The sequence below is a fragment of the Ottowia beijingensis genome, assembly GCF_042680925.1.
GTDB lineage: Bacteria > Pseudomonadota > Gammaproteobacteria > Burkholderiales > Burkholderiaceae_C > Ottowia > Ottowia beijingensis.
Map to the genome: position 1 here is coordinate 151,661 of NZ_JBHUEP010000012.1, position 112,661 is coordinate 264,321.

The 112,661-nt window shown below is 68.2% G+C and carries 104 protein-coding genes and 2 tRNA genes (2 of these 106 running past the window's edge); 63 read left to right on the plus strand and 43 right to left on the minus strand.

The genetic code is table 11. The features are described from left to right. The 12 genes from nuoF to rpsO all read right to left on the minus strand — a co-directional run. A protein-coding gene (gene nuoF, locus ACFSCU_RS16240; protein ID WP_377561156.1) for an NADH-quinone oxidoreductase subunit NuoF crosses the window boundary here: on the minus strand, positions 1-965 show its 5' portion. It extends 382 nt beyond the left edge of the window; the window shows 965 of its 1,347 coding nt (coding positions 1-965); its start codon is at positions 963-965; the stop codon falls past the left edge of the window. 4 nt (positions 966-969) lie between these two features. Beyond that, positions 970-1,488, minus strand: coding sequence for an NADH-quinone oxidoreductase subunit NuoE (gene nuoE, locus ACFSCU_RS16245; RefSeq protein ID WP_180549278.1), 519 nt, complete (start codon positions 1,486-1,488; stop codon positions 970-972). Further along, positions 1,485-2,738, minus strand: coding sequence for an NADH-quinone oxidoreductase subunit D (locus tag ACFSCU_RS16250; protein WP_180549279.1), 1,254 nt, complete (start codon positions 2,736-2,738; stop codon positions 1,485-1,487). The genes nuoE and ACFSCU_RS16250 overlap by 4 nt, the downstream gene beginning before the upstream one ends. Before the next feature lie 31 nt (positions 2,739-2,769). Continuing rightward, positions 2,770-3,378, minus strand: coding sequence for an NADH-quinone oxidoreductase subunit C (locus tag ACFSCU_RS16255; protein ID WP_333705680.1), 609 nt, complete (start codon positions 3,376-3,378; stop codon positions 2,770-2,772). A gap of 2 nt (positions 3,379-3,380) precedes the next feature. Continuing rightward, positions 3,381-3,860: a NuoB/complex I 20 kDa subunit family protein gene (locus ACFSCU_RS16260; RefSeq protein ID WP_333705681.1), complete on the minus strand. Its 480-nt coding sequence runs from the start codon at positions 3,858-3,860 to the stop codon at positions 3,381-3,383. A 38-nt stretch (positions 3,861-3,898) separates the two neighbouring features. Beyond that, positions 3,899-4,258, minus strand: coding sequence for an NADH-quinone oxidoreductase subunit A (locus tag ACFSCU_RS16265; protein ID WP_333705682.1), 360 nt, complete (start codon positions 4,256-4,258; stop codon positions 3,899-3,901). Between the two features lie 55 nt (positions 4,259-4,313). Beyond that, positions 4,314-4,398 (minus strand) — tRNA-Leu (locus tag ACFSCU_RS16270). A 129-nt stretch (positions 4,399-4,527) separates the two neighbouring features. Next, positions 4,528-4,977 carry a preprotein translocase subunit SecG gene (gene secG, locus ACFSCU_RS16275; RefSeq protein ID WP_180549282.1) on the minus strand — a complete coding sequence of 150 codons (450 nt, stop codon included), beginning with the start codon at positions 4,975-4,977 and terminating at the stop codon, positions 4,528-4,530. 41 nt (positions 4,978-5,018) lie between these two features. Then, positions 5,019-5,765 (minus strand): triose-phosphate isomerase, encoded by a 747-nt coding sequence (gene tpiA / locus ACFSCU_RS16280; protein ID WP_377561157.1) that lies wholly within the window; start codon positions 5,763-5,765, stop codon positions 5,019-5,021. A 1-nt stretch (position 5,766) separates the two neighbouring features. Further along, positions 5,767-6,780, minus strand: coding sequence for an NAD(P)H-quinone oxidoreductase (locus ACFSCU_RS16285; protein WP_377561158.1), 1,014 nt, complete (start codon positions 6,778-6,780; stop codon positions 5,767-5,769). Between the two features lie 61 nt (positions 6,781-6,841). Continuing rightward, positions 6,842-9,187 carry a polyribonucleotide nucleotidyltransferase gene (gene pnp, locus ACFSCU_RS16290; RefSeq protein WP_377561159.1) on the minus strand — a complete coding sequence of 782 codons (2,346 nt, stop codon included), beginning with the start codon at positions 9,185-9,187 and terminating at the stop codon, positions 6,842-6,844. 216 nt (positions 9,188-9,403) lie between these two features. Next, positions 9,404-9,670 carry a 30S ribosomal protein S15 gene (gene rpsO / locus ACFSCU_RS16295; RefSeq protein ID WP_333705687.1) on the minus strand — a complete coding sequence of 89 codons (267 nt, stop codon included), beginning with the start codon at positions 9,668-9,670 and terminating at the stop codon, positions 9,404-9,406. Positions 9,671-9,796: 126 nt separating this feature from the next. Here rpsO and ACFSCU_RS16300 point away from each other — a divergent pair, with 126 nt between their 5' ends. Next, positions 9,797-9,955: a hypothetical protein gene (locus ACFSCU_RS16300; RefSeq protein ID WP_377561160.1), complete on the plus strand. Its 159-nt coding sequence runs from the start codon at positions 9,797-9,799 to the stop codon at positions 9,953-9,955. 113 nt (positions 9,956-10,068) lie between these two features. On the opposite strand, the gene speE is transcribed toward ACFSCU_RS16300, so the two are convergent. The 3 genes from speE to ACFSCU_RS16315 form a co-directional block, all read right to left on the minus strand. Continuing rightward, on the minus strand, positions 10,069-11,040 hold the full coding sequence (speE, locus tag ACFSCU_RS16305) for a polyamine aminopropyltransferase (protein ID WP_180549284.1): 972 nt from the start codon (positions 11,038-11,040) through the stop codon (positions 10,069-10,071). Further along, positions 11,037-11,471, minus strand: coding sequence for an adenosylmethionine decarboxylase (gene speD, locus ACFSCU_RS16310; protein WP_373368328.1), 435 nt, complete (start codon positions 11,469-11,471; stop codon positions 11,037-11,039). The genes speE and speD overlap by 4 nt, the downstream gene beginning before the upstream one ends. Before the next feature lie 358 nt (positions 11,472-11,829). Then, positions 11,830-12,996, minus strand: a complete 1,167-nt coding sequence (locus ACFSCU_RS16315) for a pyridoxal phosphate-dependent aminotransferase (RefSeq protein ID WP_180549286.1) — start codon at positions 12,994-12,996, stop codon at positions 11,830-11,832. 88 nt (positions 12,997-13,084) lie between these two features. Between ACFSCU_RS16315 and ACFSCU_RS16320 the strand changes: the two genes are divergently transcribed. Beyond that, positions 13,085-13,363: a hypothetical protein gene (locus ACFSCU_RS16320; protein WP_257645542.1), complete on the plus strand. Its 279-nt coding sequence runs from the start codon at positions 13,085-13,087 to the stop codon at positions 13,361-13,363. A 122-nt stretch (positions 13,364-13,485) separates the two neighbouring features. Here ACFSCU_RS16320 and ACFSCU_RS16325 read toward each other — a convergent pair whose 3' ends face one another. From ACFSCU_RS16325 to ACFSCU_RS16335, 3 genes are all read right to left on the minus strand, one after another. Then, positions 13,486-15,021: a DegQ family serine endoprotease gene (locus ACFSCU_RS16325; RefSeq protein ID WP_180549287.1), complete on the minus strand. Its 1,536-nt coding sequence runs from the start codon at positions 15,019-15,021 to the stop codon at positions 13,486-13,488. Positions 15,022-15,421: 400 nt separating this feature from the next. Further along, entirely contained in the window at positions 15,422-16,774 is a 1,353-nt protein-coding gene (locus ACFSCU_RS16330) for an ATP-binding protein (protein WP_377561161.1), read from the minus strand. Between the two features lie 203 nt (positions 16,775-16,977). Next, positions 16,978-17,649 (minus strand): response regulator, encoded by a 672-nt coding sequence (locus ACFSCU_RS16335; protein WP_180549289.1) that lies wholly within the window; start codon positions 17,647-17,649, stop codon positions 16,978-16,980. Positions 17,650-17,875: 226 nt separating this feature from the next. Between ACFSCU_RS16335 and ACFSCU_RS16340 the strand changes: the two genes are divergently transcribed. The 6 genes from ACFSCU_RS16340 (at position 17,876) to ACFSCU_RS16365 (ending at position 24,215) form a co-directional block, all read left to right on the plus strand. Beyond that, positions 17,876-20,797, plus strand: coding sequence for a monovalent cation/H+ antiporter subunit A (locus ACFSCU_RS16340; RefSeq protein ID WP_377561162.1), 2,922 nt, complete (start codon positions 17,876-17,878; stop codon positions 20,795-20,797). 173 nt (positions 20,798-20,970) lie between these two features. Beyond that, positions 20,971-21,372, plus strand: a complete 402-nt coding sequence (locus tag ACFSCU_RS16345; protein ID WP_180549290.1) for a Na+/H+ antiporter subunit C — start codon at positions 20,971-20,973, stop codon at positions 21,370-21,372. Beyond that, entirely contained in the window at positions 21,369-23,075 is a 1,707-nt protein-coding gene (locus ACFSCU_RS16350; RefSeq protein ID WP_257645543.1) for a monovalent cation/H+ antiporter subunit D, read from the plus strand. Before ACFSCU_RS16345 ends, ACFSCU_RS16350 begins: the two co-directional genes overlap by 4 nt. Beyond that, positions 23,072-23,563 (plus strand): Na+/H+ antiporter subunit E, encoded by a 492-nt coding sequence (locus ACFSCU_RS16355; protein WP_257645544.1) that lies wholly within the window; start codon positions 23,072-23,074, stop codon positions 23,561-23,563. Before ACFSCU_RS16350 ends, ACFSCU_RS16355 begins: the two co-directional genes overlap by 4 nt. Then, positions 23,560-23,838, plus strand: a complete 279-nt coding sequence (locus ACFSCU_RS16360; RefSeq protein WP_180549291.1) for a K+/H+ antiporter subunit F — start codon at positions 23,560-23,562, stop codon at positions 23,836-23,838. Before ACFSCU_RS16355 ends, ACFSCU_RS16360 begins: the two co-directional genes overlap by 4 nt. After that, positions 23,835-24,215 carry a Na+/H+ antiporter subunit G gene (locus ACFSCU_RS16365; protein WP_377561163.1) on the plus strand — a complete coding sequence of 127 codons (381 nt, stop codon included), beginning with the start codon at positions 23,835-23,837 and terminating at the stop codon, positions 24,213-24,215. The genes ACFSCU_RS16360 and ACFSCU_RS16365 overlap by 4 nt, the downstream gene beginning before the upstream one ends. A gap of 114 nt (positions 24,216-24,329) precedes the next feature. Here the strand turns inward: ACFSCU_RS16365 and ACFSCU_RS16370 are convergent, their stop codons facing one another. Together ACFSCU_RS16370 and ACFSCU_RS16375 are read right to left on the minus strand one after the other, a co-directional pair. After that, complete coding sequence (locus tag ACFSCU_RS16370; RefSeq protein WP_180549293.1) at positions 24,330-25,601, minus strand: branched-chain amino acid ABC transporter substrate-binding protein; 1,272 nt, start codon at positions 25,599-25,601, stop codon at positions 24,330-24,332. A gap of 68 nt (positions 25,602-25,669) precedes the next feature. Continuing rightward, entirely contained in the window at positions 25,670-26,266 is a 597-nt protein-coding gene (locus ACFSCU_RS16375; protein ID WP_180549294.1) for a DUF2242 domain-containing protein, read from the minus strand. A gap of 226 nt (positions 26,267-26,492) precedes the next feature. Here ACFSCU_RS16375 and ACFSCU_RS16380 point away from each other — a divergent pair, with 226 nt between their 5' ends. Next, on the plus strand, positions 26,493-26,870 hold the full coding sequence (locus tag ACFSCU_RS16380; RefSeq protein ID WP_180549295.1) for an Hsp20/alpha crystallin family protein: 378 nt from the start codon (positions 26,493-26,495) through the stop codon (positions 26,868-26,870). A gap of 374 nt (positions 26,871-27,244) precedes the next feature. Here ACFSCU_RS16380 and tsaD read toward each other — a convergent pair whose 3' ends face one another. After that, positions 27,245-28,294, minus strand: a complete 1,050-nt coding sequence (gene tsaD, locus ACFSCU_RS16385; protein ID WP_180549296.1) for a tRNA (adenosine(37)-N6)-threonylcarbamoyltransferase complex transferase subunit TsaD — start codon at positions 28,292-28,294, stop codon at positions 27,245-27,247. Positions 28,295-28,353: 59 nt separating this feature from the next. Beyond that, complete coding sequence (locus ACFSCU_RS16390; protein ID WP_180549297.1) at positions 28,354-28,809, minus strand: CBS domain-containing protein; 456 nt, start codon at positions 28,807-28,809, stop codon at positions 28,354-28,356. Between the two features lie 254 nt (positions 28,810-29,063). On the opposite strand from ACFSCU_RS16390, the gene ACFSCU_RS16395 reads away from it, so the two are divergent. The 8 genes from ACFSCU_RS16395 (at position 29,064) to ACFSCU_RS16430 (ending at position 36,734) form a co-directional block, all read left to right on the plus strand. Continuing rightward, positions 29,064-29,759: a substrate-binding domain-containing protein gene (locus ACFSCU_RS16395; RefSeq protein ID WP_257645545.1), complete on the plus strand. Its 696-nt coding sequence runs from the start codon at positions 29,064-29,066 to the stop codon at positions 29,757-29,759. A gap of 5 nt (positions 29,760-29,764) precedes the next feature. Next, complete coding sequence (locus tag ACFSCU_RS16400) at positions 29,765-30,100, plus strand: thioredoxin family protein (protein ID WP_180549298.1); 336 nt, start codon at positions 29,765-29,767, stop codon at positions 30,098-30,100. 79 nt (positions 30,101-30,179) lie between these two features. Beyond that, entirely contained in the window at positions 30,180-31,127 is a 948-nt protein-coding gene (ybiB, locus tag ACFSCU_RS16405) for a DNA-binding protein YbiB (RefSeq protein ID WP_180549299.1), read from the plus strand. Beyond that, positions 31,124-31,903: a uroporphyrinogen-III C-methyltransferase gene (gene cobA / locus ACFSCU_RS16410; protein WP_377561164.1), complete on the plus strand. Its 780-nt coding sequence runs from the start codon at positions 31,124-31,126 to the stop codon at positions 31,901-31,903. The genes ybiB and cobA overlap by 4 nt, the downstream gene beginning before the upstream one ends. Positions 31,904-32,183: 280 nt before the next feature. Then, complete coding sequence (locus ACFSCU_RS16415; RefSeq protein ID WP_377561165.1) at positions 32,184-33,473, plus strand: BaiN/RdsA family NAD(P)/FAD-dependent oxidoreductase; 1,290 nt, start codon at positions 32,184-32,186, stop codon at positions 33,471-33,473. Positions 33,474-33,744: 271 nt separating this feature from the next. Continuing rightward, positions 33,745-33,957 (plus strand): 30S ribosomal protein S21, encoded by a 213-nt coding sequence (rpsU, locus tag ACFSCU_RS16420; RefSeq protein WP_180549300.1) that lies wholly within the window; start codon positions 33,745-33,747, stop codon positions 33,955-33,957. A gap of 77 nt (positions 33,958-34,034) precedes the next feature. After that, the gene (locus ACFSCU_RS16425) at positions 34,035-34,481 is read left to right on the plus strand and encodes a GatB/YqeY domain-containing protein (protein ID WP_180549301.1); all 447 of its coding nucleotides are present in this window, start codon (positions 34,035-34,037) and stop codon (positions 34,479-34,481) included. Positions 34,482-34,835: 354 nt separating this feature from the next. Continuing rightward, on the plus strand, positions 34,836-36,734 hold the full coding sequence (locus ACFSCU_RS16430; protein WP_377561166.1) for a DUF6600 domain-containing protein: 1,899 nt from the start codon (positions 34,836-34,838) through the stop codon (positions 36,732-36,734). 238 nt (positions 36,735-36,972) lie between these two features. Here ACFSCU_RS16430 and pmbA read toward each other — a convergent pair whose 3' ends face one another. Beyond that, complete coding sequence (gene pmbA / locus ACFSCU_RS16435) at positions 36,973-38,340, minus strand: metalloprotease PmbA (protein WP_377561167.1); 1,368 nt, start codon at positions 38,338-38,340, stop codon at positions 36,973-36,975. A 42-nt stretch (positions 38,341-38,382) separates the two neighbouring features. On the opposite strand from pmbA, the gene yjgA reads away from it, so the two are divergent. The 3 genes from yjgA to ACFSCU_RS16450 all read left to right on the plus strand — a co-directional run bounded on the left by yjgA (position 38,383) and on the right by ACFSCU_RS16450 (position 40,224). Continuing rightward, entirely contained in the window at positions 38,383-39,075 is a 693-nt protein-coding gene (yjgA, locus tag ACFSCU_RS16440) for a ribosome biogenesis factor YjgA (protein WP_180549303.1), read from the plus strand. Between the two features lie 139 nt (positions 39,076-39,214). Next, positions 39,215-39,808 (plus strand): molybdopterin adenylyltransferase, encoded by a 594-nt coding sequence (mog, locus tag ACFSCU_RS16445; protein WP_180549304.1) that lies wholly within the window; start codon positions 39,215-39,217, stop codon positions 39,806-39,808. A 200-nt stretch (positions 39,809-40,008) separates the two neighbouring features. Further along, positions 40,009-40,224, plus strand: a complete 216-nt coding sequence (locus tag ACFSCU_RS16450; protein WP_333705185.1) for a glycine zipper 2TM domain-containing protein — start codon at positions 40,009-40,011, stop codon at positions 40,222-40,224. 501 nt (positions 40,225-40,725) lie between these two features. Here the strand turns inward: ACFSCU_RS16450 and cysE are convergent. Both cysE and ACFSCU_RS16460 read right to left on the minus strand, forming a co-directional pair. Continuing rightward, positions 40,726-41,496, minus strand: a complete 771-nt coding sequence (gene cysE / locus ACFSCU_RS16455) for a serine O-acetyltransferase (RefSeq protein ID WP_377561168.1) — start codon at positions 41,494-41,496, stop codon at positions 40,726-40,728. A 14-nt stretch (positions 41,497-41,510) separates the two neighbouring features. Continuing rightward, positions 41,511-42,344 carry an RNA methyltransferase gene (locus ACFSCU_RS16460; RefSeq protein ID WP_377561169.1) on the minus strand — a complete coding sequence of 278 codons (834 nt, stop codon included), beginning with the start codon at positions 42,342-42,344 and terminating at the stop codon, positions 41,511-41,513. Positions 42,345-42,511: 167 nt separating this feature from the next. Here ACFSCU_RS16460 and ppnP point away from each other — a divergent pair, with 167 nt between their 5' ends. After that, a complete protein-coding gene (ppnP, locus tag ACFSCU_RS16465; protein WP_180549305.1) occupies positions 42,512-42,829 on the plus strand; it encodes a pyrimidine/purine nucleoside phosphorylase in 318 nt (105 codons plus the stop codon). A 186-nt stretch (positions 42,830-43,015) separates the two neighbouring features. Further along, positions 43,016-44,275 carry an MFS transporter gene (locus ACFSCU_RS16470; RefSeq protein ID WP_180549306.1) on the plus strand — a complete coding sequence of 420 codons (1,260 nt, stop codon included), beginning with the start codon at positions 43,016-43,018 and terminating at the stop codon, positions 44,273-44,275. Between the two features lie 115 nt (positions 44,276-44,390). Here ACFSCU_RS16470 and ACFSCU_RS16475 read toward each other — a convergent pair whose 3' ends face one another. From ACFSCU_RS16475 to murB, 3 genes are all read right to left on the minus strand, one after another. Beyond that, complete coding sequence (locus ACFSCU_RS16475) at positions 44,391-44,588, minus strand: hypothetical protein (RefSeq protein WP_180549307.1); 198 nt, start codon at positions 44,586-44,588, stop codon at positions 44,391-44,393. 214 nt (positions 44,589-44,802) lie between these two features. Then, on the minus strand, positions 44,803-45,267 hold the full coding sequence (locus ACFSCU_RS16480) for a hypothetical protein (protein ID WP_180549308.1): 465 nt from the start codon (positions 45,265-45,267) through the stop codon (positions 44,803-44,805). Next, positions 45,264-46,316: a UDP-N-acetylmuramate dehydrogenase gene (murB, locus tag ACFSCU_RS16485; protein ID WP_377561170.1), complete on the minus strand. Its 1,053-nt coding sequence runs from the start codon at positions 46,314-46,316 to the stop codon at positions 45,264-45,266. The genes ACFSCU_RS16480 and murB overlap by 4 nt, the downstream gene beginning before the upstream one ends. A gap of 55 nt (positions 46,317-46,371) precedes the next feature. Between murB and ACFSCU_RS16490 the strand changes: the two genes are divergently transcribed. Further along, positions 46,372-46,857 (plus strand): YajQ family cyclic di-GMP-binding protein, encoded by a 486-nt coding sequence (locus ACFSCU_RS16490; protein ID WP_180549309.1) that lies wholly within the window; start codon positions 46,372-46,374, stop codon positions 46,855-46,857. 4 nt (positions 46,858-46,861) lie between these two features. After that, a complete protein-coding gene (locus tag ACFSCU_RS16495; protein ID WP_257645546.1) occupies positions 46,862-47,494 on the plus strand; it encodes a retropepsin-like aspartic protease family protein in 633 nt (210 codons plus the stop codon). Between the two features lie 85 nt (positions 47,495-47,579). On the opposite strand, the gene plsY is transcribed toward ACFSCU_RS16495, so the two are convergent. The 5 genes from plsY to ACFSCU_RS16520 form a co-directional block, all read right to left on the minus strand. After that, positions 47,580-48,206, minus strand: a complete 627-nt coding sequence (gene plsY / locus ACFSCU_RS16500) for a glycerol-3-phosphate 1-O-acyltransferase PlsY (protein ID WP_180549310.1) — start codon at positions 48,204-48,206, stop codon at positions 47,580-47,582. A 79-nt stretch (positions 48,207-48,285) separates the two neighbouring features. Continuing rightward, positions 48,286-48,786, minus strand: coding sequence for an aminoacyl-tRNA deacylase (locus tag ACFSCU_RS16505; protein ID WP_180549311.1), 501 nt, complete (start codon positions 48,784-48,786; stop codon positions 48,286-48,288). A 9-nt stretch (positions 48,787-48,795) separates the two neighbouring features. After that, positions 48,796-49,065 (minus strand): hypothetical protein, encoded by a 270-nt coding sequence (locus ACFSCU_RS16510; RefSeq protein WP_180549312.1) that lies wholly within the window; start codon positions 49,063-49,065, stop codon positions 48,796-48,798. Between the two features lie 99 nt (positions 49,066-49,164). After that, positions 49,165-50,223, minus strand: a complete 1,059-nt coding sequence (locus ACFSCU_RS16515) for an aldo/keto reductase (protein WP_180549313.1) — start codon at positions 50,221-50,223, stop codon at positions 49,165-49,167. 46 nt (positions 50,224-50,269) lie between these two features. Further along, positions 50,270-52,216: an acyl-CoA synthetase gene (locus ACFSCU_RS16520; protein ID WP_377561171.1), complete on the minus strand. Its 1,947-nt coding sequence runs from the start codon at positions 52,214-52,216 to the stop codon at positions 50,270-50,272. Positions 52,217-52,242: 26 nt separating this feature from the next. Here ACFSCU_RS16520 and ACFSCU_RS16525 point away from each other — a divergent pair, with 26 nt between their 5' ends. The 7 genes from ACFSCU_RS16525 (at position 52,243) to ACFSCU_RS16555 (ending at position 65,724) form a co-directional block, all read left to right on the plus strand. Continuing rightward, positions 52,243-53,163: an alpha/beta fold hydrolase gene (locus ACFSCU_RS16525; protein ID WP_180549315.1), complete on the plus strand. Its 921-nt coding sequence runs from the start codon at positions 52,243-52,245 to the stop codon at positions 53,161-53,163. Between the two features lie 129 nt (positions 53,164-53,292). Continuing rightward, positions 53,293-54,397 (plus strand): peptide chain release factor 2 gene (gene prfB, locus ACFSCU_RS16530; protein ID WP_377561172.1). Its coding sequence is split into 2 segments (ribosomal slippage): positions 53,293-53,373 and positions 53,375-54,397, totalling 1,104 coding nucleotides; the frame shifts between segments, so codons are not numbered across the junction. A gap of 78 nt (positions 54,398-54,475) precedes the next feature. Continuing rightward, entirely contained in the window at positions 54,476-57,244 is a 2,769-nt protein-coding gene (gene pepN, locus ACFSCU_RS16535; protein ID WP_377561173.1) for an aminopeptidase N, read from the plus strand. Next, positions 57,241-58,260 carry a class 1 fructose-bisphosphatase gene (locus tag ACFSCU_RS16540; RefSeq protein WP_180549316.1) on the plus strand — a complete coding sequence of 340 codons (1,020 nt, stop codon included), beginning with the start codon at positions 57,241-57,243 and terminating at the stop codon, positions 58,258-58,260. Before pepN ends, ACFSCU_RS16540 begins: the two co-directional genes overlap by 4 nt. Positions 58,261-58,725: 465 nt before the next feature. After that, positions 58,726-61,929: a helicase-related protein gene (locus tag ACFSCU_RS16545; protein WP_377561174.1), complete on the plus strand. Its 3,204-nt coding sequence runs from the start codon at positions 58,726-58,728 to the stop codon at positions 61,927-61,929. 76 nt (positions 61,930-62,005) lie between these two features. Continuing rightward, positions 62,006-65,209 (plus strand): Eco57I restriction-modification methylase domain-containing protein, encoded by a 3,204-nt coding sequence (locus ACFSCU_RS16550; protein WP_377561175.1) that lies wholly within the window; start codon positions 62,006-62,008, stop codon positions 65,207-65,209. Then, positions 65,206-65,724, plus strand: a complete 519-nt coding sequence (locus tag ACFSCU_RS16555; protein WP_180549319.1) for a hypothetical protein — start codon at positions 65,206-65,208, stop codon at positions 65,722-65,724. Before ACFSCU_RS16550 ends, ACFSCU_RS16555 begins: the two co-directional genes overlap by 4 nt. Before the next feature lie 99 nt (positions 65,725-65,823). Here the strand turns inward: ACFSCU_RS16555 and polA are convergent, their stop codons facing one another. Continuing rightward, a complete protein-coding gene (gene polA, locus ACFSCU_RS16560; RefSeq protein WP_377561176.1) occupies positions 65,824-68,643 on the minus strand; it encodes a DNA polymerase I in 2,820 nt (939 codons plus the stop codon). Positions 68,644-68,701: 58 nt separating this feature from the next. On the opposite strand from polA, the gene ACFSCU_RS16565 reads away from it, so the two are divergent. The 5 genes from ACFSCU_RS16565 to ACFSCU_RS16585 all read left to right on the plus strand — a co-directional run bounded on the left by ACFSCU_RS16565 (position 68,702) and on the right by ACFSCU_RS16585 (position 73,092). Then, positions 68,702-69,052: a hypothetical protein gene (locus ACFSCU_RS16565; RefSeq protein ID WP_180549320.1), complete on the plus strand. Its 351-nt coding sequence runs from the start codon at positions 68,702-68,704 to the stop codon at positions 69,050-69,052. Between the two features lie 31 nt (positions 69,053-69,083). Next, positions 69,084-70,082, plus strand: a complete 999-nt coding sequence (locus ACFSCU_RS16570) for a homoserine kinase (protein ID WP_180549321.1) — start codon at positions 69,084-69,086, stop codon at positions 70,080-70,082. Further along, positions 70,079-70,882, plus strand: coding sequence for a BPSS1780 family membrane protein (locus tag ACFSCU_RS16575; protein WP_180549322.1), 804 nt, complete (start codon positions 70,079-70,081; stop codon positions 70,880-70,882). The genes ACFSCU_RS16570 and ACFSCU_RS16575 overlap by 4 nt, the downstream gene beginning before the upstream one ends. A 119-nt stretch (positions 70,883-71,001) precedes the next feature. Then, the gene (locus ACFSCU_RS16580; RefSeq protein ID WP_377561177.1) at positions 71,002-72,852 is read left to right on the plus strand and encodes a bifunctional metallophosphatase/5'-nucleotidase; all 1,851 of its coding nucleotides are present in this window, start codon (positions 71,002-71,004) and stop codon (positions 72,850-72,852) included. Between the two features lie 87 nt (positions 72,853-72,939). After that, a complete protein-coding gene (locus ACFSCU_RS16585; RefSeq protein ID WP_377561178.1) occupies positions 72,940-73,092 on the plus strand; it encodes a hypothetical protein in 153 nt (50 codons plus the stop codon). Positions 73,093-73,289: 197 nt separating this feature from the next. On the opposite strand, the gene ACFSCU_RS16590 is transcribed toward ACFSCU_RS16585, so the two are convergent. Further along, the gene (locus ACFSCU_RS16590; protein WP_377561179.1) at positions 73,290-75,776 is read right to left on the minus strand and encodes a UvrD-helicase domain-containing protein; all 2,487 of its coding nucleotides are present in this window, start codon (positions 75,774-75,776) and stop codon (positions 73,290-73,292) included. Positions 75,777-76,068: 292 nt separating this feature from the next. On the opposite strand from ACFSCU_RS16590, the gene ACFSCU_RS16595 reads away from it, so the two are divergent. Together ACFSCU_RS16595 and ACFSCU_RS16600 are read left to right on the plus strand one after the other, a co-directional pair. Next, positions 76,069-76,587 (plus strand): hypothetical protein, encoded by a 519-nt coding sequence (locus ACFSCU_RS16595; RefSeq protein ID WP_180549324.1) that lies wholly within the window; start codon positions 76,069-76,071, stop codon positions 76,585-76,587. Positions 76,588-76,755: 168 nt separating this feature from the next. Beyond that, positions 76,756-77,733 (plus strand): GMP reductase, encoded by a 978-nt coding sequence (locus ACFSCU_RS16600; RefSeq protein WP_180549325.1) that lies wholly within the window; start codon positions 76,756-76,758, stop codon positions 77,731-77,733. A 409-nt stretch (positions 77,734-78,142) separates the two neighbouring features. Here the strand turns inward: ACFSCU_RS16600 and ACFSCU_RS16605 are convergent, their stop codons facing one another. Both ACFSCU_RS16605 and ACFSCU_RS16610 read right to left on the minus strand, forming a co-directional pair. Then, positions 78,143-78,904, minus strand: a complete 762-nt coding sequence (locus tag ACFSCU_RS16605; protein WP_180549326.1) for a sulfite exporter TauE/SafE family protein — start codon at positions 78,902-78,904, stop codon at positions 78,143-78,145. 26 nt (positions 78,905-78,930) lie between these two features. Continuing rightward, positions 78,931-79,830 carry a LysR family transcriptional regulator gene (locus ACFSCU_RS16610; protein ID WP_180549327.1) on the minus strand — a complete coding sequence of 300 codons (900 nt, stop codon included), beginning with the start codon at positions 79,828-79,830 and terminating at the stop codon, positions 78,931-78,933. A 125-nt stretch (positions 79,831-79,955) separates the two neighbouring features. On the opposite strand from ACFSCU_RS16610, the gene ACFSCU_RS16615 reads away from it, so the two are divergent. Next, the gene (locus ACFSCU_RS16615; RefSeq protein WP_180549328.1) at positions 79,956-80,951 is read left to right on the plus strand and encodes a tripartite tricarboxylate transporter substrate binding protein; all 996 of its coding nucleotides are present in this window, start codon (positions 79,956-79,958) and stop codon (positions 80,949-80,951) included. 470 nt (positions 80,952-81,421) lie between these two features. Here the strand turns inward: ACFSCU_RS16615 and ACFSCU_RS16620 are convergent, their stop codons facing one another. Then, on the minus strand, positions 81,422-82,297 hold the full coding sequence (locus ACFSCU_RS16620) for an alpha/beta hydrolase (RefSeq protein ID WP_377561180.1): 876 nt from the start codon (positions 82,295-82,297) through the stop codon (positions 81,422-81,424). Positions 82,298-82,368: 71 nt separating this feature from the next. On the opposite strand from ACFSCU_RS16620, the gene ACFSCU_RS16625 reads away from it, so the two are divergent. From ACFSCU_RS16625 to ACFSCU_RS16660, 8 genes are all read left to right on the plus strand, one after another. Beyond that, positions 82,369-83,295 carry an NAD(P)-dependent oxidoreductase gene (locus ACFSCU_RS16625; RefSeq protein ID WP_377561181.1) on the plus strand — a complete coding sequence of 309 codons (927 nt, stop codon included), beginning with the start codon at positions 82,369-82,371 and terminating at the stop codon, positions 83,293-83,295. A gap of 156 nt (positions 83,296-83,451) precedes the next feature. Then, positions 83,452-84,798 carry an NAD(P)H-dependent oxidoreductase gene (locus ACFSCU_RS16630; protein ID WP_377561182.1) on the plus strand — a complete coding sequence of 449 codons (1,347 nt, stop codon included), beginning with the start codon at positions 83,452-83,454 and terminating at the stop codon, positions 84,796-84,798. Between the two features lie 29 nt (positions 84,799-84,827). Next, a tRNA-Ala gene (locus ACFSCU_RS16635) sits at positions 84,828-84,903 on the plus strand. A gap of 197 nt (positions 84,904-85,100) precedes the next feature. Next, positions 85,101-86,861: a type I restriction-modification system subunit M gene (locus ACFSCU_RS16640; protein WP_377561183.1), complete on the plus strand. Its 1,761-nt coding sequence runs from the start codon at positions 85,101-85,103 to the stop codon at positions 86,859-86,861. Continuing rightward, positions 86,858-88,174: a restriction endonuclease subunit S gene (locus ACFSCU_RS16645; protein WP_377561184.1), complete on the plus strand. Its 1,317-nt coding sequence runs from the start codon at positions 86,858-86,860 to the stop codon at positions 88,172-88,174. Before ACFSCU_RS16640 ends, ACFSCU_RS16645 begins: the two co-directional genes overlap by 4 nt. A gap of 307 nt (positions 88,175-88,481) precedes the next feature. Further along, on the plus strand, positions 88,482-89,996 hold the full coding sequence (locus ACFSCU_RS16650) for a Fic family protein (protein WP_377561185.1): 1,515 nt from the start codon (positions 88,482-88,484) through the stop codon (positions 89,994-89,996). 145 nt (positions 89,997-90,141) lie between these two features. Further along, a complete protein-coding gene (locus ACFSCU_RS16655) occupies positions 90,142-93,264 on the plus strand; it encodes a type I restriction endonuclease subunit R (protein ID WP_377561186.1) in 3,123 nt (1,040 codons plus the stop codon). 17 nt (positions 93,265-93,281) lie between these two features. After that, the gene (locus tag ACFSCU_RS16660; RefSeq protein WP_377561187.1) at positions 93,282-93,617 is read left to right on the plus strand and encodes a hypothetical protein; all 336 of its coding nucleotides are present in this window, start codon (positions 93,282-93,284) and stop codon (positions 93,615-93,617) included. A 21-nt stretch (positions 93,618-93,638) separates the two neighbouring features. On the opposite strand, the gene ACFSCU_RS16665 is transcribed toward ACFSCU_RS16660, so the two are convergent. Next, positions 93,639-94,286: a DUF2846 domain-containing protein gene (locus ACFSCU_RS16665; protein WP_377561188.1), complete on the minus strand. Its 648-nt coding sequence runs from the start codon at positions 94,284-94,286 to the stop codon at positions 93,639-93,641. Positions 94,287-94,404: 118 nt separating this feature from the next. Beyond that, on the minus strand, positions 94,405-95,247 hold the full coding sequence (locus ACFSCU_RS16670) for a TatD family hydrolase (protein WP_180549331.1): 843 nt from the start codon (positions 95,245-95,247) through the stop codon (positions 94,405-94,407). Between the two features lie 102 nt (positions 95,248-95,349). Between ACFSCU_RS16670 and ACFSCU_RS16675 the strand changes: the two genes are divergently transcribed. From ACFSCU_RS16675 to ACFSCU_RS16735, 14 genes are all read left to right on the plus strand, one after another. Next, on the plus strand, positions 95,350-96,282 hold the full coding sequence (locus tag ACFSCU_RS16675) for a S1C family serine protease (RefSeq protein ID WP_377561189.1): 933 nt from the start codon (positions 95,350-95,352) through the stop codon (positions 96,280-96,282). Between the two features lie 152 nt (positions 96,283-96,434). Then, positions 96,435-97,448 carry an AAA family ATPase gene (locus ACFSCU_RS16680; RefSeq protein WP_180551644.1) on the plus strand — a complete coding sequence of 338 codons (1,014 nt, stop codon included), beginning with the start codon at positions 96,435-96,437 and terminating at the stop codon, positions 97,446-97,448. 241 nt (positions 97,449-97,689) lie between these two features. Next, complete coding sequence (locus ACFSCU_RS16685) at positions 97,690-98,736, plus strand: DUF58 domain-containing protein (protein ID WP_180549333.1); 1,047 nt, start codon at positions 97,690-97,692, stop codon at positions 98,734-98,736. Between the two features lie 33 nt (positions 98,737-98,769). Then, positions 98,770-99,861: a VWA domain-containing protein gene (locus ACFSCU_RS16690; protein WP_180549334.1), complete on the plus strand. Its 1,092-nt coding sequence runs from the start codon at positions 98,770-98,772 to the stop codon at positions 99,859-99,861. Positions 99,862-99,954: 93 nt separating this feature from the next. Continuing rightward, positions 99,955-100,683, plus strand: a complete 729-nt coding sequence (locus ACFSCU_RS16695) for an ABC transporter ATP-binding protein (RefSeq protein WP_257645550.1) — start codon at positions 99,955-99,957, stop codon at positions 100,681-100,683. A gap of 186 nt (positions 100,684-100,869) precedes the next feature. Further along, positions 100,870-101,154 carry a cation-transporting P-type ATPase gene (locus ACFSCU_RS16700; RefSeq protein ID WP_257645551.1) on the plus strand — a complete coding sequence of 95 codons (285 nt, stop codon included), beginning with the start codon at positions 100,870-100,872 and terminating at the stop codon, positions 101,152-101,154. Positions 101,155-101,169: 15 nt separating this feature from the next. After that, on the plus strand, positions 101,170-101,565 hold the full coding sequence (locus ACFSCU_RS18955) for a P-type ATPase actuator domain-containing protein (protein WP_465264382.1): 396 nt from the start codon (positions 101,170-101,172) through the stop codon (positions 101,563-101,565). 2 nt (positions 101,566-101,567) lie between these two features. Then, complete coding sequence (mgtA, locus tag ACFSCU_RS16705; RefSeq protein WP_465264383.1) at positions 101,568-103,397, plus strand: magnesium-translocating P-type ATPase; 1,830 nt, start codon at positions 101,568-101,570, stop codon at positions 103,395-103,397. Between the two features lies 1 nt (position 103,398). Continuing rightward, a complete protein-coding gene (locus tag ACFSCU_RS16710; RefSeq protein WP_180549336.1) occupies positions 103,399-103,977 on the plus strand; it encodes a DedA family protein in 579 nt (192 codons plus the stop codon). Positions 103,978-103,995: 18 nt separating this feature from the next. Then, a complete protein-coding gene (locus tag ACFSCU_RS16715; protein WP_377561190.1) occupies positions 103,996-106,359 on the plus strand; it encodes an ABC transporter permease in 2,364 nt (787 codons plus the stop codon). A 54-nt stretch (positions 106,360-106,413) separates the two neighbouring features. Next, the gene (locus ACFSCU_RS16720; protein WP_180549337.1) at positions 106,414-106,665 is read left to right on the plus strand and encodes an AbrB/MazE/SpoVT family DNA-binding domain-containing protein; all 252 of its coding nucleotides are present in this window, start codon (positions 106,414-106,416) and stop codon (positions 106,663-106,665) included. Then, positions 106,662-107,060, plus strand: coding sequence for a type II toxin-antitoxin system VapC family toxin (locus ACFSCU_RS16725; RefSeq protein WP_377561191.1), 399 nt, complete (start codon positions 106,662-106,664; stop codon positions 107,058-107,060). Before ACFSCU_RS16720 ends, ACFSCU_RS16725 begins: the two co-directional genes overlap by 4 nt. Positions 107,061-107,080: 20 nt before the next feature. Beyond that, positions 107,081-108,061, plus strand: coding sequence for an efflux RND transporter periplasmic adaptor subunit (locus ACFSCU_RS16730; protein WP_180549338.1), 981 nt, complete (start codon positions 107,081-107,083; stop codon positions 108,059-108,061). After that, positions 108,062-108,265, plus strand: coding sequence for a permuted SH3 domain-containing protein (locus tag ACFSCU_RS16735; RefSeq protein ID WP_180549339.1), 204 nt, complete (start codon positions 108,062-108,064; stop codon positions 108,263-108,265). Positions 108,266-108,471: 206 nt separating this feature from the next. Here the strand turns inward: ACFSCU_RS16735 and ACFSCU_RS16740 are convergent, their stop codons facing one another. The 3 genes from ACFSCU_RS16740 to ACFSCU_RS16750 all read right to left on the minus strand — a co-directional run bounded on the left by ACFSCU_RS16740 (position 108,472) and on the right by ACFSCU_RS16750 (position 111,003). Next, the gene (locus ACFSCU_RS16740) at positions 108,472-108,795 is read right to left on the minus strand and encodes a DUF1622 domain-containing protein (RefSeq protein WP_308645734.1); all 324 of its coding nucleotides are present in this window, start codon (positions 108,793-108,795) and stop codon (positions 108,472-108,474) included. 78 nt (positions 108,796-108,873) lie between these two features. Beyond that, positions 108,874-109,587, minus strand: coding sequence for a lipoprotein-releasing ABC transporter ATP-binding protein LolD (lolD, locus tag ACFSCU_RS16745; protein WP_180549340.1), 714 nt, complete (start codon positions 109,585-109,587; stop codon positions 108,874-108,876). A 147-nt stretch (positions 109,588-109,734) separates the two neighbouring features. Beyond that, entirely contained in the window at positions 109,735-111,003 is a 1,269-nt protein-coding gene (locus ACFSCU_RS16750; protein ID WP_377561192.1) for a lipoprotein-releasing ABC transporter permease subunit, read from the minus strand. Positions 111,004-111,078: 75 nt separating this feature from the next. On the opposite strand from ACFSCU_RS16750, the gene ACFSCU_RS16755 reads away from it, so the two are divergent. Together ACFSCU_RS16755 and recJ are read left to right on the plus strand one after the other, a co-directional pair. Next, on the plus strand, positions 111,079-112,017 hold the full coding sequence (locus ACFSCU_RS16755; protein WP_377561193.1) for a phosphoglycerate mutase: 939 nt from the start codon (positions 111,079-111,081) through the stop codon (positions 112,015-112,017). A 100-nt stretch (positions 112,018-112,117) separates the two neighbouring features. Then, positions 112,118-112,661: the 5' end (the start) of a single-stranded-DNA-specific exonuclease RecJ gene (gene recJ / locus ACFSCU_RS16760; RefSeq protein WP_377561194.1), read on the plus strand. Its footprint extends 1,166 nt past the window's final position; 544 of the gene's 1,710 nt are visible here — the first part of the coding sequence; it begins with the start codon at positions 112,118-112,120; its stop codon lies off the right edge, out of view.

A 112,661-nucleotide genomic window follows, 5' to 3' on the forward strand; every position in this document is an offset into this window, starting at 1 on the left:
ATGATGTCGGCCGGCAGCACCGGGGACGAGGAACCCCCCGGAATCACCGCCTTCAGCGTCTTGCCGCCGCGCACGCCGCCGGCCAGCTCCAGCAGCTTGGCGAACGGGGTGCCCATGGGGATCTCGTAGTTGCCGGGACGCTCCACATCGCCCTGGATCGAGAAAATCTTGGTGCCACCGTTGTTCGGCTTGCCGCATTCCAGATAGGCCTGACCACCGTTGCGGATGATCCAGGGCGTGGCGGCGAAGGTTTCGGTGTTGTTGATGGTGGTCGGCTTGCCATACAGGCCGAAACTGGCCGGAAACGGCGGCTTGAAGCGCGGCTGCCCCTTCTTGCCTTCCAGCGATTCCAGCAGCGCGGTTTCCTCGCCGCAGATGTAGGCACCGAAACCGTGGTGCGCGTGGAGCTGGAAATCGAACTTGCTGCCCATCACGCCCCGGCCCAGGTAGCCTGCTTCACGCGCCTGCTCAATGGCGGCTTCGAAGCGTTCGTAGACTTGGAAGATTTCACCGTGGATGTAGTTGTAGCCCACACTGGCGCCCATGGCGTAGGCCGCGATGGCCATGCCCTCGATCACCGCATGCGGGTTGTGCATGAGGATGTCGCGGTCCTTGAAGGTGCCCGGCTCGCCCTCGTCCGAGTTGCACACCAGGTACTTCTGGCCGGGAAAGTTGCGCGGCATGAAGCTCCACTTGAGGCCAGTCGGGAAGCCCGCGCCACCGCGACCGCGCAGGCTGGATGCCTTCAGTTCGGCAATCACTTCATCCTGCGTCATGCCGGCACCGCCATCCTGGCCTAGGATCTTGCGCAGCGCCTGGTAGCCACCGCGCGCCTCGTAGTCCTTCAAGCCCCAGTTGCTGCCATTCAAGCCAGCGTAGATCTGGGGATCGATATGGCGGCCATGAAAGCAGGTTTCCACGCCCTTGGCCTGGAACTGCGCGAGGATGTCTTGCACACGTGCCATGGGTTCAGTCCTCCGCCCGGCGCAGGCCATCGACCAGTTGATCCAGCTTGTCGTTGGACATGAAGCTGCACATGTTGCGGTCGTTCACCAGCATCACCGGCGCATCCCCGCACGCACCCAGGCATTCGCAGGGTTGAACGGTGAACTGACCATCGGCCGTGGTGCCATAAGGCTCGATGCCCAGCTTGTCGCACAGGTGCTTCAAGGCCTCGGGTCCGCCCGCAAACATGCACGGCGCATTGGTGCACACGGCAAGCTTGAAGCGGCCCACCGGCTTCTGGTTGTACATGTTGTAGAAGGTCGTGACCTCATGCACGGCCATGGGCGGCATGCCCAGGTATTCGGCCACGGCCTTCTCGCTTTCGGAACTGACCCAGCCCTGCTCCTGCTGCACGATGGCCAGACACGCCATCACGGCCGACTGCTTCTGCTCGGCGGGGTACTTGGCGACCTCGCGGGCAAAACGCGCCAGCGTAGCATCTGACAGGGGAGCCGCAGCGGCGGTTGCGACGGCGGTGCTCATCGATCGATCTCTCCAAACACGATATCCAGCGTGCCGATGATGGCCACGGCGTCGGCCAGCATGTGGCCCTTGGCCAGTTCGTCCAGCGTGGACAGGTGCACAAACCCCGGCGGCCGGATCTTCATGCGGTAAGGCTTGTTGGCACCGTCGCTGATCAGGTAGATGCCGAATTCGCCCTTCGGATGCTCGACCGCAGCATAGGCTTCGCCCTCCGGCACGTGCATGCCTTCAGTGAAGAGCTTGAAGTGGTGGATCAGCTCTTCCATGTTGGTCTTCATCGACTCACGCGAAGGCGGCGCGACCTTGTAGTTGTCGACGATCACCGGACCGGGGTTGGCACGCAACCAGTTCGCGCACTGCTGAATGATGCGGTTGGATTGCCGCATCTCCTGCACGCGCACCAGATAACGGTCGTAGCTGTCACCGGTCTTGCCGACCGGGATGTCGAAGTCCATCTGATCGTACACGTCGTAGGGCTGCTTCTTGCGCAGATCCCAGGCGATGCCCGAGCCACGCAGCATGGGACCGGTCATGCCGAGATTCAGGGCACGCTCGGCCGCCACGACGCCGATGCCTACCGTGCGCTGCTTCCAGATGCGGTTGTCGGTGAACAGCGTCTCGTACTCATCGATGCACTTGGGGAAGCGCCGGGTGAAATCTTCGATGAAGTCCAGCAGTGAACCCTGGCGGTTGGCGTTCAGCTGCTCCATGCCCTTGGCGTTGCGCAGCTTGCTGGCCTTGTACTGCGGCATGGTTTCCGGCAGGTCGCGGTACACGCCGCCGGGACGGAAGTAGGCCGCGTGCATACGCGCGCCCGAAACCGCCTCGTACATGTCGAACAGATCCTCCCGCTCGCGGAAGGTGTAGATCAGCATGGTGGACGAACCGCAATCGTTGCCGTGCGAGCCGAGCCACATCAGGTGGTTCATGATGCGCGTGATCTCGGAGAACATCACGCGGATGTACTGCGCACGGATCGGCACCTCGATGCCCAGCAGCTTCTCGATGGCCAGGCAGTACGCGTGCTCGTTGCACATCATCGAGCAGTAGTCCAGCCGGTCCATGTAGGGCAGCGACTGGATGAAGGTCTTGTGCTCGGCCAGTTTCTCGGTGGCGCGGTGCAGCAGGCCGATGTGCGGGTCGGCACGCTGCACGACCTCGCCATCGAGTTCGAGCACCAGACGCAGCACGCCGTGCGCGGCCGGGTGCTGCGGACCGAAGTTCAGGGTGTAGTTCTTGATTTCAGCCATGGGTCAAAGACGAACTCGCTACAGCGCGCGTTCAGTGCAGCCCCCCGTAATGGTCTTCGCGGATCACGCGTGGCGTGACTTCTCGCGGCTCGATCGACACCGGCTCGTACACCACGCGCTGGCGCTCGGCGTCGTAGCGCATTTCCACGTGACCAGAGAGCGGGAAGTCCTTGCGGAACGGGTGGCCGATGAAACCGTAGTCGGTCAGGATGCGGCGCAGGTCGGCGTGGCCTTCGAACATGATGCCGTACAGGTCGAACGCCTCGCGCTCGAACCAGTTGGCCGAACTCCAGAGGTCATTGACCGACTGCACCACCGGAAAGTCGTCGTCGGCGCAGAACACCCGCAGGCGCACGCGCTGGTTCAGGCTGACGGACAGAAGATGCGACACGACGGCAAAGCGCGGGCCTTCCCAGCGGCCGTCTCCATAGGTGGAGTAATCGACGCCGCAGAGGTCGATGAGCTGCTCGAAGCGGCAACCCGCGGCGTCGCGCAGCGTCTTCATGACCTCGTGGTACTGCGCGGGCGCCACCGTAACGGTCACTTCGCCCAGCGCCACGCTGACGTGCTGCGCCAGCGCACCCAATGCGGTCGCCAGCGTGTCTTTCAGGGCTTCGGGAGCAATTGCGATCTCGGTCATGCTCACACCCTCGCGATGGTGTTGGTGCGACGCACCTTCTGCTGCAATTGGATGATGCCGTACAGCAAGGCTTCCGCGGTCGGCGGGCAACCCGGCACGTACACATCCACCGGCACGATGCGGTCGCAGCCGCGCACCACGGAGTAGCTGTAGTGGTAGTAACCGCCGCCATTGGCGCACGAGCCCATGCTCAGCACCCAGCGCGGCTCGGCCATCTGGTCGTAGACCTTGCGCAGGGCCGGCGCCATCTTGTTGCACAGCGTGCCGGCCACGATCATCAGGTCGGACTGGCGCGGACTGGCGCGGAACACTTCGGCGCCGAAGCGCGCGATGTCGTAGCGCGCCGCAGCGGCGTGCATCATCTCCACTGCGCAGCAGGCCAGGCCGAAAGTGACCGGCCACAGCGAGCCGGTCTTGGCCCAGTTCACCGCCGCGTCGACGCCGGTGAGCAGAAAGCCCTTTTGCTGAAGCTGTTCATTCATGTGCAAACTTCCTGTCAGGGGCGCTGCCGCCCCAGGACTCACTCCCAATCAAGCGCGCCTTTTTTCCATTCGTACACGAACCCCACCACGAGGATCGTCAGGAAAATCAGCACGGCAACGAAACCGGCCAGTCCCACGTCCTTGAGCGCGACGGCCCAGGGGAAGAGGAAGGCGATTTCAAGATCGAACAGGATGAACAGGATGGCGACGAGGTAATAGCGCACGTCGAACTTCATGCGCGCGTCCTCGAAGGCCTCGAAGCCGCACTCGTAGGGCGAGTTCTTGGCCGCGTCGGCCTTGTGCGGCTTCAGCAGGTTGCCCATGCCCAGACAGAGCGCCCCGACAGCCAAGCCCACCAGAATGAAGAGCAGAACGGGAAGATACTGGGCGAGATTCATCGGGCGTCTTTGTCGTTATGGCCTGCGCTGGCGCGTGCCTGCAGGCGCTTGTGTCTGGTGCCGTCGGCGAGACTCGAACTCGCACAGCTTTCGCCACTACCCCCTCAAGATAGCGTGTCTACCAATTTCACCACGACGGCTGAATTTTTCCGGCTGTCATGCGAACTTGATGTGAGCGTGACATGCTGCCAGAGCACCTAGGAGTTTACCCTGAAAAACCACCCGTTACAGAGGGAGGCGGTGGTTTTCAAGATCAACTTGCAGGGCGCTTACTTGGTTGGAATCTGCGCGGCACCGCTGGCTGCCGAAGCCGGCGGCACGGCAGCCGCCGAAGCCGTGGGCGCCGGCGTTGTGGCAGCGCCCGACGGGATCGCATCCGCAGCACCCGCAGGCGTGGGCACCGGCGCCGACGCGGCGCCCGCAGGTGCCGTGATCGGTGCGCGATCCAGCACGCTGCCGCCGCTGGCCGGTGCGCTGCGCACGCTGAAGCCGAAGTACGCCAGGGCCAGCGTGCTGACCAGGAACACCGTCGCCAGCGCTGCCGTGGCGCGTGACAGGAAGTTGGCGCTGCCGGAGGCACCGAACAGACTGCCCGATGCACCACTGCCGAAGGCCGCACCCATGTCGGCACCCTTGCCGTGCTGCATCAGGATCAGGCCGACCATGGCCAGCGCCGACACGATCTGCGCCACCAGCACCAGGTTCAAGACGAAATTCATGCTTGTTTACTCCAAAATCAATAGCATCCGGCGCCCGCCCATCAAGCGGCAGCGCCAATAATCTTCAGGAATTCAGGGGCCTTGAGCGCTGCGCCGCCGATCAGGCCGCCGTCGATGTCGGGCTGCGCCAGCAGCTCGGCGGCGTTGCCGGCGTTCATGCTGCCGCCGTAGAGGATGCGCACGCGGTCGGCGTGCTCGGTCGCGGCCTTGATCTGCGCACGCAGCACGGCGTGCACGGCCTGCGCCTGCTCGGGCGTGGCGGTCTTGCCGGTGCCGATGGCCCACACGGGCTCGTAGGCCACCACGATCTCGCTGGTGCAGTGGCCGTTGAGGTGGATCACCGCGGCCAGCTGGCGCTTGACGATGAACTCGGTCATACCCTCCTCGCGCTCGCGCAGCGTCTCGCCCACGCACACGATGGGGGTGATGCCCGCCGCCAGCGCGCGCTTGGCCTTGATGGCCACGTGCACGTCGCTCTCGGCCTGGTGCAGGCGCCGCTCGCTGTGCCCGACGATGGCGTAGCGCACGCCGAAGTCCTTCAGCATGTCGGCCGACACGTCGCCGGTGAAGGGGCCATTCTCGTGCGTCGACACGTTCTGCACGCCCAGTTCGATGGGCGAGCCCGCCAGCAGGCCCTGCAGCTGCGCGACATAGACGCCGGGCGGGCAGACCACCACGTCGCACGCGGGCTGGCCGATGCCGGCCAGCAGCTCCTTCACCAGGGCCTCGTTGGCGGCCAGGCTGCCATTCATCTTCCAGTTGCCGGCGATGAGTTTTCTCTTGCTCATGTCAGTTCCAGGTCAATACGATCTTGCCGATGTGCTGATTGCTCTGCATCAGCGCATGCGCGCGCGCCGCGCCGCTGGGCAGGCCATCGCCCGCCTCGGTGGCCGGGAACACGCTGTGGATCACGGGCTTGATGGTGCCGTTCTCCAGCCAGGGCCAGACCCGCGCTTTGAGCGCCTGCGCAATGGCTCCCTTGAACGCCACCGGCCGCGGGCGCAGCGTGCTGCCGGTGATGGTCAGGCGCCGGCGCAGCACCAGGCCGGCGTTGAAGTCGGCCTTGGTGCCGCCCTGCACGGCGATGATGACGAGGCGCCCGTCCTCGGCCAGGCAATCCACCTCGCGCTTCACGTAGTCGCCGGCCACCATGTCGAGGATGACATCGACACCCTGCCCATCGGTCAGCTTCCGGGCTTCCTCGGCAAAGTCGGTTGCTTTGTAATTGATAGCGTGATCCGCACCCAGTTCAAGGGCTGCGGTACATTTTTCATCCGAACCCGCGGTGACGATCACCGTGGCGCCGGCGGCCTTGGCCATCTGGATGGCCGTGACGCCGATGCCGCTGGTGCCGCCCTGCACCAGCAGGGTTTCGCCCTGCTGCAGGCGGCCGCGGTCGAACACGTTGCTCCACACGGTGAAGAAGGTCTCGGGCAGCGAGGCGGCCTCGACATCGCTCAGACCCTGCGGCACCGGCAGGCACTGCGCGACGGGCGCCACGCAATACTCAGCGTAGCCACCGCCGGCCACCAGCGCGCACACGCGGTCGCCCGGCTTGAACCCTGCTTCGGCCATCGCCCCGGCATCACCGGATTCGATGACACCCGCCACTTCCAGCCCCGGCAGATCGGACGCGCCAGGCGGCACCGGGTAGTTGCCGGTGCGCTGCAGCACGTCGGGGCGGTTGACGCCGGAGGCGCTGACGCGGATCAGCACCTCGCCCGCGCCGGCCACCGGAGTGGCGCGCTCGGCGGGCACCAATACCTCGGGTGCGCCGTATTCGCGGATCTCGATGCATTTCATGGTCAAATCAACCTCCAGGCCTTGTATAGCAAGCGCGAGCAGCTATGGAAACCGCAGCAAATCACTGCTGCTGTTGCTGCTCGGGGCTCTCCGCGCTCTCGGCCGGCACCGGGCGCTCCTCGCGCTCGGCACGCGGGGGGCGCTCGCCACGGTCTTCACGCGGGCCGCGGTCACCACGGTCGCCGCGATCACCCCGGTCGCCGCGATCACCACGCTCGCCACGGGGCGGGCGGTCGCCACGCTCGCGGTATTCGCGCGGCGGGCGGTCCTCGCCGTAGCCGTTGCCGCCGTCTTCACGCGCCGGGCGATCCAGCAGCGCCTTCATCGACAGCTTGATGCGGCCCTTGTCGTCGGTCTCCAGTACCTTGACCTTGACGATCTGGCCTTCCTGCAGGTAGTCGCTGACCTTCTCCACGCGCTCGTGCGCGATCTGGCTGATGTGCAGCAGGCCGTCCTTGCCGGGCAGGATGTTGACCAGCGCGCCGAACTCCAGCAGCTTGGTGATCGGGCCTTCGTACACGGCGCCCACCTCGGCCTCGGCCGTGATGGCCTCGATGCGCGCGCGGGCCTCGTCGGCCTTGGCGGCATCGGTGCTGCCGATGGTGATGGTGCCGTCCTCGGCGATGTCGATGGTGCAGCCGGTTTCTTCCGTCAGCTGGCGGATGGTGGCGCCGCCCTTGCCGATCACGTCGCGGATCTTCTCGGGGTTGATCTTCATCGTGTACAGCTTGGGCGCGTAGGCGCTGATCTCGGTCTTGGCCTCGCCCATCGCCTCCTGCATCTTGCCCAGGATGTGCATGCGCGCTTCCTTGGCCTGCGCCAGAGCGACCTGCATGATCTCCTTGGTGATGCCCTGGATCTTGATGTCCATCTGCAGCGCGGTGATGCCGCTGGTGGTGCCGGCCACCTTGAAGTCCATGTCGCCCAGATGATCCTCATCGCCCAGGATGTCGGTCAGCACGGCGAAGCGGTTGTCTTCCTTGATCAGGCCCATGGCGATGCCCGCCACGTGCGCCTTCATCGGCACGCCGGCGTCCATCATCGACAGGCAGCCGCCGCACACGGAGGCCATCGAGCTGGAGCCGTTGGATTCGGTGATCTCCGACACCACGCGGATGGTGTACGGAAACTCGTCCTTGGCCGGCAGCAGCGGAATCAGCGCGCGCTTGGCCAGGCGGCCGTGGCCGACTTCGCGGCGCTTGGTGCTGCCCATGCGGCCCGCCTCGCCGGTGGCGAAGGGGGGCATGTTGTAGTGGAACAGGAAGCGGTCCTCGAACTCGCCGGCCAGCGCGTCGATGCGCTGCGCATCGCGCTCGGTGCCCAGCGTGGTGACCACCAGCGCCTGCGTCTCGCCGCGCGTGAACAGCGCCGAGCCGTGGGTGCGCGGCAGCACGCTGTTGCGGATCTCGATGGGGCGCACGGTGCGCGTGTCGCGGCCGTCGATGCGCGGCTCGCCGGCCAGAATCTGGCCGCGCACGATGCGGGCCTCGGCCTCGAACAGCAGGTTGTCGAGCTTGACGGCGTCGAACTCGACGCCTTGCGCGGCCAGCTCGGCCTTGACGGCGGCATTGGCCTCGCGCAGGGCTTGCGTGCGGGCCTGCTTGCTGCGAATCTGGTAGGCGGCGCGCAGCTTCTCTTCAGCGGCGGCGTTCACCTTGGCGATGAAGTCCTCGTCCTTGGCCTCGGGCGTCCAGGTGCCGTTCTCGGCCCACAGCGGCTTGCCGGCTTCGCGCACCAGCTCGTGGATGGCGTTGATGGCGATCTTGCCCTGCTCGTGGCCGAACACCACGCCGCCCAGCATCACGTCTTCGCTCAGCTGGTCGGCCTCGGATTCGACCATCAGCACGGCGGCTTCGGTGCCGGCCACGACCAGGTCAAGCTTGCTGTTCTTGCGCGCCGTGGGGCCGGGGTTCAGCACGTATTCACCGTTGACGTAGCCCACGCGCGCGGCGCCGATGGGGCCGTTGAACGGGATGCCGCTGATCGACAGCGCTGCGCTGACGCCGATCATGGCGGCGATGTCGGCATCGACCTCGGGGTTCAGCGACAGCGTGTGGATGACGACGTGCACTTCGTTGAAGAAGCCATCGGGGAACAGCGGACGGATCGGGCGGTCGATCAGGCGGCTGGTCAGCGTCTCCAGCTCGCTCGGCTTGGCCTCGCGCTTGAAGAAGCTGCCGGGGATCTTGCCGGCGGCGTAGGTCTTCTCGATGTAGTCGACGGTGAGCGGGAAGAAGTCCTGCCCCGGCTTGGCCGACTTGCTGGCGGCCACGGTGGCCAGCACCACGGTGCCGTCGATCTCGACCAGCACGGCGCCGCTGGCCTGGCGGGCGATTTCGCCGGTTTCCATGACGACGGTCTTGTCGCCCCACTGGAAGGACTTGGTGACTTTGTTGAACAGGCTCATGATTGCTCCTTTAATAGTAGCTGCTTGCGCAAGCTGGTCCTGCGTTGGAGCCGGATTTCACTCAGAACACGATGCCATTCCATCAACGCGCGCCGCCGGCGCCCCGCTGGTGGAATGACACAGCTTCAGCTTCTGAATGCCCGTCGCTCCGGGTTGAAAAAAGACAAAAACGCCTGAGCCACATGCGGCGTCAGGCGTTTTGGCATGCATGGGCGCTTACTTGCGCAGGCCCAGCTTCTGGATCAGGGCGAGGTAGCGGTCGGCATCCTTGCCCTTAAGGTAGTCGAGCAGCTTGCGGCGGCGGCTGACCATGCGCAGCAGGCCGCGGCGGCCGTGGTGGTCCTTGGCGTGCTGCTTGAAGTGGGGGGTGAGCTCGTTGATGCGGGCCGTGAGGATGGCGACTTGCACTTCGGGGCTGCCCGTGTCGCCGGCGGCGCGTGCGTTGTCGGCGACCACGGTGGCCTTGTTCTCTTTGGAGATCATTGAAAAATTCCTCGTTCCAAATGGTTTGACTTGCGTGGCGCGCCGGAACTGCATGCCACGTGCGTTCTGCAAGATGCAAAACCTGAGGATTATAGCGCGTGAACCTCAGGGACAGCGCAGCGGCGCGTGCAGCAGCTCGAGCCAGGCCCGCACGCGCGCCGGCAATGGCCGCTGCCCGGCCAGGCGTCAAAACAGGCGATAGCGATTTGGCGCGTTATGCCGGTATTGAAAAAAGAGCTGCTTGCGCTTGGTGGATGGGCGCAAAAGCTGTTTTTCGATATGTAAAAAATCTTGGAAGTCCCCCCTGCCCCGGACAGTGCGCCGCCCGCCCTGCGGGGCGGCGCCGTGTAGGGGCGGGCGAACCTGGCGCGGTCGGCTGCGCGTGGCGGCGGCGTGCGTCAGCCGGCCACCAGTCGCAGCGCGCCGGCGGCCTGCGCCAGGCTGGGCTCGTCCAGGCTGTCGCCGTCGTCCACCGGCTGGGCGGGCGCGGCCAGCAACGCTTGCACGAAGGGCGGCAGGCTCAGTATGCCGTGGTGGGTGGCGCCGCTGTAGAGCTGCAAATCGGTCAGCCCGTCGCGCGCCAGGCGGGCATCGACCTCGGCCGCGGGCAGGGCCAGCGGGTCGGCGCTGTCGGAGGCCATGGCCATGGCCCACAGGGTGCCGTACAGCGGCACGTATTGCAGGTACGGCCGCACCACGCCGAACACGCCGCGCAGCGAGGCGACGATGCGCGCCATGGTGTCGCCGCGGTGGATGGGCGACTGGATGTGCAGCGAGATGACGCCGCCGGGCTTGAGCGCGCGCTGGCAGGCGCGGTAGAACTGGCGCGTGTACAGCGCCACGGCGGGGCCGAAGGGGTCGGTCAGGTCGAGCACGATCTGGTCGAACTGGGCCTCGCAGCCTTCGATGAAGGCGCGGCCGTCGCCCAGGCGGATGTCCAGGCGCGGATCGTCGAAGGCGCCGCGGTGCACGGCGGGCAGCCATTGGCGCGCCATGTCGATGACTTCGCGGTCGAGTTCGGCCAGCACCACGCGCTGCATCTGCGGGTAGCGCAGCAGGTTGTGCGCGGCACCGCCGTCGCCGCCGCCCACCACCAGCGCCTGGCGCACGTCGCCGTGCGTGATGGCGGGCAGGTGGATCATGGGCTCGTGGTAGAAGAATTCGTCGCGCTCGCTGGTCATGAAGCAGCCGTCGATGCGCATGGCGCGGCCGAACAGCGGCGTCTGCACGATCTCGATGTGCTGGTCGGGCGAGCGCGCCTCGGCCAGCAGTTCGGTGGTGCGCACGTAGAAGCCGAAGTCGGGCGAGAGCTGCTCGACGGCGAAGGCGCCGCCGCCGGCGGGCGTGCCCGCGTCGTGGGGCGCGCTCATGCGCGCACGACCCGGTGCAGGTGCGGGTCGGTCGGCTGGAAGGCCTGTTGCAGCGCGGCGAACAGCGCCTCGGCCTTGGCCGAGTTGTCGCAGCTGTAGCTGCACACGTAGACGTCGAGCGTGACGTAGTCGTCTTCCGGCCAGGTGTGCAGGGCCAGGTGCGATTCGGCCAGCACCACGGCGCCGGTCACGCCCTCGCCTTCGCCGAAGCTGTGGAACAGGCTGCCCACGGTGGTCAGGCCGGCGTCGGCCACGGCCTGCTTGCAGAAGGCCTCCAGCCTGGCGGCGTCGGTCATCAGGGCGGCATCGCCGCGGCAGCCGTACAGGTCGCCGATCAGGTGCAGGCCGGGCGCATGGCGCGGCACGGTGCGTTCGCTCTGCAGCGAGGCACGCGACGAAACAATGGGAACAGGGGAATCGGTGTGAGGCAATACGCGCATGTCACATCTCCACGGTCAAGGTGGCAAACAGGACGCGCCGCCTGAACAAGCCGGCGGCGGCCACGGAAACCGCTGACCGGAGGCTTTTGACAACCCCCGCGCGGAAACGAAAGTCCGCCCCAACAAGCCTGCGCTCACACCGAAGCGGTTTGCAGAAAAAGGCGGAAGATGGCCCGAACGCGGCGGCCACTTAAAAAGCAGCCAGCCCCGTCCGGGGAACCAAGGATTATATCGTTTTTGACATAAGCTTGCAACCAATCAGCGGTAATAACGCACATCAACGCACGCCCGGGGCATGGGCGCGCGGGCGGTCGGCGCAAGAAATGGGGCAGCCGAAGCCGCGGGCGCTTCAGGCCTGGGCGGCTAGCCAGGCGCGCAGCCGGTCGACGCCCTGCCCCAGCCGCGCCGCGTCCTGCGAGGCAAAGCACCAGCGCAGCCAGCCCTCGGCTTCGGGGCCGAAGGCGATGCCGGGCGCCAGGCCCAGGCCGGCCTCGGCCACCAGGCGCTTGGCCAGCGACAGCGAATCGTCCTGCCCTTCGATGCGCAGAAAGGCGTACATGCCGCCCGGCGCGGCGCTGGTGCGCACGCCCGGCACGGCCTGCAGCAGCGGCACCAGCGTGTCGCGGCAGCGCTGCAGGTGCGCCACGATGCGCGGGGTGATGGCCTCGGTCTGCGCCAGCGCCACCATGGCGGCGCGCTGCACGAACACCGGCGCGCACGAGGTGTTGAACTCCAGCAGCTTGCCGACCTGCGGCGTCATGTCGGGCGGCATCACGAGGTAGCCCAGGCGCCAGCCGGTCATCAGGAAGGCTTTCGAGAAGCTCTGCACCACCACCAGGCGGTCGTCGGGCCGGGCGATGTCGAGAAAGCTGGGCGCCGCGCCGCTGGCGGTGTCGCCGGCGTAGTACAGGCGCTCGTACACCTCGTCCGACAGGATCCAGGTGCCGGTGGCGCGGCAGCGCTCCAGGATCGCCTGCTGCTCTGCTTTCGAGAGCGTCCAGCCCGTGGGGTTGTTGGGCGAATTGACCACCAGCATCTTCGTGGCCGGCGTGATGGCGGCCAGCAGCGCGGGCAGGTCCAGCCGCCAGGCGCCTGCGGCGTCCGGCTGCAGTGCCACGCAGCGCAGGCGCGCGCCCAGGATGCGCGGCTGCGCCGTCAGGTTGGGCCACACGGGGGTCACGGCGACCACCTCGTCGCCGGCGTCGATCAGCGCCTGCATGGCGACGATGAGCGCATTGACGCCGCCCGAGGTGATGGCGATGCGGTCGATGGCCACGCCGCCGTGCAGCGCGCTGGTGTAGGCGGCGACGGCGTCGCGCAGCGCGGGCAGGCCCAGGTTGTGCGAGTAGAAGGTTTCGCCCGCCTGCAGCGAGGCGATGCCGGCGGCGCGGATCGCCTCGGGCGTGACCTCGTCGCTCTCGCCGAACCAGAACGGCAGCACGTCGGCACGCCCCATGCCGGCGTTGGCGACTTCACGGATCTTGGATTCTTCGAGGTTGAGGACGGCTTGACGCATGGTGGGCGGGGCTCATCTAATGGCGCAGGCCGCGAGCATCGCACGAAAACCGGCACGCGCGCGGCGGCCCAAAATGCTGGAGAACCCCATGAGGAGCACCGTGACCGCGTTGTCGACCCCGTCCACCCGCTGGCTGGCGCTGGCTGCCGGCGCGCTGTGCCTGGCCCTCGCCGCCGGGCCGGCCGATGCCAAGCCGCGCAGCGGCAAGCGCGGCCAGCCGAAGGAGCCCAAGGTGACCTACGTGGACGGCCAGACCCCGGCGCAGCGCCAGCGCAGCGAGGACGCGCGCCTGCGCCGCGAATGCCAGGGCCGCCCGAACGCGGGCGCGTGCCTGGGGTACGCAGCGCCGCCCAAGGCGCGCCGGTAACGGTCGGGCGCCGTGCCTGCCATCGGCAGCACACGCGGGGAAATCCAAATACTCCCCACCCATTCGACCGCCAGCTCCCGACTGACGGGCGCCAGAGACACATACTCCCCCATCAATACCTGTCAACCCACGCGCATGGGCACGAACAGCTGCTGCCCGTCACGCCGAATCAACAGCGCCACCGACTTGTCGGCCTGGGCGACGATGCCGCGCACCTGCGCGACGTCCTTCACCGGCTGGCCGTTGACCGAGACGACCACGTCGCCCGGCTGCACGCCGGCGCGTGCGGCGGCGCCGCTGGCCTGCTCCACCAGCAGGCCGCCGGCGACCTGGGCGGCTGCCTTCTCCTGCGGCTGCAAGGGGCGCAGCGCCAGCCCCAGCTTGCCCTGGCCGGCGGGCGCTGCCGTCACGGCCTGGGCCTGGCCCTGGGCGTTGCCGAGTTGCGCCGTTAGCGTCTGCGGCTTGCCGCCGCGCCACACGTCCAGCCGCACCGATTCGCCCGGCCGCGCCATGCCGATGATGGCCGGCAGGTCGCCCGAGGCCACCACGCGCTGCCCGTTCACGCCGGTGATGACGTCGCCCGAGCGCAGGCCGGCCCGCGCCGCCGGGCCGCCGTCTTCCACGCTCGACACCAGCGCGCCTTCGGGCCGCGGCAGCCTGAACGAATCGGCGAAGGCCTGGTTCACCTCCTGCACCGTCACGCCCAGGCGCGCGTGCTCGACCTTGCCGTGCGCCACGATCTGGCGCTGGATGTGCGTGGCCAGCTCGATCGGAATGGCGAACGACACACCCTGGTAGCCGCCCGAGCGGCTGTAGATCTGCGAGTTGATGCCCACCACCTCGCCCCGCGCGTTGAACAGCGGGCCGCCCGAGTTGCCGGGGTTGACCGCCACGTCGGTCTGGATGAAGGGCACGGCGCTGTCGTCGGGCAGCGACCGGCCCTTGGCGCTGACCACGCCGGCCGTCACCGTGTTCTCGAAGCCGAAGGGCGAGCCGATGGCCAGCACCCATTCGCCCGCCTTCAGCGCCTGGCTGCTGCCCAGCGGCACGGTGGGCAGGCCGCTGGCGTCGATCTTCAGCACCGCGACGTCGGTCCTGGCGTCCTGGCCCAGCACCTTGGCGCGGAACTCGCGCCGGTCGGTGAGCTTGACCGTCACCTCGTCGGCGCCGCGCACCACGTGGGCGTTGGTCAGGATCACGCCGTCGGGGCTGACGATGAAGCCCGAGCCCTGCCCGCGCGTGGGCAGCTCCTGCGCCGGCCCGCCGCGCTGGCCCTGGCCGAACATGCCGGGCGGAAAGCCGAACTGGCGCAGGAACTCCTGCATCTGCGCATCCGGCCCGCCGCGCTGGGCGGCGGGGGCGCTGTCGGCGTCGTCCTCGTCATCGCCCTGCAGCGACACCTTGCGTGTGCCCGTGGTGCTGATGTTGACCACCGCCGGGCCGTAGCGGGCGGTGATGGCGCTGAAATCGGGCGCCGCCACGCCCGTGGCCGATGGCAGCGGCGCCGTGGCGGTCACGGCGGGCGGTGCCGCCTGCGCCTGCGCATGGCCGGCGAACGGCGCCTGCTGCACCGCCGTGGCGCCCATGCCGCCCAGCACGCCGGCGGCGATCAGGGCCGCCACCAGCTTCTTCGAAGTCCATTGCACGCTCGTGTTCATGAGCATCATCCTTTCGTGTGAGGCCGCCACGCCGGGCGGTATGGAAAGGACTGTGCCGCCCGACAGTTAGGCGAAACTTAGGATCAGCACCGGCGCTCGGCGCGAACCGGCCGGGATGCGGATGGAGACGACACGCAAGGCGCGATGCGCAGCCTGGGGCTGGTGCCTTTGGCAGGAACGGCAATGCCGCTGCCCGCCGCCAAACCGGCGCCCGGCGGCGCGCGACGGCCACCTGCGCAGCTTTTCATTCCATTTCCAATTCAATGCGTCCATCACCGTCATCCCGGCGAAGGCCGGGATCCATGGCTCTCCGCACACGCCGTCTGGAGTGCGGCCCCGTATCGCCGTACTGGGCAGGCTTTGCGTCGGAATGACGAGATGTTGCAGCTTTGATCTGGAATCAGGCCGCGCCCGCGTCGGGCGCGAAGCACACCGCGATGCGCGCGCCGCCCAGCGCGGCGGAGGCGTCGATGTGCAGCCGGGCGCCGTGTCGCTCGGCCACCGCGGCCACGATGGCCAGGCCCAGGCCGCTGCCGTGGCCCGGCGTGCCGGGCACGCGGTAAAAGCGCGCCAGCACGCGGTCGCGGTCTTCGGGCGCGATGCCGGGGCCGCTGTCGTCCACCGCCAGCACCGGGCCGGCGCACTGCGCGGCCGGCACCACCTGCACCCGCACCTGCCCGCCCTCGAGCGTGTGGCGCAAGGCGTTGTCGAGCAGGTTGCGCAGCAGCACCGCCAGGGCCTCGGGCTGGCCCTGCACCATGGCGGGGGCCGGTGCGTCCAGCGCCAGCGCCACGGCGCGGCGCAGCGCCTCGGGCCGGGCGTCGTCGGCCGCGGCGTGGGCCAGCGCCACCAGGTCGACCGGGGTGCGCGGGGCATCGCGCGCGGCGCCTTCCTGGCGCGCCAGTGCCAGCAGCTGCTCCACCAGGCGTGTGGCGCGGTCGATGCCGGCCAGCAGGCGCTGCGTGGCCAGCTGGCGCGCGGCGGGCGAATCGGCGCGCTGCAGGCCCTGCACCTGCAGGCGCAGCGCGGCCAGCGGCGAGCGCAACTCGTGCGCGGCGTCGGCGGTGAAGTCGGCCAGCGCGGCCCAGGCCGCGGCCAGGCGGCTGAACAGGCCGTTCATCTCGTCCACCAGCGGCCGCAATTCGGCCGGCAGATCGGCGGTGGGCAGGGGCGAGAGGTCGTCGGGCCGGCGCGCGGCCACCTGGCGGCGCGCGCGCTCGATGGGGCCGAGCGCGCGGCCCACCACCCAACACACGATCAGCATCAGCACCGGCGCCAGCAGCGCGACCGGCAGCACGGCGCGCAGCGCCAGCGCGCCGGCCATCTGGCGCCGCGCCTCGGTGTGCTGCGCCACCTGCACCACCTGGGTGGCGGTGCGCAGGGCGTAGACGCGGTAGCGCTCGGCGCCGGCCGCGACGTCGCTGAAGCCGATCACCGTCTGCGGCGGCAGCAGGCGGCCGAGCGGGCTGCGGTACTGCATCACGCCATCGGCGCGCCACACCTGGATGATCATCTCCTGCGCGGCCGGGCTGTCGGCGGGCGGGTCGGCCTCGTTCAGCGCACCGGCCGCCAGCCCGCCCGACAGCGACAGCGCGATGCGCTGCATCTGGGCGTCGAACAGCGCCTCGGTCTCGGCACGCGCCGTGCGGTAGGTGACGGCCGCCTGCAACAGCGCAAACAGCAGCACCGCCGCCAGCAGCGCGCCGGTCAGGCGCCCGCGCAGCGAGAACTCGCGCTTCACTTCGTTTTTCAAGCCTTTTTGCCCTCCAGCCCTTGTGCATCAAGCGCAAGCAGCTATTGAATCAGGAGTTTTCATGTCGGCACCTCACCGGCGATCCTTGAAGTTCGAACGGCCGCGGAGCAGGCCAGGCCAGTGATCGCCGTGCAAGGGCTTGGCCCGCCCGCTGGCGATGTCTCCCCTCGCGCAGCGCAAGGGGGAAGGCGCCGCCAGGCGACTCAGCGGGGTGCCTCTTCATCCGGCACCCGGTAACCCAGCCCGCGCTGGTTCTCGATCAGCCCGGCGCCCAGCTTCTTGCGCACGCCGTGGATGTAGACCTCGACCGCGTTGCTGCTGACCTCGTCGCGCCACGAATACAGCTTGTCCTCCAGCTGCTGGCGCGACAGCACGCGCCCCGGACGGGCCAGCAGCGGCTCCAGCACCGCCCATTCGCGCGCCGACAGCTGCACCGGCACGCCGCGCAGCGTGACCTCGCGCGTGGCCGGCACGATGCGCACGTCGCCCCACTCGTAGGCCGGCTCGGCGCGGCCGTCGGCGCGGCGCAGCAGCGCGCGGATGCGCGCCAGCAGCTCATCCAGGTCGTAGGGCTTGACGATGTAGTCGTCGGCGCCGGCGTCCAGCCCCGCCACGCGCTGGGCCACGGCATCGCGCGCCGTGGCGATCAGCACCGGCAGGCGCTGGCGGCGCGCGCGCAGGCCGCGCAGCACGGCCAGCCCGTCCTGGCGCGGCAGGCCCAGGTCCAGCAGCAGCAGGTCGTAGTCGGTGGTGGCCAGGGCGGTTTCGGCCATGGCGCCGTCCTTCACCCAGTCCACGGCGTAGTGCTCGGCGCGCAGGGCGTCGAGCACGATCTCGCCGATCATGGTGTCGTCCTCGGCCAGCAGGATGCGCATGGAATGCGATGTTACGGCCAGAAGCGGCGGGCGCCGATCACTCCGTTTTCGATAGCTGCTGGCGCATGTCCCGAGCCGGGTACGCATCAAAACATCACTGTTATCATTGCGCCTCTCGCGGCCACCGCCAGTGGTCGTTCCCGCACCGTTTCCCGACCCTGCCGCCACTGGCCGCGGCACCCGCAGCGCGGGTGCACGGGGCTGGCTTCCACCCGTTTTCCCCCTGATGGATCTGGTTTACCTGCTTCTCCTGCCTTTCGCCGGCAGCCTGGTGGCCGCACTGATGCCCACCCACGCCCGCACCGCAGCGGCGACGTGGGCGGCGCTGGTGGCCGCAGCGGGGCTGGTGTGGGTGGCGCTGCTGTTCCCGCAGCTGCGCGCGGGCGAGGTGCTGCGCGAGGAATACCGCTGGATTCCGTCGGCCGGCATCAATTTCGTCATCCGCATGGACGGCTTTGCCTGGATGTTCGCCATGCTGGTGACGGGCATCGGCACGCTGGTGGCGCTGTACGCGCGCTACTACATGAGCAAGAACGACCCGGTGCCGCGCTTCTTCTCGTTCTTCCTGGCGTTCATGGGCGCCATGCTGGGGGTGGTGCTGTCGGGCAACCTGGTGCAGATCGCCTTCTTCTGGGAGCTGACCAGCCTGTTCAGCTTTCTGCTGATCGGCTACTGGCACCACCGGCGCGACGCGCGGCGCGGCGCGCGCATGGCGCTCACCATCACCGGCGCCGGCGGCCTGGCGCTGCTGGCCGGCATGCTGATGCTGGGCCACATCGTGGGCAGCTACGACCTGGACGCCGTGCTGGCCGCGGGCGACCGCATCCGCGCGCACGAGCTGTACACCACCATGGTGGTGCTGGTGCTGCTGGGCGCGCTCACCAAGAGCGCGCAGTTCCCTTTCCACGTCTGGCTGCCGCGCGCCATGGCGGCGCCCACGCCGGTGTCGGCCTACCTGCACTCGGCCACCATGGTGAAGGCGGGCGTGTTCCTGCTGGCGCGGCTGTGGCCGGCGCTGTCGGGCACGCCGGAATGGTTCTGGATCGTCGGCGGCGCGGGCGTGGTCACGCTGGTGCTGGGCGCGTACATCGCCATGTTCCAGAACGACCTGAAGGGGCTGCTGGCCTATTCCACCATCAGCCACCTGGGCCTGATCACCCTGCTGCTGGGCCTGAACCGCGACCTGGCCGCCGTGGCCGCCGTGTTCCACATCATGAACCACGCGACCTTCAAGGCCTCGCTGTTCATGGCCGCCGGCATCATCGACCACGAAACCGGCTCGCGCGACATCCGGCGCCTGTCGGGCCTGTTCAAGGCCATGCCGATCACCGGCACGCTGGCGCTGGTGGCCAGCGCGGCCATGGCGGGCGTGCCGTTGATGAACGGCTTCCTGTCGAAGGAGATGTTCTTCGCCGAGACCATCGACCTGAGCGCCATGCCCTGGCTCGACGTCGGCCTGCCGATCGCCGCCACGGTGGCGGGCATCTTCGCCGTGGTGTATTCGCTGCGCTTCTCGGTCGACGTGTTCTTCGGCCCGCCGGCCAAGGACCTGCCGCTGGAGCCGCACGAGCCGGTGCGCTGGATGCGCGTGCCGATCGAGGTGCTGGTGCTGGTGTGCATCGTGGTGGGCATCTTTCCGCAGTGGTCCATCGGCCCGGCGCTGGACCTGGCGGCGCGCCCGGTGGTAGGCGGCGCCATGCCCGCCTACAGCCTGGCCATCTGGCACGGCGTGAACAAGCCGCTGGTGATGAGCATGATCGCGCTGGTGGGCGGCATCGCGCTGTTCCTGCTGCTGCACAAGGCGCTGGAAACCGGCCGCCTGAAGCACGTGCCGCTGCTGCAGGGCATCGACGGGCAGCGCCTGTTCCAGAGCCTGCTGTACGGGCTGGACCGCGCCAGCCGCCGCGGGCTGACGCTGCTGTCCACCCACCGGCTGCAGCCGCAGATGCTGCTGATCGTGCTGGCGGCCATCGCGCTGGCGGCCGGCGCGCTGTGGCGCGGCGGCGTGACCTGGGGCGACCGCGAGCGCGTGCCGGCCAGCTTCGAGTTCGCGCTGATCTGGGTGCTGGGCTGCGTGTGCGCCATCGCCACCGCCAACCAGGCCAAGTTCCACCGGCTGGCGGCGCTGGTCATGATCGGTGCCGTGGGCCTGGCGGTCAGCCTCACCTTCCTGTGGTTCTCGGCGCCCGACCTGGCGCTGACGCAGCTGACGGTGGAGGTGGTCACCACCATCCTGTTCCTGCTCGGCCTGCGCTGGCTGCCCAAGCGCCTGCAGGACGAATCGCCCCGCCTGGGCCTGAAGGTGCGCGCCCGCCGCGCGCGCGACTTCACCATCGCCATCGCCTCGGGCTGCGGCCTGGCCGCCCTGGCCTACGCCATGATGACGCGGCCGGCGCCGCAGAGCATCTCGCCCTTCTTCATCGACCGCGCCCTGCCCGAGGGCGGCGGCACCAACGTGGTCAACGTGATGCTGGTGGACTTCCGCGGTTTCGACACCATGGGCGAGATCACCGTGCTGGGCATCGTGGGCCTGACGGTGTACGCGCTGCTGCGGCGCTTCCGCCCGCCGCGCGAGATGATCGAGCTGCCGCCGCAGCAGCGCGCCGTGCCGCCCGATCTGGTGAGCGACCTGATCAACCCCCGCACCGCGCAGGACACGGCGCTGGGCTACGCCATGGTGCCCGCCGTGCTGGTGCGGCTGCTGATGCCGGTGGCGGCGGTGATCTCGATGCATTTCTTCATGCGCGGGCACAACCTGCCGGGTGGCGGCTTCGTGGCCGGGCTGGTGCTGTCGATCGCCTTCATCACGCAGTACATCGTGGCCGGCACGCACTGGGTCGAGGCGCACCTGCAGCTGCGCGTGATCCGCTGGATCGCCGTCGGCCTGCTGCTGGCGCTGGGCACGGGGCTGGGGGCGCTGTTCCTGGGCTACCCGTTCCTGACCTCGCACACGGCGCACTTCACGCTGCCGCTGCTGGGCGAGATCCACTTCGCCAGCGCGCTGTTCTTCGATGCCGGCGTGTTCGCGGCGGTGGTCGGCTCCACCCTGCTGATCCTGACGGCACTGGCCCACCAGTCGGTGCGCAGCCACCGCAAGGCGCCCGAGAAGACCGTGACGGCCACCACCGGCCCGAGGGAGGTGGACTAGAACATGAAGCACCTCCCTGAGTCGCTGTCGCGCCTTCCCTCCTCTCCTGCGGGAGGAGGGACACAGCCAGTGCCCGGCGCAGGTCCGGGCACGGCTGTCGCTGGCATGGCCTGCTCCGCGGCCTTTGGTGCCGTGCCTGGCGCAGCCCTTCTGCCTGCCATGGAGGCCGTGCCATGGAAATGATTCTGGCGATTGCCATCGGCGTGCTCGGCGGCTCGGGCGTGTGGCTGGTGCTGCGCCCGCGCACCTTCCAGGTGCTGATGGGGCTGGCCCTGCTGTCGTACGCGGTCAACCTGTTCATCTTCGCCATGGGCAGCCTGTCGCTCGACAAGGAGCCCATCGTGCAGCCCGGCCTGGTGCCCAACCTGGAGAACTACACCGACCCGCTGCCGCAGGCGCTGGTGCTGACGGCCATCGTGATCGGCTTCGCCACCACGGCGCTGTTCCTGGTGGTGCTGCTGGCCTCGCGCGGGCTGTCGGACACCGACCACGTGGACGGCGAGGAGCCCGACGACGGCACCGTCCTGCTGCCGCGCCCGACCACCTACGCCGACAAGCCGGAGGGCGCGCCATGAGCTTTGCCAGCCTGGTCGAATGGGCGATGCCACACCTCATCATCGCGCCCGTCCTGCTGCCCATGGCCACCGCGGCGCTGATGCTGCTGCTGGGCGACACGCGCCGCCCGCTGAAGGCCTTCGTCAACGTGCTGTCGTGCGTGCTGGGCGTGGCCATGGCCATCGGCCTGGTTTTCTGGGTGCAGCACACCAGTGGCGTGCAGGCCGTGGGCGTGTACCTGCCGGCCAACTGGCCCGTGCCCTACGGCATCGTGCTGGTGGCCGATCGCCTGTCGGCCATGATGGTGCTGCTGACCAGCGTGCTGGGCCTGGCCGCCGTGCTGTACGCCAGCGCGCGCTGGCACAAGGCCGGGGTGCACTTCCACCCGCTGTTCCAGCTGCAGCTGATGGGCCTGTACGGCGCCTTCCTCACGGCCGACCTGTTCAACCTGTTCGTGTTCTTCGAGATCATGCTGACGGCCTCTTACGGCCTGCTGCTGCACGGCTCGGGCTGGGCGCGCGTGCGCTCGGGGCTGCACTACATCGCCATGAACCTGATGGCGTCCAGCATGTTCCTGATCGGCGTGGCCATGCTGTACGGCGTGACCGGCACGCTGAACATGGCCGACATGGCCATCATGGTGCCCGCCATCCCCGAGGACGACCGTGGCCTGCTGCACGCGGGCGCGGCCATCCTGGCGGTGGCCTTCCTGGTCAAGGCCGCGGCCTGGCCGCTCAACTTCTGGTTGCCCTCGACGTACTCGGCGGCGGCGGCGCCGGTGTCGGCGCTGTTCGCCATCATGACCAAGCTGGGCGTGTACGCCATCCTGCGCGTGTGGACGCTGCTGTTCCCGCAGGACGCCGGTGTCTCGGCGCTGTTCGGCGGCCCGGTGCTGGTGGGGCTGGGCCTGGTCACGCTGGCCTTCGGCGCGCTCGGCATCATCGCCACCCAGCACCTGGGGCGCATGGCGGCGTTCTGCGCCATCCTGTCATCGGGCACGCTGCTGGCGGGGCTGGGCTTCGGCCAGCCGGCGGTCACCGGCGGCGCGCTGTACTACACGCTGGGCTCCACGCTGGCCATCAGCGCCTTCTTCCTGCTGGTCGAACTGGTGGACCGCACGCGCGAGGTGGAAGAGCAACCGCTCTACATCAGCGAGATCGAGCCCGACGACGCCTTTGCCTACCCCGTCGACCTGGTGCCCACGCGCGACGTCAACCTGGACGACGACGAGCAGGCGCTGATCGGCCGCGCCATCCCCGCCGCCATGGCCTTTCTGGGCCTCGCCTTCATCGTCTGCGCGCTCACCATCGCCGGGCTGCCGCCCATGGCCGGCTTCGTCGGCAAGGTGGTGATGCTGTCGGCCCTGCTCAACCCGGCCGGCTTCGGCGAGGACGCCGGTGTCTCCGGCGCCGCCTGGCTGCTGCTGGGCCTGCTGCTGGTGGGTGGCCTGCTCACCATCATCGCCATGTCGCGCGCCGGCGTGCGCTACTTCTGGGCCACGTTCGACCGCCCGCTGCCGCGCCTGCGCGTCATCGAGACCCTGCCCATCGGCGCGCTGCTGCTGCTGGTGGGCATGCTGGTGTGGCAGGCCGACGCGGTGCTGCGCTATGTCAACGCCACCGCCCGCGGCCTGCACGACCCCAAGGAGTACATCGGCAGCGTGCTCTCGGCCAAGCCACTGCCCTCGCCCACGGCCACGGGTGAAGGAGGACTGCGGCGATGATGAAACGCCTGCTGCCCTGGCCGCTGCTGTCGCTGTCGCTGGTGGTGATGTGGCTGATGCTGAACGGCTTCAGCCTCGGCCAGCTGCTGCTGGGCGTGCTGTTCGGCGTCGGCGCGCCGGCGCTGCTGGCGCCGCTGCGACCGGCGCGCCCGCGTGTGCGGCACCCGCTGACGGTGATCCGCCTGATCCTCGCGGTCGGCCACGACGTCATCGAATCCACGCTGGACGTGTTCTGGACCCTGCTGCGCAACCGGCGCACCCCGGTGAACAGTGCCTTCGTCATCATCCCGCTGGAGCTGCGCGACCCGACGGCCCTGGCCTCGCTGGCCATGATCACCACCGTGGTGCCCGGCACCGTGTGGAGCGAGCTGGCGCGCGACAGCAGCGCCATGCTGCTGCACGTGTGGAACGTGCCCGACGAGGCCGAGTTCATCCGCTTCTTCAAGGCCCGGTACGAACAACCCCTGATGAAGATCTTCGAATCATGAGCCCGCTACTATCCAACGCCATCACCATCACGCTGGTCGCCTACGGCCTCGCCATGCTGCTGGCCCTGTGGCGCATGCTGCGCGGCCCCGCGGCGCAGGACCGCGTGCTGGCGCTCGACCTGATCTACATCATCGGCATGCTGATCGCCCTGGTCATCGGCCTGCGCTACACCAGCAGCATGTACTTCGAAGCCGCGCTGCTGATCGCCCTGTTCGGCTTCGTCAGCTCGGCGGCGATGGCCAAGTTTCTGTTGCGCGGGGAGGTGATTGAGTGACCACAAACACCCTCCCCCTCTGGATCGAAATCATCGTCGCCATCCTGCTGCTGGCCAGCGCCGTGCTCACGCTGGGCGCCTCCTGGGGCCTGGTGCGGATGCGGACCTTCGTGCAGCGCATGCACCCGCCCGCGCTGGCCTACGTGGGCGCCTCGTGGTGCGTGACCTTCGCATCGATCGTCTATTTTTCGGCGCAGAACGAGGGGCCGCAACTGCACGTGTGGCTCATCATCATCCTGCTGTCGATCACGGTACCGATCACCACGGTGCTGCTGGCGCGCGCGGCGTTGTTCCGTGGTCGGCGCCTGAACGATGCCACGCTGCCGCCCGCGCTGCAGCCGAAGACGCCGCCGCCCACTGCGCCTGAGCAGCACTGATGTCGTTTTGCACTCGAAACGATGACGAATGACCGCGGCTGGCGCCGCATGACAAATGACGAATGCGCCATTTGTCATTGAAGCGCAGCGAAGTCATTTGTCATTTGTCATTTGTCACCCCGGCCGCACCATCTTGCAGCTGTGCGGCATGCCCGCCTGGTCGGCGCTGAGCTGGCGCACCACGCGAAAGCCGTAGCCCGAGCCTTCGACGTCGAAGGGCACGCCGGGCGTGCCGGCCTTGTCCATCACGCCCACGGCCAGCGGCTGCTGAAACTGGTGGTCGGCCGCGCGCATGCGCCCGCGCTGGCCGGCCAGCGTGACGTCGGCCGACTCCAGCGCGCGCGCCACCGCCAGCGGGTCGGTACCGCCGGCGCGCTCGATGGCCTGCGCCAGCGCCTCGATCAGCAGTTGCATGCGCAGGTGCACGTAGTCGTCCTGCGGCTTCGGAAAGCGCTCGCGGAACGACTTGTAGAACGCCGCGCTTTCGGCCGTAGGCACGTTGGGCAGCCAGTCGGCCACCGCCACCACCTTGCCGATGCCGGCGTCGCCAATGGCTGCCGGCGCGCCCAGCGCGTTGCCGTAGAAGGTGTAGAAGCGCCCGTCGAAGCCGACGTCGCGCGCGGCCTTGACGAGCAGCGTCAGGTCGTTGCCCCAGTTGCCCGTCAGCACCGCCTGCGCGCCGCTGTTGCGGATCTTGGTGGCGTAGGGCAGGAAGTCCTTGATGCGGCCGATGGGGTGCAGCTCTTCACCGGCAATCGCCACGTCGGGCCGCAGCTGGGCCAGCTGGCGCTTGGCCTCGCGCAGCACGGCGTGGCCGAAGCTGTAGTCCTGCCCGATCAGGTACATGCGCTCCAGCTGTTCGTCGGCCTTGATCAGCTCCATCAGCGCCGTCATGCGCATGTCGGCGTGGGCGTCGAAGCGGAAGTGCCAGAAGCTGCACAGCTCGTTGGTCAGGATCGGATCGACCGCCGAGTAGTTGAGGAACACCACGCGCCGCGCCGGCTCGCGCTCGTTGTGCTTGTTGATGGCGTCGATCAGCGCCGCCGCCGCGGCCGACGAGTTGCCCTGCAGCACGAAGTGGATGCCGCCGTCGACGGCCGCGCGCAGCATCGACAGCGACTCTTCCACCTGCCCCTTGTTGTCGAAGCGCTGCAGCTGCAGCGGGCGCCGGCCCTGCGCCGTGGGCACGCCGCCGCGCGCGTTCACGCGCTCGATGGCCCAGGCCAGGTTGCGGAACACCGCTTCGCCGGTGTTGGCGAACGGGCCCGAGAGCGATTCGATCAGCCCCAGCTTGATGGGCGCGCCCTGCGCCTGGCCGAACAGCGGCGTGGCGCCCAGCAGTGCCAGGCCGGCGCGCAGCACCGCGCGGCGGGAGGTGATGGACATGGTTTACTCCTGAATAAATAGCAATCAGCGCCCGGTGGATAGGCGCTAGAGGCCGAAAAGGCTTTGAATCACTGAGCAGGCACCGAAGCAGCCGACGCGCTGGCCGCTTCCGCTTGCGGTGCGGGTGCGCGGTCGAGGTAGCCGTGCACCAGCTCGAAGAAGCGCGCGTACAGCGCGGCATCGGTCACGGTTTCGCTGGCCACCTTGACCATCGAATCCAGGCTGCCCTCCAGCGGCAGCGACAGCGAGCCGATGCCGCCCACGCCCAGCGAGGCCGAGTCCTTGACCTTGCGCACCACGTACTGCTCCTTCAGCCCGCTGACGAACATGGTCGCGGCCTGCGCATCGCCCAGCTCGGGCGCGCAGACGACGCGGAACTCGAGCTGCACGTGGTGCTCCGCCGTGGGCTGGAAGTACTTGCGGCCCGTTACCTGCTCGGGCTGCGCCGGCGTCAGCACGTAGCCCTGGCTCAGCAGCGCGCGGCGCGCCGCCTCGCAGCTGCGGCCGGGCGCGGCGTCGAAGTGGCGCACATGGGCGGCGCCATCAAAGCTTTCGGGCTGGAAGTTCAGCAAGGGCGCGGGCCCCTGCGACAAGCCGGCGCAACCCGTCAGCACGACGGGTGCCAGGCCCACAGCCAGGCGGCGCAATACAACAGCAAACGGCATCCGGAATCGGTGGTGCTCAGACAAGGCGCGATGGTAACGCGCGGGCATTTCACCAGCCGGCAAGCGGCGGCGCATGGGGCTGCAAGGGGTGATTTTCAAGGGCCGGTTGCTCTGGTTTTTTTGCCTTGCAGGCGCTTGAAATGGGCGCCCGGGCGCGCAACTGGGGCATCAAGCGGACGACGCCGATGGCCGATCCGCCACCCTCCAACCGAAAGGAAATTGACCGATGTTCTTCACCGCTTCTGCCCCCATCGCCCGCCGCTCGGCCTATGCCCCTGCCCTGCGCTCGCTCGACCGCTTTCTGGACGACGCCCTGACTGTGGCGCGCACCGCCGCCGCCAACGTGAGCGAGGACGACAAGGCCTGGACGCTAGCCATCGACGTGCCCGGCGTCAGCCGCGAGCAACTGGCCATCGCCATCGAAGGCGCCACCGTCAAGGTCGAGACGGTGGAAGGCGCGCCGCGCCAGTACAGGAAGGCCTACGAGTTCGCGCAGGACGTGGACGCCGCCGCCAGCAGCGCCAAGCTGGAGCACGGCGTGCTGACGCTGACCCTGGCCAAGCTGGTGCCCGAGAGCAAGGCCACCACGCTGGCCATCAACTGAAGCACCCATGGCGGCGGGCCACCGCGCCCGCGCCACCCACGCGACAACGCCGCAGCGGCCGCCTGGCCCTGCGGCGTTGTTGCGTCCGGGACGGGGTGATTTCAAAAATGACGAATGACAAATGACTTCGCTGCGCTTCAATGACAAAGCGGCGGTTCGTCATGGGTCATTGTTTTGAACGCGAAGCGGTATGAGACATCGCCACGCCGAACAAAAAGGGGGGGACTTGCAAAATTTTCTGGATGTCGAAAACAGGCTTCAGCGCCCGCCAACCGGGCGCCAGCAGCTCACTTATTGATACGTCAACACCGCGCCAATTCGTTAGCGCCTGGAACAGGGCCTGCCCCGCCCGCGAACGCCCTGCCCCGCACCCTTCAGGCCGCCAGCGGCAGCATGTCCAGCGGCCAGCGCGGTTTGACGTCGAAGGCGTAGTCGGTGTTCGGTGCCTCGATGCCGGCCTGCACGCGCATGGCGGCGGCCAGGGCGATCATGGCGCCGTTGTCGGTGCACAGGTGCAGCTCGGGGTAGTGCACGCGCACGCCGCGCTGGGCACAGGCGGCGTTCAGCGCCGCGCGCAGGCGGGCGTTGGCGCCCACGCCGCCGGCCACCACCAGGCGCTTCAGGCCCGTGGCTTTCAGCGCCGCCAGCGACTTCTTCACCAGCACCTCGACGATGGCGGCCTGTGTGCTGGCCGCCAGGTCGGCGCGCATCTGCTCGCACGGCGCGCCCTCGAACTTCTTCGCCTGCGTCAGCACCGCCGTCTTCAGCCCGGCAAACGAAAAATCCAGGTTGCCGCTGTGCAGCAGCGGGCGCGGCAGCTTGTAGGCCGTGTCGTCGCCAAACTCGGCCAGCCGCGCCAGTGCCGGCCCGCCGGGGTAGCCCAGGCCGAGCAGCTTGGCGGACTTGTCGAAGGCCTCGCCGGCCGCGTCGTCGATGGTTTCGCCCAGCAGCTGGTAGCGGCCCACGCCATCGACGCGCATCAGCTGCGTGTGGCCGCCGCTGACCAGCAGGGCGACGAAGGGAAATTCGGGTGGATCGGCGCTGAGGAAGGGCGACAGCAGGTGCCCCTCCAGGTGGTGCACGCCCAGCACCGGCTTGCCCAACGCCGCACCCAGCGCGCAGGCCACGCCGGCGCCCACCAGCAACGCACCCGCCAGGCCGGGGCCGCGCGTGTAAGCTATTACATCGATAGCTGCCAGCGCCTGCCCCGCCTGCGCCAGCACGTGATTGGCCAATGGAATCACGCGGCGGATGTGGTCACGGCTGGCCAGCTCGGGCACCACGCCGCCGTAGTCGGCATGCATCGCCACCTGGGTGTGCAGCGCGTGCGCCAGCAGCTCGGGCACGCCGTGTTCACGCGTGCGCACCAGCGCCACGCCGGTTTCGTCGCAGGACGATTCGATACCGAGAACCAGGGTCGACATGGCGCAGGATTATCCGCCGCGGCCCGGCGCGCGGTGCGGCCGGGCGCCCTGTGCGCGGGCTAGAACTGGCTGTCGCCCATGTTGCCGACGATGTAGTTCTCCATCTGCGAGATGATGAAGCGCTGCTCCTCCAGCTGCGCATTCACCAGATCGCCGATGGAGACCAAGCCCACCAGCTCGCCGCCATCGACCACCGGCAGATGGCGCAGGCGGCCCTTGGTGATGATGCCCAGGCATTCCTGCACCGTCTGGCGCGGGCTGACGACGTACAGGCGCGCGGTCATCACGTTCACCAGCATCGTCTCGGCCGACGACAGGCCTTGCAGCGCCAGCTTGCGGGCGTAGTCGCGCTCGGTGAAGATGCCCAGCAGCGCATCGCCCTGCACCACCAGCACCGAGCCGATCTGGCGCTCGGCCATCAGCTGCAGCGCATCGCGCACGGTGGCGGTGGGCGGCAGCGCTGCCAGGGTGACACCCGGGCGGGAAGACAGGATCTCGGCAACGGTGGTGGCCATGGCGGGTTCTCCTCGTTGTCAGGCGGCTGTCCATGCGATGCCGCCCATTGTTGAATGGCACGTACATCGTGCCAGAAGCAGCGCCGATTTGCCATGCTCAGGTGTAAGCCATCGCAGGGCCACCGCCGCAAGCCGGGCCGCCGGCACAATACGGGGGCGCCCGCAGCTGCACTTTGCTTTTATTTTCATAGCTGCTTGCGCCCGTCCATAGGGCGCTGCAGCCGTTTTTGGCAATTGATCCTGAATTCATCACCATGCCCACCGCCCCGCTCGCCCTCATCTCCTCCATGGCCACCAGGAAGCTGCTGACCGAGCTGGTCGACAGCCACCAGCGCCAGCACCCCGGCGTGGCGGTGGCGCTCGAATCGGTGGGCGGCGTGGATGCGGCCCGGCGCGTGGCCGCGGGCGAAGCCTTCGACGCCGTGGCGCTGGGCTCCGACGCCATCGACCAGCTCATCGCCGACGGCCACCTGCTGCCCGGCAGCCGGGTGGACATCGTGCGCTCGGGCGTCGCCGTGGCCGTGCGCGCCGGCGCGCCGCACCCCGACATCGGCAGCGAAGCCGCGGTGCAGGCCGCCGTGCTGGCCGCGCCCACGGTGAGCTACTCCACCGGCCCCAGCGGCGTGGCCCTGGCCCGGCTGTTCCAGCGCTGGGGCATCGCCGACGCCGTGCAGGCCAAGCTGGTGGTGCCGCCGCCCGGCACGCCGGTGGGCGCGCTCGTCGCGCGGGGCGAGGTAGCGCTGGGCTTTCAGCAGCTGAGCGAGCTGATGCACCTGCCCGGCATCGACGTGCTGGGCCCGCTGCCCGAGGCGATCCAGATCACCACCATCTTCGCCGGCGGCGTGGCAGCCGCGTCGAAGCAACCCGAGGCGGCGCGCGCCCTGCTGGCCTTTCTGGCCGCGCCTGAAACCGCCGCCATCAAGCAGGCCAACGGCATGGCGCCCGCCTGAGCGCAATGGGCCTGGCGCTGACCGACCCCGACCTGCGCGCGCTGCTGGCGCGCACGCTGGCGAGCTTGCCGGCCGATGGCGCCGTGGTCTGCCTGTGCGCGGCCTGGTGCCGCGTGTGCGACGACTTTCGCCCCGGCTTCGAGCAGGCCGCCGCCGCGCGGCCCACGCTGGCCTTCCGCTGGCTCGACATCGAGGACGAGGCCGATGCCCTGGGCGACATCGACGTCGAGACCTTTCCCACCCTGGTGATCGGCGGGCGCGACGGCGCCGTGCGCTTTGCCGGGCCGGTGGTGCCGCAGCCTGGGCAGATCGCGCGCCTGCTGCAAAGCCTGGGCCTGTGATGGTGCTGCACGCCGCAACTGGCTTATTCTTGACTCCCATCAATTGAGCGCCCTTCGGTGCCAGACCACAATGCCACCCATGGGAATCAGCCCCTACATCAAGGAAATCGGCCGGGGCGCGCAGGGCGCACGCGCCTTGTCGCGCGAGCAGGCCACCGACCTGCTGTGCCAGCTGCTCGACGGCCAGTGCTCCGACTTCGAGATCGGCGCCTTCTGCGTCGCCATGCGCATCAAGGGCGAGACGCCAGAAGAAATGGCCGGCTTTCTGGACGCGCTGGACCTGCGCCTGACCAAGCTGCCGCGCAGCGACCGCCCGGTGGTCGTGCTGCCCAGCTACAACGGCGCGCGCAAGCTGCCGGGGCTCACCACCCTGCTGGCCGCCCTGCTGGCGCGCAAGGGCCTGCCGGTGCTGGTGCACGGCACGCCCACCGAAGACGCGCGCGTCAGCAGCCAGGCCGTGCTGGCCGCGCTGGGCATCGACCCCAGCGCGCCCCATGAGCGCATCGACAACGGCCGCGTGCACTTCGTCGCCACCGAGGCGCTGCACCCGGGCCTGAAACGCCTGCTGGACGTGCGCCGCGCCATCGGCCTGCGCAACCCGGCGCACGCGCTGGTCAAGCTGATGAACCCGGTGGACGGCCCCGCGCTGGTGGTGGCCAGCTACACGCACCCCGAATACGCCGAATCCATGGCCGCCACCTTCAGGCTGATGCGCACGCCCGCCCTGCTGCTGCGCGGCACCGAGGGCGAGCCCGTGGCCGACCCGCGCCGCACGCCGCGCATGGACCTGTTCCTCAACGGCGAAAGCCACACCGTGCAGGACGCGCAGCCCGGCCCGCTGGCCACGCTGCCCGCGCTGCCCACCAGCACCGACGCCGCCGTCACCGCCGATTACATCCGCGACGTGATGGAAGGCCGCCTGCCGCCGCCCGAGCCCATCCTGTTGCAGGTCGAGCACATCGTGCGTGCCTGCAAGGCGCTGGAGGCCGAGGGCGACCCGACCTGCCTGCAGGAGCTGGCCGCATGAGCAAAGCCCCCCCTGCACCAACCGGCCGCGTCACCCTGGTGGGCGCCGGCCCGGGCGACCCCGATCTGCTCACGCTCAAGGCCGTCAAGGCGATTGCCGCCGCCAGCGTCATCCTGGTCGACGACCTGGTGGGCGAAGGCGTGCTGGCCCACGCCCGGCCCGACGCGCGCATCACCTACGTCGGCAAGCGCGGCGGCTGCAAGAGCACGCCGCAGGCCACCATCGAGCAGCTGATGCTGGAGGCCGCCCGCGCCGGCGAGAACGTGGTGCGCCTGAAGGGCGGCGATCCGTTCATCTTCGGCCGCGGCGGCGAAGAGGTGGAAAGCCTGCGCCGCGCCGGCATCGAGCCGGTGGTGGTCAACGGCATCACCTCGGGCCTGGCCGCCATGACCAGCCTGGGCGCGCCGCTGACGCACCGCGACCGCGCGCACGGCGTGGTCTTCGTCACCGGCCACCCGCAGAAGGACGGCCCCGGCCTGGACTGGGCGCGGCTGGGCGAATCGGCGCACGGCCTGCGCCTGACGCTGGTGATCTACATGGGCATCAGCAGCGCCGCGCGCATCCAGGCCGGGCTGCTGTCGGCCCTGCCGGCTTCCACGCCGGTGGCCGTGATCCAGCGCGCCACCCTGCCGGCGCAGCGCCAGTGCCTCACCACCTTGGGCGAGCTGCCCGACAGGCTGGCTGCCTGCGGCCTGGGCAGCCCGGCCATCATGGTGGTGGGCGACGTGGTGCTGGGCGTGCGCGCGGCGCTGCAGGACGCGGCGCTGGCCGCCTGAGAAACTCCTTTATTGATAGCTTCTTGCGCTTGATCCACGAAGGTTTCAAACCGATTCCATCTGAGTAGGCCTCTAACTCAGGTCCGCGCATGGCATGCCAGAAAACCATACGCAGAGGACGCAGAAGAATTCAAGCAGGGCTGTCTTTTGCGTCCTCTGCGGTTCTTCTGCGTCCTCTGCGTCCGGTATTCAGTGGCTGCTCATGGCTCGGCAACTTGTCATGACCTGCGCGAGCAGCTCCGATTCTTGAGGTGCCCGGCGGGCCTACTACCATCGCCCCATGCCTCCTCCCCGCTTCGACGCCGTCATTCTGGGTGCCGGTGCCGCCGGCCTGTTCTGCGCGGCGCAGGCGGGGCAGCGCGGCCTGCGCGTGCTGCTCATCGACCACAGCGAACGCGTGGCGGAAAAGGTGCGCGTCTCGGGCGGCGGGCGCGCCAACTTCACCAACCGCGACCTCGACCCGGCCGCGCCGCACAAGCATTTCATCAGCGCCAATCCGCACTTCTGCCGCTCGGCGCTGGCGCGCTTCACGCCGCAGCACTTCATCGCCCTGCTCGACCGGCACGGCGTGCCCTGGCACGAGAAGCACAAGGGCCAGCTGTTCTGCGACCGCTCGGCCGAAGATCTGATTGCCCTGCTGCTGGCCGAATGTGCCGCTGCGACCGCGCACGGCGGCTTGGTGGAACGCTGGCAGCCGTGCCGCGTGCAGAGCGTGCGGTTTCAAGCCAAAGAGGCCGCCAGCGCTGATGCAGCAAGCGCAGGCAGCTATCTCATCGATAGCGATCGTGGCCCCATCGAAGCGCCCGCCCTGGTCATCGCCACCGGCGGCCTGTCGATCCCCAAGATCGGCGCCAGCAGCTTGGGGCTGGACATCGCGCGCCAGTTCGGCCTGAAGATCATCGACACCCGCCCCGGCCTGGTGCCGCTCACCTTCGACGGCGCGGCCTGGGCACCCTACGCACAACTGGCCGGTCTGGCGCTGCCGGTGCGCATCGGCACGGGCGAGAAGAAGCAGCATGTGACCTTCCACGAAGACCTGCTGTTCACCCACCGCGGCCTGTCCGGCCCGGCGGTGCTGCAGATCTCCAGCTACTGGCGCCCGGGCACGCCCATCGTCATCGACCTGGCGCCCGAGGTGGACGTGGCGGCCGAACTGCTGGCCGCCAAGGCGCGCTCGCGCAAGCTGATCGTGAACGAACTGGCGCAGTGGCTGCCGCAGCGCCTGGCCGAAGCCTGGGTGGCGCAGGACGCCGCCTGGCAGCGCCCCGTCAACGAGGCCAGCGACAAGGCGCTGCTTCAACTGGCCGAGCAACTCCAGCGCTGGCCGCTCACCCCCACCGGCACCGAGGGCTACAAAAAGGCCGAAGTCACCCTGGGCGGCGTCGACACGCGCGCACTGTCGTCGCAGACGCTGGAAGCGCGCCAGCAGCCCGGCCTGTACTTCATCGGCGAGGTGGTCGACGTCACCGGCTGGCTGGGCGGCTACAACTTCCAGTGGGCCTGGGCCAGCGCCGCCGCCTGCGCCGAGGCGTTGGCAGCACGCCACACCGGCACGCCAGCCACCCCCTGACTTCTCTCTCCAGGCGGCCGCGCAGCATGCCGCAAGAAGGGCCGCGGAGCAGGCCATTCGAGGACGCCGTGGCCGGACCTGCGCCGGCCACCAGCGTCGTCCCCCTGGGGGGAAGGCGCGCAAGCGCCTCAGGGGGGGTTATAATCCTTGGTTTGCTGGCAAACGCCCCGCCGGCCATACTAGTTCGAATGTGCGGGGCAACAACTGCGGCGTATGGCGTGAAGCCTGATCTACTTCACACCCGCTGGCCGCGCAAATACCTGAAATTTGAATGACCACCATCCGAGTCAAAGAAAACGAGCCGTTCGACGTGGCCCTGCGCCGCTTCAAGCGCACCATTGAAAAGCTGGGCCTGCTGACCGACCTGCGCGCCCGCGAGTTTTACGAGAAGCCCACGGCCGAGCGCAAGCGCAAGAAGGCCGCTGCCGTCAAGCGCCACTACAAGCGCGTGCGCAGCCAGCAACTGCCCAAGAAGCTGTACTGATTCAGCCGCTTCTCGCAACCAAAAAGCTCGCCGGGGACGCTCAGCGAGCTTTTTTCGTTTCTGCAAGGACAAAAACCATGAGCCTGAAAGACCAGATCACCGAAGACATGAAGACCGCCATGCGCGCCAAGGACAGCGAGCGCCTGGGCACCATCCGCCTGCTGCAGGCGGCGATGAAGCAGAAGGAAGTGGACGAGCGCATCGAACTGGACGACACCGCCGTCATCGCCATCGTCGACAAGCTCATCAAGCAGCGCAAGGACAGCATCGCCGCCTTCACCCAGGCCGGCCGCCAGGACCTGGCCGACAAGGAAGCCGCCGAAATGAAGGTGCTGGAGGCCTACCTGCCCGCCCGCCTGTCGGAGAGCGAAATCGTTGCCGAGGTGAAGGCCATCGTGGCCGAACTGGGCGCCAGCGGGCCCGGCGACATGGGCAAGGTGATGGGTGCCGTGAAGCAGCGCCTGGCCGGCAAGGCGGACATGGGCGCCGTCAGCGCGGCGGTGAAGGCTGCGCTGGCGGGTTGAGTGCCCCCCGGCCTTGTGGGAGCGGCCTTGGCCGCGATGGCAGCGCATCGCCCACCCCGCATGCCGCATCGCGGGCCAGCCCGCTCCCACACACCGCTCTGGCGATCAGAAAAAATCAAAAACCATAGCTGCTTGCGCTTGCCAGCAAACGATTTCAGATACTTTTCTCTTGAAATCAAGGCTGCACAAGCGCAAGCCACTATCAATCCATGAGCAAGCAAACCGCTTTCTGACAATTGCTTGCAAACTGCGCCGCAGCTTTGCACAGCGCGACCGCCCGCGGCAAACCGAAGCCCGCGCCGGCGCGTTATGAAGAGGCAGGAACGCTTCCGTTCCCCGAGGCCTCTGACCACCATGACGCAACCCACCTCTTCCCCCTGGCGCCGCTGGCTTGGCGGCGCACTGCTGGCGGCCGCGCCCGTGCTGGGCTGGGCCCAGGCCGACCCGCCGTCACGCGTGGCCTACATCAGCGCCGCCGAAGGCGCGGTGCAGATCGCCACCGACGGCCAGCGCTTCGCGCCCGCCTCCATCAACTGGCCGGCGACCACCGGCACCCGCCTCGTCACCGACCCCAACGCGCGCGCCGAACTGCACGGCGGCTGGACCGCCGTGCGCCTGACCGGCCACGCCGACCTGAGCGTGACCGTGCTGGACGACGACACCGCGCAGTTTGCGCTGATGGACGGCACCGCCTCGGTGCGCGTGCGCCAGCTGCAGCCCGGCGAGCGCGTCGAGATCGACACCCCACACCTGGCCGTGGTGGCCAGCCAGGCGGGCGAATACCGCGTCGACGTCGATCCGCGCGCCGACACCACGCGCGTCACCGTGCACGCCGGCGTGGCCACGGTGTACGGCGAGGCGGGGCAATCCACCACCGTGGGCCAGCGCCAGCAGGCGCTGTTCACCGGCCGCAACCTGCAGCCGTTGCAGCGCGGCGGCGTGGCCGTGCGCGACGGTTTCGACCAGTGGGTGGCCCAGCGCGATGCGCTGGAAGACCGCTCGGCCTCGGCCCGCTACGTGCCGCGCGACGTGCCCGGCTACCAGCAGCTCGACGCCTACGGCGAATGGGCGCAGGACGCCACCTACGGCCCCGTGTGGTACCCGCAGGTCACCGTGGCCGACTGGGCGCCCTACCGCTACGGCCGCTGGGCCTGGGTGGAGCCCTGGGGCTGGACCTGGGTGGACGACGCGCCCTGGGGCTTCGCGCCCTCGCACTACGGCCGCTGGGCGCAGATCGGCCCGCGCTGGGCTTGGGTGCCCGGCAGCTTCGGCCCGCGCCCGGTGTACGCGCCGGCGCTGGTGGCCTTCGTCGGTGGCGACAACTGGAGCGTGGCGCTGGGCAGCCCCGGTGCCGCGTGGTTCCCGCTGGCGCCGGGCGAATACTGGCGCCCGCACTACCACGCCAGCGACCGCTACCACCGCGGCCTGAACTGGGGCCGCGAGCGCGTGCGCCCGCCGGCCGACGGCTACCACTTCCATCGCCGCCCCAACGCCGTCACCTACGCTCCGGCCGACCAGTTCGGCGGTGGCCAGCGCGGCCGCCGGCCCGGCTTCGGCGACGGCAGCCGCCTGCCGTCCGGCGCACTGAACGACAGCCGCATCGTCGCCCCGCCGCCGCGCGCCTGGGTGCCCGGCGTGCAGACGCAGGCGCCGCTGCCCACGCTGCGCCCTGACCGGCCCGATCGCCCAGGTGCTGGCGTGCGCGAGCCGCGCCCGCCGCGTGGCGGCGCCGACCGCGGCGTGGCCGCACCCGCGCCGTCGCCCGCCCGCCTGCCCGTGCCCGACGGCCGCGGCATGCGCCATGGCGACGATGCCCAGCCGCCGATGGCTCGGCCCGCGCGGCCCGCACCGCCGGAGCGCTACGAATCCGGCAGCCTGGAGCGCAACCGCTACCTGCGCGACCAGGCCGAGCGCGACGGCGCCCACATGGGCGTGCCGCAGCCACGCAACCCGCAGGTGCGCGAGGCGCAGCAACAGCAGTGGCAGATGCAGCGCCAGCAGGAAGAGCGCGTGCGCGAATTGCAGCCGCGCCCGGCGGTCATCAACCCGCCGCCCGCCGCGGCCCCGCAGATGCCGCGCGTGCAGCCGATGCCGGCGCAGCGGCCGTTCTCGTCGGGCGAGCTGGGCCATGTGCCGCGCCAGATGGAGCGCCCCGCCATGCCGCAACGCGAGCAGCGCGCCATGCCGATGCGCGACTCCGGCGCGCTGGCACCGCGCGAGCCGCGCGAACGGCGCGGCATGATGGAGCCGTGAAGGCGAACGCCAGCGCTTCGTTATTGATAGCTGCTGGCGCTTGATGGGTGGGCGCTGAAGGCGGTTTTGGCCTGAAAATCAAGCCGGCCGCAAGGCAGCCCGTTCCACGTCCGGATCGAAACGACATGAACTTCTTCATTCCGGCGACAGCCGGAATCCAGACGACGCGCGTGCGCAGCACATGGAGCCCGGCTTTCGCCGGGATGACGGTGGTTGACGTCTTGAGGTGGAAACGGACTCAGTTGCCCGCCACCGTCATCCGGTCGATGAGCACCGAACCCACGGTTTTCGAGCCGTAGGTGTAGGCATCGGCCCCCACGGCCTGCAGCCCCAAGAACATCTCGCGAAGGTTGCCGGCGATGGTGATCTCCTGCACCGGGTAGGCGATGCGGCCGTTCTCCACCCAGAAGCCGCTGGCGCCGCGCGAATAGTCGCCGGTGACGTAGTTCACGCCCTGGCCCATCAGCTCGATCACGAACAGGCCGGTGCCCAGCTTGCGCAGCATCTCGTCCAGGTCGTCGCCCGCGCGCGTCAGGCGCGACCGCAGCGTGAGGTTGTGCGAGCCGCCGGCGTTGCCGGTGGTCCTCATGCCCAGCTTGCGCGCCGAATAGGTGCTGAGGAAGTAGCCCGCCACCCGCCCCGCATCCACCACCTTGCGCGCCTGCACGCGCACGCCTTCCTCGTCGAACGGCGACGAGCCCTTGCCGCCGACGACGAACGGGTCTTCGAGCACGTCGATGTGCTTGGGCAGCACCGGCTTGCCCAGCGAATCGACCAGGAACGAGGTCTTGCGGTACAGCGCGCCGCCGCTCAGCGCCTGCGTCAGGCTGCCCAGCAGGCCGGCGGCCAAGGGCGACTCGAACAGCACCGGGCACTGGCGCGTGCCGATTTTGCGGCTCTTCAGCCGGCTCAGCGCGCGCTCGGCGGCGTAGCGGCCCACGGCCTCGGGCGCGGCCAGGTCGCGCGCATTGCGCTCCGAGCTGTACCAGTAGTCGCGCTGCATGTCGTTGCCCTTGCCGGCAATCGGCGCGACAGACAGCGAATGGCGCGAGCTGGCATAGCCCCCACGAAAGCCGTGCGTGTGCGCGCTAAAGAAATGGCTTTGCTGCGCCGACACGCCGGCGCCCTCGCTGTTGGTGATGCGCTTGTCCACCGCCAGCGCGGCGTGCTCGCAGGCCAGCGCCAACTCGGCCGCCTGCTCGCTGGTGATGGGCCAGGGGTGGAACAGGTCCAGGTCGCGCTGCTCGGTGGCGATGTCGGCCTCGTCCGGCAGGCCGGCCACCGGGTCTTCGGCGGTGAAGCGGGCGATGTCGTAGGCCGCCTGCACCGTCTGCTCGATGGCGGCGCGCGAGAAGTCCGACGTGCTGGCATTGCCGCGCCGCTGGCCCAGGTACACCGTCACGCCCAGCGACTTGTCGCGGTTGCGCTCCACCGTCTCCAGTTCGCCCTTGCGCACGCTCACGCTCAGGCCCGAACCTTCGGATGCCTCGGCACCCGCGTCGGTGGCGCCGAGCTTCTTGGCATGGGCCAGCGCGGTGTCCACCAGCTCTTCGAAGAAGGCGCGCGAATAAGAAAAGCCCGGCAGGGCTTTGGAGTCGTTTTGCATGGTGGCGGCTATCATACTTCTCGACTTTTCAGATTCCTATCCATGTCCCGCAAACCCAAGAAAGGCTATTTCGTCCGCGGCCAGTTCGTCGCCGAAGGCAGCGAGCTGGACGAACAGCTCAAGGCCGAGCTGCGCGGCGATGGCCCCAGCAAGACCGAGCTGAAGGCGCAGAGCGCCGAGCTGCAGGCGCTGGGCGAGGCGCTGCTGACGCTGCGGCGCGATCTGTTCGAGCCGCTCGATCTGCCCACCAAGCTGGTCGATGGGCTGGAGGAGCTCAAGCGCATCACCAACTTCGAAGGCAAGCGCCGCCAGAGCCAGTACGTGGGCAAGCTGATGCGCCAGCTTCATGATGAACAGCTGGCCGCCGTGCGCGCCGCATTGGAAGAGCAGCGCAAGGGCCCAGCTGCCGAAACCCTGCGCCTGCACGCCGCCGAGCGCTGGCGTGAGCGCCTGATCGCCGAAGACGCCGCCGTCAACGCCTGGGTGACGCAGTTCCCCGACACCGACGTGCAGCAGCTGCGCGCGCTGGTGCGCCAGGCGCGCAAGGATGCGCCCACGCCCGACGCCGCCAAAGAGGCCGAAGCCAAGGGTCAGGCGCAGCGCAACAGCCGTGCCTTCCGCGAGCTGTTCCAGTTGGTGAACACCGCGCTGGCGCAGGCCGAGGCGCACCCGCCCGAGGTGCAACCCATCGATGCCGAGGACGTGGGCTACGTCAACGACGCCCGCGCCGGTTGACTGCATGACAAATGACCTCGGCCTGCGGCCTCGATGACAAAGGCGCGGCCGCGGCGCCCGGCTCCTTTGTCATTGAAGCCGCGAAGCGGCGGAGTCATTTGTCATTTGTCATCCGTCATTGGCCCAGCAAGGAACCCGCATGAACGCACACGACCCCATCACCATCGGCATCGTCTCCATCAGCGACCGCGCCTCCAGCGGCACGTATGAAGACAAGGGCCTGCCCGCGCTGCAGGAGTGGCTAGGCAAGGCGCTGAAGAACCCGATCAGCTTCGAGCCGCGCCTGATCCCCGACGAGCAGGCCACCATCAGCCGCACGCTGATCGAGTTGGTCGACGCCGGGTGCGCCCTGGTGTTGACCACCGGCGGCACCGGCCCCGCCGTGCGCGACGTGACGCCCGAGGCCACGCTGGCCGTCGCCGACAAGGAAATGCCGGGCTTTGGCGAGCAGATGCGCCAGATCAGCCTGGCCTTCGTGCCCACGGCCATCCTGAGCCGCCAGGTGGCGGTGATCCGCGGGCAGTGCCTCATCATCAACCTGCCCGGCCAGCCCAAGGCGATTGCCGAGACGCTGGAAGGCCTGAAGGACAACGCCGGCAACCCGCAGGTGCACGGCATCTTCGCCGCCGTGCCCTACTGCATCGACCTGATCGGCGGCCCCTACCTGGAAACCAACGACGCCGTGTGCAAGGCCTTCCGACCCAAGAACGCGGTGCGGCCCGCGCGCGACTGAGCGCGCCCTGCGGTGGCCGCGCCACGGCGCGCTGCAACAGGTGTCACGGGATGCAAGCAGGGCGATGTCCCACAAGCGCCTGGATACAACACCGACCCGGCGCTTCACATGGCCGGGGCACATTGAAGGTGCGCGCCGCGGTCGTCCTTGAATTTTTTCCATTTCCCATTGGCCGCGGTGCTGAACCAAGGAGCCACGCCATGAAACTTCGCCAATACAGCCTTGCCGCCGTCCTCGCCGCCACGCTGGCCGCCGCGGGTTGTTCCACCTCCCCCACCAATGCACAGATCGGCACCGGCGTGGGCGCCGTGGCCGGCGGTGTGGCCGGCAACGTGCTGTTCGGCAACACGCTCGGCACCGTGGGGGGCGCCGCTGCCGGCGCACTGATCGGCAACGAGGTGGGCAAGCGCCGCTGATTCCAACGCCACGCTGGCGCGCCGGATGCATCGCCGCGCCGGCCTTCAGCAGCATCCGCCGTCCTGGCGCGTTGAGGCAGGCTGCAACCCAAAGCCGGCCTTGCGGCGGATCAGTTCTTACACCGCCGCGTGCCTTCAGAAAGCGAAAAGCCCCTGTGCGCCTGGTGCACCGGCAAAGCCAACAGAAAGCGCGGCGCACAATAGGCGCGACCTCGCGCAGGATCGCCTCGCAGCCACCGAAGGTGGGCCCGTCCCTGGGCGGGCGCGGTGTCTGTTTTGCTTGACCTATCAAGAAGTCTCAAATGACCCACGGGCCGCATCCGCCGTGTGCGAGCGGGCTTGCCCGCGATCAAGCGCTGGTGGCGACGAGGCGCCTCATCGCGGGCAAGCCCGCTCCCACAACACAGTCTGAGACTTCTTGATAAACAAGCTGTCTTGATCGTCCACGGTGCCGGGGCGTTGGGCGGCAGCCGTGGTCCGGGGCGCCCCCTGCTGCGTCCGCTACTTGCCCACCAACTCGTTCAGCTTGTCGGCCTCGAAGGTTTCCTCGCGCGTGGCGTCGTCGGGCACGCAGTTCGGGTCGATCTGGCACGACAGCTTCTCGATGGCCTGCCACAGCAGCATGATCTGGTGCTCCTGGCTGGCCGTGCCGTCGATCAGGCCGCGCAGCGCCTGGCTCACGGGGTCGTCGTTCTGCGTCACGCCGTAGGCCGAAAAGCCCAGCTTGGCAGCCGCCTCTTCGCGCTTGGCCGCGTCTTCGGCCACGATGATGCGCGCCGGGTTGCCCACCGCCGTGGCGCCCGGGGGCACCGGCTTGGTGACCACGGCGGATGAGCCGATCTTGGCCCCGTCGCCCACCGTGAAGCCGCCCAGCACCTGGCTGCTGGCGCCCACGACCACGCCCTTGCCCAGCGTGGGGTGCCGCTTGGTGCCCTTGCCGAGCGAGGTGCCGCCCAGCGTGACGCCCTGGTAGATGGTGCAGTCGTCGCCGATCTCGGCCGTCTCGCCGATCACCACGCCCATGCCGTGGTCGATGAACACGCGCTCGCCGATCTTTGCGCCGGGGTGGATCTCGATGCCCGTGAGAAAGCGCCCCCAGTGCGAGATCCAGCGCGCCAGCCAGTGCCAGCCGCGCTCCCACAGCGGGTGGGCGATGCGGTGCAGCACCAGGGCGTGGAAACCGGGGTACGAGAACACCACATCCCACACCGAGCGCGCGGCCGGGTCGCGCTCGAGAATGGCCTGGGTGTAGGAACGGATGCGCTGCAACATGGTGGGTGGCGAGTCTAGCGTTTGTGCACTGCCGGCGCTGTGTCCGCACTCGTGGCGTGGGCAGCGGCCGCGCCCTGCATGGCCTTGGCAATGCCGCGCAGGATGTGAATCTCCTCCGCCGTGGGCTGCGCGCGGTTGAACAGCTGCTGCAGACGCGGCATCAGCTTCTTGGGCGCAGCGGGGTCGAGAAAGCCGATGTCGACCAGCGCCTGCTGCCAGTGCGCCAGCATGCCGGCCACCTGCGCCGCGTCGGCGTGCTGCGGCGCCGCGGTGGCGGGTTGCACGTCGAAGCCGTGGCCGAGCACACTCAACGCCTGGCGCCAGTCGTAGGCGATCAGCTGCACGGCGGCGGCGATGTTGAGCGAGCCGTAGTCGGGGTGCGTGGGAATGCTGAGCGCAACGTGGCAGCGGTACACGTCCTCGTTCTTCATGCCGTAACGCTCGGAGCCGAACAGGAAGGCGATACCTTCCGGCGCATTCAATGCCAAACCAGGCTTCAACGCCCGTCCATCAAGCGCTGGAAGCTCCTTTTTCAATAGCATCCTGAAATGATCCCGCGGTGCGCGCGTGGGCGGTCCAAAGTCGCGCGGCGTCATCGCCGTGGCGCACAGGTGGGTCATGCCGCCCAGCGCCTCGTCCAGCGTGGGCACGATGCGCGCCCGCGCCAGCACGTCGGTGGCGCCGCTGGCGCGCTCGATGGCCTCGGTGCGCGTCAGCACGTCGGGCCAGCGCGGGTTAACCAGCACCAGATCGTCAAAACCCATCACCTTCATCGCCCGCGCCACCGCGCCCACGTTGCCGGCGTGGCTGGTGTCGATCAGGATGAAGCGCGTGCGGGGGATGGCCATGGTTGCGATTGTCGCCGGCACGCCCCCCGCCTCTTGTGGGAGCGGGCTTGCCCGCGATGGGCGCTTCGCCGCTGCAGAGCTTGCCATCGCGGCCAAGGCCGCTCCCACAGCCCGGGTTGAGGGGCGCGCCTCGCTAACATCACGGCTTTGCCCATTCATCCTTCACCATGACCACCGCCACCCTGCCCAACGTCACCCTCACCACCCAGGCCAACGTCTACTTCGACGGCAAGTGCGTGTCGCACAGCTTCACGCTGGCCGATGGCACGAAGAAGAGCGTGGGCGTGGTGCTGCCCGCCACGCTCACCTTCAACACCGGCGCGGCCGAGATCATGGAGTGCGTGGGCGGCGGCTGCGAATACAAGCTGGCCGGCAGCGACGAGTGGAAATCGTCCGGCCCCGGCGAGCGGTTCAGCATCCCGGCCAATTCGTCGTTCGACATTCGCGTGGCCGAGCAATACCACTACATCTGCCATTACGGATAACACCCCCCTGAGCGGCTGACGCCGCTTCCCCCCTCTCCTGCGGGAGGGGGGACAACGCCAGTGGCCGGCGCGAGTTGAGGCCACGGCGTTCGCTGGCATGGGCTGCTGCGCGGCCATTGGGTCGTAGCGTCGTGGAGGTCACGCAACGGACCGCCGCCGCGCGCAACGCGTGCTACGCTGCCGCGCATGTCCGCCCGCCCTGCCCCTGCCGACGCCAGCCTGATCGATTCGCGCACCGCCGCCTGGCGGCTGCTGGTGACGGTGCTGCTGGTCACGCTGGGCAACAGCGCGATGTACGTCGTCTCCGTGGTGCTGCCGGCGGTGCAGGCCGAGTTCGGCATCGGCCGTGCGGGGGCGTCGATGCCTTACACGGTGATGATGGTGTGCCTGGGGCTGGGTGGCCTGTTCACCGGCATCTGGGCCGACCGCTGGGGCATCGCGCGCGTGCTGTGGCTGGGCTCGGCCGCCGTGCTGGCCGGTTACGTGCTGGCGGCGCTGTCGGGCAATGTGTGGATGTTCGGGCTGGCGCACGGGCTGCTGGGCCTGCTGGGCGGCGCAGCCACCTTCGCGCCGCTGATGGCCGACACCGGCCTGTGGTGGAACAAGCGGCGCGGCATCGCCATGGCGGTGTGCGCCAGCGGTAACTACATCGCCGGCACGCTGTGGCCGCCGCTGGCGCAGTGGGGCATCACGCATTACGGCTGGCGGCCGACCTACATCGTGCTGGGCCTGGTGTGCGGCATCGGCATGGCGCTGCTGGCCTTCTACATGCGCCAGCGCCCGCCCGCGCTGGCGCTGCCGGCGGCCGGGGCGGCCGCGGCGCCGCGTGCCACCATCTGGCCGCCGGATCGGCCCTTCGGCCTCTCGACGGCGCACGCGCAGTGGCTGCTGTGCGTGGCCGGCGTGGCCTGCTGCGTGGCGATGTCGATGCCGCAGGTGCACATCGTGGCCTACTGCACCGACCTGGGCTACGGCGCGGCGCGCGGGGCCGAGATGCTGTCGCTGATGCTGTTTTCCGGCATCATCAGCCGGCTGGTGTCGGGCTGGATATGCGACCACATCGGCGGCATCCGCACGCTGTTGCTGGGCTCGGCGCTGCAGGGCGTGGCGCTGCTGATGTTCCTGCCCGTGGACGGGCTGGTGCCGCTGTACGTGGTGTCGGCGCTGTTCGGGCTGTTTCAGGGCGGCATCGTGCCGTCGTACGCCATCATCGTGCGCGAGCACTTTCCGCCGCGCGAGGCCGGCGCGCGCACCGGCGCCGTCATCATGGCCACGCTGCTGGGCATGGCGCTGGGTGGATGGATGTCGGGCTGGGTGTTCGACATGACGGGCAGCTACGATGCGGCCTTCATCAACGGCATCGGCTGGAACCTGCTGAACCTGGCGATTGCCAGCTGGCTGTTCTGGCGCACGCGCGGGCCTTCGACACGGCTGGTGGCCACCTGACGGGTCTGGCCAGGCCGGGCGGGCCATATACTCCCCACCATTAAGGCCGCCAGCGCCCGAAACACGGGCGCAAAAAGAGCATACTCCCCATTATTTGCGACGGCGCCAGGCTGCCTCAGAACCAGCGCGTCACCACCGCCGCCGCCAGCACCACGACGCCGAAGACCGCCGCGCGCACCGCTTTGCGGCGGTAGGCCAGCGCCTCGTCCTGCATGCCTTCCATGCGGCCAATGGCCGCGGCGCGGATGACGGCCATGATGATGTACAGCACCGTGCCGATGAGCAGCACGGCCATGATGGTGGACAGGCGCATGGCGTGGTTCCTTTCGTTCGACGGCCTGCGGGCATCATAGGCCGCAGCCCGCTCACTCCATTTCCACTTCAAGGTGTCGATCACCGACATCCCGGCGAAGGCCGGGATCCATGTTTCCCCGCACACGTCGGCTGGATTGCGGCCCCGTATCGCAGTACGGGGCAGGCTTTGCGCCGGAATGACGAGCTATGGCAGCTTTGATCTGGAATTGGAATCACACCCGCCCCGGCACGCCGCGCACCAGGCCGGTGTCGATGGCGGCGCGTTGCAGCCGCTGCCGGTCGGCGTCGTGCGCGGGGCAATGCATCTGCAGGTGCTGCAGGGCCAGCTCCAGCGCCTGCGCCCAGGCGCCCTGCAGCAGCCAGGCACCGGCGGCATCGGCCAGGCCCGCAGCGCAGCGCGGCAGCACGGCCGCCACGGCCTCGCTGGCATGCTGCGCGGCATCGAAGCCATCGGTGGCGGCGCGCCGGGCGATGAAGCCGGTGCCCGCCAGCGCCACGATCAGCTGTCGCGCCGCATCGTCTGAAGCCACCGCCACCTGCGGCTTGCCGCCGCCCACGGCGTGGTGCACCACGGCCAGCGCCGCCTCGGCGGACAGTCCCGCATGGCGCATCAACAGATCGACAGCCCCTGGCTTGTCACGCACGCGGCGCAGGTGAAACAACTCGATGGTGCTCACACCACGGTGGGCTCGGGTTCGAGTCGGATACCGAAGCGCTCGTACACGCTGGTCTGGATGGCCTTGGCCAGCGTCATCACCTCGCCGCCGGTGGCGGGGGTTTGCGTGCCGCCGGCGTTGACCAGCACCAGCGCCTGCCGCTCGTACACGGCGGCGTTGCCCACGCGCTTGCCCTTCCAGCCGCAGGCGTCGATCAGCCAGCCTGCCGCTAGCTTCACGCTGCCGTCGGGCATGGGGTAGTGCACCACCTTGGGGTCGCGGCCGATGATGTCGGCGCACTGCTCGGGCGTGACGGTGGGGTTCTTGAAGAAGCTGCCCGCGTTGCCGACGACGGCCGGGTCGGGCAGCTTGGCGCGGCGGATGGCGACGATCCAGTCGTACAGCTGGCGCGCGCTGGGCGCGGTCACGCCCTCCTCGGCCATGCGGCGTTCGATGTCGAGGTAGCCCAGCACCGGCTGCCATTGTTTGGACAGCGCAAAGCGCACGCGCAGGATCAGCGCGCGGCCGGCCAGGCCGAAGTCGCCGGGCTGCGCCGGCACGTGCTTGAACACCGAATCGCGGTAGCCGAAGCCGCACTGCGCGGCATCCAGCGTGAACACCTCGCCCGTCAGGAGGTCGATGGCGTCCAGCGCGTGAAAGCGGTCCTGCAGCTCGACGCCGTAGGCGCCGATGTTCTGCACCGGCGATGCGCCCACGGTGCCGGGGATCAGCGCCAGGTTCTCCAGCCCGGGCAGGCCCTGGTCCAGCGTCCAGGTCACGAAGTCGTGCCAGTTCTCCCCCGCGCCGGCCTCGACGATGGTGTGGCGCGCGGTCTCGCCCACCACGCGGCGGCCTGGCACTTCCACCTTCAGCACCGCGGCCTTCACATCGCCCGTCAGCACGATGTTGCTGCCGCCGCCGAGCACGAACTTCGGAGCCGGCGCCAGCTCGGCATCGGCCAGCACGGCACGCACGTCGGCCTCGCCGCGCACGCGCGTGAGCAGGGCCGCGCGCGCGGCGATGCCGAAGCTGTTGAGGGGCTGCAGGGACACGTTGCGCTCGATGAACATGGGACAATTGTCGCATTCGGTTTTGCGACATTCGGCTTACAGGAGACCAGCACCCATGCCCTCATTCGACACGGTTTGCGACCCCGACATGGTGGAAGTGAAGAACGCGGTGGAGAACGCCACCAAGGAGATCGGCACGCGCTTCGACTTCAAGGGCACCAGCGCCGGCATCGAGCTGAAGGACAAGGAGATCACCCTGCTGGGCGATGCCGAGTTCCAGCTGCAGCAGGTCGAGGACATCCTGCGCAACAAGCTGACCAAGCGCAACGTGGACGTGCGCTTTCTCGACAAGGGCGCGGTGCAGAAGATCGGCGGCGACAAGGTCAAGCAGGTCATCAAGGTGAAAAGCGGCATCGCCGGCGAGGACGCCAAGAAGATCCAGCGCCTGATCAAGGACAGCAAGCTGAAGGTGCAGGCCGCCATCCAGGGCGACAGCGTGCGCGTGACGGGCGCCAAGCGCGACGACCTGCAGGCCGTGATGGCGCTGCTGCGCAAGGACATGGCCGAGCTGCCGCTGTCGTTCGACAACTTCAGGGATTGAGCAAATGCGCCTTACGCTGCTGACCTTGTTGCTCCTTGGCGCAGGCGCTGCCTCGGCCCAATCCGTCTCGCTCCAAGGCATGCTGGGCAACAAGGCGTTGCTGCTGGTGGGCGGCGGTGCGCCGCGCGCGGTGGCGCCGGGCGAGACGCACCAGGGCGTGAAGGTGGTCTCCACCAGCGGCGACCAGGCCGTGGTGCTGATCGACGGCCGTCGCCACACGCTGCGCGTGGGCGAAGCGCCCGCCAGCGTGGGCAGCGCAGCGCCCAGCGGCAGCGACCGCGTGGCGCTGACGGCCGACGGACGCGGCCATTTCCTCACGCCGGGCAGCATCAACAACCGGCCAGTGCAGTTCATGGTGGACACGGGCGCGTCCACCATCGCCATCGGCCAGGCCGAGGCCGACCGGCTGGGCCTGAACTACAAGGCGGGCCGGCAGGTGATGATGAACACCGCCAACGGCAGCGCGCCCGGCTGGCTGTTCAAGCTCAACACCGTGCGCGTGGGCGACGTGACGGCTTACGACATCGACGCCGTGGTCACGCCCGCCGCGATGCCCATGGTGCTGCTGGGCAACAGCTTTCTCAACCGCTTCAGCATGCGGCGCGACGGCGACACGATGATGCTGATCAAGCGCTGAGTTTCAAGCGTTTTGGGCCTCCAGAGACCGCCACACGGGCGCTAGAAGCTATATTATTGATAGCAACTCGGCTGGCGTCAGCCGCTCATTTCTTCCTGGCACCCAGCTTGGATTCGGTGCCCGCCAGCAGGCGCTGGATGTTCTCGCGGTGGCGCCAGATCAGCAGCAGGCCCATGGCCACCATGGCCAGCGTCTTGGCGCCCGAGGCCTGCCAGGCCACGCCATCCACCAGCAGGTAATAGGCCGGCGCGAACACGGCCGCCACGATGGATGCCAGCGACACGTAGCGGAAGAAGGCCACGATGATGGCGAAGGTGAGCAGCGCGGCCAGCGCCAGCAGCGGCTCGAACGCGATCAGCACGCCCACGGCCGTGGCCACGCCCTTGCCGCCCGTGAAGCCGAAGAACACCGGGTACAGATGGCCCAGAAAGGCGGCCAGCCCGGCCAGCGCCTGCGTGCCCTCGCCCAGCCCCCAGGCCGGGCCGAACCACTTCACCAGCATCACCGGCAGCCAGCCCTTGGCCGCATCCAGCAGCAGCGTGACGATGGCCGCCGGTTTGCTGCCGGAGCGCAGCACGTTGGTGGCGCCGGGGTTGCCGCTGCCATAGGTGCGCGGGTCCGACAGGCCCATGGCGCGGCTGACGATGACGGCGAAGCTGAGCGAGCCGATCAGGTAGGCGGCCAGGGCCGCCAGCACGGACATGAGGTTCATGGCGAGGTACTCCTGAATCAATAGCTGCCTGCGCCCGATGGATGGGCGCCAACGGCATATTTTGCCAGTGAAATCGGATTCAGAGATCGATGGCGCACTGCACCGGCCGCGCGCCCAGCAGCTGCACGCACACCTGCGGGTCAAGGCCGACGAGGTAGCCGCGCCGCCCGCCGTTGAGGGCGATGCGCGGCAGGGCCAGGATGCCTTCTTCGATGTACACCGGCATGGCGCGCCGCGTGCCGAACGGCGAGGTGCCGCCCACCTGGTAGCCGCTGTGGCGGCTGGCCACCTCGGGGGCGCAGGGCTCGACCGACTTGGCGCCGATCTGGCGCGCCAGGTTCTTGGTGCTGACCTTGCGGTTGCCGTGCATCAGCACGATGAGCGGCTTGCCGTCCTGGTCCTGCATGACCAGGGTCTTGACCACAGCGAACGGATCGAAGCCCAGCACCTCGGCGCTGTGCGTGGCGCCGCCGTGCTCCACGTAGTCGTAGGGGTGTTCGGTGAAGGCCACGCCGTGCGAGCGCAGCAGCGCGGTGGCCGGCGTTTCGCTGACGTGGGCGACCTTCGCGGACTTGGCCATGGGCGTGGCTCAGCCCAGCCTGGCGGCTTCGGTCTCGGCGGCCTCGATCTCCTCTTCGCGCGCCTTCACGGCGGCGCGCAGGTCGAGCAGGATCGAGGTCAGCTCCAGCTTGCCCTTGCGCCCGGCGATGTCGGCCATGGTGACCAGGTCACGGCCGAAACGCTCGCGCTGCTCGGGCGACAGGATCTGCGTCAGGCACAGGGTGACGGCCGACATGGCGTCGATGACGGCGTTGAGGGATTTCTCGTTCAGCGGCAGTTCGTTGTGGCGGGCGGGCATGGGCAATCAAGGCGGGGCGAAGCGGGGTACGAATGGGATGGAAATGTTAACCGCGTGTGCATCGTGATGTAAGGAACTGCATCACGCCCCCCGCGCCCATCAGTTCGCCGGGTCGCGCATCTCCAGCCGGATGGCGTCGCAGGCGGCCAGCAGTTCGTCGGACAGCTGCACATTCCAGGCGTCCAGGTCCTCGTCCAGCTGCGCCAGCGTGGTCACGCCGATGATGGTGCTGGCCACGCGCCAGCTGCGGTAGCAGAAGGCCAGGGCCAGTTGCGTGGGCGTCAGGCCATGGGCGCGCGCCAAGTCGTTGTAGCGCCTGGCCGCGGCCAGCGACGATTCACGGCCCCAGCGCTGGCTCTTCATGCGCTCGTACAGCGCCATGCGGCCGCGCGGCGCCTCGGGGCTGTGGATACCGCTTGCGTCGTACTTGCCCGTGAGCAGGCCGAAGCCGAGCGGCGAATAGGCCAGCAGGCCGACGTTCAGGCGGTGGCAGGTCTCGTCCAGCGCGTTGTCGTAAGTGCGGCTAATGAGGCAGTACGGGTTCTGCGTGCTGACGATGCGCGGCAGGCCGTGCTGCTCGGCCAGGCGGACGAATTCGTGCACGCCGTAGGGCGTTTCGTTCGACAACCCGATGTGGCGCACCTTGCCGGCCTTGACCAGCCCGGCCAGCGCCTCCAGCTGCGCGCGGATCGGCGTTTCGGATTTTTCCTGCGCCGGGTCGTAGTAAAGGTTGCCGAAGGCGGGCACATGGCGCTCGGGCCAGTGGATCTGGTAGAGGTCGATCACGTCGGTCTGCAGGCGCTTGAGGCTCGCGTGGCACGAGGCCTCGATGTCGGCCGGCGTCATGCCTTGCCCTTCGCGAATCCACGGCATGCCGCGCGACGGGCCGGCCACCTTGCTGGCCAGCACGATCTTCTGGCGCATGCCGGGACGGGCCTTGAGCCAGTGGCCGATGAAGGTCTCGGTGGCGCCGCAGGTGGGCGCGCTGGGCGGCACGGGGTACATCTCGGCCGTGTCGAGGAAGTTGATGCCGCGCTCGATGGCGCGGTCCATGATGGCGTGCGAGGTGGGCTCGTCCACCTGTTCGCCGAAGGTCATGGTGCCGAGGCAGATGGGGGTGACGCGCAGGTCGCTGGTGCCGAGGGAAATGGTGTTCATGAAAAACGTGAGGTTCGAAAAACAGGCGGCCCGAGTGTAGGCGGCATCAATCGAGGCGCGTCGCGCGCGCCCGCTCCTCCTCCTGCAGCCGCAGCACGCGGCGCTGCACCTTGCCGGTGGTGGTCATGGGCAGCTGGTCGATGAATTCGATCTCCTTGGGGTATTCGTAGGGCGCCAGCTGGCCTTTGACGTGCTCCTGCAGCGAGGCGATCAAATCCTGGTCAAACTGCCCTCCATAGCCCGCCTGATGGGCGCGAGCAGCTACGAAATCAGGAGTCAACACCACGTAGGCCTTCACCACGGCACCGCGCTGCGTATCCGGCTTGGGGACCACGGCGCAGTTGGCCACGGCCGGGTGCTTGACCAGGCAGTTCTCGATCTCCCCCGGACCGATGCGGTAGCCGGCGGCCTTGAACACGTCGTCGGCACGGCCGTGGTACCAGAGGTAGCCGTCGGCGTCGCGCACCGCCATGTCGCCGGTGCGCCACCAATCGCCGCTGAACTTGGCGCGCGTGGCGGCGGCGTTGTTCCAGTAGCCAAGAAAGAAGATCGGATCGGGATCGCCGTGGATGTCGGTGCGGCGGATGGCGACTTCGCCGGGTTCGCCGGGCGGCACTTCGGCGCCCTCGTCGTCGATCACCGTGACCAGGTGGCCGGGGTAGCCGCGGCCCATGCTGCCGGGCCGGGCGGGCCAGCCGACGGCACCGCGGCCAGTCAATCCGCCGCCGGGCCGCCCCAGGGCGGGTTGCGCCCCCTCGGGGGGCAGCGCAGCCACGTCAGTGCGGAGCGTGGGGGCCACATTCATGGCGCAGTTGCCGACGATGTAGTTGACCTCGGTCTGGCCGAACATCTCGTTGACGATCACGCCCAGTTCGTCGCGGCACCAGGCGAACACCGCGTCGCCCACGGCCTCGCCGGCGCTCATCAGGCCCTGCAGGTGCAGCGTGTGCTGCCGGCGCGGGTGCGGCACGGCCTTCATCATGGCCTTGAGCGCGGTCGGGAACAGGAAGCTGTGCGTGACGCGGTGCTGCTCGAGGATCTGGAACGCCAGCTCGGGGCTGAAGCGGCCGTTGAAGGCGACGATGGGGCGGCCGAAGTACAGGGTGGGGAGCAGCGCATCCATCAACCCTCCCGTCCAGGCCCAGTCTGCCGGACTCCAGAAGATGCTTTGCGTCTTTGGGTCGCTCGGCAGACTGGGCGTTGCCCCCGATGTGCCCGCCCCCATCCCCGCCCTCCCCCGCGCGGGGGCGGGAGTCTCATCGGGAGGAAGCGTTTCGGCAGTCGGCTCGAACCCGAACCAGTTCTGGCTGCAGACGAAGCCGGGCAGGTTGCCGATGAGGGCGCGGTGGGGGATGAGCGCGCCCTTGGGCGGGCCGGTGGTGCCGCTGGTGTAGATCAGCACGGCGGGGTCGTCGGCCGCGGTGTCGGCGGCATCGAAGGTGTCGGCGGCGGTGGCCAGCAGCGTTTGCCAGTCGTGGTCGGCGCGCGCGGCGCCCTGCCCCAGGCCGATGACCACGGCGAGCGTGGGGCAACTGCCGCGCACCGACAGCAAGGCCTCCATCGAGGCCTCGTCGCAGATCGCGGCCAGCGCGCCGGCGTCGTTGATGCGGTATTCCAGCGCCTCGGGGCCGAACAGCTGCGACAGCGGCATGGCGATGGCGCCCAGCTGCAGCACGGCGATGTAGGCCACGGCGGTTTCGAAGCGCTGCGGCATCACGATGGCCACGCGATCATCGCGCCGCACGCCCACCTTGGCCAGCGCGTTCGACAACCGGTTGGCCGCCGCCTGCAGCGCGGCATATGAATGCAATCGCGGTGCAGCGCCCGCCACATGCTCGATGACTGCTATCTTCTCAGTAGCATCCGGCGCCTGCGCCCAGCGCCGGCTGCACACCTCGGCCATGTTGAAGCGCGCTGGCACCTGCCAGCGGAACGCCTGCTGCATGGCGGCGTGGTGGTCATCGCCGCTGTCGCTGACTGGACGCTGGGGCATGGCCTGTCTCCTCTAAGATTTCTGCAATGTATCAAGTCCAACGCCCCTCGCGCAGCGCCTTCGTCCCCATCCGCCTGCACCGCTACCACGTCCGCCTGTGGGGCGATCCGGCCGCGAAGCCGCTGGTGCTGGTGCACGGGTGGATGGACGTGGCGGCGTCATACCAGTTCATGGTCGACGCGCTGTCGCCTGCCTTCTTCGCGGGCCGCTTCATCATCGCGCCCGACTGGCGCGGCTTCGGCCAGTCCACCGGGCCGGCGTGCGACCACTACAGCTTTGCCGACTACCTGGGCGATCTGGAATGCCTGCTCGACCATTACGCGGGCGAGCGCCCGGTCGATCTGGTCGGCCACAGCATGGGCGGCAACATCGCCATGATGTTCGCCGGCACGCGGCCGGCACGCATCCGCCGCCTGGTCAACCTGGAGGGCTACGGCATGCCCGCCACGCGACCCACGCAGGCACCGGCGCGCTACGCCAAGTGGCTGGACGAGATCAAGGCCCTGCACCGCGGCGAGATGGCGCTGCGCAGCTACGACGACCTGCCCGGCGTGGCCGCGCGCCTGATGAAGACCAACCACCGCCTGCCGCAGGCCAAGGCCGACTGGCTGGCGCGCGAATGGTCGGAAGACCGCCTGCAGGCGGATGGCAGCACGCGCCGCGCCATCCTGGGCGACGCGGCGCACCGCATCATCAATGCCCAGCTGTTCCGCGTCGACGAGATGCTGGCCCTGTACGCTGCCATCCAGGCACCCACGCTGATGGTGGACGCCAGCGACGACAGCCTGGCCGGCTGGTGGGGCGATCGCTTCACCCGCGCCGAATTCCACGAGCGCCTGAACGCCGTGGCCAACGTGCGGCGCGAAGTCATCCAGGACGCCGGCCACATGCTGCACCACGACCAGCCGCAGGCACTGGCGGCACTGGTCGAAGCCTTCCTGGGCTGAAGCCGCGGCGCAGTAACGCACCCGTGCGGCGGGCTATTCGGCGCCCGCGGCCGGTGCCGCGCCCGCATGAGAAAATTCGCGGTTTCGCGCCCGTGCGGCGCGCCCGTTTTTTTGTTGAGAACAAGCACCATGGAAGCAGAACGCATCAACCAGATTGGCCACCAGATCGAAGACCTGACCGCTCGCACCGCCGAGCTACGGGGGTATCTTTGACTACGCTGCCAAGGCCGAACGCCTGAGGACCGTCAACGCCGCGCTGGAAGACCCGGCCGTCTGGAACGACCCCAAGAAGGCCCAGGAACTGGGCAAGGAAAAGAAGGCGCTCGACGGCGTGGTCGTCACGCTGGATGAACTGACGCGCGACCTGGCCGACAACGCCGAGCTGTTCGAGCTGAGCAGCGACGAGGACGACGAGGCCAGCCTGCAGGCCATTGCCGACGACGTGGCCAAGCTGGAAAAGACGGTGGAAGAACTCGAGTTCCGCCGCATGTTCAACCAGCCCGCCGACGCCAACAACGCCTTCCTCGACATCCAGGCCGGTGCCGGCGGCACCGAGGCGCAGGACTGGGCCAGCATGCTGCTGCGCCAGTACCTGAAGTACGCCGAGCGCAAGGGCTTCAAGACCGACATCGAGGACGAGACGCCCGGCGACACCGCCGGCATCAAGGGCGCCACCATCAAGATCGAGGGCGAATACGCCTACGGCCTGCTGCGCACCGAAACCGGCGTGCACCGCCTGGTGCGCAAGAGCCCGTTCGATTCCTCCGGCGGGCGCCACACCAGCTTTGCCAGCGTGTTCGTCTACCCCGAGATCGACGACTCGATCGAGATCGACATCAACCCCGCCGACGTGCGCGTGGACACCTACCGCGCATCGGGCGCCGGCGGTCAGCACATCAACAAGACCGATTCGGCCGTGCGCCTGACGCACGAGCCCACCGGCATCGTGGTGCAGTGCCAGGACAGCCGCAGCCAGCACAGCAACCGCGACGTGGCCTGGCAGCGCTTGCGCAGCCGCCTGTACGACCACGAAATGCGCAAGCGCCTGGACGAGCAGCAAAAGCTCGAAGACAGCAAAACCGACGTCGGCTGGGGCCACCAGATCCGCAGCTACGTGCTGGACAACAGCCGCATCAAGGACCTGCGCACCAACGTCGAAATCAGCAACACGCAGAAGGTGCTGGACGGCGATCTCGACGCCTTCATCGAGGCCAGCCTGAAGCAGGGCGTTTGATTTTTCAAGCCATTTTGGCCTCCAGAGCTTGCCAGACAAGCGCTGGCAGCTATTTATTTTGAATTAAAAGGATTCACCATGCGAGAAGGACAACCCGCCGTCACCCGGCGACTGGACTACGCCCCGCCCGCGTTCTGGATCGATTCGGTCGAACTCACCTTCGACCTCGACCCGGCCAAGACTCGGGTGCTCAACCGCATGCGCCTGCGCCGCAACCCCGACGTGCCGGCGCAGCCGCTGCGCCTGGATGGCGACGAGCTGAACCTGTCGCGCGTGATGCTGGCCGGCCAGGCCTGCAGCTTCCGCATGGACGGCGAGACCCTGGTGCTGGAGAACCTGCCCGAGGGAACCACGCCGTTCGAGCTGGAAATCTTCACCACCTGCTACCCCGAGAAGAACAGCAAGCTCATGGGGCTGTTCATGAGCGGTGGCGACTTCTTCACGCAGTGCGAGGCCGAAGGCTTTCGCCGCATCACCTACTTCCTCGACCGGCCCGACGTGATGGCGACTTACACCGTCACCCTGCGCGCCGACAAGGCGCGCTACCCGGTGCTGCTGTCCAACGGCAACCTGACCGACGCGGGCGAGCTGCCCGAAGGCCGCCACTTCGCCACCTGGCACGACCCGCACAAGAAGCCCAGCTACCTGTTCGCCCTGGTGGCCGGCCAGCTGGTGGCGCGCGAGCAGCGCATCGCCACGCGCTCCGGATCAGAACATCTGTTGCAGGTCTACGTGCGCCCGGGCGATCTGGACAAGACCGAGCACGCGATGAACTCGCTGATCCACTCGGTGCTGTGGGACGAGGCGCGCTTTGGCCTGCCGCTGGACCTGGAGCGCTTCATGGTGGTGGCCACCAGCGACTTCAACGCCGGCGCGATGGAGAACAAGGGCCTGAACATCTTCAACACCAAGTACGTGCTGGCCAAGCCAGCCACCGCTACCGACGGCGACTACGACGCCATCGAGAGCGTGATCGGCCACGAGTACTTCCACAACTGGACGGGCAACCGCGTCACCTGCCGCGACTGGTTCCAGCTCAGCCTGAAGGAAGGGCTGACGGTGTTCCGCGACCAGGAATTCAGCCAGGACCTGGCCGGCACGCCCAGCGCCCGCGCCGTCAAGCGCATCCAGGACGTCATCAACCTGCGCGCCGCCCAGTTCCCCGAAGACGCCGGCCCCATGGCCCACCCCGTGCGGCCCGACGAATACCTGGAGATCAGCAACTTCTACACCACCACCATCTACGAGAAGGGCGCCGAGGTGGTGCGCATGTACCAGACGCTGGTGGGGCGCGAGGGCTTCTGCAAGGGCATGGACTTGTACTTCCAGCGCCACGACGGCCAGGCCGTGACCTGCGACGATTTCGCGCAGGCCATGGCCGATGCGAACCCGGACAGCGACCTCGCCCGCCTGCTGCCGCAATTCAAGCGCTGGTACAGCCAGGCCGGCACGCCGGTGGTGAAAGCCGAAGGCCGTTACGACGGCGCCGCGCGCAGCTACACGCTGACTCTGTCGCAGAGCTGCCCCGCCACGCCGGGCCAGCCGCAGAAGGCGCCGTTCGTCATCCCGCTACGCATGGGCCTGGTGGGGCCGGACGGGCGCGACCTGCCGCTGCAGCTGGAGCACTGGCAGCACGCAGTCGAAGGCAGCCACACCGTGGTGCTGACCGAAGCGCAGACCACGCTGACCTTCATCAGCGTCGACGCCGAGCCCGTGCCCTCGCTGCTGCGCGGCTTCTCGGCCCCCGTCGAGCTGGACTGCGACTACAGCAGCGCGCAGCTGTTGCACCTGCTGGCGCACGACAGCGACCCCTTCAACCGCTGGGAGGCCGGGCAGCAGCTGGGCCTGCGCAAGGCCATCGAGCTGCTAGCGCACGCCGGCGACGTGCCAACCAGGCCGCTGAACGACGCCTACGTGGCCGCCCTGCGCGCCGTGCTGCGTCACCCCACGCTGGATGCCGCGTTCAAGGAACTGGTGCTCACCCTGCCCGGCGAGGACTACATCGCCGAGCAGCTCGACGTGGTCGACCCCCAGCGCATCCACGCCGTGTGCGACGCCATGGAGCGCCAGCTGGCCGCCGACCTGCGTGACGACTGGCAGTGGGCCTGCGAGCAGAACGAGCACACCGGCGCCTACACGCCCGATCCGGTCTCGGCCGGCCGCCGTGCGCTGGCCGGGCTGGCGCTGCACATGCTGTGCCTGGCCGCGCGCGACAGCGGCGACACCGTGTGGCCCGGCAAGGCCTACCAGCGCGCCAAGGACGCCGGCAACATGACCGACCGCCTGAACGCCCTCAGCGCCCTGCTCTACAGCGGGCACGAGCTGGCCGGCCGCGCGCTGGAACGCTTCTACCGCCTGTTCAAGGACGAGCCGCTGGCGCTGGACAAATGGTTCTCACTGCAGGCCCGCGCGCCCGACCGCGGCGGCAACGTGCTGCCGCAGGTGCGCGAGCTGATGAAGCACCCCGACTTCAGCCTGCGCAACCCCAACCGCGCGCGCAGCGTGGTGTTCAGCTACTGCCACGGCAACCCGGCCGCCTTCCACCGGCGCGACGCCGCCGGCTACGTCTACTGGGCCGACCGCGTGCTGGAACTCGACACGCTCAACCCCCAGGTGGCCGCCCGCCTGGCCCGCGCCATGGACGCCTGGGCGCGCCTGGCCGAGCCCTACCGCAGCGCCGCGCGCGAGGCCATTGCCCGCGTCGCCGCGCAGGCCAACCTGAGCAACGACGTGCGCGAGGTGGTCACGCGCGCACTGGCCGAAACCGGCGCCCCCACGGCCGGGCCGGCCGACGCCGAAGCACGCACCGCCCCCACCCCCGACACCCCTGACGAGGCCCACCCATGAGCAACCGCATCTCCCTCACCCGCTACCTGGTCGAGAAACAGCGCCTGGACGACCACATCCCCGGCCAGCTGCGCCTGCTGCTGGAAGTGGTGGCGCGTGCCTGCAAGACCATCAGCCACGCCGTCAACAAGGGCGCCCTGGGCGGCGTGCTGGGCAGCGCCGGCAGCGAGAACGTGCAGGGCGAGGTGCAGAAGAAGCTCGACATCATCGCCAACGAGGTGCTGATCGAGGCCAACGAATGGGGTGGCCACCTGGCGGCCATGGCCAGCGAGGAGATGAACAACATCTACCTCATCCCCAACCGCTACCCGCGCGGCGAATACCTGTTGCTGATCGACCCGCTGGACGGCTCCAGCAACATCGACGTCAACGTCAGCATCGGCACCATCTTCAGCGTGCTGCGCATGCCCGAGGGCGACCGCGGCGTGGAAGAGAACGACTTCCTGCAGCCCGGCAAATGCCAGGTGGCGGCCGGCTACTGCGTCTATGGCCCGCAGACCACGCTGGTGCTGACGGTGGGCGACGGCGTGGCCATGTTCACGCTGGACCGCGAGATGGGCAGCTTCGTGCTGACGCAGGACGCGGTGCAGATCCCCGCCGACACCCGGGAATTCGCCATCAACATGAGCAACATGCGCCACTGGGACGCCCCGGTCAAGCGCTACATCGACGAATGCCTGGCCGGCAAGGACGGCCCTAGGGCTAAGGACTTCAACATGCGCTGGGTGGCCAGCATGGTGGCCGACGTGCACCGCATCATGACGCGCGGCGGCATCTTCATGTACCCCTGGGACAAGCGCGAACCCAACAAGCCCGGCAAGCTGCGCCTGATGTACGAGGCCAACCCCATGGCCTGGCTGATCGAGCAGGCCGGCGGCGCCGCCACCAACGGGCGCGAGCGCATCATGGACGTGCAACCCACGCAACTGCACGAACGCGTGAGCGTCATCCTGGGCAGCAGGAACGAGGTGGACCGGGTGACGCAGTACCACCTGGAGGCAGGCTCGGCGACCTGAGCCGCACAAGCCGGTTGGTCGGGCCGAGTGCTGTCAAAAAGCATAGCTGCCAGCGCTTGATGGGCAAGCGTGAGGCCGAGTTTCAATCAGTAAGAACCATTCCCAGCAAGGCCACTAACAGGACAGCCCATCAAAGGTAACAGCAGCGACGACGCATTCGCTTGACACCGCCCCTTCCCCCTCGTAACTGCTCCATCCCACGGTCGAATTCATCAAGCAAGTGCAGAGAAATGCCAAGAATATTTGACAACATCGAAACGCCCTTGATGCCTGCGCTCCAAAAGACGCTTCAGGTTGCAAGGCGCGCCGACTTCTGCGTTGGCTATTTCAACCTGCGCGGCTGGCAGCATCTCGCGCCCCACCTGATGAAATCAGGAGAGGAGAGGAGAGGAGAGGAGAGGAGAGGAGAGGAGAGGAGAGGAGAGGAGAGGAGAGGAGAATGGAACATGCCGCCTGCTGGTCGGTATGCATGTCTCGCCCAGTGAAGAACTGCGCCACGCCTTACGTCACCAAAACGACGACGAACTTCTAGACAATCAAACGGCGCAGCGCGACAAGCGCCGCATCGCCGAAGAGTTCCGCCAGCAACTCACCTTCGGCGCCCCGTCCAACGGGGACGAAGCCGCCTTGCGGCAACTGGCCGCACAAATCCATTCTGGCCAACTGACCGTCAAGGTCTATCTGCGCCACCCGCTGCACGCCAAGCTCTACCTGCTATTCACGCCGCAGTTCCCCAACAACCCCGTCACGGGTTTCCTCGGCAGCTCCAACCTCACGCTCGCGGGCCTTTCCAAACAGGGCGAACTCAACGTTGACGTGCTGGAGCACGATGCCTGCAACAAGCTGGCCGCGTGGTTCGATGACCGCTGGAACGACCGCTGGTGCGTCGACATCTCCAAGGAACTGGCGACCATCATCGACGAAAGCTGGGCGGGCGAGCGCCTGTTACCGCCCTATCACGTCTATTTGAAGATGGCCTACCACCTCGCGCAGGAAGCGAGGGCCGGGCTCACGGAATTCCGCATTCCCGCGATCTTCAACGGCACGCTGTTCGACTTCCAGACCGCCGCCGTCAAGATCGCCGCGCACCACCTCAACAAGCGCGGTGGCGTGCTGATCGGCGACGTGGTGGGCCTGGGCAAGTCGATGATGGCCACGGCGCTGGCCAAGGTCTTCGAAGACGACTATCACACCGAAACCCTCGTCATCTGCCCCAAGAACCTGGTGCCAATGTGGGAGGACTACGTCCACCGCTACCGCCTGCACGCCAAGGTGCTGTCGCTGTCTAGGGTCCTCAATGAGTTGCCAGAGAAAACCCGGCGCTACCGGCTGGTACTGATCGACGAATCGCACAACCTGCGCAACAAGGACGGCAAGCGATGGAAGGTCATCCGCGAATACATCGAACGCAACGAAAGCCTCACCGTCCTGCTCTCGGCCACGCCGTACAACAAGACCTACCTCGACCTCTCGGCGCAACTCGGCCTGTTCCTGAATGAAGACGCCGACATCGGCATCCGCCCCGAACACCTCCTCAAAGACCTGGGCGGCGAGCACGAATTCATCCGCCGCCACCAATGCGGCGTGCGCACCCTCGCTGCTTTCGAGAAAAGCGACATCCCCGACGACTGGCGCGAACTCATGCGGCTGTACATGGTGCGCCGCACGCGCGGCTTCATCATGCAGCACTATGCGCAGCAAGACGAACACGGCAAATACCTGCTCTTCGCCGATGGCCGCAAGTCCTACTTCCCCAAGCGGGTGCCCAAAAGCCTGGGCTTTGCCATCGACGAAACCAACCCCGAAGACCCCTACGCCCGCTTCTACAGCAACACGGTCGTGGGCACCATCAACGATCTCCTGCTGCCACGCTACGGCCTGGGCAATTACATCGCACCCAAACCCAAGACGCCACCCACACCGCAGCAGAACAAGATCATCGATGGACTGTCACGCGCAGGCACGCGGCTCATGGGTTTTTGCCGCACCAACCTGTTCAAGCGACTGGAAAGTGCCGGGCCTGCCTTCATCCTGTCCATCGAGCGGCACATCCTGCGCAACTTCATCGTCCTACACGCCGTCGAGAACGGGCTGGACATTCCGCTGGGCACCCAGGGCGCGGAACTGCTGGACACTCGCCACTACGACGAAGACCCGGACGGGGTACTTGCCGATGAGGAAGGCGACGAGGAAGCTGACACCACCAGCAGCAACGGGCTGCGCACCGAAGCCGACTACCGCACTCGCGCCACCCAAGCCTATGCAGCCTACAGCGGCCCACTGAAAAGCCGCTTCAAGTGGTTGCCCGGCGCGCTGTTCAAGAAAACGTTGGCCAAGGATTTGCTGGCCGACGCCCACGCCCTGCTGGGCGTGTTGCGCACCTGCGGCAACTGGCAACCTCAGGCAGACGCCAAACTTGCCGCCCTGGCCGAACTCATCGAGAAGCAGCACCCCAAGGACAAGCTGCTCATCTTCACCCAGTTCGCCGATACCGCACGCTACCTGAATACGCAACTCGCGGCACGCGGAATGCTGCAAGTGGCCGAAGCCACCGGCCAAAGCGCCGACCCCACAGCCCTGGCCTGGCGCTTCTCGCCGCAGTCCAACGACAAGCGTCAACAGGTCAAGAAGGCCGACGAACTGCGCGTGCTCATCGCCACTGACGTGCTGTCCGAAGGCCAGAACCTGCAAGACGCGCACATCATCGTCAACTACGACCTGCCCTGGGCCATCATTCGCCTGATCCAGCGCGCGGGCCGCGTGGACCGCATCGGCCAGCAGTCCGACACCATCCTCTGCTATTCCTTCGTGCCTGCCGATGGCGTCGAGCGTCTCATCAGGCTGCGCGCTCGCGTCAGGCAGCGCCTGATCGAGAACGCCGAAGTCGTCGGCTCCGACGAAACCTTCTTCGACGACGACAGCGATGACGACGACCGTCTGATCCGCGACCTGTACACCGAGAAGAACGGCATCCTCGACGACGACGGCGACACCGAGGTCGATCTGGCCTCCTACGCCTGGCAGATCTGGAAGAACGCCACCGACGCCGACCCATCGCTCGCCGCCACCATAGAAAGCCTGCCCAACGTGGTCTATGCCACCAAGGCACACACGGCCACGCCCGCCGCACCTCAGGGCGTGCTCGTCTATCTGCGCACCGACCAGGGCAACGACGCACTCGCATGGGTGGACGAAAGCGGCCAGCCCGTCACGCAGTCGCAATTCACCATCCTGAAGGCCGCCGCCTGCGCGGCCGACACCCCTGCCCTGCCGCGCACGGACAACCACCACGCCCTCACCCAGCAGGGCATGGCGCACATCGCCGAAGAAGAGAAATCCACCGGCGGCGCACTGGGCCGGCCCTCCGGCGCGCGCTTCAAGACCTACGAGCGCATCAAGCGCTGGCGCGAGCGACAAGGCAGCACGCGCGACCTGTTCATCACCGAAGACCACATCCGCCGCATCGACAAGGCGCTGGAAGACATCTACCGCTACCCGCTGTACCAAAGCGCCACCGACACGCTCAACCGCCAGCTCAAGGCGGGCATCAACGACCACGACCTGATCGACCTCGTCTTCTCGCTGCGCGAAGACGGTCGCCTGTGCCTGGTGGACGAACAAGACCAGCAACGCGAGCCTCGGCTCATCTGCTCGCTCGGCCTGGCCTGAAGCGCCAACGCCCTGCAATCACTCAAATTTCATAGCTGCTCGCCCTTGTCAGGCGGGCGCTGGAGGCCAATTTGACATGAATATCGACGCCCCCCGCTTTCAGCAGCTGCTGAGCCAATTCAAGCTGCCTCAACTGTTCAACGAACTCGGTTGGGACCAACCCGCGCTGAAGGCTCAAACTATCCATGCGGGTGGCGCGGCCTTCACGCTCACACCCATCGCCCACAAGCGCGGCGTGGCCGTGCTGCGCTGCTCGCCAGACGCCAGCGGCAAGATTCCGCCCCGCCCCGTGCTGCTCAAGATCGAGCACGAAGCCCGCAAGCTCGCCCATGAACATCTGCTGGTCTTTGCCGACGCGGGCGAAACCATGCTCACGTGGCTGTGGGTGCTGCGCGCGCCGGGCCAGCCCGCCAGTACCCGCACCCATACCTGGCACAAGGGGCAAAGCGGCGAAGCGTTGCGTCAGAAGCTCTCGCAAATCGTCTGGTCGCTGGAAGCAGAAGAGGCCATCACCCTCACCGACGTCATCACCGGACTGCGCCGCGCCTTCGACCGCGACAGGGTTTCCAAGAGCTTCTACGACAAGTTCAAGGCCCAGCACGACGCCTTTGCCGCCTTCATCACGGGCCTGAACCAGACGGCAGACCGAGCCTGGTACGCCTCGCTCATGCTCAACCGGCTGATGTTCGCCTACTTCATCCAGAAAAAAGGCTTTCTGGACGGCGACGAAAACTATCTGCAAAACCGCATGTCCCAGGTGCAGCAGGCGGCTGGCAAAGGGCAGTTCCACAGCTTCTACCGCCGGTTTCTGCGCCGCCTGTTCCACGACGGGCTGGGCCAACCCCAACCGCGCGACGCCGGCCTGAACCAACTCATCGGCGCGAACATTCCCTACCTGAACGGCGGCCTGTTCGACGTGCATGAACTCGAAGCTCATCAGGACATAGACGTACCCGACGAAGCCTTCGAGAAACTGTTTGCATTCTTCGACGCCTGGGACTGGCACCTGGACGACCGCCCCTTGACAAGCGGCAAGGAAATCAACCCCGACGTGCTCGGTTACATCTTCGAGAAATACATCAACCAAAAGCAGATGGGGGCGTACTACACCAAGGAAGACATCACCGAGTACATCAGCAAGAACACCGTCATCCCGCATCTGCTGGAGAAGGCGCGCGAACGCTGCAGAGTAGCGTTCGAGGGCGATTCATCGGTGTGGAAGCTGCTCCAGGCCGAGCCGGATCGCTACATCTACCCGGCGATGAAGACCGAAGGTGCGTTGCCCACCGAAACCGAGCGCGAACTGGCCGACCGTCGCCAACGCTGTCAAGACCTGCGTCACAAGCTTGTGCAAGGCGAAATCCAATCCGCCGATGACCTCATCACCCTGAACCTGGACATCCGCCAGTTCATGCAGGACGTGATCGACACCACCACCGGCCCGGAGCTGCTGCGCGCCGTGTGGCAGGCCATCGTGGGCCGCGTGCCGGAGAAGTCGAACGAGAAATTCCGCCACGGCATCACCATCCTCGACCCGACCTGCGGCTCGGGCGCATTTCTATTCGCCGCGCTGGGCGTGCTGGAGCCGCTGTATGCCGCCTGCCTGGACCGCATGGCAGGCTTTGTCGAAGACGCGCAGAAACTCGGCAGGGCCGCCGAACCCGACTTCGTGAAGGTTTTGGACGAGGTGAAGAAACACCCCTCGCCCGACTACTACATCTACAAAAGCATCATCCTGCACAACCTGTTCGGCGTGGACATCATGGCCGAGGCGGTAGAGATTTGTAAGCTGCGCCTGTTCCTCAAACTCGTCTCTCAGGTGGACAAGGGCCAGCAACTGGAGCCGCTGCCCGACATCGACTTCAACATCCGTGCAGGCAACACGCTGGTCGGTTATGCCACCGAAGCGCAGTTCGATGCCTCGGGTGACCTGGCCAGCGACCAGCAACGCAAATCCGACATCAAGGCGGATATTGCCGACTTGGCCGACCTTTTCACCCGCTTCCGCGAACAGCAAACCGTGCAGGGCGGCAAGGTCACGGCGCAGGACAAGCGCACGCTGCGCGACAAGCTCAAGGGCTTGAGCGTGGAACTTGACCGCTATCTGGCACACGACTACGGCATCAACCCCAGCAATGCAAAAGCCTTTGCCGACTGGCGCGCAAGCCACCAGCCTTTCCATTGGTTCGCCGAGTTCTACGGCGTGATGCGCGAAGGTGGGTTCGATGTGGTCATCGGCAACCCGCCCTATGTCGCCAAGCGCAGGGTCACGGGCTACACCGTCAAGGGCTATGCCACCGAAGATTGCACTGACATCTACGCCTGGTGCCTGGAGCGCGTCATCGCCATCGCCCATCCCAAGGCGCATACCGGCATGATCGTTCCACTTAGCCTGTCCTTCAGCGGCGATTTCGACGTTCTGCGCAAGTTGCTCTACAACCGCTACCGGACCAACTGGTTTTCACACTTCGCCCGCATACCCGCCGCGCTATTTGCGGCCGATGTGCGGGTGCGCAACACCATCCACATCGGCAAGCTCGGCAGCGGCACGCAAAGCGCGCAATACACCTCGCGCCTGCACCGCTGGTTTGAAGAGGCGCGGCCCCATCTCTTCGCCACGCTGTCCTACGCCAGCTTCATGCCGGAGCTTTGGAAACACCGCATTCCCAAACTCAATACGCAGGCGCTCATCGCCGCATTCGAGCAACTACTCGCTCCCGGCCATCACACGGTTGAACGCCATCTGAACCCCGGGGCCACGCCACACCGTCTGCATTTCAAGAAGACGGCCTACAACTGGTTGTCTTTCACACACGAGGAAGCGCCTTGCTTCGATGCGCGTGGCCAGCGCGTGCCACAAACGAAATATGGCGACATCAGTTTTGCCAGTGCCGAAGAATGCGATCTGGCATTTCATCTGCTCAACGGCAAGCTCCAGTTCAGCTTTTGGATTGCCATCGGCGACGACTTCGATGTGACCAAATGGATGTTCGCCGACTTGCCCCTGCATCCGGCCAAGCTGTCGGCAGCACAACGGCAGCGACTCCAGGAACTGACGCCATCCTTGAAGGCAGCGGTTGAAGATGCCGTGCAATACAAGCTCAATGCGGGCAAGCGCGTCGGCAACTACAACCTGGCCAAGTGCCGCCCCGTCACCGATCAGGCCGACCACATCTATGCGCAGGCGTTCGGCCTGACGCCGGTGTGGGACGACATCGAATTGCTCTACGCACAAACCGTCAAGACCGACTTTGAAGACGGCGCGGACGATGAAGCATGAAGCCCACACCCATCCTGCTGCCGCCCCACCTCACCCCACGCATAGCCACTGATCTCGCAACCCGCTTCATCGGCATCGGCAACCCTGCCCTGCTCGCCGAGCCGCTGCTGGGCCTCATCGCCTCGCGCCAATGCCCTGGCCACGTCTTCATTGAAACGTTGGAGCGCGTGCCGCAATGGGCCAAGGCTGGCCGCGTGCTCGTCAGCGGCTTCCACTCCCCGCTGGAACAACAGGTGCTGCACTCCCTGCTGCGCCGCCAGGGCCGCGCCGTCAAAGTGCTGGCCCGCCACCTGCTCCCAGACCGCGACTATCGCCCCGCCGCAGAGGAGCGCGAGCCCCTGGCACAAGGTCGCCTGCTCATCGTCAGCGCCAGCCCCGCCACTGAAACCCGCACCACCCGCGCCTCGGCGCTTGCCCGCAACGGTCTGGTGCTGGTCCTTGCCCGTGAGCATTGGGCGCCTCGGATTGCGCCGGAGAGCCCGCTGACTGCACTGCGGGCCGACGACGTGGTGTGAACACCTCCACGGCACCTATGAATTGGATAGCACAAACTGCAGAATCGACGGCGACCGGGGCCTGGAATCGCTTGAAATGGAAGCGCCCGGCCGGGGGCATCAATGGGCCTGCTCCCAATTCGGCCCCACGCCCACCTCGGCCAGCAGAGGCACCTTCAGCTCGGCCACGCCGGCCATCAACCGGGGCACTTCGCCCTTGACCCAATCGACCTCGGCTTCGGGCACTTCAAAGACCAGTTCGTCATGCACCTGCATGATCATGCGCGTGGCGCGCTGCTCTTTTTGCAGCGCATCCTGCACGGCCAGCATGGACTTCTTGATCAGATCGGCTGCCGTTCCCTGCATCGGCGCGTTGATGGCGGCGCGCTCTGCGGCGGCGCGACGCGGGCCGTTGGGGCTGTTGATCTCGGGCAGGATCAGGCGACGCCCGAACACGGTCTCGACGTAACCCTTGGCTTTCGCCGCCAGGCGCGTCTCGTCCATGTAGCGCTTGACGCCTGGATAGCGCTCGAAATAGCGCTCGATGTAGTTGCGCGCCGCCGTGTTGTCTATGCCCAAGTTGCGGGCCAGGCCGAAGCTGCTCATGCCGTAGATCAGCCCGAAGTTGATGACCTTGGCGTAGCGGCGCTGCTCGCTGCTGACCTGATCGGCGGCCAGGCCGAACACCTCGGCCGCGGTGGCACGGTGCACGTCCAGCCCGTCGGTGAAGGCGCGCAGCAGCGCTTCGTCGCCGGAAAGGTGCGCCATGATGCGCAGCTCGATCTGACTGTAGTCGGCGCTGACGATGACGTGGCCCGGCGGTGCGACAAAGGCCTCGCGAATGCGCCGGCCTTCCGTGGTGCGGATGGGAATGTTCTGCAGGTTCGGGTCGTTGCTGGACAGCCGTCCGGTCACGGCCACCGCCTGCGCGTAGTGCGTGTGTACGCGACCGGTGGTCGGGTTGACCATCTGCGGCAGCTTGTCGGTGTAGGTGCCTTTCAGCTTGGACAGGCTCCGATGCTCCAGAATGCGCGCCGGCAACGGATAGTCTTCGGCCAGCTTCTCCAGCACTTCCTCGTCGGTGCTGGGCTTGCCGGTGGCGGTTTTCTTGACCACGGGCAGGCCGAGCTTGTCGAAGAAGATTTCGCCGATCTGCTTGGGCGATCCGAGGTTGAACGACTGGCCGGCGAGTTCGTGCGCCTCCTGCTCCAGTTGCAGGATGCGCTGGCCCAGCTCGTGGCTTTGCTGGCGCAGCAGTTCGCTGTCGATCAGCACGCCGTGGCGCTCGATCAGGAACAGCACCTCGCTGGTGGCGATCTCCAGTTCGTAGATGCGCAGCAGGCCGGCGTTCTGCTGCAGGCGCGGCCACAGCGTGAGGTGCACGTCCAGCGTCTGGTCGGCGTCCTCGGCGCCGTAGTGCACGGCCTTGTCGAACGGCGCCTGCGCGAACGGAATCTGGTGCACGCCCTTGCCGCACAGGTCTTCGTAGCTGGTGCCGCTGCGGCCCAGGTGCCGGTCGGCCAGGCTGGCCAGGCCGTGCGGGCGGTGCACTTCCAGCACGTAGCTCTGCAGCATGGTGTCGTGCGCGTAGCCCGCCACCTGGATGCCGTGGTTGGCGAACACGTGGCGGTCGTACTTGATGTGCTGGCCGAGCTTCTTCTTCGATGCGTCTTCCAGCCAGGGCTTGAGCCGCGCCAGCACTTCATCCAGCGGCAGCTGCGCCGGCGCATCCGGCCCTGCGTGCGCCAGCGGGACGTAGGCCGCTTCACCCGGCGCCACGCTGAACGAGATGCCGACGATGCGCGCCTGCATCTCGTCGAGCGAGGTGGTTTCGGTGTCCAGCGCCGTCAGCTCGGCCGCATCGATCTTCGCCAGCCAGCGGTCGAAGGCGGGCCAGTCGAGCACCGTTTCGTAGCGCACATCGCCGCTCACCTGCGATGCGGCCGGTGCGTCGGCAAACAGGTCGTCGGCGGGCGCGGCGGCCGCTGCGGCGGGCTTGCGGGTGGGCTTGGCCGCTTCGGCGCCGGTCAAGGCCCTGGCCAGCGTCTTGAAACCGAAATTTTCATAAAAAGTGGCCAAATCGCCCTTCTGCTGGGCGCGAACAGCTATCGAATCAAGAGCTGGCAGACCCTCCACGTGGCCATCCAGATCGCAATCGGTGCGGATCTGCAGCAGCTGGCGGCCCAGCGGCAGCCAGTCGATCGCCTTGCGCAGGTTCTCGCCCGCGGCGCCCTTTATTTGCTCGGCGGCGGCCAGGATGCCTTGCAGCGAGCCATGCTCGTTCAGCCACTTGGCGGCGGTCTTGGGGCCGACCTTGTCGACGCCCGGCACGTTGTCGATGGCGTCGCCCAGCAGCACCTGGTAGTCGAGCATCTGGTCGGGCCGCACGCCGAACTCGGCCTGCACGCCGGCTTCGTCGCGGCGCTTGCCGCTCATGGTGTCGATGATGCTGATGTGCGGCGTGACAAGCTGCGCCAGGTCCTTGTCGCCGCTGGAGATGACCACCTCCACCCCCTGCTGCGCGGCCGCGTGCGCCAGCGTTCCGATCACGTCGTCGGCCTCCACGCCGGGCACGGCCAGCACCGTCCAGCCCAGCAGCCGCACCACTTCGTGGATCGGCTCGATCTGGCTGCGCAGGCCGTCGGGCATGGGTGCGCGGTTGGCCTTGTAGTCGGGGTACAGGTCGTCGCGGAAGGTCTTGCCCGGCGCATCGAACACGCAGGCGGCGTACTGGGCGTCGGGGTATTCCTTGCGCAGCGCGCCCAGCATGTTGATCATGCCGCGGATGGCGCCCGTGGGCTGGCTGGCCGGGTCGGCGGGGTCCGCGCGCAGGTCGGGCATGGCGTGGTAGGCGCGGTACAGGTAGCTGGAGCCGTCGACCAGCAGCAGGCGCGGCGGCTGCGCGGCGGCTGGCGCGGCGTCGGAGGGGGTGTCGGTCATGCCGGCATTGTGCACGCCGTCCTACGGCCCGCCAGCGTGGCCCGCCTAGAATACGGGCATGCGTTCCCTCACCGTCTTCAAGGCCCTGATCGCCGCCTGCGGCCTGTCCCTGCTGGCCCCGCTGGCCGTGGCGCAGACCGCGCCCGCCCCTGCCGCCGGCACCGTGCGCGACGAGCCCGTGCTGGACCGCAATACGCAGCGCGTGGAACACATCCAGCACGAGGACGCCGGCAGCCGCGTGAACGAGGTGCGCGTGGGCGGCGAAACCAAGAGCATCACCGTGCAGCCCAAGGCGCGCGCGCCCTCGTACGACGTGCAGCCCACCGACCCCAGCGGCACCCGCGCCGGCAGCCGCGAAGCCGGGCCCGGCAGCACCGGCCCCCGGGTCTGGAAACTGCATCAATTCTGATAGCGCATCGCGCAAGCTGGACAAGCGCCACATGGCGGTTTACACCGAAGTCTCCGAGGACGAGGCCCGTGCCCTGCTGCATTCGCTGGGCCTGGGCGAGTTGACGTCGCTGCGCGGCATCGAGGGCGGCATCGAGAACACCAACTACTTCGCCAGCACCGAGCAGGCCGGCGAGCCGCGCGACTGGGTGCTCACGCTGTTCGAGCGCCTGACGCACGCGCAACTGCCCTTCTACCTGCACCTGATGAAGCACCTGGCCGAGCACGGCGTGCCCGTGCCTGATCCGCAGGCCAAGGCCGAGGGCGTGCGCATCGGCCCCGGTGAAGACGACATCCTGCACACCGTGTGCGGCAAGCCCGCCGCCGTGGTCAACCGCCTGCGCGGCAAGAGCGAACTGGCCCCCGGCCCTGCGCACTGCGCCGCCGTGGGCGAGATGCTGGCGCGCGCCCACCTGGCCGCGCGCGACTACGACCGCCGCCTGCCCAACCTGCGCGGCCTGGCGTGGTGGAACGAGACCGTGCCGGTGGTGCTGCCGCACCTGGAGCCGGAGCAGGCCGCGGTGATCCGCGCCGAGCTGGCCTACCAGAACCACGTGGCCGCCAGCTCGGCCTATGCCGCACTGCCGCGCGGCCCGGTGCACGCCGACCTGTTCCGCGACAACGTGATGTTCGAGGGCACGCCCGAGCAGCCGGTGCTCAGCGGCTTCTTCGACTGGTACTTCGCCGGCGTCGACACCTGGTTGTTCGACCTGGCGGTGACGCTGAACGACTGGGCCATCGACCTGCCCACCGGCGCCACCGACGAAGCGCGCACCCAGGCCCTGCTGAACGCCTACCAGTCGGTGCGCCCGCTCACCGACGCCGAGCGCCGCCTGCTGCCCGCCATGCTGCGCGCCGGCGCGCTGCGCTTCTGGGTGTCGCGCCTGTGGGACTGGCACCTGCCGCGCGAGGCCAGCATGCTGACGCCGCACGACCCGCGCCATTTCGAACGCGTGCTGCGCCAGCGCGTTGCCGCGCCGCTGCACGCATGAAGCTCAACATCGTTCCCGCCCGCACCGGCACGCAGTGGGTGCGCGAAGGCGTGCGCACCTTCTTCAAACAGCCGCTGGCCATGGCCGGGCTGTTCTTCATGTTCATGGCCAGCCTGTCGGTGGCGGCCTTCATGCCGCTGGTGGGCGGCCTGCTGGCGCTGGTGCTGGTGCCGGCCCTCACGGCCGGGCTGATGGCCGCCGCGCGCGAGGCCGAGGCCGGGCGCTTTCCGATGCCGATGACGCTGTTCATCGCCTTCCGCCAGGGCCCGCAGGCCACGCGCGCCATGCTGATGCTGGGCGCGCTGTATGCCGTGGCCGTGCTGCTGGTGATGGGCGCCTCGGCGCTGATCGACGGCGGGCGCTTTGCGCAGCTGTATGTGGGCGGCGGCGGCATCACGCCCGAGCTGGTGATGGACCCGCAGTTCCGCTTCGCCATGTGGATGTCCACCCTGCTCTACCTGCCGGTGTCGCTGGCCTTCTGGCATGCGCCGGCGCTGGTGCACTGGCACGGCGTGGCGCCGGTCAAGAGCCTGTTCTTCAGCCTGGTCGCGGTGCTGAAGAACACCCGCGCCTACCTGCTGTACGGCCTGATGTGGATGCTGATGTCGTTTGCCGGCGGCATGGTGCTGCTGGTGTTGACGGCGCTGAGCGGCAGCGCCGCCGTGGCCTCGGCCGGCCTGCTGCCGGTGGCGCTGCTGATCGCGTCGATGTTCTTCACCTCGCTGTGGTTCACCTTCCGCGACAGCTTCTCGGACAGCGCCCCGCCCGGGGACGCCGCCGCGCCACCCGCGTCGGCCTGAGCGTCACGGCAACGTCACACCAGCGTCAACCGGCTTTCACATGACCTCGGCAGCATGGGGCGGTTTCAACCGACCCTATCTGCCGACATGAACCTCGCCCTGCCCGCCTCCGCCGCGCCATGATGCTGGCCTCCATCGCCCTCGCCGCTGCCCTTGTGGCCTGCGGCGGCAGCGACGACAACGACACGCCGGCGCAGCAGCCGCTGGCGCTAACCATCGCCCACATCAACGACCACCACTCCAACCTGGACGCCTTCGCCGCCCAGACGATGAAGATCGGCGGCGTGGACACGCAGGTGGAGCTGGGCGGTTTTGCCCGCGTCTCCCAGGCCTTCAAGGCCTACGAAGGCCGCGACGACGTGCTGAAGCTGCACGCCGGCGACGCCAACACCGGCACGCTGTACTACACCCTGTTCAAGGGCCAGGCCGACGCCGACCTGATGAACACCATCTGCTTCGACGCCATGGCCGCGGGCAACCACGAGTTCGACGACGGCGACGCGCAGTTCAAGAGCTTCATCGACCACCTGCACACCGGCGCCTGCCAGACGCCCGTGCTGGCCGCCAACATCAAGCCCCAGGTGGGCACGCCGCTGGCACCCAAGGCCACCGACGACTACCTCAAGCCCTACACCATCAAGACCGTGAAGGGCGTTCAGGTCGGCATCATCGGCCTCACCGTCAAGGGCAAGACGCAGAACTCCTCCAGCCCGCTGGCCACCACCGTGTTCGAGGACGAAGCCGTGGCCGCGCAGCGCACCATCGACCAGCTCAAGGGCCAGGGCGTCAAGCACATCGTGCTGCTGACCCACATCGGCTACCAGGACGACAAGCGCCTGGCCGCGCAACTGACCGACGTCGATGTCATCATCGGCGGCGACTCGCACACCCTGCTGGGCGACTTCTCGCACCTGGGCAGCGGCTATGCCGCGGCTGGCGCCTACCCCACGCAGGCGGTCAACAAGGACGGCAAGCCCGTCTGCATCGGCCAGGCGTGGGAATACAGCAAGGCCATCGGCGAGATGCGCGTGAGCTTCAACGACCAGGGCGAAGTCACCGCCTGCGGCGGCCAGGCCGCGCTGGTCATCGGCGACAGCTTCAAGCGCCAGGACGCCGAAGGCAAGTGGGCCGCCGTCGATGCCGCCACGCAGCAGCAGATCGTGGCCGCCGTCAACGCCGACCCGAGCCTGAAGATGCTGACCGCCGACCCCGGCGCCGCCGGCGTGCTGAAGGCCTATTCGGGCCAGGTCGATGAGCTGAAGAAGCAGACCATCGGCACCGCCACCGAGGCCCTGTGCCTGGTGCGCACCCCCGGCCACACCACCAACCGCAGCGCCGGCACGCCCGGCTGCGAAGACGCCAACAAGCTGGCGCGCGGCAGCGACATCGCCCAGGTGGTGGCGCAGTCCTTCCTCAGCGCCAGCCTGCGCGCCGACATCGCCATCCAGAACGCCGGCGGCGTGCGCGTGCCGGTGAAGGCCGGCCCCATCACCATGGGTGACGCCTTCACCGTGCTGCCCTTCACCAACGTGCTGGTCGAACTGCCGCTGACCGGCGCGCAAGTGGCCGCCGTGCTGGAAGACGCCGTGGCCGCCTACCTGGACGCCGGTCAGGCCGAAGGCGGTGGCCACCCCTACGCCGCCGGCCTGCGCTGGCACCTGGACATGAGCCAGGCCAAGGGCGCGCGCTTCACGCAGATCGAGGTGAAGGACCGCGCCACCGGCAACTGGTCAGCCATCGACCCGGCCAAGACCTACATCGTCGCCACCAACGACTTCATCGCCAAGGGCCAGGACGGCTACGCCACCTTCAAGCCCATCTACGACAGCGGCAACTACGTCAACAACTACCTGCTCTACACGCAGACCTTCGTCGACTACATCCGCGCTCAGGGCACGGTGAGCCGCCCCGCCGCCGGTGAGTACTCGCACCAGTCGGTGATCACCAAGGACGGCACCAAGCTGCCCTGACCGGCCCCGCGCCCGCCGCAGCGCCCGCCCTCGCCCGGCGGGCGTTGGCGCTTTCGGGCGGCTGCGGCGTTCGATGACGAATGACAAATGACCTCGCTGCGCTTCGATGACAAAGCGGCGGGGGTCTGGTTGAAAGCCCGCTGGAAAGCAGGCCCGCGCGGGGGGGACCTGTCAAATTTTATTGATAGTCAAAACAGGCTCCAGCGCCTGTCTACCGGGCGCAAGCAGCTTCTCTATTGATATTTGACTTCCGCGCCAAATGGCTATCGCCTGATTTCGTCTGGCCAACCCAGCCGGCCGTTCTGCGCGGCTTGACGACGACATGACACCGGCGATGCGCGGAACGCCTCGCACGCCGCTGGCGTCATGGCGGCGCAGCCGCCGTCATCGAAGCGCAGCGAGGTCATTTGTCATTCGTCATCAGACGCGGCAGCGCTTCAATCCACCACCGTCAGCTTGGCCACAGCCAGCGCCAGCCACTTGACGCCGTGGCGCGGAAAGCTGACCTGCGCGCGCGCATCGTCGCCCGTGCCTTCCACCGCCAGCACCTTGCCTTCGCCGAACTTGTTGTGAAACACCTGCTGGCCGGCGGCGATGCCGTGCGACGGCGCGGCCTTGCGCGGGGGCAGCGGCGCGGCGGCAAAGCTTGAATCGAGGGCACTGGTGCCCCAGGCGGGACGGGCGCCGGCAGCTCCTGAGACAGAAGCACCGATGTCGGCAAAGCCGCTGCGCCGCGGCGTGATCCACTTCAGCGCATCCTCGGGCAGTTCTTCCAGAAAGCGGCTGCGGATGTGGTAGCGCGTCTGCCCGTGCAGCATGCGCGTCTGCGCGTGGCTCAGGTACAGGCGCTTGCGCGCGCGCGTGATGGCCACATACATCAGGCGGCGCTCTTCCTCCAGCCCGTCCATGTCGCTCATCGCGTTCTCGTGCGGAAACAGGCCCTCCTCCAGCCCGGTGATGAACACGGCGTCGAACTCCAGCCCCTTGCTGGCGTGCACCGTCATCAGCTGCACCGCGTCCTGCCCGGCCTGGGCCTGGTTGTCGCCGGCTTCCAGCGCGGCGTGGGTCAGGAAGGCGGCCAGCGGGCTGAGGGTTTCCCCGGTGGCAGCGTCGGGGGCCAGGGAGGCCCCACCCTCACCCATGCCCTCTCCCGCCAGCGGGAGAGGGAGTGAATCTGCGGCGCCCGGCTGTTGGCTCCCTCTCCCCGCTGGGGAGAGGGCAGGGGTGAGGGGCAGCGGCGCATCCAGCATCGGCCCCTCCGGATCCAGCCCCTGGCTCACCGGGCTCTGCGTCAGCCCCGCCGTCTCATCCACCGGCAGCGCCACCGCATCGCGGCCGAAGCCTTCCTGCGTGACGAAGCTCTCGGCCGCGCTCGCCAGTTCCTCCAGGTTTTCGATGCGGTCGGCGCCTTCGCGGTCGGCGCGGTAGTGCTCGATCAGGCCGCTGGATTCCAGCATCGCCTCGATGATCTCGCGCAGCGTCTGGCCGGCGGTCTGCTCGCGCAGCACATCGATCTTCGCCACGAAGGCGCCCAGGTTGGCGCCGGCCTTGCCGCTCACGGCGCTCACCGCGTCGTGCAGCGAGGTGCCCACCGCGCGCGCCGCGTCCTGCAACTGCTCCAGCGTGCGCGCGCCGATGCCGCGCGGCGGAAAGTTGACCACGCGCAGAAAGCTGGTGTCGTCGCGCGGGTTCTCCAGCAGGCGCAGGTAGGCCAGCGCGTGCTTCACCTCCGCCCGCTCGAAAAAGCGCAGCCCGCCATACACGCGGTACGGCACGCCGGCGTTGAACAGCTGTGTCTCGATCACCCGGCTTTGCGCGTTGCTGCGGTACAGGATGGCGATTTCCTTGCGCTCGTAGGCCTCGCCCTTCACCAGCTGGCGCAGCTCATCGACCACCCATTCGGCTTCGGCGAAGTCGCTCGGGGCTTCATAGACGCGCACCGGCTCGCCCGCGCCGGCGTCGGTGCGCAGGTTCTTGCCCAACCGCCTTTTGTTGTGGGCGATCAGCGCGTTGGCCGAGTCGAGGATGTTGCTGTGGCTGCGGTAGTTCTGCTCCAGCTTGATCTGGTGCTGGACGTTGAACTCGCGCACGAAGTCGGCCATGTTGCCCACGCGCGCGCCGCGAAAGGCGTAGATGCTCTGGTCGTCGTCGCCCACGGCCAGCACGGCGCCGCCGCCCTCGCCCGGCAGCCCGGCGATCATCTTGATCCAGGCGTACTGCAGCCGGTTGGTGTCCTGAAACTCGTCGATCAGGATATGCCGAAAGCGCCGGCGGTAATGCTCGCGCACCGCGTCGTTGTCGCGCAGCAGCTCGTAGCTGCGCAGCATCAGCTCGCCGAAATCGACCACGCCCTCGCGCTGGCACTGCTCTTCATACAGCTGGTAGATCTCGGCCTTCTTGCGGCTTTCGCCGTCGCGCACTTCCACATCGCCGGGGCGCAGGCCGTCTTCCTTGCAGCCGCTGATGAACCACTGCAGCTGCTTGGGCGGAAAGCGCTCCTCGTCCACGTTGAACTGTTTGCACAGCCGCTTGATGGCCGAGAGCTGGTCCTGCGTGTCGAGGATCTGGAACGCCTGCGGCAGATTCGCCAGCTTGTGGTGCGCGCGCAGGAAGCGGTTGCACAGCCCGTGGAAGGTGCCGATCCACATGCCGCGCACGTTCAGCGGCAGCATGGCCGTCAGCCGCGCCACCATCTCCTTGGCCGCCTTGTTGGTGAAGGTGACGGCCAGCACCCCACCGGGCGACACCTGGCCGGTCTGCAGCAGCCAGGCGATGCGCGTGGTGAGCACGCGCGTCTTGCCCGAGCCGGCGCCGGCCAGGATCAGCGCAGGCTCGGGCGGCAGGGTGACGGCGGCGCGCTGTTCGGGGTTGAGGCCGGCGAGGATGGGCAGGTCGGTGCCGGTCGGTGAACTGTCTGCAAGCATCTCGTCGATTGTAGAAAGCGACGAGGCATGAGTAGTCGTTGCCCGTTGGGTTGACGCCTATCGCCTAGGCTGTAATGCCCTGCCCATATGGCGCATTCATCCAGCCCATCAAAGAGAGGAGACCTCGCACCATGCACGCCCGCCTTCGACATCGACGCCGCTGGCATACCGCCGCCGCCACCGCCCTGCTGCTCGGCCTGGTGGCGTGCGGTGGCTCGGACGACGATGCACCCACGACGGGAAACGAGGGGACGACCCCGCCCCTGCCCGCCGCGACCGCGCCGCCTCCCCGGTGCCCAAGTTCACCTACGCGCCCGACCCGCAGGTCTGCGCATGGGTCGATGCGCACGTCAAGCCGTTCCAGTGGCCGGCGACCACCGTCGGCCCGCGCACCTGGCCGGAAGTGGCGCCCGTAATCACCCATGCCCATCCGGTACGCGACGCGACGGGCACGCCGTACTACACGGTCGAGTCAAACGACTGGGTGCTGTCGGCCCATTACGCCGGGCAGGCACAGGCGCTGGGTGTACCGCCCGCCACCTTCGCGGATCCGGCAGACGGCCGTGCCGTGTGGCGACCTCACACCCGACTCTGGGCGCAGCAATTGGCCTGCACGCATGACCTCGCGCTCGACAGCTTCAGCGATACCCGCGTCAGTGCCTACATGCCGGACGAGGTCGCTGCCCGGCTGGCGCATGAGCAGTACGCCGTGCGGATCAGTCAAACCGATCTCTGCGCGCCGTCCGACTTCGTCTTCACTGGCATGCAGCCGCCCCCGCTGCCGCCCGAATGCGATGCACCCGCCCGGTAGCCGGCCATCGCCGTAGCAACGCCACGCGCCCTGCCAACCCCACTAGAATCAAGCACCGGGCCCAAGTTTTCTTGGCCCGGTTTTTTGTGCCCGCCACAACGCGCGGTGCAAACGCCGCGGCCAGGCCAAGCGCCCATCTTTTCAACTTTTGAATGGAGCTTGGGTTCAATGGAAATCTTCGACTACGACCACATCCTGCTGCTGCCGCGCAAGTGCCGCGTGCAGAGCCGCAGCGAGTGCGATGCCAGCATCGAATTCGGCGGCCGCAGCTTCAAGCTGCCGGTGGTGCCCTCCAACATGAAGACGGTGGTGGACGAGCCGATGTGCGAATGGCTGGCCGCGCACGGCTACTTCTACGTGATGCACCGCTTCGACCTCGACAACGTGGCCTTCGTCCGCGCCATGAAGGCCAAGGGCTTGTTCGCCTCGATCTCGCTGGGCGTCAAGCAGCCCGACTACGACACGGTGGACCAACTGGCCGCCGAGGGGCTGGTGCCCGAATACATCACCATCGACATCGCCCACGGCCACGCCGACACGGTGCGCGAGATGATCGGCTACCTGAAGAAGAAGCTGCCCGGCAGCTTCATCATTGCCGGCAACGTGGCCACGCCCGAAGCGGTGATCGACCTGGAAAACTGGGGCGCCGACGCCACCAAGGTGGGCGTGGGCCCGGGCAAGGTGTGCATCACGCGGCTGAAGACGGGCTTTGGCACCGGCGGCTGGCAGCTCAGCGCGCTGAAGTGGTGCGCCCGCGTGGCCACCAAGCCCATCGTGGCCGACGGCGGCATCCGCCACCACGGCGACATTGCCAAGAGCATCCGCTTTGGCGCCACCATGGTGATGATCGGCTCGCTGTTCGCGGGGCACGAGGAATCGCCCGGCCGCACGGTGGAGGTGGATGGCGAGCTGTTCAAGGAGTACTACGGCTCGGCCAGCGACTTCAACAAGGGCGAATACCGCCACGTCGAAGGTAAGCGCATCCTGGAGCCGATCAAGGGCAAGCTGGCCGACACGCTGGTGGAGATGGAGCAGGACGTGCAAAGCTCGATCAGCTACGCCGGCGGCAAGAAGCTGCTGGACATCCGCAAGGTGAACTACGTCATCCTGGGCGGCGACAACGCGGGCGAGCACCTGCTGATGTGAGGCGCGGCGCCTCCCTGTGTTGTGGGAGCGGGCTTGCCCGCGATGCAGCGTCTGCAGTGGGCGAAGCGCCCATCGCGGGCAAGCCCGCTCCCACAAGAGAATCACAAGCCAAATTAGGCTCTAGCGCCCGTCCAGCAAGCGCGAGAAGCTACCTAAATAATAGCGTCAGAGAATCCAGCCATCCGCAAGGTGAACTACGTCATCTTGGGCGGCGACAACGCGGGCGAGCATCTGCTGATGTGAAGCGCGGCGCTTCCCTGTGTTGTGGGAGCGGGCTTGCCCGCGATAGCAGCGTCTGCCGCGGGCGAAGCGCCCATCGCGGGCAAGCCCGCTCCCACAAAAAAACCACAAGCGAAATCAGCCTCCAGCGCCCGTCCAACAAGCGCGAGCAGCTATTCAACCCATAGCGTCAGAGCATCCGGTTGACGGCGTTCAGCATCAGCATCACGCCGCTGGCAACGAGCAGCGCGCAGATCACGCGGCGCAGCGTGGCCACCGGCACGCGGTGCGCCAGCGCATGGCCGACCAGCACGCCAATGACGGCGATCGGCAGCAGCACCAGCAGGCGCTGCCACATCAGCGGGCTCGACAGGCGCCCGTTGGCCGCCATCATCCCCAGCACCATCAGCACGGCGACCACGATCAGCGCCGGCGTGGTGGCGCGCATGGCGCGCGCGTCAAAGCCGCGCCGTGCCAGCCAGGCCAGCAGCAGCGGCCCGCCGGTGGCGAACAGCATCAGCACCCCACCCACGCCCGCGCCATACAGTGCGCCCAGGCCGGGCCGGGGCGCGGGCGGCGCCACTGCAAGCACCGCGCGCTGGCGCAGCGCCTGCACGCCCACCCAGGCCACGTAGGCGCCCAGCACCAGCAGCGGCAATGCCGAGGTCATGCGCGTGGCCAGCCACAGCCCAATCAGGCCGCCCGCCAGCATGCCGGGGCCCAGGTAGCGCAACTCGCCCCAGCGCACCTCGCGCAGGTTCAGCCCGCCCATCAGAACCGACGCCACCACGTCCATCACCAACACCAGCGGCACCACGTCCACCAGCGGCCAGCGCCAGGCCAGCAGCGGCACCGAGATGAGCGCCGAGGCAAACCCGGTCAGGCCCAGCGCCACATAGCCCAGCGTGACCACCAGGGCGGGATAGGCCATGTCGGCCCAAGCAAATTCCATGATGGGCGCGAGCATACCTGTGCGCGCTAATCGCGCAGGCGTTCATCGACAAAGCGGCGCAGCACCTGCATCACCGGCGCCTCGGTGCGGCCAGCCAGGCGCACGTAGGCAAAGCGCGCGCCAGCCACCAGCGGCGGCGCCATGCGCAGCTCGGCCAGTTCGCCCGCCTCGATGCCGGCGCGCGCGGCGGCCACCACGCCCAGGAACACGGCGTCGGTCTGCCGCACCGCGTCGAGCAGGCTGCCCACGTCCTCGCACACCAGCGCCGCCATGCGCGCCGGATCGGCGCCGGGGCCGTAGTGCGCGACGAAGATGCGCGCCACCTCGTCCGACAGCGGCGTGGTGGCCACGGGATAGCGCATCAGTTCGTCGAAGGTGACGTCGTCGCGCTGCGCCAGCGGGTGCGCGGCGCGGCAGACGAAGCCGCCGCGCAGCTCGGTCAGCGGCTCGATCACCAGGTCGGCCGCGGGCGCGATGCGGCGTGCGTCGATCACCAGCGCGTCCAGCTCGCGCTGGCGTAGCTGGTGCACCTGCAGCTCGGTCGAACCGCGGGCGATGGCCACGCGCACCTCGGGGTAGCGCGCAGCCACGTGGCTGAGCAGCGGCGTCATCAGCAGCGCGCCGGGGCCGGAGCCCAGGCCGACGCGGATGGTGCCCGCCTCGCCCTGGCGCAGCAGCTCGGCGCTGCGTTCGATCTCGGCCGCCTCGAGCACGATGCGCTGCGCGCGCGCCAGCACCGCCTCGCCCAGCGGCGTGAGCGTGCTGCGCCGGCCGCTGCGGTCGATCAGGCGCGCGCCCAGTTCGTCCTCCAGCCCCTGCAGGCTGCGGCTGAGGGCCGATTGCGTCAGGTGCATGCGCTCGGCCGCGCGCGAGAACGAGCCTTCCTCGGCCAGCGCCATCAGGTGTTCGAGTTGCCGCAGGTTCATCGTGCGATGACTTTATTTCATTGATAAGTTGAATTCAATTCATTGGACACATGAAATGACATGCAGGATAGTTCACATGTCGCCCTGGTGACGCTTCGTTTTCCGCCCTTTCTGGAGCCCCGACCATGCCCTTTGCCCGCCGCCACCTGATGCAGTTTGCCGCCGCCGCCCTGGCCACCCTGGCCTTTGGCGCTGCCGCCCAGAGCTACCCCACCAAGCCCGTCACGCTGCTGGTGCCCTACCCGGCGGGCGGGCTGTCGGACAACATCGCGCGCAAGGTCAACGTGCCGCTGGCCCAGGCGCTGGGGCAGCCGACCATCGTCGACAACCTCGGCGGCGCCAGCGGCAGCATTGCGGCGCAGAAGGTGCTGCACGCGCCCAGCGACGGCTATCTGGTCTACCAGGGCTCGCCCAACGAGCTGATCCTGGCGCCGCTGGCGGTGCCGTCGATCAAGTACAAGTCGGAAGACTTCCGCCAGGTGCACCGCATCGCGCTGGCGCCCATGGCCATCTTTGCCCGCGCCGGCCTGCCGGTGGCCAACGCCGACGAGCTGGTGGCCTACGCGGCCAAGGTGGCCAAGGAAGGCAAGCCGCTGACCTACGCCAGCGTGGGCGTGGGCTCGTTCTATCACCTGCTGGGCGCCAAGATGAGCAAGGACCTGGGCATCGAGATGTCGCACGTGCCCTACAAGGGCGCGGCCGACGCCTTCCGCGACCTGGCGGGCAACCAGGTGGACATCTTCATCACGCCCTACGGCCTGGCGCAGACCGAGTTCATCAAGCAGGGCAAGCTGAAGGCCGTGGCCGTGCTGACGCCGCAGCGCCAGCGCCTGCTGCCCGACACGCCCAGCACCACCGAGAGCAAGGCGCTGAAGAACTTCACCGCCGAGATCGGCACCGGCTACTTCGTCAAGCGCGACACGCCCGAGCCCATCGTGCAGGCGCTGCACAAGGGCCTGCAGAAGGTGCTGACCGATACGCAACTGCGCGCCGGCCTGTTCGCCATGGGGCAGGAGGTGTCGCCCGCGCAGACGCTGGCCGAGGCCGACAGGTCGTACAAGGACGAGATCGCCGCATACCGCGCCATCGCCAAGGCCATCGGCCTGCAGCCGGGGCAGTGATGCCGCAGCACTGATCGCTCAGTGGAGGAACGCAGGCGCCAGCTCCCACGGGACGAAGGCCCGGCGCCGTGAGGTGGCCGGGCTTTGGTTCGTGTGGGGTGCGGCGTGGCCGGGTGTGTCACGCCCTGTGGGACCGGGCTTGCCCGCGATGGGGCGGTCAGGCTCGGCGATGCGCCGCCATCGCGGCCAAGGCCGCTCTCACAAAGCCCGGCGAACCTATACTCCCCAACATATCCGCCGCCAGCGCCCGTCAGTCGGGCGCCACAACCCTATACCCCCAATAGATTCCGCTTCTTGATATTCAGCACGGGTCCCGTCAGCGCATCGCCTCGCGCTCCATCCGCCCCGCTCCCACAGGGTCCGGCAGACACATACTCCCCCATATGCACGCCGCCAGCGCCTGTCAGACAAGCGCTGAAGCCACATACTCCCCTAGCCTACTGATCGCCCAAGCACCAGCGCAGCCACTCTCAGCGCACCAGCTCGCGCGCCAGCCGGTTCACGCGCGTGCCCCGGGTCACCAGCGCGTCGACGATGCTGAAGTGGTTCAGCCCCGGCAGCGCGGCCGCCAGCGGCACGCGCTCGCGGCCCCAGGCCTGCTGGATCAGGCGGTTCTGGCGCAGGTATTCGCCGCTCTCGTCGCCCCCCACCACGGCCACGAAGCGCCCGCGCGCCGGCGCCGGCAACCGTGCCGGGCTGGCGTCGTGCACCTGCTGCGGCGTCAGGCGCAGTGCCTCCTGCAGGCTGGGCGTGTGCATCAGCGGCGCCAGGTCGTACAGGCCCGACAGGCCCATGGCGCGCTTCACCACGTCGGCCGGCAGTTCGGGGTCGAACACCTTCCACGCGCAGGCCAGCATCATGGCCGCCAGCTGGCCGCCGGCCGAATGGCCGATGACGCTGATGCGGCGCGGATCGGCGTTCAGTGTGCGCGCATGCCGCCAGCTCCAGCCCACGGCGCGCGCCACCTGCAGCGTGATCTGCGGAATGCTGGCCTGCGGGGCCAGCGTGTAATTGGGCACCACCACGGCGGCGCCGGCATCGTGCAGCGCGGCGGCGATGAAGCTGTGGACCGATTTGTCCAGCGCCTTCCAGTAGCCGCCATGGACGAACACCACCAGCGGCGCGCCCTTGCCCTTGGCGGCAAAGGCGTCCAGCCGCTCGCGCGGTGCGTCGCCGTAGGGCACGTCCAGCTCGCACGGCAGACTGCGCCGCGCCAGCGCCGATTCGGCCGACCAGCGGGCTAAGTGGTCGCCGTGCTCCGGCACCCGCAGGCGGTTGTTGTACATGCGCTCCAGCCACTGGGTGTCGGGCTGGTCGCGGCGGGAGGAATCGTTGAGGCGCGCCATGAGTGACGCCATTGTCGCAAAAGGTTTCGCGCTGGCGGCGGCTGCCCGCACTTTTTGCATTGCAGCCTAAAATGGCCTGCAGCGCCCATCTGGCGAGCGCAAGCAGCTATCAACAAAGGAGCAACAAGATGAAACTGGCACTGCTGGGCACCGGCCGCATGGGCTTTCCGATGGCGCGCCGGCTGTGCCAGGCCGGGCACGCCGTGCACGTGTGGAACCGCAGCGCCGACAAGGCCTCGCCGCTGGCCGCCGATGGCGCCACCGTGCACGCCAGCGCCGCCGAGGCCGCTGCCGCGGCCGACATCGTCATCGGCATGCTCGAAAACGGCCCGGTGGTGGCCAGCGTGCTGTTCGACCAGGGCACCGCCGCCGCGATGCGCCCCGGCACGCTGTTCATCGACATGGCCTCCATCAAGCCGCGCGAGGCGCGCGAACACGCCGCGCGCCTGGCCGAACGCGGCGTGGGCCAGGTCGACGCGCCCGTCTCCGGCGGCACCGTCGGCGCCGAGGCCGGCACGCTGGCCATCATGGCCGGCGGCGCAGCCGACGACTTCGCCCGCGCCGTGCCGGTGTTCGAGTTGCTGGGCCGCGCCACCCACGTCGGCCCGGCCGGCGCGGGGCAACTGGCCAAACTGGCCAACCAGATGATCGTCGGCATCACCATCGGCGCCGTGGCCGAGGCCCTGCTGCTGTGCGAGAAAGGCGGCGCCGACCCGGCCAAGGTGCGCGAGGCCATCGGCGGCGGCTTCGCCGAAAGCCGCATCCTGCAACTGCATGGCGAGCGCATGGTGACGCGCGACTTCGCGCCCCGCGCGCGCATGACGGTGCAGCTCAAGGACATGCGCAACGCGCTGGAAACCGCGGCCGACATGGGCTTTTCGGCGCCAGTCACCGAAGCGCTGGAGCAGCTGTACGCCGACGCCATCGACCACGGCGACGCCGACCTGGACCATTCCGGCCTGTTCGTCGAACTGGCCCGAAGGAATGGCATGACGTGACGAGCGCTCGGGCCGCCTGACTCCTTCCCCCGCTGGGGGAAGGCCGGGATGGGGGCCAGCCCGGTTGAACAGCACCCGGCCGTGCCCCACCCCCGCCCTCCCCCAGCGAAGGAGGGCCCATCAACCACCATCACCCCACTCACGAGCGAAAAACCCATGAGCCTGCACCGCCAACTGCAACAACGCGCCGCCAAAGGCCGCCCCATCCGCGTCGGCCTGATCGGCGCCGGCAAGTTCGGCAGCATGTACCTGGCGCAGGTACCGCGCACGCCGGGTGTGCACCTGGCCGCGATTGCCGACCTGTCGCCCGACAACGCACGCGCCAACCTGCAGCGCGTGGGCTGGGCCGCGGAACGTCTGAACGCCACCTCGCTCGACGACGCCCTGAAGTCCGGCACCACCCACCTCAGCGACGACTGGCAGGCGCTGGTGCGCCATCCGGCCATCGACGTGGTGGTCGAATGCACCGGCCACCCCATCGCCGCCGTCGACCACTGCCTGGAAGCCTTCGCCCACGGCAAGCACGTCGTCAACGTCACCGTCGAGGCCGACGCCTTCTGCGGCCCGCTGCTGGCGCGCCGCGCGGCCGACGCCGGCGTGGTGTATTCGCTGGCCTTTGGCGACCAGCCGGCGCTGATCTGCGACCTGGTGGACTGGGCGCGCACCTGCGGCTTTCCGGTGGTGGCGGCCGGGCGCGGCCACAAGTGGCTGCCGCACTTCTGCACCAGCACGCCCGAAACCGTGTGGGGCTACTACGGCCTGACGCCCGAGCAGGCCACGCGCGGCGGCCTGAACCCGAAGATGTTCAACAGCTTCCTCGACGGCAGCAAGCCGTCGATCGAAAGCACCGCCGTGGCCAACGCCACCGGTTTGGCTGTGCCGAGCGACGGCCTGCTCTACCCACCCGGCAGCATCGACCAGATCCCCAACCTCACGCGCCCGCGCAGCGAAGGCGGCGTGCTGGAGCGCAAGGGCATGGTGGAAGTCATCTCGTCCCTGCGCCCTGACGGCACACCCATCGACTACGACATCCGCATGGGCGTGTGGGTCACGGTCGAGGCCGAGACCGATTACATCAAGCACTGCTTCGAGGAATACAACGCCCAGACCGACGACAGCGGGCGCTACTTCACGCTCTACAAGCGCTGGCACCTGATCGGCCTGGAAGTCGGCCTGAGCGTGGCCAGCGTCGCCCTGCGCGGCGAGCCGACCGGCGTGGCCACCGGCTGGCATGCCGACGTCGTGGCCACCGCCAAGCGCGACCTGAAGCCCGGTGAATTGCTGGACGGCGAAGGCGGCTACACCGTCTGGGGCAAGCTGCAGCCGGCGGCCAAGTCCGTCGCCATGGGCGGCCTGCCGCTGGGCCTGGCGCACGACGTGAAACTGATCCGCCCGGTGGCGCAGGGCCAGTCCCTCACCTGGGCCGACGTCGCCATCGACACCGGCACGCACGCCTATCGGATTCGCCAGCAGATGGAATCCCTGCTGACACCAGACAGCTGAGGCCCGCGCTAAAATGCACGCACCTTCGTGGGGGGGTAGCTCAGCTGGGAGAGCGCGTCGTTCGCAATGACGAGGTCGGGAGTTCGATCCTCCTCCTCTCCACCACAAACCCTTCTTTCAAGCGGCCTCCGGGCCGTTTTTCTTTTCACACCCACAAATAAACCCCGGAACGGATTCGCCAACCTGGACGTTGCCGGGGTCTCGAGAGTCAGGCGGCGGTGTCCGGTCGTCGGGCTCACGCAATCAGGGAGCCGCTGAGGGGATGCGGTAGAGCCTTGCGCTCGCTCGATACACTCGTTCACATGGCCTCCCAACCCGCCCTGTCCTCCTTCATCTGGGCCGTCGCCGACCTGCTGCGCGGCGATTACAAGCAGTCCGACTACGGCAAGGTGATCCTGCCGTTCACGGTGCTGCGCCGCCTGGATTGCGTGCTGGATTCAACCAAGCCGGCGGTGCTGGCCGAACTGGCCGCCAAGGAAAAGCTCGGCGTCAACCCGGCCCCGTTTCTCTCGCGCATCACCGGCCGGCAGTTCTTCAACGCCAGCCCGCTCGATTTGAAGAAGCTGCTGGGCGACCCAACCCACGTCGCCACCAACCTGTTCGCCTACATCCAGGGCTTCTCGCCCGAGGTGCGCGACATCTTCGAGCACTTCGAGTTCCAGACGCAGATCGAGCGCCTGTCCAAGGCCGGCCTGCTGTATCAGGTGACGGAGAAGTTCTGCCAGATCGACCTGCACCCCGACAAGGTCAGCAACGCCGACATGGGCACCGTGTTCGAGGAGCTGATCCGCAAGTTCGCCGAACTGTCGAACGAAACCGCCGGTGAGCACTTCACCCCGCGCGAAGTCATCCGCCTGATGGTCAACCTGCTGTTCGTCGAGGACGACGAGGTGCTGGCCAAGCCCGGCGTGGTGCGCACCCTGTACGACCCCACGGCGGGCACCGGCGGCATGCTCAGCGTCGCCGGCGAATACCTGCATGAGCACAACCCCAAGGCCAGCCTGGCCGTCTACGGGCAGGAGCTGAACCCCGAGTCCTACGCCATCTGCAAGGCCGACATGCTCATCAAGGGGCAGGACGTGGCCAACATCGTGTTCGGCAACACCCTCAGCGACGACGGACACCCCACCAAGACCTTCGACTACATGCTCTCCAACCCGCCTTTTGGCGTGGAATGGAAGAAGGTCGAGCGAGAAGTGCGCAAGGAACACCAGGACAAAGGCTTCGCCGGCCGCTTCGGCCCCGGCCTGCCGCGCGTGTCGGATGGCTCCATGCTGTTTTTGCTGCACCTCATCAGCAAGATGCGCCCGGCCACGGAAGGCGGCAGCCGCTTCGGCATCGTGCTGAACGGCTCACCCCTGTTCACCGGCGGCGCCGGCTCGGGCGAGAGCGAAATCCGCCGCTACGTGCTGGAGAACGACCTGCTGGAGTCCATCGTCGGCCTGCCCACCGACATGTTCTACAACACCGGCATCGCCACCTACGTGTGGATTCTGTCCAACCGCAAGCCGGCGGCGCGCAAGGGCAAGGTGCAGCTCATCGACGCCAGCGGCATGTGGCAGAAGATGCGCAAAAGCCTGGGCAGCAAGCGCAAGGAACTGTCCGACGCCCACATCGACCGCATCACCCGCCTGTTCGGCCACTTCGAGGAAGCCAGCGACCACGACGCCGACGGCAGCGCCAGGCCCATCAGCCGCATCTTCGACAACGAGGACTTCGGCTACCACAGCATCACCGTGGAGCGCCCGCTGCGCGGCGAAGACGGCAAGGTGGTGCTGGGGCAGAAAGGCAAGCAAAAAGGCAAGCCCCAGCCCGACATCAGCCTGCGCGACACCGAGAACGTGCCCTACAAGGACGACATGGCCGAGTATTTCAAACGCGAAGTGTTGCCGCATGCGCCCGACGCGTGGATCGACCCGGACAAAACCAGGGTGGGTTACGAGATACCGTTCAACCGGCATTTCTACGTGTTCAAGCCACCCCGGCCGCTGGCCGAGATCGACGCCGACCTGAAGGCCAGCACCGACCGCATTCTGGAGATGATCAAGGGGCTGTCGGCATGAGCTTTGCGCGGTATCCGGCGTACAAGGACAGCGGGGTGGAGTGGCTGGGGGAGGTGCCGGCGCATTGGGAAGTCCACCGCCTCAAACGCTCAGCCCAACTGCTAACTGAGAAAACCGACCGTCGAACTAATCCAGTTGCACTTGAAAACATCGAAAGCTGGTCAGGCAGATTTGTTCCGACCGACACGGAATTCGCAGGTGATGGCGTCGCGTTTCAGCATGGCGACATCCTGTTCGGGAAACTTCGCCCATACCTTGCAAAGGCGCTACTCGCGCAAAACGAAGGAGAGGCGGTCGGAGACTTCCATGTCATGCGACCACAAGAGGGCGCGATTCCGCGCTTTCTCCAATACCAGTTGCTGGAGCAAGCATTTATCGACATCGTGGACGGCTCCACGTTCGGCTCGAAGATGCCACGCGCAAGCTGGGAGTTCGTTGGCACCATGCCGCTGCCAGCGCCCCCACCTTCGGAACAAACCGCCATCGCCACTTTCCTCGACCGCGAAACCGCCAAGATCGACGCGCTGGTGGCGGAGCAGGAGCGGTTGATCGCGTTGCTGAAGGAAAAGCGCCAAGCCGTCATTTCGCACGCCGTCACCAAGGGGCTTGATCCGTCGGTGCCGATGAAGGATTCGGGGGTCGAGTGGTTAGGGGAAGTGCCGGCGCATTGGGAGGTCGTTCGCATCAAGCATGTCGTCGCATCCATCGAACAAGGGTGGAGCCCGCAGTGCGAAAGCTACCCGGTGGAATCCGCAGATCAATGGGGCGTACTCAAGGTGGGTTGCGTCAACGGCGGCGTGTTCAATCCTGACGAAAACAAAGTGCTACCAGATGACTTGACGCCAGTGCCGGCTCTGGCGATTCGTGCTGGCGATGTACTGGTTTCTCGTGCTAACACGCGTGAACTGGTTGGGAGTGCAGCGACGGCGTTGATGGACTATCCCAACCTCCTCCTGTGCGACAAGCTCTATCGGCTGCGCTTGAACCACAAGATGGACGCTCCTCAGTATTTGGCGTACTTCCTTGGCTGTTTGCCAGTGCGGGAACAGATTGAGTTGGCCGCCACGGGCGCCAGCAGTTCGATGCTGAACATCGGGCAAGCGACGATTCTGGAACTGCGTTTACCGCACCCCGATGTGGAAGAACAACTGGCGATCACTGCGCATCTCGACGCAGTGACGGCACGCATGCGCGATACGGCGACAGAGGCAGAGGCAATCATCGCCGCCCTCCAAGAACGCCGCTCCGCCCTGATCTCCGCCGCCGTCACCGGCCAGATCGACGTGCGCTGCACGCCGGAACAAGCGCCATGAACTCCTGTTCTGATAGCTGCTTGCGCTTGATGGACAAGGGCCAGAGCCTGTTTTGACCCAAAAATTACCCCATGCGTGGTCGCCCATGACGCCACCCGAAGGACCGCCAGCGCACAGCGCGTAACTGAGCAAAAAATCCCCGCCCCCTCGGTTTCTGAACAAAATGTCGTCCCGCTGAACATTTTTTCGTCCGCTGGCGTCCTGTGCCGTCTGCTTTGGGTGCACGCCTGAAAAAAAAGTCAGCCTTCATCCCGGTTCTGAACAAAATGTCGTCCCGCTGAACATTTTTCGGTCCAAGACACCCCGCATGAACGCCCCCATCGGCTACGCCTGGCTTCAGCAGCACCTGCAAGCGCCCGACTTTCTGGGCGAGCAGCGCGCGCGCCTGGCGCCGGTGCAGCGGCTGGAGCGCCTGCCGGGCGGCACGCTGCTGGTGCCCGCCCGCCTGGCGCCCGCGCCCGACGCGCTGGCGCACGCACTGTTCGCCATCAAGCACGAGGGCGTGCGGCTGGACTATCTGGCCGCTGCGCTGCGGCAAGTGCCCGCGCAGGCCATGCTTGATCTGGTGGCGCGCACGCCCAACGGCGGCTACGTGCGCCGCCTGGGCCTGTTGTGGGAGCAGTTCAATGGGCAGCCGATTGACGGGCTGGGCGCCGGGCCGCAGGTGTCGGCGGCTTACGTGCCGCTGTTCGACCCGCGCACGCATCTGGTGGGGCCGTCGCGCCGCAACGCGCGCTGGCGCGTGGACGTGAACGGCCTGGGCGACTGGGGCTTCTGCCCGCTGGTGCGCCGCACGCCCGCCTTGCAGGCCGCGCTGGATGCGCAAGTGCTGGCGCGTGCGCAGGCCTTTGCCGACAGCGTGGGGCCGCAGATGCTGGAGCGCGCGCTGTCGTGGGCCTACCTGAGCGAGACCGAGGGCTCGTTCGCCATCGAGCGCGAGACGCCGCCGCAGGACAAGGCGGCGCTGTTCGTGGGCCTGCTGCAACGCGCGCACGACCGCCAGCCCCTGACCGAAGACTATCTGGTGGCCTTGCAGAACGCGGCGGTGACCAACCCGCTGGACCGCGCGGTGCAGTTCCGCACCGAGCAGAACCGCCTGCAGGACAGCCGCCTGGGTGCGGCCGGCGTCACCTATGTGCCGCCGCCGCCCGAGCTGGCGGCGGAGCTGATGGCGCACCTGATGGCGCTGGCCAACCAGCGCCCTGCCCCGCTGGACGCGCTGGCCCACGCGGCGCTGGTGTCGTTTGCGTTCGTGTTCATCCACCCGTTCATGGATGGCAATGGGCGCCTGTCGCGCTTTTTGACCCACCACGGGCTGGGCCAGGCCGAGGCGCTGCCGCGCGGGTTTCTGCTGCCGGTGTCAGTGGCGATGAAGCGGCACGAAGCCGACTACCTGGCGGCGCTGCAGGCCTTCAGCCGCCCGGCCCGTGCGCTGTGCCAGGTGCTGTGGGCGGGCGATGACGACTACACCTTTGACTGGGCCGCCGGGGCGGACACGTGGTTCCGCTACATGGACGTGACCGAGGGTGTGCGCTTCACGCTGGAGATGGCGCTGGCCGCGCTGGAGACGCACCTGCAGGGCGAGGTGGCCTTCCTGGCCCTGTTCGACGAGGTGAGGCGCCACATCGAGGCGCGGCACGACCTGCGCGGCAGCGACCTGGCCACGCTGATCGTGACCATCTGGCAGAACGGCGGCGTGCTGTCAGCCACCCGGCGCAAGCGCTTTGCCGAGCGCGTGCAGGGCCACGTGCTGGACGCGATCGAGGCGGCGGTGCAGCGGCGCATGCGCGGGCAGCCGCTAACCGATGATGACAATGACTGACAACGACCACGACTATTGAGAATTCCGTAATTCATGACACGCTGTCTGCCCTCACCCCTGCCCTCTCCCAGAGGGAGAGGGAGTTCTCTTTGTGGCAGCACGCATGGTCATGATTATTGAAAACGTCAATAAAACCCCAGGCCCCATGACCCTGCACACCGAAGTCCAGCTCGAACGCGACATCTGCACCCACCTTGGCGCGCACGGCTGGCTGTATGCCGAACCCGGCACCGACGGCGATGCCCGCAGCTACGACACCCCGCGCGCGCTGTACCCGCCCGACCTCGTGGCGTGGCTGCAAGCCACCCAGCCCGACGCATGGGACAAGCTGACCCAACTGCACGGCGCCGGTACCGAAGCCGTGGTGCTGGAGCGCCTGCGCAAAGCCCTTGACGACCGGGGCACGCTGGACGTGCTGCGCCACGGCCTGGAGATGATGGGCCTGCGCAAACGTCTCGACCTCGCCCAGTTCAAGCCCGCGCTGGCCATGAACGCCGAGCTGCAGGCCCGCTACGCCGCCAACCGCCTGCGCGTGCTGCGGCAGGTGCGCACCAACCACGACGACATCATCGACCTCGTGCTGCTGCTGAACGGCATTCCGGTGGCCACCGCCGAGATCAAGACCGACTTCACGCAGGACGTGAACCTGGCCATCGACCAGTACCGCTTCGACCGCATTCCGCGCCCCAAGGGCAAGGCCAGCGCCGAACCGCTGCTCGACTTCCCGCGCGGCGCGCTGGTGCACTTCGCCATCAGCAACCGGCTGGTGCACATGGCCACGCGGCTGCTGGGGCCCGCCACGCAGTTCCTGCCCTTCAACCTGGGTGACGCCGGCGGCGCCGGCAACCCGCCCCATGCCGCCGGCCACCGCACCCACTACCTGTGGGAGCAGGTGTGGCAGCGCGATTCGTGGCTCGACATCCTGGGCCGCTACCTGATCGCGCGGCGCGACAGCAAGAAGAAGATCACGGCGGTGCTGTTCCCGCGCTACCACCAGCTCGACGCCACCCGCAAGCTGGTGCAGGCCGTGCTGGCCGACGGGCCGGGGCAGAAGTACCTGATCCAGCACAGCGCCGGCTCGGGCAAGACCAACTCGATTGCGTGGACGGCGCACTTCCTGTCGGACCTGCACGACGCACAGAACCACAAGGTGTTCTCCACCGTGCTGGTCATCAGCGACCGCAACGTGCTCGATGCCCAGTTGCAGGAAGCCATCTACGACTTCCAGCGCACCACGGGCGTGGTCGCCACCATCACCGGCGCCGACGCCAGCAAGAGCCAGCAACTGGCCCAGGCCCTGTCGGGTGACAAGAAGATCGTCGTCTGCACCATCCAGACCTTCCCCTTCGCGCTGGAGGCGGTGCGCGAGCTGGCCGCCACCCAAGGCAAGCGCTTTGCCGTCATCGCCGACGAGGCGCATTCCAGCCAGACGGGCGAATCCGCCGCCAAGCTCAAGGCCGTGTTGACGACCGAGGAACAGCAGGCGCTGGCCGACGGCGGCGAAATCAGCAACGAGGACATCCTGGCCGCCCACATGCAGGCTCGCGCCGGGCAGGATGCCGCCATCAGCACTATCGCCTTCACCGCCACACCCAAGGCCAAGACGCTGGAGCTGTTCGGCCGCCGGCCCGACGCCAGCCAGCCGGCCAGCGAGACCAACCTGCCGCAGGCCTTCCACATCTACAGCATGCGGCAGGCCATCGAGGAGGGTTTCATCCTTGACGTGCTGCAGAACTACACCCCGTACAAGCTGGCCTTCCGCCTGACGCATGAGGGCAAGGACTGGACCGACGCCGAGGTGGACAAGGGCGAAGCCGTGAAGGGGCTGATGCGCTGGGTGCGCCTGCACCCGTACAATATCGCGCAGAAGGTCGCCATCGTGGTCGAGCACTTCGCGGACAACGTCCAACCTCTGCTGAACGGCCACGCCAAGGCCATGGTGGTGACCGCCAGCCGGCAGGAAGTGGTGCGCTGGAAACGCGCCATGGACAAGTACATCGCCGAGCAGGGCTACCCCATCGGCACGCTGGTGGCCTTCTCGGGCGAGGTGCCCGACGCGGACAACGGCAACGAACCCGTGACCGAGAAATCGCCCAGCCTGAACCCCGGCCTGAAAGGCAAGGACATCCGCGAAGCCTTCGCCACGCCCGAGCACCAAATCCTGCTGGTGGCCAACAAGTTCCAGACCGGCTTCGACCAACCGCTGCTGTGCGGCATGTATGTCGACAAGAAGCTGGGCGGCATTCAGGCGGTGCAGACGCTGAGCCGGCTCAACCGCGCCTACAACGGCCCGCATGGACTCAAGGGCACCACCTACGTGGTCGACTTCGTCAACGAGCCGGACGAGGTGCTGGCGGCGTTCCAGGTCTATTACGAGACGGCCGAGCTGTCGGGCGTGACGGACCCGAACCTGATCCTCGACCTGAAGGCCAAGCTGGACGGCAGTGGCCACTACGACGAATTCGAGGTCGACCGGGTGGTGAACGTCGAGCTGGACCCCAAGGCGACGCAGGCGCAGCTCGTCGCCGCCATCGAGCCGGTGGCGGATCGGCTGCTGAAGAAATACAAGGCGGCGAAGCAGACCCAGCAGGCCCACCCGGAATCCAGCCCTGAGCACAAGGACGCCAAGGACGAGCTGGAGGCGCTGGTGCTGTTCAAGCGCGATCTCGGCAGCTATGTGCGCGTGTACGCCTTCCTCGGCCAGCTCTTCGACTACGGCAATACCGCCATCGAGAAGCGCGCCATCTTCTTCAAGCGCCTGCTGCCGCTGCTGGACTTCGGGCGCGAGCGGGACGGCATCGACCTGAGCAAGGTGGTGTTGACGCACCACAAGCTGAAGGAGCAAGGCCAGCGCAGCCTGACCTTGAACGAGACCGATGGGGAATACAAGCTCAAGCCGATGACGGAGCCGGGCAGTGGCCAACTGCAGGACAAGGAAAAGCTGCTGCTGTCGGAAATCCTCGACCGCGTGAACGACCTGTTCGAGGGCGAGCTGACGGATGACGACAAGCTGGTGTACGTGAACAACGTCATCAAGGGCAAGCTGATGGAGTCCGAGGTGCTGGCCGAGCAGGCGCGCAACAACACCAAGGCGCAGTTCGCGGCGTCACCGAACTTCGATGCCGAACTGATGGACGCCATCATCGCGGCGTTCGAGGCGCATCAGGTGATGAGCCGGCAGGCGCTGGATTCGGAGAAGGTGCGGGCCGGCATCAAGAGCATCCTGCTGGGACCGGCCGGGTTGTACGAGGGGTTGAGGGCGGGCTGAAAGAGGATGGCCCGTGTGTGGGCACCTCGCTGTCTGCGGCCGAGCTACCGGGCGCGCCTATCGGATGGAAAGCGGGTTTGCAGCGGCAGGATCTGGTCGCTCGTTCGAAGAACAGTCTTTCGGGGTTCCGCCCAACGGCTGAACGCGACGCCCTCAACGATCCAAACAAAAAAAGCGGCCTTCGGGCCGCTTTTTTGCTTGGCGCCCTCACGTCATTCCAATTCCAGATCAAAGCTGCAATAGCTCGTCATTCCGGCGCAAAGCCTGCCCCGTACCGCGATACGGGGCCGGAATCCAGACGGCGTGTGCGAAGAAACATGGATTCCGGCCTTCGCCGGGATGACGGTGATTGACGCATTGAATCGGCAATGGAATCACTTCAGCAGTTCGGCCCGGCGGCGCTGGTACTCGCGCTCCGACAGCCTGCCCTGGCGCCGCTGCTGCTGCAGCTCGCGCAGGCGTTGTGCGGTGTTGCCGGTGGCCGGGGGTGCCGCGGCCGGTGCGGGGCTTGGCGGGGCCGTGGTCGCAGCGGGGGCGGACCTGCCGGCGGCGCCCGCTGGCGCGATGCTGGCTGCGGCGGCTGACGGCGTGAGCAGGCCCGACTTCTGCACGCCCGCCCGGCCGGTGCCTTCGTCCACCAGATGGAGTTCGGTACGGCCGCGCACGATGCCCACCTTGAACTCCTGCCAGACATAGGTCGCCCGGCCCGCCTGTACCGTGACGGTCAGGCTGGCAGTGTTGTCGCCCCGCGATTCGATGGTGTACTGGCCGGGGTTCAGGTCGAGGCGGAAGAAAGACTGGCCACTGGTGTCGCCCACGCTGACGCCGTTGACCACCACCTCGAGCCCCAGCGCCGCACCCAGCAGTTCGCTGCGGTAGATGTAGAGCGCACCCTTGCCCGGGCGCGTGGTGAAGGCCTTGGCCTGGGCGTCCTCGGCCTCCGAAGCCTTGTGCACGAAGGCGCAACCGCTCAGCCACAGCGCCGCGCCCGGCACGGCCCATACGAGAAGTCTGCGTCGCATTTCAATCCCTCCTGTCGAGCGGGCATTGTGCGGGGCGTTCACGCGCAGGGGTGTTGCAAGAAGTACGGGCCACAGTACGCAGCACAGGGCCGAACAGTGCCCGGCTGCGGCTGCGCCATCAGGGGCCGCGCACCAAGCGCTGCAGGCCGGGCAGCGCAGCCAGCGCGTTGCCGGTAGTCGTCGCGGCCCAGGCTGCTGGCGGCACGCCACGCAGTTGCGCGACTTCGGCCCCGATGCGCGGCAGCTCGCCCGGCTCGTTGCGGCCCTGACCGTGGCCGGCGGCGCGCTGCTCGGCGGTGGCGTAGAGCCAGTGGGGCGGAATGTCGGGGGCGTCGGTTTCCATCACGATGGCATCGGCCGGCAGTTCGGCCGCCAGCGCGCGCAGGCGCGTGGCGCGCTCGTAGGTGACGGCGCCGCCGAAGCCCAGCCTGAAGCCCATGTCCAGAAACATATCGGCCTGCTGGCGGCTGCCGTTGAAGGCGTGGGCGATGCCGCCGGGCACGCCGATCTCGCGCAGGCCCTTCAGCACCTGGTCGACCGAGCGCCGCACGTGCAGGATCACGGGCAGGCCGTGGCGGCCCGCCAGCTTGAGCTGTTCGCGGAAGAAATGCTCCTGCCGCTCGCGCAGCGGGTCTTCGGTGAGTTCGGGCACGAAGTAGTCCAGCCCGATCTCGCCCACGGCCACCAGGCGCGGATCATCGGTGTGGGCGGTGAGCGCCTGGTCCAACCGCGCGAGGGCGTCGTGCAGCGCCCATTGCACGTACATCGGGTGGATGCCCAGGGCATAGGCGTCGCCGAAGCGGTGCGCCAGCGTGCGCACCGCCTCGAAGGCCGTCACCTCGACCGCCGGAATCACGCAGAGTGCTACGTTTTCAGAAGCTGCCCGCGCCCGCACGGCGGCCACGTCGGCCGAAAAATTGCCTGCATCCAGGTGGCAGTGGGTGTCAATCCAGAAGGCCATGGCAGCATCATGCCCGAGCCGGGCGTGGGGTGAACACCCTCGCACAAGCGGCGTGAACCGTGCTACCTTCCCAAGCATGTGTCCGGTTGTCAGGTGACCTGCATGCGTCGAACCGCGCTCTACAGTCGTTCCACCCCTCGCCCTGCTGTGCCTACGGAGGTCGATCCGCCAGTGCAAGAGGCCGTGGCCGAGTCGCCCGAGGCCGCCGCAAGGCCAGCGCGGCACCAACGGGCGGGCGCGTTCGCACGTCACCCCGGCACGTTGTGGGCCGCCATTGCGGCGCTCGCCCTGGCGCTGGCCCTGCCCGACACGCCCTGGCGCGCGCCGGCGCAGCGCAAGCTGACGCAGGACGATATCAACGCCGCCGTGATGCACACGCTGACCCAGAAAACCCTGCCCTCGCAGGCCGCGCGCGCCGCCGCCGCCGTGGGCCCCTCTCTGGTGCGGGTGGAGGGCGACATTCCCGGTCGGAAAGGCCGCAAGGGCCCAGCCGAGATGGGCCGTGGCGTGGGCTCGGGCGTGGTGATCATCGACAACGGCACCATCCTGACCAACTTGCATGTGGTGCAGGAAGCCGAGTCCATCACCGTGACCTTTGCCGACGGCACCGAGTCGCCCGCCGCCATCGTCAACGTGCAGCCCGAGAACGACCTGGCCGTGCTGCGCGCGCAGAAGATCCCTGACGACCTGCAGGCCGCCACCATGCGCTCCACCGCCGACCTGCTGCCGGGCGACGAGGTGGTGGCCATCGGCTTTCCGTTCGGCATCGGGCCCTCGGTGTCGGCGGGCGTGGTGTCGGGGCTCAAGCGCGGCTTCAAGTCGCCCGAGGGCGGGCAGGTGATGAGCAACCTGATCCAGTTCGACGCCGCCGCCAACCCCGGCAACTCGGGCGGGCCGCTGGTGACGATGGACGGCCAGGTGGTGGGCATCGTCACCGCCATCCTCAACCCCACGCCGGCGCGCACCTTTCTGGGCATCGGCTTCGCGGTGCCCATTGAAAACGCTGCCACCGCCGCCGGCCAACCGCCGTTCTAAGAGATGCACCCCCCCCCTGAGTCGCTGACGCGCCTTCCCCCCTCTGCTGTGCGAGGGGGGACAACGCCAGTCGCCGGCGCAGGTCCGTCGATGGCGTTCGCTGGCATGGCCTGCTCCGCGGCCATCTGATTTTCTGGAGTATCAACTGCATGATGACGACCGAACAATCCTTCCGGCAAGACCCCGCCACCGCCGAGCTGATGGAGCAGATCCTCTACGAGGTCAAGCGCATCGTGGTCGGACAGGACCGCTTTCTGGAGCGCGTGATGGTCGCCCTGCTGTCCGGCGGCCACCTGCTGATCGAGGGCGTGCCGGGGCTGGCCAAGACCCTGACGGTGAAGACGCTGGCCAGCGTGCTGCAGGGCCAGTTCAAGCGCATTCAGTTCACGCCCGACCTGGTGCCGGCCGATCTGATCGGCACGCGCATCTACAACCAGAAGACGGGCGACTTCAGCACCGCGCTGGGCCCCGTGTTCACCCACCTGCTGCTGGCCGACGAGATCAACCGCGCGCCGGCCAAGGTGCAAAGCGCACTGCTGGAGGTGATGCAGGAGCGCCAGGTCACCATTGCCGGGCAGACGCACTTCGTGCCCGAGCCCTTCCTGGTGATGGCCACGCAGAACCCCATCGAGACCGAGGGCACCTACCCGCTGCCCGAGGCGCAGGTCGACCGCTTCATGATGAAGGTGCTGGTGGACTACCCCACCGACGAGGAAGAGTTCGTCATTGCCCAGCGCGTGACCGGCCCGCGCATCGACGTGAACCCCGTCGCCAGCATGGAGCAACTGGCCGCGCTGCAACGCCAGTGCCGGCAGGTGTATGTCGATCCGTCGCTGGTGCAGTACGCCGTCAAGCTGGTGTCGGCCACGCGCACACCGGGCGAGATCGGGCTGAAGGACCTGGTGCCCATGCTCACCTTCGGCGCCAGCCCGCGCGCCACCATCGGCCTGATCGAAGGCGCCAAGGCGCTGGCCATGATGCGCGGCCGCACCTACGCCCTGCCCGAGGACATGAGCGACCTGGTGCCCGACGTGCTGCGCCACCGCCTGGTGCTGTCGTACGAGGCACTGTCCGAAGGGCTGTCGGCCGACCAGATCGTGCTGCGCATCATGGCCAAGGCGCCGCCGCCGCCCAAGCCGCTGGCGCATGAGAAGCAGGCCGCATGAGCATGCACGCCCACGCCTCCGTTGTAGGAGCAGCCTTGGCCGCGATGCAGCGCCCTGCCCTGCACCGCGGCCCCATCGCGGGCAAGCCCGCTCCCACAAAAACCATAGCTGCCTGCGCTGATGGGATGGGCGCTGCAGCCCGAAAACACCCTGAACCTGTGGGAGCGGCCTTGGCCGCGATGGGCACATCGCTTGGCGCTGCCGGTCATCGCGGCCAAGCCGGCTGCCACACCGTCACGCCATGATCCGCTGGCTGCGCCGCGACAAAGCCCCGCTGCCGCACGCGGTGCCCAATCCAGCCCGCGCCGCGGCAGCCGATGCATCGCCGCCCAGCGCCGAGCACGTGCTGCGCCGGCTCGAATGGTCGGTGCTCAAGCGGCTCAACGGCGTGCTGCTGGGCGACTACCGCACGCTGATGCGCGGCAGCGGGCTTGATCTGGCCGACCTGCGCGAATACCAGATGCACGACGACGTGCGCCACATCGACTGGAACGTGACGGCGCGCATGCAGACGCCGCACGTGCGCGTGTTCACCGAAGACCGCGAGATGGCGGCGTGGTTCCTGCTCGACCTGAGTCCGTCGGTCGACTTCGGCTCCGGCATGCTGCGCAAACGCCAGGTGTCGGCCGAGTTCGTCGCCGTGCTGGCCCGGCTGCTGACGCGGCACGGCAACCGCGTGGGCGCGCTGCTGTACGGCGCGGGGGTCGAGAAGATGATCCCGGCCCGCGCCAGCCGCGCGCATGTGCTGCACCTGCTGCACGCCATGCAGCAGGTGCAGCCTTCAGTCACTACAAATAAGAGAGCTGGTCGCGCAGAACAGACAAGCGCTGGCGGCACAAAACTCTCTGAACTGCTGCTGGCCGCCGCCAACGCCATCCACCGCCGCTCGACCATCTTCGTGGTGTCGGACTTCATCAGCGAGCCGGGCTGGGAGAAGCCGCTGGGCCAGCTGGCGTTGCGCCACGAGGTGGTGGCCGTGCGCCTGACCGACCCGCTGGAGCTGGCCCTGCCCGACCTGGGCCTGCTGACCCTGCGCGACGCCGAAACCGGCGAGCAATTGCTGGTCGACACGCACAACCCGACCTTCCGCAAGCGCTTCGCCGCCATCGCCGCCCAGCGCGAGGCCGACTTGCGTCAATCGCTGGCGCGCGCCGGCGTGGACACGCTGGAGCTGTCGACCGACGACGACATGGCGCAAGCCATCGTGCGCTTCACCGAGTTGCGTCGGCAACGCGCCCGGCTGGCCGCCGGTGGGGGCATGCCGGCGCATCTTCGCAAAACCGCCTGAGCGCGCGACAATGGACCGCAGTTGTACCCTGCCATGAACTTCACCTGGCCTGCCTTCCTGAAATGGCCTGCGGCGCTGCCGCAGCCCGGCTTCCTGTGGCCGCAGTTCCTGTGGCTGCTGCTGCTGTTGCCGCTGCTGGTGCTGCTGTACCTGTGGCTGCAGCGACGCAAGCAGAAGCTGGCGGTGCGCTACGCCAGCCTGGCCATCGTGAAGGAGGCCATGGGCAAGGGCCCCGGCTGGCGCCGGCACCTGCCTCCGCTGCTGCTGCTGGGCGCGCTGGGCGCCATGCTGCTGGCCAGCGCGCGGCCGGTGGCGCTGGTGGCGCTGCCGTCGAACCAGCAGACCATCATCCTGGCCATGGACGTGTCGGGCAGCATGCGCGCCGCCGACGTGGAGCCCAACCGCCTGGTGGCGGCGCAGAACGCGGCCAAGGCCTTCCTGAAAGACCTGCCGCGCGACGTCAAGGTCGGCATCGTGGCGTTTGCCGGCTCGGCCCAGGTGGCGCAGTTGCCCACGCTGAACCGTGAGGACCTCGTCACCGCCATCGACCGCTTTCAGCTGCAGCGCGCCACGGCCACGGGCAACGCCATCGTCATCTCGCTGGCCACGCTGTTCCCCAACGCCGGCATCGAGCTGCAGCAGCTCAGCTTCGACCGCATGCGCGGCATGGGCCGCTCGCTCGACCAGCCGCCGCCCAAGCAGGCCGAGTTCATCCCGGTGCCGCCGGGCTCGTACACCTCGGCCGCCATCATCATGCTGACCGACGGCCAGCGCACCACCGGGGTCGACCCGCTGGACGCCGCCAAGATGGCGGCCGACCGGGGCGTGAAGGTGTACACCGTGGGCGTGGGCACGGTGGACGGCGAGACCATCGGCTTCGAAGGCTGGTCGATGCGCGTGCGGCTGGACGAGGAAACCCTGAAGGACGTCGCCCAGCGCACCGCCGCCGAGTACTACTATGCCGGCACCGCGCAAGACCTGAAGAAGGTGTACGAGAACCTCAGCAGCCGCCTGACGCTGGAGAAGAAGGAAACCGAGATCTCCGCCCTGTTCGCCCTGGCGGGCGCGCTGCTGGCCCTGCTGGCGGCGGGGCTGTCGATGCTGTGGTTCAACCGCATCCTCTGAATTTCAAGCAAAATCGGCCTTCAGGCCAATACTGGCGGGCGCAAGCAGCTATTTTTTAGATAGCAAACGAAACCGACACATCGCCCCGCCACCATGTCGAGCATGGGCTCCCCTTCCGATACCGTCATCTTCAAGGCCCAGGGCCTGACCAAGGTCTACGCCATGGGCGACGTCGAGGTGCACGCGCTGCGCGGCGTCGATCTGGAACTGCGCGCGGGCGAATTCGTGGTCATGCTCGGCCCCTCGGGCAGCGGCAAGTCGACGCTGCTCAACATCCTGGGCGGGCTCGACGTGCCCACCGATGGCCAGGTCTGGTACCACGGCGAGGACCTGACCCGCGCCGGCGACGCGCGGCTGACGCGCTTCCGGCGCGAGCACGTGGGCTTCGTGTTCCAGTTCTACAACCTCATCCCCAGCCTGACGGCGCGCGAGAACGTGGCCATCGTCACCGACATAGCGCCCGATCCGCTGCCGCCCGAGGACGCGCTGGCGATGGTCGGCCTGGGCGAGCGGCTGGATCATTTCCCGGCGCAGCTGTCGGGTGGCGAACAGCAGCGCGTGGCCATTGCCCGCGCCATTGCCAAGCGCCCGGTGGTGATGCTGTGCGACGAGCCGACCGGCGCGCTCGATTCGGCCACCGGCGTGCGCGTGCTGGAGGCGCTGGAGCGCGTCAACACCGAGATGGGCACCACCACCGTCATCATCACGCACAACGCCGACATCGCCCGCATGGCGCAGCGCGTGCTGTGGATGCAGGACGGCCGCATCGTGCGCGAGCAGACCAACACCGAACGCGTGGCCGCCAGCGCGCTGACCTGGTGAAACGTCGTGAGCTTGGACCTGCTTTTCTTGAACGCAAAGGACGCGGAGATTTCGCAGAGGGCGCAGAAGAAACCTTCTGCTTTCTCTGCGCAACTTCCGCGTCCTCTGCGTCCGGCGATTCGTGACCCGCTCGAGCCGCCGTCATCCCCATCCATCCAGCGCCCGATTCACTGAAACGAAGCTCCGATGGCCACCACCGATTCCATAACGACCGCGCCCGGACTGACGAGCGCCGAAGCCGCCGAGCGGCTGGCGCGCTTCGGCCCCAACCAGCTGAAAGCCCGGCGCCAGAGCGCGCTGCTGCAGTTCCTGTCGCGCTTTCTCAACCCGCTGGTGCTGATCCTGCTGGCCGCCAGCGCCATCTCGGCCGCCACCGGCGACGTCACCAGCGCCACCGTGGTGGCGGTGATGGTGCTGCTGTCGGTGATCCTCGACTTCGTGCAGGAGCACCGCGCCGGCCAGGCGGCCTAAAAGCTCGCCACGCAGGTGGCGCTGAAGGTGCAGGTGCTGCGCGACGGCCAGCCGCAGCAGCGGCCCGCCGCCGAACTGGTGCCGGGCGACGTGGTGCTGCTGTCGGCGGGCGACCTGATCCCGGCCGACGCGCAGGTGCTCGAGGCCAAGGACTTCTTCGTCAACCAGGCGCTGCTGACCGGCGAGCCTTACCCCGTCGAGCGCCACGCCGGCGCGCCGACAGACGACGCGGCCTGGGATGCGGAAGCCGACAGCGCCATCTTCATGGGCAGCTCGGTGGTCAGCGGCTCGGCCCGCGCGCTGGTGATGCGCACCGCCAAGCGCACCGCCATCGGCCAGATCGCCACCAGCCTGGAAAGCCGCCGCCGCCCACCGCCTTCGAGATCGGCACGCGCCGCTTCGGCCTGCTGATCATGCGGCTCACGTTGCTGCTGGTGCTGTTCACGCTGCTGGTCAACGTGGCGTTTCACCGGCCACTGCTCGAATCCTTTCTGTTCGCCGTCGCGCTGGCGGTGGGGCTGACGCCCGAGCTGCTGCCGATGGTGGTCTCGGTCACGCTGGCGCGCGGCGCCATGCGCATGGCGGCGCAGAAGGTGATCGTCAAGCGGCTGACCGCGATCCAGGACATGGGCGCCATGGACGTGCTGTGCACCGACAAGACCGGCACGCTGACCGAGGCCAAGATCCGGCTGGAAAAGCACGTCGATCCGCAGGGCAACGAGAGCGACCGCGTGCTGGAGCTGGCGTATCTGAACAGCTTCTTCGAGAGCGGCCTGAAGAGCCCGATGGACGACGCCATCCTCGCGCACCAGCACATCGACGTGAGCGGCTGGACCAAGATCGACGAAGTGCCGTTCGACTTCGAGCGGCGCCGCGTGTCGGTGCTGGTGGAACGTGGCGCTGACCGCCTGCTGATCGTCAAGGGTGCGCCGGAAGACGTGCTGCGCCTGTGCACGCACTATGAATGCGATAGCTGCCTGCGCCCGCCAGACGGGCGCCAGCAGCCAAAAACCTTCGATACCGAAGCGCAGGCGCAGGTGCGGGCGCTGTTCGACCGGCTGGGCGCCGACGGCTTTCGCGTGCTCGCGGTGGCCACCAAGCGCGAGCCCGAGACGCTGGTCGATGCCGTGGTCGACGACGAGAGCGAGCTGGTGCTCGCCGGCTTCGCCGCCTTCCTCGACCCGCCCAAGGCCAGCGCCAAACCCGCCCTTCAGGCGCTGGCCGCCAGCGGCGTGGCGGTGAAGATCATCACCGGCGACAACGAGCAGGTTGCGCGCCACGTGTTCGGCGAGCTGGGCATTCCCGTCACCGGCGTGCTGACCGGCGCCGAGATCGGTGCCATGAACGACGACGCGCTGCGCGCCCGCGTGGAAGACGTGAACCTGTTCGCACGCGCCAACCCGCAGCAGAAGAACCGCGTGCTGCTGGCCCTGAAGGCACGCGGCCACGTGGTCGGCTACATGGGCGACGGCATCAACGACGCGCCCTCGCTGCACACCGCCGACGTCGGCATCTCGGTGGACAGCGCGGTCGATGTCGCCAAGCAGGCCGCCGCCATGATCCTGCTCGAGAACGACCTCAACGTGCTCTACGCCGGCATCCGCGAGGGCCGGCGCACCTTCGGCAACGTGATGAAGTACATCATGATGGCCACCAGTTCCAACTTCGGCAACATGTTCAGCATGGCGGCGGCCACGCTGTTCTTGCCCTTCCTGCCGATGCTGCCGCTGCAGATCCTGCTCAACAACTTCCTCTACGACCTGTCGGAGCTGCCGATCCCGCTCGACAATGTGGACGAGCAGGACCTGGCCCGGCCGCGCCGCTGGGACATGGCGTTCATCCGCGACTTCATGGTCTGCATCGGGCCGATCAGTTCGATCTTCGACTTCCTGACCTTCTGGCTGCTGCTGAAGGTGCTTCATGCGGACGAGACGCTGTTTCACACCGGCTGGTTCGTCGAATCGCTGGCCACGCAGGTGCTGGTGATCTTCGTCATCCGCACGCGCGGCAGCCCGTTCGCCAGCCGCCCGCACCCGGCCCTGCTGCTGACCTCGCTGGGCATCGTGGGCGTGGCCATGGTCCTGCCCTTCACGCCGCTGGCGGGCATGCTGGGCTTCACGCCGCTGCCGCCCGAGTTCTTCGGCCTGCTGGCGGGGCTGATGATCGTCTACCTGGTGCTGGTCGAGATCGTCAAGCGCTGGTTCTACCGCCGCCTGGCGCAGCGCCAAGGCGCGCCTGCCTGACATGGACCTGGCCGCCCTGATCGGCACCTACGGCTACTGGGCCGTCGCGCTGGGCTGCCTGCTGGAAGGCGAGACGGTGCTGCTGCTGGCCGGCTTCGCGGCGCACCGCGGCTACCTGCAGTGGCCGGTGGTGGTGGCCGTGGCGGCGGCGGCAGGTTTCGCGGGCGACATGGCCTTCTTTCTGCTGGGGCGGCGCTTCGCGCCGCAGATCCTCGCGCGCTGGCCGCAGGTCGCGGCACAGCGCCAGCGGCTGGATGGCTGGCTGCAACGCTACGGCGCCTGGGTGGTGGTCTCGGTGCGCTTTCTGTACGGCTTCCGCATCGCCGGGCCGGTGCTGATCGGCGCCAGCGGCATGGCCTGGACGCGCTTTGCCGCGTTCAACGCCCTGGGCGCCGTGCTGTGGGCCGTGCTGCTCACCGGCCTCGGCTGGTTCTTCGGCCAGGCGGCGCAGGCGCTGCTGGGCAAGGCGCAGCACTACGAGGGCTGGCTGGCACTGGGCGTGATCGTGGTGGCGCTGGGCTACGCGCTGTGGTCGCGCCGGCGCGCGCGGCGCGGTGCCGGGCCTGGGCAGGGTCGTTAGGGCAGGAGCGACGCCGCGATGCAAGCCATACACCGCAAGGCGCTGCGCGATCTGTGGCTGATGCGCGGGCAGGCGCTGGCCATCGCGCTGGTCATCGCCTCGGGCATTGCCATGCTGGTGATGTCGCAATCCACGCTCGAATCGCTGCGCGACACGCGGGCGCTGCTGTATCAGCAATACCGCTTCTCCGACGTGTGGGCGCAGGTCAAGCGCGCGCCTGAACATGTGGCCGAGCGTGTGGCCACCCTGCCCGGCGTGGCCGAGGTGGAAATGCGCGTGATCACCAGCGGCAAGCTGCAGGTGCCCCGCTTTGGCGAACCGGCAGAAGCGCTGGTGCTGTCGCTGCCCGACAGCGGTGAGCCGCTGCAGAACCGCCTGTACCTGCGTGCCGGCCGCATGCTGGCCCCGTTTGCGCACGGTGAGGTGCTGATCAGCGACGCCTTTGCGCAGGCGCACGGACTGAAGCCCGGCGACCGTCTGCGCGCCACGGTGTACGGGCGCTCGCAATGGTTCACCATAGTCGGCATCGCGGTTTCACCCGAGTACCTGTACCAGGTCAAGCCCGGCGCCATGCTGCCCGATTACAAGCGCTTCGGCATCGTGTGGGCGCACCGGCGCGCGCTGGAGGCGGCACTGAACATGGACGGCGCCTTCAACCAGCTCACCGCCACGCTGGTGCCCGGGGCCAACGAGCGCGAGGTGATCGACGCCATCGACCGCACGCTGGCGCGCTATGGCAGCCGCGGCGCGGTGGGCCGGTCAGAGCAGCAGTCGGCCGCCATCCTGAACGACGAGTTCAAGCAGCTGGCCACCATGGCGCGGCTGTTTCCGGCCATCTTCCTGGGCGTGGCCGCCTTCTTGCTGAACGTGGTGTTCAAGCGCCTGATCGGCATGCAGCGCGACCAGGTGGCCATCCTCAAGGCCTTTGGCTACAGCACGCTGCAGGTGGCGCTGCACTACGGGCTGATCGTCACGCTGATCTGCGCGCTCGGCACCGTGCTGGGCGTGGCCCTGGGCGCCTGGCTGGGCACCCACCTGGCGGGGCTGTACCAGGCCAACTTCCGCTTTCCGTTCCTGCACTTTTCCATCGGCCTGCCGGTGGTGGCCCTGGGCGCCGGCGTGAGCCTGCTGGCGGCGCTGGCTGGCACCGGCTATGCGGTGTTTGCCGCCGCGGGCGAGCCGGTGGCGCAGGCCATGCGCCCGCCCGCGCCGGAGCGCTTCAGGCGCACGCTGGTGGAGCGCCTGGGCCTGACGCGCTGGCTGTCGCAGCCTACGCGCATCATCTGGCGCCAGCTGGAGCGCCGGCCCGGCATGGCGTTGATGTCCATCATCGGGCTGGCGCTGGCCGGCGGCATCATGCTGATGTCCAGCTTTCAGACCGGCTCGATCAACTTCATGGTCGAGCACACCTTCCGGCTCGGCCAGCAGCACGACCTGTCGGTCACCTTCATCGAAGCCAGCTCGCGCCAGGCCGCGCACGAGTTGCGCGCGCTGCCGGGCGTGCAGCATGCAGAAGGCATCCGCACGGTGGCGGTGCGCCTGCGCCATGAAAACCACCACGTGCTCAGCAGCATCGAAGGCCTGCCCCCCAGCAGCACCTTGCGCAGCCCGGTCGACACCGAGATGCGCCGCGTGACGCTGCCGCCCGGCGGCGTGGTGCTCGGCGACTACCTGGCCAAGCGCCTGCACGTGGGCGTGGGCGACAGGGTGCAGGTGGAAGTACTCGAAGGCCGGCAGAAGCGGCTGGAACTGCCGGTCACGCAGCTGGTGGAAGAGTTCCTGGGCCTGCGCGCCTACATGGATCTGGACGCCCTCAACCGCGCGCTGGGCGATGGCGACGTCATCAGCGGCGCGCTGCTCACCGTGGCCCCCGAAGCCCAGACCCGCGTGCTGCACGAGCTGGACCGCCGCCCGCGCGTGGCCGGGGCCGAGTCGCGCCTGGCCGCCATCAACTCGTTCTACGACACGCTGGCGCAGACCACCCGCCTGTTCAGCTGGATGGCTGCGCTGATGGGCGCGATCATCAACTTCGGCGTGGTCTACAACTCGGCGCGCATCGCCCTGGCCGAACGCGGGCGCGAGCTGGCCAGCCTGCGTGTGCTGGGCTTCACCCAGAACGAAGTGGCCTACATCCTGCTGGGCGAGCTGGCCTTGCTGGTGTTGATCTCCATCCCGCTCAGCTTTGCCGCCGGCTACGGCCTGGCGTGGCTGCTGGCGCAGGGCATGCAGTCGGACTCGAACCGCGTGCCGGTGGTGCTGACGGCTTCGGGCTACGCGATGGTCGCGCTGGTTACCGTGGTCAGCGCCGTGCTGTCGTCGCTGGCGGTGTACTGGCGCATCCGGCAGCTCGACATGATCGGCGTGCTGAAGACGCGCGAGTAGCGTTCGAGCACCCAGGTAATTAAAATATTCATTGCATTCATCAAAGGCACCGCCATGACCTCTTTGAGCATCACCATGAAGGGCCAAGTCACCCTCAAGCGCGACCTGTTGCAGCACCTGGGCCTCAAGCCAGGCGAGCGCATCGAACTCGACAAGCTGCCGGGCGGCGAGTTGCGCCTGCGGGCAGCACGGCCGGCCGGCACCATCGACAGCTTCATCGGCCGGCACAAGGGCAGGCTGAAAAAGCCGTTGACCATCGACGAGATGAACGACATCGCCGCCGCCGGCTGGGCGGGCGAGCCGTGAAAATCTCCGTCGACACCAATGTGCTGGTGCGTGCCGTGCTGCAAGATGACGCCAGCCAGGGCGAAGCCGCCGCCACGCTGCTGAGAAGCGCGTCGCTGATCGCTGTGTCCCTGCCCTGCCTGTGCGACTTGGTATGGGTGCTGCGCCGGGGGGCCAAGCTGTCCGTCGCCGATGTGGCGTTGACCATCCGCGACCTGCTTGGCGCGGGCAACGTGGTGATGAACCGTCCCGCCGTCGAGGCTGGCCTGGCCGTGCTGGAGGCGGGCGGCGACTTCGCCGACGGCATCATGGCCTACGAAGGCGAATGGCTGGGCGGCGAAACCTTTGTGTCCTTCGATCGCCAGGCCGTGGCGTTGTTGACCCAGCAAGGACAGGCCGCGCGCCTGCTGGACTGACCTGATCAAGACCCCAACCCATGACCCGCAAGACCATTTATTGGCTGCTCGCCGCCGTGGCGCTGGCCGTGCTGGCGTGGGCGGCGATGCGCGAGCCGGTGCAGCTGGCCAGCACCGCGACCGTCACGCGCGGGCCGCTGGAAGTGAGCTTTCAGGAAGAAGGCAAGACGCGGCTGAAACAGCGCTACGTGGTCACCGCGCCGGTGGCCGGCATGGTGCGCCGCATTGCGCTGCAGCCGGGCGACGCGGTACGCGCCGGCCAGGTGCTGGCCGAGATCGAGCCGGCCACCAGCCAACTGCTTGACCCGCGCTCGCGCAGTCAGGCGCAGGCCGAACTACGCGGCGCCGAGGCGCAACTGGCCGCCGTGCGTCAGCGCATCGGCGCCGCGCAGGCCGCCGACCGGCTGGCGCAGACCGACCTGCGCCGCGCGCAGACGCTGCAGGGCGCCGGCGCCGTGTCGCAGGAGTACCTGGACAACGCCCGCGCCCGCGCCACCTCGACCGGCGCTGAACTCGCCGCCGCCCACGCCGACGAGCGCGCCGCCACCGAGCGCGTGAACGCCGCGCGCGCCCTGCTGGCCGACGAGGGGCGCGCCAGCGGCACGGCCAAGGTGCTCACGGTGACCGCGCCGGTGGCTGGCCGCGTGCTCAAGCGCCCGGTGGAAAGCGCCACGCCCGTGCCCATCGGCCAGGTGTTGATGGAGATCGGCGATCCGGCGCTGCTGGAGATCGAGGCCGAGGTGCTGTCGACCGACGCCGTGCGGCTGGCGCCCAGCCTGCCGGCGCGCATGCTGCGCTGGGGCGGCGAAGGCGTGCTGCAAGCGCGCATCGCCCGCATTGAACCCGGCGGCTACACCAAGGTGTCGGCGTTGGGCGTGGAAGAGCAGCGCACGCGCGTCATCCTCGACTTCGACACCCCGCGCGAGCAGTGGGCCGCGCTGGGCGATGCCTTCCGCGTGGAGGTCGAATTCATCGTGCAGCGCGAAGCTGACGTGCTGTAAGTGCCCGGCAGCGCGCTGTTCCGCACGGGCGACGGCTGGGCCGTGTACCGGCTGGAAGGCGGCAAGGCGCGGCGCACGCCGGTGAAGATCGGCCTGCGCTCGGCCACGGCGGCGCAGGTGCTGGAGGGGCTGGACGCGGGCCAGCGCGTGATCGTGCAGCCCGACGACCGCATCGTGGACGGCACGCGGATCAGCGCGCCTTGATGGAAGAAGTGCTTGATGAGCCACCAGTCTCGGACACTGTTGTGGGAGCGGGCTTGCCCGCGATGAGGCGCCTCGCCCCCACGAGCGCTTGATCGCGGGCAAGCCCGCTCCCACAGTGCGGATGCGCTCCGCGCCGCATCCGCGACGTCTGGATGATCAACAAAAAGTGCCTATAACGCCCGTCCAGACTGCGCGAACAGCTATCGTTACCGTAGCGAATCGTCCTGACGGGAGTCGCGGTCTCGCCCGTCCGCGCGGCTTTGCCAGGGCCAGCGCCCTTCCAGTTCCACCTGCAGCGCCATGCTGAGAAAGGTGCGGATCAGCACGATCACGCCCAGCACCAGCACGCCGTCCAGCGTGGGCGTGATGGCCACGGTGCGGATGATGTCGGCGGCGATCAGGATCTCCAGCCCCAGCAGGATGCCGCGTCCCAGGTCCTGCCGCAGCATGCGAAAGCCGTCGGCGCGTGCACGCCCGGTGGTGGCATAGCGCACCGCCGCCACCAGCAGGCCGACCACGATGGCCAGCACGCCGGCGGCGTCGATGACGATGCCGACGGCCTCGATGACGGTGCGGATTCGGTCATCACGAAGCCTCCTGCTCGCGCCTCAGGCGCCGTCCAGCCGGCCCCGGTCCAGCCGCAGCGCACGGCCGCAACGCGCCGCCAGCGCGTCGTCGTGCGTGACCAGCACGAAGGCGGTGCCGTGGTTGCGCGCCAGCTCCATCATCAGCGCGAACACGGCATCGGCGGTGGCGCGATCCAGGTTGCCGGTAGGCTCGTCGGCCAGCACGCAGGCCGGTTGCGTGACCAGCGCACGGGCGATCGCCACGCGCTGGCGCTCGCCACCCGACAGCTCGGCCGGGCGATGGTGCACGCGCGAGGCCAGGCCCACCTGCCCCAGCATGCGCTCGGCCACCCTGGCGGCCTCTTCGCGCGACTGGCGGCGAATCCACAGCGGCATGGCCACGTTCTCCAGCGCGCTGAATTCGGGCAGCAGGTGGTGGAACTGGTAGACGAAGCCCAGGTGCGTGTTGCGCAGCGCGCCCTGCGCGGCGGGCGACAGGCCGGAAAAATCATGCCCCATCAGCCGCACGCTGCCGGTGGTGGGCGCGTCCAGCCCGCCCAGCAGGTGCAGCAGCGTGCTCTTGCCCGAGCCCGACTGACCCACGATGGCCAGCGTTTCGCCGGCGTTCACCGCCAGATCGACGCCGTGCAGCACCGTCACGTCGAGCGGGCCTTCGTGGAAACGCTTGGTGACGGCCTGTGCTTCCAATACGGCCTTGGCACTTGCAGAATACGCGTGGACAGCTTCTGAATTCATAGCAACCCTTCACAAGGGCTGCGCAGCAAGCCCTTTCTGGCGGCCGCGGAGCAGGCCACGCCGGAACGCCGTGGTCGGGGTCCCCCCGACCACCAGCGTTGTCCCCCCTCCGGGGGGATGCCGCGTGAGCGGCTCAGGGGGGAGCCGTTACTCATAGCGCAAAGCCTCCGCGGGATTCACGCGGCTGGCGCGCCAGCTTGGGTAAATGGTCGCCACGAAAGCCAGCAGCAGCGAGATCACCGCGATCGGCACGATGTCGCTGGCCTGCGGGTCGCTGGGCATTTTGCTGATCAGGTAGATGTCCTTGGGCAGGAAGCTGGCGCGGAACACGCCTTCCAGGAAGGGCACGATGACGTCGATGTTGAAGGCGATCAGCAGCCCCAGCGCCAGCCCCGCCAGCGTGCCGATCACGCCCACCAGCGCGCCCTGCACGATGAAGATCTTCATGATGCTGGCCGGGCTCGCCCCCAGCGTGCGCAGAATGGCGATGTCGGCGCGCTTGTCCTGCACCGTCATCACCAGCGTGCTGACCAGGTTGAACGCGGCCACGGCCACGATCAGCGTGAGGATGATGAACATCATGCGCTTCTCGAGCTGCACGGCGGCGAACCAGGTGCGGTTCTGGCGCGTCCAGTCCAGCAGCAACAGATGGCCGCTCAGGCTGCCGGCCAGCTGGTCAGTCACCTGTCGCGCCTGGTGCAGGTCGCGCAGCTTCAGGCGAATGCCCGTCGGCCCCTCCAGGCGGAAGATGCGCGCGGCGTCGTCCATGTGCAGCATGGCCAGTGCCGAGTCGTATTCGTAGTGGCCGCTGCTGAAGGTGCCCACCACCGTCATCTGCTTCAGGCGCGGCACCACGCCGGCGGGCGTGACCTGGCTGCTGGGCGCGATCAGCGTCACCTGGTCGCCCTCGCCCACGCCCAGCTTGCGCGCCAGGTCGCTGCCCAGCAGGATGCCGAACTCGCCCGGCACCAGCTTGGGCAGCAGCGTGTCGCGCATCTCGGCGGCCACGTCGGTCACGTTGGGCTCCAGCGCCGGGTCGATGCCGCGCACGATGGCGCCCTGCATGGTCTCGCCGCGCGCCAGCAGGCCCTGCGCGCCGATGAAAGGCGCGGCGCCGATCACCTCGGGGTGCTGGCGCACCTCGGTCAGTGTGCGGGCCGGGTCGGGCAGCGCGCCGCCATCGGGCGAGAACACCTCGACGTGCGAGATCACGCTGAGCATGCGGCCGGCCACGTCCTTCTGAAAGCCGTTCATTACGCTCAGCACGATGATCAGCGCCGCCACGCCGAGGGCGATGCCCAGCATCGACGCCGCCGAGATGAACGAGATGAAGCCGTTGCGCCGCGTCGCCCGCCCGGCGCGCGTGTAGCGCCAGCCGAGCAGCAATTCATAAGGCCAGCGTTGGGACAGGGACATGGGATCGGGTGGCAGGGCGCGCGGAACGGGCCTGGAGGCAAAGGGGGCAATTCTCGCATCCTCCACAATCCGGCCGTGCCCGAGACTTTTCACCTGCTGATTGCCGACGCCCACCCCCTGCTGCCCGAAGGCAGCGCCCTGCCCGCGCTGCCGCCGCTGCCCCGGCTAGAGGCGCTGCTCAGGCGTCTGCAGGTCAGCGACACCCTCACCTGCGACGACGACGCGCCCGACACCCCCCTCGAGCGCGCCCTGGCCCACGCCCACGGCCTGCCCGGCGCGCCCGGCCAGGTGCCGTGGGCGGCGTTCGACACCGCTACCCTCGGCACGCCCTGCGCCTGGCTGCGGCCCTGCCACTGGCAGCTGGGCATGGACCACATCACCCTGCTGCCGCCCAAGCAACTGCTGTTGACCGAAGCCGAATCGCGCGCCTTGCTGGCCGCCGTGCAGCCGCTGCTGCAGGAAGACGGCCTGACGCTGACCTACCAGCGCCCCGACGCCTGGCTGGCGCAGGGCGAGCTGCTGCGCGGGCTGACCACCTGGTCGATGGCGCGCGCCGCGCAGCAGCCGCTGACGCGCGAGGTGCTGTCGCACGCGCCCACACCCGCACAAAGCGCGCACCTGCGCCGGCTGCAGAACGAGCTGCAGATGCTGCTCTACACCCAGCCCGTGAACGATGCGCGCGAGCAGGCTCGGCAGCCGCCGGTGAACGCGCTGTGGACCGAAGGCGCGGGCGTGCTCGACCACGCCATCGCCCCCAACCCGGCCGTGCAGGTCGATGCGCGCCTGGCCCCCGCCGCCACGCCCGACCTCGCCGCCTGGCAGGCAGCGTGGCAGGCCATCGACGCCGACAGCGTGGCGCAGCTCGCCCAGCAACTGGCCGCGGGCGCCGACGTGCGCCTGACCCTGTGCGGCCCCCGCCGCGCCATCACGCTGAAGCGCGGCACCGGGCTGGGCTTCAGGGTTTCAAGCCTTTTCAGCCCCCAGCGCTTATCCAGTCTGCGCGAGCAGCTATGAATATTGATGCAGGAGCGGGCTTGCCCGCGATGAGCGGCGGATACGAACGGTGCGCCCCATCGCGGCCACGGCCGCTCCCACAAGAAAACCACCCGCTTCCATGAAGATTGAAATCCGCGACGTTCCCCCCCGCGCCGCCTGGGCGCTGGAGCAGGCCGGCGTGCACCCGCTGCTGGCGCGCCTGTTCGCGGCGCGCGGCGTGACCAGCCGCGACGAGCTGGACGACGGCCTGGCGCGCCTGCTGCCGCCCGCGGGCTTGAGAGGCGTGCAAGAAGCCGCCGTGCTGCTGGCCGATGCCATCGCCGCGCAACAGCGCCTGTGCATCGTGGCCGACTACGACTGCGACGGCGCCACCGCCTGCGCCGTGGGCATCCGCGGCCTGCGGCTGCTGGGTGCGCAGCATGTGAGCTATCTGGTGCCCGACCGCGTGGTCGACGGCTACGGGCTCACACCGCCCATCGCCGAGCGCGTGGCGGCCCAAGGCGCCGACGTGCTGATCACGGTGGACAACGGCATCGCAAGCGTCGAGGGCGTGGCGCGCGCGCGCGAACTGGGCCTGAAGGTGCTGGTGACCGACCACCACCTGCCGGGCAGCGAGTTGCCTTCGGCCGACTGCATCGTCAACCCCAACCAGCCCGGCTGCG

What these genes read in the sequence shown, in the direction of transcription:
- nuoE (WP_180549278.1), bottom strand. Translation starts at nt 1,488, where the DNA reads ATGAGCACCGCCGTCGCAACCGCCGCTGCGGCTCCCCTGTCAGATGCT.
- ACFSCU_RS16250 (WP_180549279.1), bottom strand. Translation starts at nt 2,738, where the DNA reads ATGGCTGAAATCAAGAACTACACCCTGAACTTCGGTCCGCAGCACCCG.
- ACFSCU_RS16255 (WP_333705680.1), bottom strand. Translation starts at nt 3,378, where the DNA reads ATGACCGAGATCGCAATTGCTCCCGAAGCCCTGAAAGACACGCTGGCG.
- ACFSCU_RS16260 (WP_333705681.1), bottom strand. Translation starts at nt 3,860, where the DNA reads ATGAATGAACAGCTTCAGCAAAAGGGCTTTCTGCTCACCGGCGTCGAC.
- ACFSCU_RS16265 (WP_333705682.1), bottom strand. Translation starts at nt 4,258, where the DNA reads ATGAATCTCGCCCAGTATCTTCCCGTTCTGCTCTTCATTCTGGTGGGC.
- secG (WP_180549282.1), bottom strand. Translation starts at nt 4,977, where the DNA reads ATGAATTTCGTCTTGAACCTGGTGCTGGTGGCGCAGATCGTGTCGGCG.
- tpiA (WP_377561157.1), bottom strand. Translation starts at nt 5,765, where the DNA reads ATGAGCAAGAGAAAACTCATCGCCGGCAACTGGAAGATGAATGGCAGC.
- ACFSCU_RS16285 (WP_377561158.1), bottom strand. Translation starts at nt 6,780, where the DNA reads ATGAAATGCATCGAGATCCGCGAATACGGCGCACCCGAGGTATTGGTG.
- pnp (WP_377561159.1), bottom strand. Translation starts at nt 9,187, where the DNA reads ATGAGCCTGTTCAACAAAGTCACCAAGTCCTTCCAGTGGGGCGACAAG.
- rpsO (WP_333705687.1), bottom strand. Translation starts at nt 9,670, where the DNA reads ATGATCTCCAAAGAGAACAAGGCCACCGTGGTCGCCGACAACGCACGC.
- speE (WP_180549284.1), bottom strand. Translation starts at nt 11,040, where the DNA reads ATGAGCGCGCCCCACGACGCGGGCACGCCCGCCGGCGGCGGCGCCTTC.
- ACFSCU_RS16315 (WP_180549286.1), bottom strand. Translation starts at nt 12,996, where the DNA reads ATGCGTCAAGCCGTCCTCAACCTCGAAGAATCCAAGATCCGTGAAGTC.
- ACFSCU_RS16320 (WP_257645542.1), top strand. Translation starts at nt 13,085, where the DNA reads ATGAGGAGCACCGTGACCGCGTTGTCGACCCCGTCCACCCGCTGGCTG.
- ACFSCU_RS16325 (WP_180549287.1), bottom strand. Translation starts at nt 15,021, where the DNA reads ATGAACACGAGCGTGCAATGGACTTCGAAGAAGCTGGTGGCGGCCCTG.
- ACFSCU_RS16335 (WP_180549289.1), bottom strand. Translation starts at nt 17,649, where the DNA reads ATGCGCATCCTGCTGGCCGAGGACGACACCATGATCGGCGAGATCGTG.
- ACFSCU_RS16340 (WP_377561162.1), top strand. Translation starts at nt 17,876, where the DNA reads ATGGATCTGGTTTACCTGCTTCTCCTGCCTTTCGCCGGCAGCCTGGTG.
- ACFSCU_RS16345 (WP_180549290.1), top strand. Translation starts at nt 20,971, where the DNA reads ATGGAAATGATTCTGGCGATTGCCATCGGCGTGCTCGGCGGCTCGGGC.
- ACFSCU_RS16350 (WP_257645543.1), top strand. Translation starts at nt 21,369, where the DNA reads ATGAGCTTTGCCAGCCTGGTCGAATGGGCGATGCCACACCTCATCATC.
- ACFSCU_RS16355 (WP_257645544.1), top strand. Translation starts at nt 23,072, where the DNA reads ATGATGAAACGCCTGCTGCCCTGGCCGCTGCTGTCGCTGTCGCTGGTG.
- ACFSCU_RS16360 (WP_180549291.1), top strand. Translation starts at nt 23,560, where the DNA reads ATGAGCCCGCTACTATCCAACGCCATCACCATCACGCTGGTCGCCTAC.
- ACFSCU_RS16370 (WP_180549293.1), bottom strand. Translation starts at nt 25,601, where the DNA reads ATGTCCATCACCTCCCGCCGCGCGGTGCTGCGCGCCGGCCTGGCACTG.
- ACFSCU_RS16375 (WP_180549294.1), bottom strand. Translation starts at nt 26,266, where the DNA reads ATGCCGTTTGCTGTTGTATTGCGCCGCCTGGCTGTGGGCCTGGCACCC.
- ACFSCU_RS16380 (WP_180549295.1), top strand. Translation starts at nt 26,493, where the DNA reads ATGTTCTTCACCGCTTCTGCCCCCATCGCCCGCCGCTCGGCCTATGCC.
- tsaD (WP_180549296.1), bottom strand. Translation starts at nt 28,294, where the DNA reads ATGTCGACCCTGGTTCTCGGTATCGAATCGTCCTGCGACGAAACCGGC.
- ACFSCU_RS16390 (WP_180549297.1), bottom strand. Translation starts at nt 28,809, where the DNA reads ATGGCCACCACCGTTGCCGAGATCCTGTCTTCCCGCCCGGGTGTCACC.
- ACFSCU_RS16395 (WP_257645545.1), top strand. Translation starts at nt 29,064, where the DNA reads ATGCCCACCGCCCCGCTCGCCCTCATCTCCTCCATGGCCACCAGGAAG.
- ACFSCU_RS16400 (WP_180549298.1), top strand. Translation starts at nt 29,765, where the DNA reads ATGGGCCTGGCGCTGACCGACCCCGACCTGCGCGCGCTGCTGGCGCGC.
- ybiB (WP_180549299.1), top strand. Translation starts at nt 30,180, where the DNA reads ATGGGAATCAGCCCCTACATCAAGGAAATCGGCCGGGGCGCGCAGGGC.
- cobA (WP_377561164.1), top strand. Translation starts at nt 31,124, where the DNA reads ATGAGCAAAGCCCCCCCTGCACCAACCGGCCGCGTCACCCTGGTGGGC.
- ACFSCU_RS16415 (WP_377561165.1), top strand. Translation starts at nt 32,184, where the DNA reads ATGCCTCCTCCCCGCTTCGACGCCGTCATTCTGGGTGCCGGTGCCGCC.
- rpsU (WP_180549300.1), top strand. Translation starts at nt 33,745, where the DNA reads ATGACCACCATCCGAGTCAAAGAAAACGAGCCGTTCGACGTGGCCCTG.
- ACFSCU_RS16425 (WP_180549301.1), top strand. Translation starts at nt 34,035, where the DNA reads ATGAGCCTGAAAGACCAGATCACCGAAGACATGAAGACCGCCATGCGC.
- ACFSCU_RS16430 (WP_377561166.1), top strand. Translation starts at nt 34,836, where the DNA reads ATGACGCAACCCACCTCTTCCCCCTGGCGCCGCTGGCTTGGCGGCGCA.
- pmbA (WP_377561167.1), bottom strand. Translation starts at nt 38,340, where the DNA reads ATGCAAAACGACTCCAAAGCCCTGCCGGGCTTTTCTTATTCGCGCGCC.
- yjgA (WP_180549303.1), top strand. Translation starts at nt 38,383, where the DNA reads ATGTCCCGCAAACCCAAGAAAGGCTATTTCGTCCGCGGCCAGTTCGTC.
- mog (WP_180549304.1), top strand. Translation starts at nt 39,215, where the DNA reads ATGAACGCACACGACCCCATCACCATCGGCATCGTCTCCATCAGCGAC.
- ACFSCU_RS16450 (WP_333705185.1), top strand. Translation starts at nt 40,009, where the DNA reads ATGAAACTTCGCCAATACAGCCTTGCCGCCGTCCTCGCCGCCACGCTG.
- cysE (WP_377561168.1), bottom strand. Translation starts at nt 41,496, where the DNA reads ATGTTGCAGCGCATCCGTTCCTACACCCAGGCCATTCTCGAGCGCGAC.
- ACFSCU_RS16460 (WP_377561169.1), bottom strand. Translation starts at nt 42,344, where the DNA reads ATGGCCATCCCCCGCACGCGCTTCATCCTGATCGACACCAGCCACGCC.
- ppnP (WP_180549305.1), top strand. Translation starts at nt 42,512, where the DNA reads ATGACCACCGCCACCCTGCCCAACGTCACCCTCACCACCCAGGCCAAC.
- ACFSCU_RS16470 (WP_180549306.1), top strand. Translation starts at nt 43,016, where the DNA reads ATGTCCGCCCGCCCTGCCCCTGCCGACGCCAGCCTGATCGATTCGCGC.
- ACFSCU_RS16475 (WP_180549307.1), bottom strand. Translation starts at nt 44,588, where the DNA reads ATGCGCCTGTCCACCATCATGGCCGTGCTGCTCATCGGCACGGTGCTG.
- murB (WP_377561170.1), bottom strand. Translation starts at nt 46,316, where the DNA reads ATGTTCATCGAGCGCAACGTGTCCCTGCAGCCCCTCAACAGCTTCGGC.
- ACFSCU_RS16490 (WP_180549309.1), top strand. Translation starts at nt 46,372, where the DNA reads ATGCCCTCATTCGACACGGTTTGCGACCCCGACATGGTGGAAGTGAAG.
- ACFSCU_RS16495 (WP_257645546.1), top strand. Translation starts at nt 46,862, where the DNA reads ATGCGCCTTACGCTGCTGACCTTGTTGCTCCTTGGCGCAGGCGCTGCC.
- plsY (WP_180549310.1), bottom strand. Translation starts at nt 48,206, where the DNA reads ATGAACCTCATGTCCGTGCTGGCGGCCCTGGCCGCCTACCTGATCGGC.
- ACFSCU_RS16505 (WP_180549311.1), bottom strand. Translation starts at nt 48,786, where the DNA reads ATGGCCAAGTCCGCGAAGGTCGCCCACGTCAGCGAAACGCCGGCCACC.
- ACFSCU_RS16510 (WP_180549312.1), bottom strand. Translation starts at nt 49,065, where the DNA reads ATGCCCGCCCGCCACAACGAACTGCCGCTGAACGAGAAATCCCTCAAC.
- ACFSCU_RS16515 (WP_180549313.1), bottom strand. Translation starts at nt 50,223, where the DNA reads ATGAACACCATTTCCCTCGGCACCAGCGACCTGCGCGTCACCCCCATC.
- ACFSCU_RS16520 (WP_377561171.1), bottom strand. Translation starts at nt 52,216, where the DNA reads ATGCCCCAGCGTCCAGTCAGCGACAGCGGCGATGACCACCACGCCGCC.
- ACFSCU_RS16525 (WP_180549315.1), top strand. Translation starts at nt 52,243, where the DNA reads ATGTATCAAGTCCAACGCCCCTCGCGCAGCGCCTTCGTCCCCATCCGC.
- pepN (WP_377561173.1), top strand. Translation starts at nt 54,476, where the DNA reads ATGCGAGAAGGACAACCCGCCGTCACCCGGCGACTGGACTACGCCCCG.
- ACFSCU_RS16540 (WP_180549316.1), top strand. Translation starts at nt 57,241, where the DNA reads ATGAGCAACCGCATCTCCCTCACCCGCTACCTGGTCGAGAAACAGCGC.
- ACFSCU_RS16545 (WP_377561174.1), top strand. Translation starts at nt 58,726, where the DNA reads ATGCATGTCTCGCCCAGTGAAGAACTGCGCCACGCCTTACGTCACCAA.
- ACFSCU_RS16550 (WP_377561175.1), top strand. Translation starts at nt 62,006, where the DNA reads ATGAATATCGACGCCCCCCGCTTTCAGCAGCTGCTGAGCCAATTCAAG.
- ACFSCU_RS16555 (WP_180549319.1), top strand. Translation starts at nt 65,206, where the DNA reads ATGAAGCCCACACCCATCCTGCTGCCGCCCCACCTCACCCCACGCATA.
- polA (WP_377561176.1), bottom strand. Translation starts at nt 68,643, where the DNA reads ATGACCGACACCCCCTCCGACGCCGCGCCAGCCGCCGCGCAGCCGCCG.
- ACFSCU_RS16565 (WP_180549320.1), top strand. Translation starts at nt 68,702, where the DNA reads ATGCGTTCCCTCACCGTCTTCAAGGCCCTGATCGCCGCCTGCGGCCTG.
- ACFSCU_RS16570 (WP_180549321.1), top strand. Translation starts at nt 69,084, where the DNA reads ATGGCGGTTTACACCGAAGTCTCCGAGGACGAGGCCCGTGCCCTGCTG.
- ACFSCU_RS16575 (WP_180549322.1), top strand. Translation starts at nt 70,079, where the DNA reads ATGAAGCTCAACATCGTTCCCGCCCGCACCGGCACGCAGTGGGTGCGC.
- ACFSCU_RS16580 (WP_377561177.1), top strand. Translation starts at nt 71,002, where the DNA reads ATGATGCTGGCCTCCATCGCCCTCGCCGCTGCCCTTGTGGCCTGCGGC.
- ACFSCU_RS16585 (WP_377561178.1), top strand. Translation starts at nt 72,940, where the DNA reads ATGACCTCGCTGCGCTTCGATGACAAAGCGGCGGGGGTCTGGTTGAAA.
- ACFSCU_RS16590 (WP_377561179.1), bottom strand. Translation starts at nt 75,776, where the DNA reads ATGCTTGCAGACAGTTCACCGACCGGCACCGACCTGCCCATCCTCGCC.
- ACFSCU_RS16600 (WP_180549325.1), top strand. Translation starts at nt 76,756, where the DNA reads ATGGAAATCTTCGACTACGACCACATCCTGCTGCTGCCGCGCAAGTGC.
- ACFSCU_RS16605 (WP_180549326.1), bottom strand. Translation starts at nt 78,904, where the DNA reads ATGGAATTTGCTTGGGCCGACATGGCCTATCCCGCCCTGGTGGTCACG.
- ACFSCU_RS16610 (WP_180549327.1), bottom strand. Translation starts at nt 79,830, where the DNA reads ATGAACCTGCGGCAACTCGAACACCTGATGGCGCTGGCCGAGGAAGGC.
- ACFSCU_RS16615 (WP_180549328.1), top strand. Translation starts at nt 79,956, where the DNA reads ATGCCCTTTGCCCGCCGCCACCTGATGCAGTTTGCCGCCGCCGCCCTG.
- ACFSCU_RS16620 (WP_377561180.1), bottom strand. Translation starts at nt 82,297, where the DNA reads ATGGCGCGCCTCAACGATTCCTCCCGCCGCGACCAGCCCGACACCCAG.
- ACFSCU_RS16625 (WP_377561181.1), top strand. Translation starts at nt 82,369, where the DNA reads ATGGCCTGCAGCGCCCATCTGGCGAGCGCAAGCAGCTATCAACAAAGG.
- ACFSCU_RS16630 (WP_377561182.1), top strand. Translation starts at nt 83,452, where the DNA reads ATGAGCCTGCACCGCCAACTGCAACAACGCGCCGCCAAAGGCCGCCCC.
- ACFSCU_RS16640 (WP_377561183.1), top strand. Translation starts at nt 85,101, where the DNA reads ATGGCCTCCCAACCCGCCCTGTCCTCCTTCATCTGGGCCGTCGCCGAC.
- ACFSCU_RS16645 (WP_377561184.1), top strand. Translation starts at nt 86,858, where the DNA reads ATGAGCTTTGCGCGGTATCCGGCGTACAAGGACAGCGGGGTGGAGTGG.
- ACFSCU_RS16650 (WP_377561185.1), top strand. Translation starts at nt 88,482, where the DNA reads ATGAACGCCCCCATCGGCTACGCCTGGCTTCAGCAGCACCTGCAAGCG.
- ACFSCU_RS16655 (WP_377561186.1), top strand. Translation starts at nt 90,142, where the DNA reads ATGACCCTGCACACCGAAGTCCAGCTCGAACGCGACATCTGCACCCAC.
- ACFSCU_RS16665 (WP_377561188.1), bottom strand. Translation starts at nt 94,286, where the DNA reads ATGCGACGCAGACTTCTCGTATGGGCCGTGCCGGGCGCGGCGCTGTGG.
- ACFSCU_RS16670 (WP_180549331.1), bottom strand. Translation starts at nt 95,247, where the DNA reads ATGGCCTTCTGGATTGACACCCACTGCCACCTGGATGCAGGCAATTTT.
- ACFSCU_RS16675 (WP_377561189.1), top strand. Translation starts at nt 95,350, where the DNA reads ATGCGTCGAACCGCGCTCTACAGTCGTTCCACCCCTCGCCCTGCTGTG.
- ACFSCU_RS16680 (WP_180551644.1), top strand. Translation starts at nt 96,435, where the DNA reads ATGACGACCGAACAATCCTTCCGGCAAGACCCCGCCACCGCCGAGCTG.
- ACFSCU_RS16685 (WP_180549333.1), top strand. Translation starts at nt 97,690, where the DNA reads ATGATCCGCTGGCTGCGCCGCGACAAAGCCCCGCTGCCGCACGCGGTG.
- ACFSCU_RS16690 (WP_180549334.1), top strand. Translation starts at nt 98,770, where the DNA reads ATGAACTTCACCTGGCCTGCCTTCCTGAAATGGCCTGCGGCGCTGCCG.
- ACFSCU_RS16695 (WP_257645550.1), top strand. Translation starts at nt 99,955, where the DNA reads ATGTCGAGCATGGGCTCCCCTTCCGATACCGTCATCTTCAAGGCCCAG.
- ACFSCU_RS16700 (WP_257645551.1), top strand. Translation starts at nt 100,870, where the DNA reads ATGGCCACCACCGATTCCATAACGACCGCGCCCGGACTGACGAGCGCC.
- mgtA (WP_465264383.1), top strand. Translation starts at nt 101,568, where the DNA reads ATGCGGCTCACGTTGCTGCTGGTGCTGTTCACGCTGCTGGTCAACGTG.
- ACFSCU_RS16710 (WP_180549336.1), top strand. Translation starts at nt 103,399, where the DNA reads ATGGACCTGGCCGCCCTGATCGGCACCTACGGCTACTGGGCCGTCGCG.
- ACFSCU_RS16715 (WP_377561190.1), top strand. Translation starts at nt 103,996, where the DNA reads ATGCAAGCCATACACCGCAAGGCGCTGCGCGATCTGTGGCTGATGCGC.
- ACFSCU_RS16720 (WP_180549337.1), top strand. Translation starts at nt 106,414, where the DNA reads ATGACCTCTTTGAGCATCACCATGAAGGGCCAAGTCACCCTCAAGCGC.
- ACFSCU_RS16730 (WP_180549338.1), top strand. Translation starts at nt 107,081, where the DNA reads ATGACCCGCAAGACCATTTATTGGCTGCTCGCCGCCGTGGCGCTGGCC.
- lolD (WP_180549340.1), bottom strand. Translation starts at nt 109,587, where the DNA reads ATGAATTCAGAAGCTGTCCACGCGTATTCTGCAAGTGCCAAGGCCGTA.
- ACFSCU_RS16750 (WP_377561192.1), bottom strand. Translation starts at nt 111,003, where the DNA reads ATGTCCCTGTCCCAACGCTGGCCTTATGAATTGCTGCTCGGCTGGCGC.